Annotated in this window: 99 protein-coding genes, 1 tRNA gene, 1 pseudogene and 2 riboswitches (1 of these 103 only partly in view); of the genes and pseudogenes, 43 read left to right on the top strand and 58 right to left on the bottom strand. The window is 66.0% G+C overall.

The features are described from left to right. Nucleotides 1-84: 84 nt before the first annotated feature. Nucleotides 85-1,218, bottom strand: coding sequence for a PA0069 family radical SAM protein (locus tag AC1ROX_RS25985; protein WP_493130718.1), 1,134 nt, complete (start codon nucleotides 1,216-1,218; stop codon nucleotides 85-87). Between the two features lie 92 nt (nucleotides 1,219-1,310). On the opposite strand from AC1ROX_RS25985, the gene AC1ROX_RS25980 reads away from it, so the two are divergent. Next, nucleotides 1,311-1,778 (top strand): GNAT family N-acetyltransferase, encoded by a 468-nt coding sequence (locus tag AC1ROX_RS25980; protein WP_493130716.1) that lies wholly within the window; start codon nucleotides 1,311-1,313, stop codon nucleotides 1,776-1,778. 91 nt (nucleotides 1,779-1,869) lie between these two features. After that, nucleotides 1,870-2,280, top strand: a complete 411-nt coding sequence (locus AC1ROX_RS25975) for a hypothetical protein (protein WP_493130714.1) — start codon at nucleotides 1,870-1,872, stop codon at nucleotides 2,278-2,280. On the opposite strand, the gene AC1ROX_RS25970 is transcribed toward AC1ROX_RS25975, so the two are convergent. Both AC1ROX_RS25970 and moaB read right to left on the bottom strand, forming a co-directional pair. Further along, nucleotides 2,275-3,261, bottom strand: a complete 987-nt coding sequence (locus AC1ROX_RS25970; protein WP_493130713.1) for a phosphotransferase — start codon at nucleotides 3,259-3,261, stop codon at nucleotides 2,275-2,277. The genes AC1ROX_RS25975 and AC1ROX_RS25970 overlap by 6 nt on opposite strands. Beyond that, nucleotides 3,254-3,802 (bottom strand): molybdenum cofactor biosynthesis protein B, encoded by a 549-nt coding sequence (gene moaB / locus AC1ROX_RS25965; RefSeq protein ID WP_493130711.1) that lies wholly within the window; start codon nucleotides 3,800-3,802, stop codon nucleotides 3,254-3,256. Before moaB ends, AC1ROX_RS25970 begins: the two co-directional genes overlap by 8 nt. A gap of 58 nt (nucleotides 3,803-3,860) precedes the next feature. Between moaB and AC1ROX_RS25960 the strand changes: the two genes are divergently transcribed. Next, complete coding sequence (locus AC1ROX_RS25960; RefSeq protein WP_481881443.1) at nucleotides 3,861-4,325, top strand: cupin domain-containing protein; 465 nt, start codon at nucleotides 3,861-3,863, stop codon at nucleotides 4,323-4,325. Between the two features lie 127 nt (nucleotides 4,326-4,452). Here AC1ROX_RS25960 and AC1ROX_RS25955 read toward each other — a convergent pair whose 3' ends face one another. The 6 genes from AC1ROX_RS25955 to AC1ROX_RS25930 all read right to left on the bottom strand — a co-directional run bounded on the left by AC1ROX_RS25955 (nucleotide 4,453) and on the right by AC1ROX_RS25930 (nucleotide 11,079). Then, the gene (locus tag AC1ROX_RS25955) at nucleotides 4,453-5,940 is read right to left on the bottom strand and encodes a tripartite tricarboxylate transporter permease (RefSeq protein WP_493130707.1); all 1,488 of its coding nucleotides are present in this window, start codon (nucleotides 5,938-5,940) and stop codon (nucleotides 4,453-4,455) included. 10 nt (nucleotides 5,941-5,950) lie between these two features. Next, nucleotides 5,951-6,442, bottom strand: coding sequence for a tripartite tricarboxylate transporter TctB family protein (locus AC1ROX_RS25950; protein WP_493130705.1), 492 nt, complete (start codon nucleotides 6,440-6,442; stop codon nucleotides 5,951-5,953). Beyond that, nucleotides 6,439-7,404 (bottom strand): Bug family tripartite tricarboxylate transporter substrate binding protein, encoded by a 966-nt coding sequence (locus tag AC1ROX_RS25945; protein ID WP_493130703.1) that lies wholly within the window; start codon nucleotides 7,402-7,404, stop codon nucleotides 6,439-6,441. Before AC1ROX_RS25945 ends, AC1ROX_RS25950 begins: the two co-directional genes overlap by 4 nt. Nucleotides 7,405-7,487: 83 nt before the next feature. Next, nucleotides 7,488-8,111, bottom strand: coding sequence for a cysteine dioxygenase family protein (locus AC1ROX_RS25940; RefSeq protein WP_493130701.1), 624 nt, complete (start codon nucleotides 8,109-8,111; stop codon nucleotides 7,488-7,490). Continuing rightward, nucleotides 8,108-9,271: a CaiB/BaiF CoA transferase family protein gene (locus AC1ROX_RS25935; protein WP_493130698.1), complete on the bottom strand. Its 1,164-nt coding sequence runs from the start codon at nucleotides 9,269-9,271 to the stop codon at nucleotides 8,108-8,110. Before AC1ROX_RS25935 ends, AC1ROX_RS25940 begins: the two co-directional genes overlap by 4 nt. A 2-nt stretch (nucleotides 9,272-9,273) precedes the next feature. Further along, nucleotides 9,274-11,079, bottom strand: a complete 1,806-nt coding sequence (locus tag AC1ROX_RS25930) for a transglycosylase SLT domain-containing protein (protein WP_493130695.1) — start codon at nucleotides 11,077-11,079, stop codon at nucleotides 9,274-9,276. 118 nt (nucleotides 11,080-11,197) lie between these two features. Between AC1ROX_RS25930 and AC1ROX_RS25925 the strand changes: the two genes are divergently transcribed. From AC1ROX_RS25925 to AC1ROX_RS25900, 6 genes are all read left to right on the top strand, one after another. After that, nucleotides 11,198-13,387, top strand: a complete 2,190-nt coding sequence (locus tag AC1ROX_RS25925; RefSeq protein WP_493130693.1) for a rhodanese-like domain-containing protein — start codon at nucleotides 11,198-11,200, stop codon at nucleotides 13,385-13,387. Between the two features lie 152 nt (nucleotides 13,388-13,539). Continuing rightward, nucleotides 13,540-13,884: an AtpZ/AtpI family protein gene (locus AC1ROX_RS25920; RefSeq protein WP_493130691.1), complete on the top strand. Its 345-nt coding sequence runs from the start codon at nucleotides 13,540-13,542 to the stop codon at nucleotides 13,882-13,884. Nucleotides 13,885-13,901: 17 nt separating this feature from the next. Continuing rightward, nucleotides 13,902-14,630, top strand: a complete 729-nt coding sequence (locus AC1ROX_RS25915; RefSeq protein WP_493130689.1) for a F0F1 ATP synthase subunit A — start codon at nucleotides 13,902-13,904, stop codon at nucleotides 14,628-14,630. A gap of 73 nt (nucleotides 14,631-14,703) precedes the next feature. Continuing rightward, nucleotides 14,704-14,928: a F0F1 ATP synthase subunit C gene (locus AC1ROX_RS25910; RefSeq protein WP_020698011.1), complete on the top strand. Its 225-nt coding sequence runs from the start codon at nucleotides 14,704-14,706 to the stop codon at nucleotides 14,926-14,928. An 8-nt stretch (nucleotides 14,929-14,936) separates the two neighbouring features. Beyond that, complete coding sequence (locus tag AC1ROX_RS25905; protein ID WP_493130687.1) at nucleotides 14,937-15,506, top strand: F0F1 ATP synthase subunit B family protein; 570 nt, start codon at nucleotides 14,937-14,939, stop codon at nucleotides 15,504-15,506. Beyond that, nucleotides 15,503-16,033 (top strand): F0F1 ATP synthase subunit B family protein, encoded by a 531-nt coding sequence (locus tag AC1ROX_RS25900; protein ID WP_493130685.1) that lies wholly within the window; start codon nucleotides 15,503-15,505, stop codon nucleotides 16,031-16,033. The genes AC1ROX_RS25905 and AC1ROX_RS25900 overlap by 4 nt, the downstream gene beginning before the upstream one ends. 173 nt (nucleotides 16,034-16,206) lie before the next feature. Here the strand turns inward: AC1ROX_RS25900 and gcvPB are convergent, their stop codons facing one another. The 4 genes from gcvPB to gcvT form a co-directional block, all read right to left on the bottom strand. Next, nucleotides 16,207-17,805: an aminomethyl-transferring glycine dehydrogenase subunit GcvPB gene (gene gcvPB, locus AC1ROX_RS25895; RefSeq protein ID WP_493130683.1), complete on the bottom strand. Its 1,599-nt coding sequence runs from the start codon at nucleotides 17,803-17,805 to the stop codon at nucleotides 16,207-16,209. After that, nucleotides 17,805-19,151 (bottom strand): aminomethyl-transferring glycine dehydrogenase subunit GcvPA, encoded by a 1,347-nt coding sequence (gene gcvPA, locus AC1ROX_RS25890; RefSeq protein WP_493130681.1) that lies wholly within the window; start codon nucleotides 19,149-19,151, stop codon nucleotides 17,805-17,807. The genes gcvPB and gcvPA overlap by 1 nt, the downstream gene beginning before the upstream one ends. A 106-nt stretch (nucleotides 19,152-19,257) precedes the next feature. After that, complete coding sequence (gene gcvH, locus AC1ROX_RS25885) at nucleotides 19,258-19,635, bottom strand: glycine cleavage system protein GcvH (RefSeq protein ID WP_493130679.1); 378 nt, start codon at nucleotides 19,633-19,635, stop codon at nucleotides 19,258-19,260. A gap of 9 nt (nucleotides 19,636-19,644) precedes the next feature. After that, nucleotides 19,645-20,766 (bottom strand): glycine cleavage system aminomethyltransferase GcvT, encoded by a 1,122-nt coding sequence (gene gcvT / locus AC1ROX_RS25880; RefSeq protein ID WP_493130677.1) that lies wholly within the window; start codon nucleotides 20,764-20,766, stop codon nucleotides 19,645-19,647. 79 nt (nucleotides 20,767-20,845) lie between these two features. After that, a riboswitch (glycine riboswitch) is annotated at nucleotides 20,846-20,948 on the bottom strand. Nucleotides 20,949-20,951: 3 nt separating this feature from the next. Continuing rightward, nucleotides 20,952-21,042, bottom strand: a riboswitch (glycine riboswitch). 314 nt (nucleotides 21,043-21,356) lie between these two features. On the opposite strand from gcvT, the gene AC1ROX_RS25875 reads away from it, so the two are divergent. Continuing rightward, on the top strand, nucleotides 21,357-21,932 hold the full coding sequence (locus AC1ROX_RS25875; protein ID WP_493130675.1) for a TetR/AcrR family transcriptional regulator: 576 nt from the start codon (nucleotides 21,357-21,359) through the stop codon (nucleotides 21,930-21,932). Nucleotides 21,933-21,963: 31 nt separating this feature from the next. After that, nucleotides 21,964-22,299 carry a nucleotidyltransferase domain-containing protein gene (locus tag AC1ROX_RS25870; protein ID WP_493130673.1) on the top strand — a complete coding sequence of 112 codons (336 nt, stop codon included), beginning with the start codon at nucleotides 21,964-21,966 and terminating at the stop codon, nucleotides 22,297-22,299. Nucleotides 22,300-22,421: 122 nt separating this feature from the next. On the opposite strand, the gene AC1ROX_RS25865 is transcribed toward AC1ROX_RS25870, so the two are convergent. Next, nucleotides 22,422-23,624 (bottom strand): acyl-CoA dehydrogenase family protein, encoded by a 1,203-nt coding sequence (locus AC1ROX_RS25865; RefSeq protein WP_493130671.1) that lies wholly within the window; start codon nucleotides 23,622-23,624, stop codon nucleotides 22,422-22,424. 87 nt (nucleotides 23,625-23,711) lie between these two features. On the opposite strand from AC1ROX_RS25865, the gene AC1ROX_RS25860 reads away from it, so the two are divergent. Continuing rightward, nucleotides 23,712-24,620 (top strand): LysR family transcriptional regulator, encoded by a 909-nt coding sequence (locus tag AC1ROX_RS25860; RefSeq protein ID WP_493130668.1) that lies wholly within the window; start codon nucleotides 23,712-23,714, stop codon nucleotides 24,618-24,620. Nucleotides 24,621-24,625: 5 nt separating this feature from the next. Here AC1ROX_RS25860 and AC1ROX_RS25855 read toward each other — a convergent pair whose 3' ends face one another. Continuing rightward, on the bottom strand, nucleotides 24,626-25,498 hold the full coding sequence (locus tag AC1ROX_RS25855) for a sigma-70 family RNA polymerase sigma factor (RefSeq protein ID WP_493130666.1): 873 nt from the start codon (nucleotides 25,496-25,498) through the stop codon (nucleotides 24,626-24,628). Between the two features lie 78 nt (nucleotides 25,499-25,576). Here AC1ROX_RS25855 and AC1ROX_RS25850 point away from each other — a divergent pair, with 78 nt between their 5' ends. Next, nucleotides 25,577-26,032 carry a carboxymuconolactone decarboxylase family protein gene (locus tag AC1ROX_RS25850; RefSeq protein WP_493130664.1) on the top strand — a complete coding sequence of 152 codons (456 nt, stop codon included), beginning with the start codon at nucleotides 25,577-25,579 and terminating at the stop codon, nucleotides 26,030-26,032. Between the two features lie 9 nt (nucleotides 26,033-26,041). Here AC1ROX_RS25850 and AC1ROX_RS25845 read toward each other — a convergent pair whose 3' ends face one another. The 4 genes from AC1ROX_RS25845 to AC1ROX_RS25830 all read right to left on the bottom strand — a co-directional run bounded on the left by AC1ROX_RS25845 (nucleotide 26,042) and on the right by AC1ROX_RS25830 (nucleotide 28,618). Continuing rightward, nucleotides 26,042-26,383 carry a gamma-glutamylcyclotransferase family protein gene (locus AC1ROX_RS25845; RefSeq protein ID WP_493130662.1) on the bottom strand — a complete coding sequence of 114 codons (342 nt, stop codon included), beginning with the start codon at nucleotides 26,381-26,383 and terminating at the stop codon, nucleotides 26,042-26,044. A 104-nt stretch (nucleotides 26,384-26,487) separates the two neighbouring features. Then, complete coding sequence (locus AC1ROX_RS25840) at nucleotides 26,488-27,840, bottom strand: (Fe-S)-binding protein (RefSeq protein WP_493130660.1); 1,353 nt, start codon at nucleotides 27,838-27,840, stop codon at nucleotides 26,488-26,490. After that, nucleotides 27,840-28,379 (bottom strand): hypothetical protein, encoded by a 540-nt coding sequence (locus AC1ROX_RS25835; protein ID WP_493130658.1) that lies wholly within the window; start codon nucleotides 28,377-28,379, stop codon nucleotides 27,840-27,842. Before AC1ROX_RS25835 ends, AC1ROX_RS25840 begins: the two co-directional genes overlap by 1 nt. Continuing rightward, complete coding sequence (locus AC1ROX_RS25830) at nucleotides 28,376-28,618, bottom strand: CDGSH iron-sulfur domain-containing protein (RefSeq protein WP_493130655.1); 243 nt, start codon at nucleotides 28,616-28,618, stop codon at nucleotides 28,376-28,378. The genes AC1ROX_RS25835 and AC1ROX_RS25830 overlap by 4 nt, the downstream gene beginning before the upstream one ends. A gap of 121 nt (nucleotides 28,619-28,739) precedes the next feature. On the opposite strand from AC1ROX_RS25830, the gene ispH reads away from it, so the two are divergent. Genes ispH through rnhA form a run of 3 tightly spaced genes read left to right on the top strand, consistent with a single transcriptional unit; the run spans nucleotide 28,740 to nucleotide 31,085 of the window. After that, complete coding sequence (gene ispH / locus AC1ROX_RS25825) at nucleotides 28,740-29,690, top strand: 4-hydroxy-3-methylbut-2-enyl diphosphate reductase (RefSeq protein ID WP_493130653.1); 951 nt, start codon at nucleotides 28,740-28,742, stop codon at nucleotides 29,688-29,690. A gap of 1 nt (nucleotide 29,691) precedes the next feature. After that, nucleotides 29,692-30,642, top strand: coding sequence for a homoserine kinase (locus tag AC1ROX_RS25820; RefSeq protein ID WP_493130651.1), 951 nt, complete (start codon nucleotides 29,692-29,694; stop codon nucleotides 30,640-30,642). After that, nucleotides 30,639-31,085 (top strand): ribonuclease HI, encoded by a 447-nt coding sequence (gene rnhA, locus AC1ROX_RS25815; protein WP_493130649.1) that lies wholly within the window; start codon nucleotides 30,639-30,641, stop codon nucleotides 31,083-31,085. The genes AC1ROX_RS25820 and rnhA overlap by 4 nt, the downstream gene beginning before the upstream one ends. 6 nt (nucleotides 31,086-31,091) lie before the next feature. Here rnhA and AC1ROX_RS25810 read toward each other — a convergent pair whose 3' ends face one another. Continuing rightward, a complete protein-coding gene (locus tag AC1ROX_RS25810; RefSeq protein ID WP_493130647.1) occupies nucleotides 31,092-31,742 on the bottom strand; it encodes a hypothetical protein in 651 nt (216 codons plus the stop codon). Nucleotides 31,743-31,776: 34 nt separating this feature from the next. Next, nucleotides 31,777-32,646 carry a tetratricopeptide repeat protein gene (locus tag AC1ROX_RS25805; protein ID WP_493130645.1) on the bottom strand — a complete coding sequence of 290 codons (870 nt, stop codon included), beginning with the start codon at nucleotides 32,644-32,646 and terminating at the stop codon, nucleotides 31,777-31,779. 36 nt (nucleotides 32,647-32,682) lie between these two features. Here AC1ROX_RS25805 and AC1ROX_RS25800 point away from each other — a divergent pair, with 36 nt between their 5' ends. Further along, complete coding sequence (locus AC1ROX_RS25800; protein ID WP_493130643.1) at nucleotides 32,683-33,546, top strand: SDR family oxidoreductase; 864 nt, start codon at nucleotides 32,683-32,685, stop codon at nucleotides 33,544-33,546. A gap of 107 nt (nucleotides 33,547-33,653) precedes the next feature. Here AC1ROX_RS25800 and AC1ROX_RS25795 read toward each other — a convergent pair whose 3' ends face one another. Continuing rightward, nucleotides 33,654-34,415, bottom strand: coding sequence for an alpha/beta hydrolase (locus tag AC1ROX_RS25795; RefSeq protein ID WP_493130641.1), 762 nt, complete (start codon nucleotides 34,413-34,415; stop codon nucleotides 33,654-33,656). 59 nt (nucleotides 34,416-34,474) lie between these two features. Between AC1ROX_RS25795 and AC1ROX_RS25790 the strand changes: the two genes are divergently transcribed. The 3 genes from AC1ROX_RS25790 to infC all read left to right on the top strand — a co-directional run bounded on the left by AC1ROX_RS25790 (nucleotide 34,475) and on the right by infC (nucleotide 38,342). Next, complete coding sequence (locus AC1ROX_RS25790; protein WP_493130639.1) at nucleotides 34,475-35,611, top strand: glycosyltransferase; 1,137 nt, start codon at nucleotides 34,475-34,477, stop codon at nucleotides 35,609-35,611. Nucleotides 35,612-35,805: 194 nt separating this feature from the next. Continuing rightward, nucleotides 35,806-37,749 carry a threonine--tRNA ligase gene (gene thrS / locus AC1ROX_RS25785; protein WP_493130637.1) on the top strand — a complete coding sequence of 648 codons (1,944 nt, stop codon included), beginning with the start codon at nucleotides 35,806-35,808 and terminating at the stop codon, nucleotides 37,747-37,749. A 56-nt stretch (nucleotides 37,750-37,805) separates the two neighbouring features. Then, on the top strand, nucleotides 37,806-38,342 hold the full coding sequence (gene infC, locus AC1ROX_RS25780) for a translation initiation factor IF-3 (protein WP_493130722.1): 537 nt from the start codon (nucleotides 37,806-37,808) through the stop codon (nucleotides 38,340-38,342). Between the two features lie 21 nt (nucleotides 38,343-38,363). Here infC and AC1ROX_RS25775 read toward each other — a convergent pair whose 3' ends face one another. Further along, nucleotides 38,364-39,239, bottom strand: a complete 876-nt coding sequence (locus AC1ROX_RS25775; RefSeq protein WP_493130635.1) for a hypothetical protein — start codon at nucleotides 39,237-39,239, stop codon at nucleotides 38,364-38,366. A gap of 44 nt (nucleotides 39,240-39,283) precedes the next feature. Here AC1ROX_RS25775 and AC1ROX_RS25770 point away from each other — a divergent pair, with 44 nt between their 5' ends. Continuing rightward, nucleotides 39,284-40,348, top strand: a complete 1,065-nt coding sequence (locus AC1ROX_RS25770; RefSeq protein ID WP_493130633.1) for an alpha/beta fold hydrolase — start codon at nucleotides 39,284-39,286, stop codon at nucleotides 40,346-40,348. 129 nt (nucleotides 40,349-40,477) lie between these two features. Here AC1ROX_RS25770 and AC1ROX_RS25765 read toward each other — a convergent pair whose 3' ends face one another. Then, nucleotides 40,478-41,236 (bottom strand): SDR family NAD(P)-dependent oxidoreductase, encoded by a 759-nt coding sequence (locus AC1ROX_RS25765; RefSeq protein ID WP_493130631.1) that lies wholly within the window; start codon nucleotides 41,234-41,236, stop codon nucleotides 40,478-40,480. Between the two features lie 191 nt (nucleotides 41,237-41,427). On the opposite strand from AC1ROX_RS25765, the gene rpmI reads away from it, so the two are divergent. The 5 genes from rpmI to lepA all read left to right on the top strand — a co-directional run bounded on the left by rpmI (nucleotide 41,428) and on the right by lepA (nucleotide 47,481). Next, a complete protein-coding gene (gene rpmI, locus AC1ROX_RS25760; RefSeq protein WP_068187876.1) occupies nucleotides 41,428-41,631 on the top strand; it encodes a 50S ribosomal protein L35 in 204 nt (67 codons plus the stop codon). Between the two features lie 3 nt (nucleotides 41,632-41,634). Next, nucleotides 41,635-41,991, top strand: coding sequence for a 50S ribosomal protein L20 (gene rplT / locus AC1ROX_RS25755; RefSeq protein WP_295145076.1), 357 nt, complete (start codon nucleotides 41,635-41,637; stop codon nucleotides 41,989-41,991). Nucleotides 41,992-42,088: 97 nt separating this feature from the next. After that, entirely contained in the window at nucleotides 42,089-43,168 is a 1,080-nt protein-coding gene (pheS, locus tag AC1ROX_RS25750; RefSeq protein ID WP_493130628.1) for a phenylalanine--tRNA ligase subunit alpha, read from the top strand. Then, complete coding sequence (gene pheT / locus AC1ROX_RS25745; protein ID WP_493130626.1) at nucleotides 43,165-45,561, top strand: phenylalanine--tRNA ligase subunit beta; 2,397 nt, start codon at nucleotides 43,165-43,167, stop codon at nucleotides 45,559-45,561. The genes pheS and pheT overlap by 4 nt, the downstream gene beginning before the upstream one ends. Before the next feature lie 117 nt (nucleotides 45,562-45,678). Then, nucleotides 45,679-47,481, top strand: a complete 1,803-nt coding sequence (gene lepA / locus AC1ROX_RS25740) for a translation elongation factor 4 (RefSeq protein ID WP_493130624.1) — start codon at nucleotides 45,679-45,681, stop codon at nucleotides 47,479-47,481. Nucleotides 47,482-47,493: 12 nt separating this feature from the next. On the opposite strand, the gene AC1ROX_RS25735 is transcribed toward lepA, so the two are convergent. Next, a complete protein-coding gene (locus AC1ROX_RS25735; RefSeq protein ID WP_493130622.1) occupies nucleotides 47,494-47,847 on the bottom strand; it encodes a hypothetical protein in 354 nt (117 codons plus the stop codon). A 115-nt stretch (nucleotides 47,848-47,962) separates the two neighbouring features. On the opposite strand from AC1ROX_RS25735, the gene AC1ROX_RS25730 reads away from it, so the two are divergent. Beyond that, nucleotides 47,963-48,052: transfer RNA gene (locus AC1ROX_RS25730), tRNA-Ser, on the top strand. A gap of 1,045 nt (nucleotides 48,053-49,097) precedes the next feature. Here the strand turns inward: AC1ROX_RS25730 and AC1ROX_RS25725 are convergent. After that, on the bottom strand, nucleotides 49,098-51,656 hold the full coding sequence (locus tag AC1ROX_RS25725) for an HWE histidine kinase domain-containing protein (protein ID WP_493130620.1): 2,559 nt from the start codon (nucleotides 51,654-51,656) through the stop codon (nucleotides 49,098-49,100). A gap of 31 nt (nucleotides 51,657-51,687) precedes the next feature. Then, entirely contained in the window at nucleotides 51,688-52,521 is an 834-nt protein-coding gene (locus AC1ROX_RS25720; RefSeq protein WP_493130618.1) for a helix-turn-helix domain-containing protein, read from the bottom strand. Between the two features lie 88 nt (nucleotides 52,522-52,609). Here AC1ROX_RS25720 and AC1ROX_RS25715 point away from each other — a divergent pair, with 88 nt between their 5' ends. Continuing rightward, nucleotides 52,610-53,164 (top strand): biliverdin-producing heme oxygenase, encoded by a 555-nt coding sequence (locus AC1ROX_RS25715; protein WP_493130616.1) that lies wholly within the window; start codon nucleotides 52,610-52,612, stop codon nucleotides 53,162-53,164. Nucleotides 53,165-53,498: 334 nt separating this feature from the next. Beyond that, a pseudogene (locus tag AC1ROX_RS25710) lies at nucleotides 53,499-53,783 on the top strand (excinuclease ABC subunit A); the annotation flags it as partial. 50 nt (nucleotides 53,784-53,833) lie between these two features. Here the strand turns inward: AC1ROX_RS25710 and AC1ROX_RS25705 are convergent. Beyond that, nucleotides 53,834-54,304 (bottom strand): MaoC family dehydratase, encoded by a 471-nt coding sequence (locus AC1ROX_RS25705; protein ID WP_493130614.1) that lies wholly within the window; start codon nucleotides 54,302-54,304, stop codon nucleotides 53,834-53,836. 104 nt (nucleotides 54,305-54,408) lie between these two features. On the opposite strand from AC1ROX_RS25705, the gene AC1ROX_RS25700 reads away from it, so the two are divergent. From AC1ROX_RS25700 to AC1ROX_RS25685, 4 genes are read left to right on the top strand one after another with little or no spacing between them, the layout of a single operon-like run. Further along, nucleotides 54,409-55,665 (top strand): amidohydrolase, encoded by a 1,257-nt coding sequence (locus tag AC1ROX_RS25700; protein ID WP_493130612.1) that lies wholly within the window; start codon nucleotides 54,409-54,411, stop codon nucleotides 55,663-55,665. Between the two features lie 23 nt (nucleotides 55,666-55,688). Next, a complete protein-coding gene (locus AC1ROX_RS25695) occupies nucleotides 55,689-56,885 on the top strand; it encodes an iron-containing alcohol dehydrogenase (RefSeq protein ID WP_493130610.1) in 1,197 nt (398 codons plus the stop codon). A 42-nt stretch (nucleotides 56,886-56,927) separates the two neighbouring features. After that, the gene (locus tag AC1ROX_RS25690) at nucleotides 56,928-57,584 is read left to right on the top strand and encodes a glutathione S-transferase family protein (protein ID WP_493130608.1); all 657 of its coding nucleotides are present in this window, start codon (nucleotides 56,928-56,930) and stop codon (nucleotides 57,582-57,584) included. Further along, entirely contained in the window at nucleotides 57,581-58,081 is a 501-nt protein-coding gene (locus tag AC1ROX_RS25685) for an ester cyclase (protein ID WP_493130606.1), read from the top strand. Before AC1ROX_RS25690 ends, AC1ROX_RS25685 begins: the two co-directional genes overlap by 4 nt. On the opposite strand, the gene AC1ROX_RS25680 is transcribed toward AC1ROX_RS25685, so the two are convergent. Then, nucleotides 58,068-58,652 (bottom strand): disulfide bond formation protein B, encoded by a 585-nt coding sequence (locus tag AC1ROX_RS25680; RefSeq protein ID WP_493130604.1) that lies wholly within the window; start codon nucleotides 58,650-58,652, stop codon nucleotides 58,068-58,070. The genes AC1ROX_RS25685 and AC1ROX_RS25680 overlap by 14 nt on opposite strands. Further along, on the bottom strand, nucleotides 58,653-58,862 hold the full coding sequence (locus AC1ROX_RS25675; protein WP_493130602.1) for a hypothetical protein: 210 nt from the start codon (nucleotides 58,860-58,862) through the stop codon (nucleotides 58,653-58,655). 131 nt (nucleotides 58,863-58,993) lie between these two features. Between AC1ROX_RS25675 and AC1ROX_RS25670 the strand changes: the two genes are divergently transcribed. Beyond that, on the top strand, nucleotides 58,994-59,890 hold the full coding sequence (locus AC1ROX_RS25670; RefSeq protein WP_493130600.1) for an ABC transporter substrate-binding protein: 897 nt from the start codon (nucleotides 58,994-58,996) through the stop codon (nucleotides 59,888-59,890). Between the two features lie 51 nt (nucleotides 59,891-59,941). Here AC1ROX_RS25670 and AC1ROX_RS25665 read toward each other — a convergent pair whose 3' ends face one another. Further along, nucleotides 59,942-60,172, bottom strand: coding sequence for a hypothetical protein (locus AC1ROX_RS25665; protein ID WP_493130598.1), 231 nt, complete (start codon nucleotides 60,170-60,172; stop codon nucleotides 59,942-59,944). 107 nt (nucleotides 60,173-60,279) lie between these two features. Between AC1ROX_RS25665 and AC1ROX_RS25660 the strand changes: the two genes are divergently transcribed. Next, entirely contained in the window at nucleotides 60,280-61,344 is a 1,065-nt protein-coding gene (locus AC1ROX_RS25660; protein WP_493130596.1) for an Ldh family oxidoreductase, read from the top strand. A gap of 11 nt (nucleotides 61,345-61,355) precedes the next feature. After that, on the top strand, nucleotides 61,356-61,817 hold the full coding sequence (locus AC1ROX_RS25655) for a hypothetical protein (protein WP_493130594.1): 462 nt from the start codon (nucleotides 61,356-61,358) through the stop codon (nucleotides 61,815-61,817). Here AC1ROX_RS25655 and AC1ROX_RS25650 read toward each other — a convergent pair whose 3' ends face one another. Next, the gene (locus AC1ROX_RS25650) at nucleotides 61,818-63,014 is read right to left on the bottom strand and encodes a CaiB/BaiF CoA transferase family protein (RefSeq protein ID WP_493130592.1); all 1,197 of its coding nucleotides are present in this window, start codon (nucleotides 63,012-63,014) and stop codon (nucleotides 61,818-61,820) included. Nucleotides 63,015-63,256: 242 nt separating this feature from the next. Between AC1ROX_RS25650 and AC1ROX_RS25645 the strand changes: the two genes are divergently transcribed. Continuing rightward, nucleotides 63,257-64,300, top strand: a complete 1,044-nt coding sequence (locus AC1ROX_RS25645; RefSeq protein WP_493130590.1) for a hypothetical protein — start codon at nucleotides 63,257-63,259, stop codon at nucleotides 64,298-64,300. A gap of 37 nt (nucleotides 64,301-64,337) precedes the next feature. Here AC1ROX_RS25645 and AC1ROX_RS25640 read toward each other — a convergent pair whose 3' ends face one another. The 10 genes from AC1ROX_RS25640 to AC1ROX_RS25595 all read right to left on the bottom strand — a co-directional run bounded on the left by AC1ROX_RS25640 (nucleotide 64,338) and on the right by AC1ROX_RS25595 (nucleotide 70,963). After that, nucleotides 64,338-65,186 (bottom strand): TauD/TfdA dioxygenase family protein, encoded by an 849-nt coding sequence (locus AC1ROX_RS25640; protein WP_493130589.1) that lies wholly within the window; start codon nucleotides 65,184-65,186, stop codon nucleotides 64,338-64,340. Nucleotides 65,187-65,265: 79 nt separating this feature from the next. Then, a complete protein-coding gene (locus tag AC1ROX_RS25635; protein WP_493130587.1) occupies nucleotides 65,266-65,655 on the bottom strand; it encodes a hypothetical protein in 390 nt (129 codons plus the stop codon). Nucleotides 65,656-65,678: 23 nt separating this feature from the next. Beyond that, the gene (locus tag AC1ROX_RS25630) at nucleotides 65,679-66,116 is read right to left on the bottom strand and encodes a hypothetical protein (RefSeq protein ID WP_493130585.1); all 438 of its coding nucleotides are present in this window, start codon (nucleotides 66,114-66,116) and stop codon (nucleotides 65,679-65,681) included. A 34-nt stretch (nucleotides 66,117-66,150) separates the two neighbouring features. Beyond that, nucleotides 66,151-66,969, bottom strand: coding sequence for a polyphosphate kinase 2 (ppk2, locus tag AC1ROX_RS25625; RefSeq protein ID WP_493130583.1), 819 nt, complete (start codon nucleotides 66,967-66,969; stop codon nucleotides 66,151-66,153). 157 nt (nucleotides 66,970-67,126) lie between these two features. After that, the gene (locus tag AC1ROX_RS25620; protein ID WP_493130581.1) at nucleotides 67,127-67,762 is read right to left on the bottom strand and encodes a hypothetical protein; all 636 of its coding nucleotides are present in this window, start codon (nucleotides 67,760-67,762) and stop codon (nucleotides 67,127-67,129) included. 168 nt (nucleotides 67,763-67,930) lie between these two features. Then, the gene (locus tag AC1ROX_RS25615) at nucleotides 67,931-68,551 is read right to left on the bottom strand and encodes a Crp/Fnr family transcriptional regulator (protein ID WP_493130579.1); all 621 of its coding nucleotides are present in this window, start codon (nucleotides 68,549-68,551) and stop codon (nucleotides 67,931-67,933) included. A gap of 254 nt (nucleotides 68,552-68,805) precedes the next feature. Further along, nucleotides 68,806-69,255: an ion channel gene (locus AC1ROX_RS25610; RefSeq protein ID WP_493130577.1), complete on the bottom strand. Its 450-nt coding sequence runs from the start codon at nucleotides 69,253-69,255 to the stop codon at nucleotides 68,806-68,808. 10 nt (nucleotides 69,256-69,265) lie between these two features. After that, on the bottom strand, nucleotides 69,266-70,360 hold the full coding sequence (cax, locus tag AC1ROX_RS25605) for a calcium/proton exchanger (RefSeq protein WP_493130575.1): 1,095 nt from the start codon (nucleotides 70,358-70,360) through the stop codon (nucleotides 69,266-69,268). 22 nt (nucleotides 70,361-70,382) lie between these two features. After that, nucleotides 70,383-70,721: a hypothetical protein gene (locus AC1ROX_RS25600; RefSeq protein ID WP_493130573.1), complete on the bottom strand. Its 339-nt coding sequence runs from the start codon at nucleotides 70,719-70,721 to the stop codon at nucleotides 70,383-70,385. A 20-nt stretch (nucleotides 70,722-70,741) separates the two neighbouring features. Continuing rightward, entirely contained in the window at nucleotides 70,742-70,963 is a 222-nt protein-coding gene (locus AC1ROX_RS25595) for a YMGG-like glycine zipper-containing protein (RefSeq protein WP_493130571.1), read from the bottom strand. A 129-nt stretch (nucleotides 70,964-71,092) separates the two neighbouring features. On the opposite strand from AC1ROX_RS25595, the gene AC1ROX_RS25590 reads away from it, so the two are divergent. Continuing rightward, nucleotides 71,093-72,811 carry a dihydroxy-acid dehydratase domain-containing protein gene (locus AC1ROX_RS25590; RefSeq protein ID WP_493130569.1) on the top strand — a complete coding sequence of 573 codons (1,719 nt, stop codon included), beginning with the start codon at nucleotides 71,093-71,095 and terminating at the stop codon, nucleotides 72,809-72,811. A 142-nt stretch (nucleotides 72,812-72,953) separates the two neighbouring features. On the opposite strand, the gene AC1ROX_RS25585 is transcribed toward AC1ROX_RS25590, so the two are convergent. The 11 genes from AC1ROX_RS25585 to AC1ROX_RS25535 all read right to left on the bottom strand — a co-directional run bounded on the left by AC1ROX_RS25585 (nucleotide 72,954) and on the right by AC1ROX_RS25535 (nucleotide 84,977). Then, entirely contained in the window at nucleotides 72,954-74,111 is a 1,158-nt protein-coding gene (locus tag AC1ROX_RS25585; protein WP_493130567.1) for an ABC transporter substrate-binding protein, read from the bottom strand. 27 nt (nucleotides 74,112-74,138) lie between these two features. Beyond that, entirely contained in the window at nucleotides 74,139-74,966 is an 828-nt protein-coding gene (locus AC1ROX_RS25580) for an ABC transporter permease (RefSeq protein WP_493130565.1), read from the bottom strand. A 16-nt stretch (nucleotides 74,967-74,982) separates the two neighbouring features. Further along, nucleotides 74,983-75,846, bottom strand: a complete 864-nt coding sequence (locus AC1ROX_RS25575; protein ID WP_493130563.1) for an ABC transporter permease — start codon at nucleotides 75,844-75,846, stop codon at nucleotides 74,983-74,985. Beyond that, nucleotides 75,843-76,994, bottom strand: a complete 1,152-nt coding sequence (locus AC1ROX_RS25570; protein ID WP_493130561.1) for an ABC transporter ATP-binding protein — start codon at nucleotides 76,992-76,994, stop codon at nucleotides 75,843-75,845. The genes AC1ROX_RS25575 and AC1ROX_RS25570 overlap by 4 nt, the downstream gene beginning before the upstream one ends. Further along, on the bottom strand, nucleotides 76,991-78,073 hold the full coding sequence (rutA, locus tag AC1ROX_RS25565; protein ID WP_493130559.1) for a pyrimidine utilization protein A: 1,083 nt from the start codon (nucleotides 78,071-78,073) through the stop codon (nucleotides 76,991-76,993). Before rutA ends, AC1ROX_RS25570 begins: the two co-directional genes overlap by 4 nt. Before the next feature lie 93 nt (nucleotides 78,074-78,166). Further along, nucleotides 78,167-79,189 (bottom strand): oligopeptide/dipeptide ABC transporter ATP-binding protein, encoded by a 1,023-nt coding sequence (locus tag AC1ROX_RS25560; RefSeq protein ID WP_493130557.1) that lies wholly within the window; start codon nucleotides 79,187-79,189, stop codon nucleotides 78,167-78,169. Beyond that, nucleotides 79,186-80,163 (bottom strand): ABC transporter ATP-binding protein, encoded by a 978-nt coding sequence (locus AC1ROX_RS25555; RefSeq protein ID WP_493130555.1) that lies wholly within the window; start codon nucleotides 80,161-80,163, stop codon nucleotides 79,186-79,188. Before AC1ROX_RS25555 ends, AC1ROX_RS25560 begins: the two co-directional genes overlap by 4 nt. Next, nucleotides 80,160-81,002, bottom strand: coding sequence for an ABC transporter permease (locus AC1ROX_RS25550; protein ID WP_493130553.1), 843 nt, complete (start codon nucleotides 81,000-81,002; stop codon nucleotides 80,160-80,162). Before AC1ROX_RS25550 ends, AC1ROX_RS25555 begins: the two co-directional genes overlap by 4 nt. Then, nucleotides 80,999-82,009, bottom strand: coding sequence for an ABC transporter permease (locus AC1ROX_RS25545; protein WP_493130551.1), 1,011 nt, complete (start codon nucleotides 82,007-82,009; stop codon nucleotides 80,999-81,001). The genes AC1ROX_RS25550 and AC1ROX_RS25545 overlap by 4 nt, the downstream gene beginning before the upstream one ends. Before the next feature lie 2 nt (nucleotides 82,010-82,011). Beyond that, the gene (locus AC1ROX_RS25540) at nucleotides 82,012-83,595 is read right to left on the bottom strand and encodes an ABC transporter substrate-binding protein (RefSeq protein ID WP_493130549.1); all 1,584 of its coding nucleotides are present in this window, start codon (nucleotides 83,593-83,595) and stop codon (nucleotides 82,012-82,014) included. A gap of 14 nt (nucleotides 83,596-83,609) precedes the next feature. After that, on the bottom strand, nucleotides 83,610-84,977 hold the full coding sequence (locus tag AC1ROX_RS25535; RefSeq protein WP_493130547.1) for an LLM class flavin-dependent oxidoreductase: 1,368 nt from the start codon (nucleotides 84,975-84,977) through the stop codon (nucleotides 83,610-83,612). Between the two features lie 147 nt (nucleotides 84,978-85,124). Between AC1ROX_RS25535 and AC1ROX_RS25530 the strand changes: the two genes are divergently transcribed. From AC1ROX_RS25530 to hutC, 5 genes are all read left to right on the top strand, one after another. Continuing rightward, a complete protein-coding gene (locus AC1ROX_RS25530; RefSeq protein WP_493130545.1) occupies nucleotides 85,125-85,931 on the top strand; it encodes a phytanoyl-CoA dioxygenase family protein in 807 nt (268 codons plus the stop codon). A gap of 22 nt (nucleotides 85,932-85,953) precedes the next feature. Further along, nucleotides 85,954-86,907, top strand: a complete 954-nt coding sequence (locus AC1ROX_RS25525) for an ABC transporter substrate-binding protein (protein ID WP_493130543.1) — start codon at nucleotides 85,954-85,956, stop codon at nucleotides 86,905-86,907. A gap of 178 nt (nucleotides 86,908-87,085) precedes the next feature. Next, nucleotides 87,086-87,862 carry an ABC transporter permease gene (locus tag AC1ROX_RS25520; protein ID WP_493130541.1) on the top strand — a complete coding sequence of 259 codons (777 nt, stop codon included), beginning with the start codon at nucleotides 87,086-87,088 and terminating at the stop codon, nucleotides 87,860-87,862. Then, nucleotides 87,859-88,641, top strand: a complete 783-nt coding sequence (locus AC1ROX_RS25515; RefSeq protein ID WP_493130539.1) for an ABC transporter ATP-binding protein — start codon at nucleotides 87,859-87,861, stop codon at nucleotides 88,639-88,641. The genes AC1ROX_RS25520 and AC1ROX_RS25515 overlap by 4 nt, the downstream gene beginning before the upstream one ends. Before the next feature lie 7 nt (nucleotides 88,642-88,648). Continuing rightward, complete coding sequence (gene hutC, locus AC1ROX_RS25510; RefSeq protein WP_493130537.1) at nucleotides 88,649-89,374, top strand: histidine utilization transcriptional repressor HutC; 726 nt, start codon at nucleotides 88,649-88,651, stop codon at nucleotides 89,372-89,374. Here the strand turns inward: hutC and AC1ROX_RS25505 are convergent. From AC1ROX_RS25505 to hutI, 5 genes are all read right to left on the bottom strand, one after another. Beyond that, on the bottom strand, nucleotides 89,359-89,547 hold the full coding sequence (locus AC1ROX_RS25505) for a hypothetical protein (RefSeq protein WP_493130535.1): 189 nt from the start codon (nucleotides 89,545-89,547) through the stop codon (nucleotides 89,359-89,361). The genes hutC and AC1ROX_RS25505 overlap by 16 nt on opposite strands. Nucleotides 89,548-89,554: 7 nt before the next feature. Continuing rightward, nucleotides 89,555-90,235 (bottom strand): DUF1028 domain-containing protein, encoded by a 681-nt coding sequence (locus AC1ROX_RS25500; RefSeq protein ID WP_493130533.1) that lies wholly within the window; start codon nucleotides 90,233-90,235, stop codon nucleotides 89,555-89,557. Between the two features lie 125 nt (nucleotides 90,236-90,360). Beyond that, nucleotides 90,361-92,022, bottom strand: a complete 1,662-nt coding sequence (gene hutU / locus AC1ROX_RS25495; protein WP_493130531.1) for a urocanate hydratase — start codon at nucleotides 92,020-92,022, stop codon at nucleotides 90,361-90,363. Further along, complete coding sequence (gene hutH, locus AC1ROX_RS25490) at nucleotides 92,019-93,560, bottom strand: histidine ammonia-lyase (protein WP_493130529.1); 1,542 nt, start codon at nucleotides 93,558-93,560, stop codon at nucleotides 92,019-92,021. The genes hutU and hutH overlap by 4 nt, the downstream gene beginning before the upstream one ends. Further along, nucleotides 93,557-94,569, bottom strand: the 3' portion of a protein-coding gene (hutI, locus tag AC1ROX_RS25485; RefSeq protein ID WP_493130527.1) for an imidazolonepropionase. Its footprint extends 187 nt past the window's final position; 1,013 of the gene's 1,200 nt are visible here — the last part of the coding sequence; its start codon lies off the right edge, out of view; its stop codon occupies nucleotides 93,557-93,559. The genes hutH and hutI overlap by 4 nt, the downstream gene beginning before the upstream one ends.

The raw sequence follows: 94,569 nt of genomic DNA, 5'->3' as shown, positions 1-94,569 counted from the left end.
GATACAATCGTCGGCAGCGTCAGATGTGGAGAAGAGACAGCAATCATGATTCATGAGCGCCACTGGAGTGGCGCGCTCCAATGATTAGAACAACTTCATCTGCCGCGCGTCGCGCTTGGCGTCGACCAGGGCGGTGCGAGCGGTGGCTGGGACCGCGAAGCGCATCGTGTCGAGGCGGTAGCGGACCCGATTGAGGTCGAGGCGCTTGATCGAGGCCGCGAAGCGCTGGCTCAGCAATTGCGCGATCGGGCCCTCGCCCTTCATGCGCGTGCCGAACTCGGCCTTGTAGAGCTGGCCGCCGCGCATCTGGCGCACCAGCGACAGGATGCGCTCGGCGCGGTCGGGCCGGTTGGCACGCAGCCATTCCTCGAACAGGTCCTTGATCTCGAGCGGCAGGCGCAGCGCCGTGTAGCCCGCGCGCGTGGCGCCGGCCGCCGCCGATGCGTCGAGGATCGATTCCATTTCATGGTCGTTGAGGCCGGGAATCATCGGCGCCGTCATCACGCCGACGGGAATGCCGGCGGCGGCCAGCTCGCGGACCGCGTCGAGCCGCCGATGCGGCGCGGAGGCGCGCGGCTCCATCGTGCGGGCGAGGTCGCGGTCGAGCGTCGTGATCGACAGGAACACTTCGGCCAGGTTGCGCTTGGCCATGTCGCCCAGAATGTCGATGTCGCGCGTGATCAGGTGGTTCTTGGTGACGATGCCCACCGGATTGTTGAAGTCGCTCAGCACACGGAGGATCTGGCGCGTGATCTTGAGGTCGCGCTCGACCGGCTGGTAGGGGTCGGTGTTGGTGCCCATCGCCACAACGTCGCAGCGATATTTGGGCGAGGCGAGCTCGGCGGTCAGCAGCGCCGCCGCCTCGGGCTTGAAGAGAATCTTCGTCTCGAAATCGAGGCCGGGCGACAGGCCGAGATAGGCGTGGGTCGGCCGCGCGAAGCAGTAGATGCAGCCATGCTCGCAGCCGCGATAGGGATTGATCGACCGGTCGAACGGAATGTCGGGCGAGCTGTTGCGCGCGATGATGGTCCGCGTCGCGTCCTTCGTCAGGGTGGTGCGCAACGGCGGCAGCTCGTCCTCGATGTCCCAGCCATCGGTGGTGCGGATGCGTTTCTCGTCGTCGTAACGGCTGGTCGCGTTGCTGAGCGCGCCGCGCCCGTTGTGCTGCGGCTCGGCGATCTGGTCGTCCGGATAAAGCGGCTGAACGGGCTCTTTCATGGCCCGACTCTTAGAACAAAAAGGGAACGAGTCAAGCCACTGTCCCTAGGGGTTCATTGTCTCGCGCTACAGCCATCCCTAGAGAGAAAGCCATGCAAGCCATCGAGTTACGCACCGCCCGCCCCGAAGACTGCGACTTCCTGTTGAGCCTGTCGCCCCGCCTGTCCGGCGTGCCCGGCCCTGCGTGGCACGATCTCAAAGCCATGGAAGGCTTCCAGGACCGCTACATGGAATCGACCTTCGCCGCCGTGGACCCGGCCGCGCAGACGCTCGTCGCATGGTCAGCCGACAGCAAACGGTTGGGCTACATCCATATGCGCCCCTTCAAGGACGGCGTGACGGACGAGCCCTGTGGCTACGTCTCGCTGCTGGCTCTTGCTGAAGGCTCCGAAGGCCAAGGCATCGCACACCGATTGATGCAGGCGGCCGAGACCTGGGCCCGCGCGCAGGGCTATCGCTTCCTCTGCCTCGACGTGTTCGCCGACAATCGCCACGCCGTCGAGTTCTACGAGCGGCGCGGCTTCCAGACCGAGACGCTGCGCATGGTGAAGCCGCTTTAGCCACTCGTCACATTTATACCATAGGTTGTATGAATATAATTTAATACAATCTAATATGAGTGCTGACGCCTATCATTTCGAGAGACAGCAGATGGCAGATATTGAGGTCAGGACTGCGACTCACGATGACATCGATTTCATCGCCAAGCTCGCGCCGCCGGAGGATGAGGAGCTCACCTCGCAAGCCCGTCTCACCGTGGAAGGGGCCTCGACGGCCGATAATTCTGCGATCTTCATCGCCGTGGGCGGCGATGGACGGCGCCGGGGCTACATCCATTTATTCCCGGAGAGAGACGACTCAGAAGAAGAGCCTCGCCGCTATGTTATGCGAGTCGCCTCGATATATAACCCGGAGTACGACGTTGTGAGCAGCCTCTTCGCCGAGGCCAACGCCTGGCTGGAAAAGCGCCGCGGTTCTCCGGTTTTGGTCCTGGTACACGCCGAGGACGAAAGTAGCGCCGCGTTCAAGGCGGAAACCATCAACCCTCCGAGGCCGTCATAGCCACTCGGCGCGGATCGAGCGGATCGTCTCACAGTCGAAGGCGAAGGCGATCCGCGACCGCAGATGCGCCCGCATCTCAGGCGCCAAGCCGGCATCGCTCCATTGGGAGGGATCGGACGGATCGCGCGGCGCCTCCGTCTGCACCTTCCAACGTGCCATGAACAAGGTGGTGCGCAGCCAGGTGAGCCGGCGCATCGGCTGCAGCCAGGGTCGCAGCTCGGCGGCGCGCGTCTCGCCGACTTTTGCGAGATAGGAATCGTAGAAGCCTTTGACCTCGGCTCGCGACAGGACTTTGCCGACATCGGGATGCCAGACGGTCGATGTCGGAAGCGTCGCGTGCGCGAGGTCGATCGCCGGCGAGCCGACATGCACCTTTTCGAGATCGACGAACCAGGCGATGCCGGCGCGATCGACGATGAAGTTGCCGGGATGTGTGTCGGCCAGCGCGATCGACAGCGGCTGCGGGCGATGTGCCACCGTCTTCGCCATCCCGCGCATGAGTTCGAGTTCTTCGACGATCTCGGCGAGGGCGTCGGTGTCACCGACGGCCTTGTCGAGAAAGCGTCGGGCCCCCTCCTCCACGACATCAAGCGTCGCGCGAAATGGATTGTTCTGCCGCGGGAGCGGCGAGCCCGGTGCGGGCAACGGCAGCGAATGAATCCGCGCCAGCGTGTCGGCCATCGCGTCGAGTTCGTCCGGCAGGCGCGGCGCCCGGCCCTCGATGAAGTCGACGATCAACGCTCCACCGGGCAATCCGGGCCGCGGCTCGATCACCTCGTGAAGCCTCGGCGTGCGCCCGGCCGGTACGAGATGCCGGAAGGCCTCGGCCTGCAGATGCAAACGCGCGGCGGCCGTCGGATCGTCATCGTAGGCATAGGCGATCCGCGCGAGCCGTCCGTCCTTCAGCCGGACATGACCGTGCGCCGTGCCGGTCGCCGGCAGTTCCTCGCCCTCGCGGATCGCGGCGAGGATGTCAGCCACTGCGCGGCATCTTGCCTTCGTTGAGGCGCGGCATCAGCTCGGCGAAGTTGCAGGGGCGGAAGCGGATGTCGAGCTGCTGGCGCAGGATGTCGTCCCACCCGTCCTTGCAGGCGCCGGTCGAGCCCGGCAGCGCGAAGATGTAGGTCGCGTTGGCGACGCCCGCCGTGGCGCGGCTCTGCATGGTCGAGGTGCCGATCTTCTGGAAGCTGATCCAGCGGAAGGTCTCGCCGAAACCCTCGATCTTCTTCTCGAACAATGCCTCCAGCGCCTCGGGCGTCACGTCGCGGCCGGTGACGCCGGTACCGCCGGTCGAGATCACCGCCTCGATGCGCGGATCGTCGATCCACTTCTGCACCTGGGCGCGGATCAGGGCGATGTCGTCGGTGACGATGGCGCGGTCGATCAGGATGTGGCCGTCGCGCGCGATGCGCTCGACCAGCGTGTCGCCCGACTTGTCGGTCTCCAGCGTCCGCGTGTCCGAAACGGTCAGAACGGCGATGTTCACCGGCTTGAAGGGCTTGGTTTCATCAATTCTGTTCATGCGAACAGTGTAGCTTTCCTCGCTTGTCGAAGCGAGCCGGCGGGCCTAGATGACACCCATGACCGATTGGAAACATGACGGCGTTCGGGTCATCCCCGCCGGATCGCTCGACACCAACACCGCCCAGACCCCGGGCATGAACCGGGCTGCGGCCATCAACTTCGCCCGCGTCGGCGCGCAGAAGCTGTGGGCCGGCACGGTGACCATCCATGCCCACGCCAAGACAGGCGCCCATCACCATGGGCACCTGGAAAGCGTGATCTACGTGGTGAAGGGCCGCGCCCGCATGCGCTGGGGCGATCAGCTCCAGTTCGTGGCCGAGGCCGGCCCCGGCGACTTCATCTACGTGCCGCCCTACGTGCCGCACCAGGAGATCAACGCCTCGGACACCGAGCCGCTGGAATGCGTCCTGGTCCGTTCCGACAACGAGGCGGTCGCGATCAACATCGACATCACCCCGGCCGAGAAGGTCGAGGAAGTCTACTGGGTGGATCCGACACATCCTCATCCGCACAAACACTGACGCAAAGCGTCAGTGTTTGTGCGGATGGGCGGGCGGCAGCGCATTCATATGCGCGAGAGCCCGCTCCGTGCAGAATAGATATGAATATGACGCGCCACTGGAGTGGCGCGCCCCCAGCGAAGGCGGCCTAACCGGCTGCCTTCTTCTTTTTTTTCGGCCACAACCCCGCGACCAGCAGCAGGATCGCCACGATCGCAAAGCCCGTCGACAGCGCGCTGTGAAAGAAGATCGTCGGGTCGCCGTCGGAGATCGCCAGCGCCTGACGCACCGAACGCTCGAAGATCGGGCCCAGCACGTAAGCCAGGATGACGATGCCGAGGTCGAAGCCGTGGCGGCGCAGGCCGTAGCCCACGAAGCCGAAGATCACCGCGATCACCACGTCGGCCGGATTGCCGTTCGACGAATAGACGCCGATCAGGCAGACCGCGAGGATCATCGGCGTGAGATAGGCGCGCGGGATGTCGAGGATGCGCACGAACAGGCCGATCAGCGGCAGGTTCAGGATCAGCAGCATCACGTTGCCGATATACATGCTGGCCACGACGCCCCAGAAGATCTGCGGCTGGCGCTCCAGGATGGTTGGGCCCGGCGTGACGCCATGGATGATGAAGGCGCCGAGCAGCAGGGCCGTGACGGCGTTCGCAGGGATGCCCATGCAGAGCAGCGGCACGAAGGCGCCGGCCGTGCCGGCGTTGTTGGCCGATTCAGGTCCGGCCAGTCCCTCGACGGCGCCCTTGCCGAACTCCTCGGGATTCTTCGAGAGCTTGCGCTCCATGCCGTAGGACAGGAACGAGGCCAGCACCGCGCCGCCGCCGGGGAGCAGGCCGACCAGGAAGCCCATGACCGTGCCGCGGACGACCGGGCCGACCGAGCGCTTCGCCTCCTCGCGCGAGGGCATGAAGCCCAGCAGGTGCGAGGGCGGCGGCAGGACCTTCATCTCGTCGGGCTTCTGGCGCGCCATGAACAGCACTTCGGAGAGACCGAAGAGACCGATCGCCAGCGGCACGAGGTTCACGCCGTCGCCCAAGGCCAGGATGCCGAAGGTGAGCCGCGGCGTCATGTTGAGCGGGTCGCTGCCGATCGTGCCGAGCAGCAGGCCGAACGCCGCCATCAGCAAGGCGCGCGGCAGAGAGCCGCTCGACATGTAGGTGACCATGGTGAGGCCCGCGAGCATCAGCGTGGCGTACTCGGCGGGACCGAACTTGATGACCAGCTCGGCAAGCGGCGGCGACAGGAAGGAGATGCCGATGACGCCCACGGTGCCCGCGAAGAACGAGCCGAAACCGGCGATGCCGAGGGCGGCACCGGCACGGCCCTTGCGCGCCATCTCGTAGCCGTCGAGGCAGGTCACGACCGAGGAGGCCTCGCCCGGAATGCGCATCAGCACCGACGTCACGGTGCCGCCATAGGCCACGCCGTAGTAGATGCCCGACAGCATGATGATGGCCGAGGTCACGTCCATCTTGAACGTGATCGGCAGCAGGATGGCGATGGTGGTGAGCGGCCCCAGTCCCGGCAGGATGCCGACGACGGTGCCGAGGAACGCACCGACGAAGCAGTAGAACAGGTTGTCGAGGGTCAGCGTGGTGGCGAAGCCGCCCAGCAGCGCTTCCATGCGTCGGGCCTCAGCGAACGTAGGTGTAGAAGGTGCGCTCGATCGGGCCTTCCGGCAGGTCGACGCGCAGCAGCCAGCCGAAGCAGACGAGGCCGACGGCGGCGCAGGCGACGCCGTAGCCGATCGAGGACAGCCACGACCGACGTTCGGCGAAGCGCATGATCACGACCGTCACCGCGACGGTCGTGACGACGAAGCCGGCAAACGTCGCGCCCAGCGCGAACACGGCGAAGGTGGCGATGTAGACGGCGAAGGTGCGGTTGGATTCCTTCGTGCCCTCGACGTCGTCGGTGTCGCCGCCCTCGGTCTCGCCGGCCTGGCCCGGGAAGGCCAGGACGATAACAGCGAGCGCCACGCAGATGCCGGCCATGAGCTGCGGGAAGAAACCGGGGCCGGGACCGTCGAAGCCCCAGCTTTCCAGCTCCATCGCCTTCCACAGGCCGATCAGCGCCGCGCCCAAGAGACCGAGCGTGGCGATCCGCGTGCCGCTCAGCTTCATCATGCCTTCTTGGCCATGCCGGTTTCCTTGAGGATCGGGACGAGCTCCGTCTCGATCTTCTTCAGGAGGGCGCCGTATTCCTTGCCGTCGCGATAGATCGCCTGGATGCCGAGCTTGTCGATCTGGCCGGTCACCGAATCGTCCTTCATGACGTCGGCCAGCGCCTTGTCCATGCGCTCCTTGATTGCCGGATCGACACCGGCCGGGAAGGCATAGCCGAACGGGCCGTTGCTGACCGCGTCGTAGCCCAGCTCGCGCAGCGTCTTCACGTCGGGATAGTCGGGCCAGCGCGCCTCGGCCGCCGAAGCGAGGAAGCGCAGCTTGCCGGCCTCGATCTGCGGCCGCATCTCCGAGACGGTCTGGATGACGGCATCGACATGGCCGCCGATCGCCGCCGTCACCGATTCGACGCCGCCGGGGAAGACGACCCAGCGCAGCTTGGCGCCGCTCAGCTTGGCGAGCTGGAACATCGCCACGACATTGGTGACGTTGTTGGAACTGTAGGTGAGCTGCTTCTGCTTGCCCTGGTTGACAAGGTCCTCGATCGACTTGATCGGCCCGTCGGCGCGTGCGCCGACGCCATAACGCAGCGCCGCGACCTGGCCGATGATGTCGAACGCCTTCCACGGATCGTAGGGCACGTTCATCATGTTCGGCACGGCGACGTGGCTGGAAATCGCCACCAGGCCGATCGTGTGGCCGTCCGGCGTCGCCTGGGCGAGCGTCGTAGGCCCCAGCGCGCCTGCGCCGCCGACCACGTTCTTCACGATGACGGTGGCGTTCAGCCGCTTCTCGAGCGCCTGCGCGATGATGCGCGCGGTCAGGTCGGTCGAAGCGCCCGGCGCGTTGGGATTGATCAGCGAGATCTCGCGCGCCGGCCATTTGCTCGACTGGCCGATGGCGGGCGCGGCGACGGAAACGGCAGCCAAAGCGGTGCCGCCCTTCAATACGGTTCTACGAAGCATCCTGTTTCCTCCTTTTTTTATAGGAGGAGACAGTGCTTGCCGGGCCGGTGTCAGGTCAAGGGAGCCGTGCCGGTACGCGAACCTCAGGAGGCGGCGCGGACCTCGGCCGAGCGGTCCCAGATGTTGGGCTGCTCGCGATTGGTGTAGCCCGACACGAAGAGGTTGGGCTGGCCCGTCTTCACGTCGTAGGTGTGCCGGCGCACCGCGCCGATATTGCCGCCATAGACATGGATGCTGATCGAGCCGCGATCGTCGAACGCGTTCGTCACCTGATGGATGTCGCCGGCCGGGTTGCGCGGTGCCGGGATCAGCACCTCGACCTCGCCGGGTTCCAGCCTGGTGAGCGCGCCCGGCACCAGCACGCCGGTCTCGGGATGGCGCGTGAAGGCAAGCGAAGTCTCCGAGCCGCGCAGCATGCCGACCAGGCCCCACATCTCGTGATCGTGCACCGGCGTGTTGGCCTTGGGCGCCCACACGAAGCTCACGACGCAGAAACGCTCGAACGGATCGCACCACAGCAGGTTCTGCGCGTAGCCATGCGCCGGCACCTTGGCCGCCTGCTCGGGCAGCCAGTCGTCGTGCTTGCACAGTTCGCCCAGCAGCTTCGCGCCGACCTCGACGATCGCCTTCTCGTCCTTGTCCTGCCAGGCGCCGCCGGTGAGGGAGGTCATGTCGCCGATGAAGCGACGCAGACGGTCGATGCTCATTCCGCGGCCTTTCGCAGGAAATTGGTGCCGAAGATCGCCTCGGTGTCGGCGCCGAGGCCCGGCGGATCGCGCCGCTTCGAGATGTCGGTGGCGGAGATGCGAACCGGGCTGCCGAAGGTCTTGGTCTTCACACCGGACGGTAACTCCATCTCCTCGACCCAGCCCATGTGCGCGACCTGCGGGTCGGCCAGGATCTGGCTGTAGGTGTTGATGCGCCCGTGCGGCACGCCGGCCGCTTCGAAGGCGCCCAGCCAATGGTCGACGCCGTTCCTGGCGAACTCGACCTCGAGCATATCCTTCAGCGCGACCTGGTTGGCAGCGCGCGACTGCGTGGTAGCAAAGCGCTGGTCGGCGAACAGGTCGGGGCGGTTGATCACTTTCGTCACCGACTCCCAAAGCTTGTTGTTACCGGCGGCGATGACGAAATGTCCGTCCGCCGCCTTGAAGGCCTGGTACGGCGCATTGCGCGGATGGGCCGAGCCCAGCTTCTTCGGATCGTTACCGGTGCCGAAGAACTCGCTGGTCTGAAGCGCGGCCATGCCAAGGCTGCAGCCCAGCATCGAGGCATCGATATGCGCGCCCAGCCCGCCGCCCGCGACGCGGCGCAGCACCGAGACGATGGTGAAGGCGGCGTAGAGACCGGTGCCGGTGTCGGAGACCGGCACGCCGCATTTCACCGGCGCACCGTCGGGTTCGCCGGTCACGCTCATGATGCCGCTCATCGCCTGCACCGTTACGTCGAAGCCACCCTCGCCCGAGCGCGGACCGCTCTGCCCGAAGGCCGAGATCGAGCAATAGACGAGGCCGGGCTTCTCGGCGCGGAAGGATTCGTAGCCGAGGCCGAGACGATCCATCACGCCCGGCCGGTTGTTCTCCAGCACCACGTCGGCGGAGAGGATGAGCTGGCGCGCCGCCTGCTTCTGCGCCGGATCCTTGAGATCGAGCACGACCGAGCGCTTGTTGCGATTGATCGAGGCGAAGTTCTCGCTGTAGCCCCCCTGGGACCCTTCTGTGATCGGCGGCCACTGGCGCATCATGTCGCCTTCCGGCGGCTCGACCTTGATCACCTCGGCGCCGAGATCGGCCAGCAGCATTCCACAATAAGGTCCCGCCAGGACCTGGCAGAACTCGACGACGCGTACGCCTGAAAGCGGCAACATAATCAGCGCGATCCGTCCTGTGCGATGTAACGGGGCCAGTCGTGCGAGGCGATCTGGTCGAGCGACGGCGTCGGCTGGCCGAGACGAAGCTGGTAGATCCAGTAGTTGGTGAGCACGCGCTGCACGAAGTCGCGCGTCTCGTGGAGCGGGATCGACTGGATATAAAGCAGGGGATCCTGCGAGGCGTTCAGCGAATTGTCCCAGCGCATCACGTTGCCCGGCCCGCCATTGTAGCCGGCGGTGGTGCGCACGAGATTGCCGTCGGTCTCGTTCAGCAGCATCGAGATATAGGCCTGGCCGAGCGACACGTTGACCGACGGATCCCACGGATTGGCGCCCGCGGTCTCCGGCGCGTAGCGGGCCGAGACGGCACGGGCCGTCGCCGGCATGAGCTGCATCAGACCCATCGCGCCGACGACCGAGCGCGCCTTGGGATTGAACGCCGATTCCTGGCGCATGAAGGCATAGACCAGCGCACGGTCGACGCTCTGGCCGCTCGACGGCTGCCACGGCGGGATCGGATACATGCCGCCGTCATAGCCCTTGATGTTGTGGCGCTGGTCCCAGTTGGCGTTGCCGACCTTCACCGCGAGGGCGGGCAGCTGGGCCTTGAGCGCCAGCGCCATCACCGCCTCGATGTAGCGCGGATCGTTGTCGATCGACGCGGCGAAGAGTTCGCGCTCCGCCGCCGTCGTGGCGCCGAGCTGCAGCAGCGCCAGCGCGCGCCGGGCGGCGCGGTCGTCGCGCAGCAGGTCGGTGCGGCGGCGGTCGAGCGCCGGCACCTCGAAGTCGGGCTGGATCTGCATGCCCAGCGCCTTCTGGGCAACGAGCCCGTAGAAGGTGCGGCCATGCAGCGCCGCGCGCTTCAGGTAGGGCGCGTACTTCTGCGGATTGCCGGCCAGCAGGTTGGCGCGCGCCGCCCAGAACGAGCCGGCGGACAGCGTCCACGACGAGGCCTGGTCCGGCGAAGCGTCGGCGACGAGCTCGAAACGTCGGGCAGCCTCCGCCATGTTGCCGCGCGTGAATGCCGTCATCGCGGCATTCCAGTTGGCGTCGGGCGGCATGCTGGCTTCGACCGGGATCTGCACGCCCCGCTGCGGATCGGCCTCGAGCTGGCGCGTGCGCAGACGGCCGCGCCACAGCTCGACTTCCTGGGGCCCGAGAATCTCGCTCGACGATTTGCGATCGAGCAGGACGAAGGCGGCATTGAAGCCACCATCGTCGGCCATGCTCTGCAGGCGCGAACGCAGCTCGGCGGCGCGACCGGCATCGGCGCCGTTCACCGTGCGCGCCGCCGCGAAGTTGGGCGAACCCGGCGTCGTGCCGACGAAGGTGGCCGGCGTCAGCTCCGCGCCGCCCGGCGTGCGCCGCGCCAGCGCAAGCCGGTAGATCGCGGGCGCGTCAGGATTGTCGTTGTAGTCCTGAAGCCAGGCGGCGAGCTGCTCGTACCGCGCGGGATAGCTCGGGCTCAGCAGGCGCTGGGCGCCGACATAGCCCATCAGGGTCTTGTCCTGCAGTTGCCGGATCTCGTCATCGGCCTGCGCCCAGTTGCCGGACTGCTGCGCCTGGAAGATGCGGCGATAGCGGTCGCGCGTCTCATTATCCAGAACAGTCGGGAGATCGGCGACGACCGCATTCTCATCGAGTTCGAGAACGGGCGGCGGCGGCACATAGACCGCGGCACGAGGTGCGGGGCGTCCGGTCGGTCGAGCCGCCGGCCGGGTCACGGCGGCTTTGGTCGTGGCGGGCTTGGTCGCCTGGGTCTGGACCGGCTTCTTGGCGGTCTGCGCCGAGGCAGGCCCTACCATGAGCGCGGCCGCCCCGATCAGGACGGCGGAAAGGGTTGTTCGCATGGCGCACCGTAGTTTGACTCTGGCTGGGGCGACAAGGGCTGGTGTGCCTATACTGTACCCAACGGAGGACCCGATGACCCTGCATCAAGAGCGTGCCGCCGCCGTCCGGCGACTGATCGACGAAGCCCGCACCATCGAGAAGTCGGGCGTGACCTACGCCAATCTCGACAAGATCGGCGGCCTCCTGTCGTCGCTGGCCAGCCGCGCCGATCTCTTCCCGCAGGAGGAATTCCCGCTGGGCGCCGAGGGGGGCATCTATCGCCTGAGCGAGGATCCCGACCATCGCTTCGCGCTCTATGCCTCGGCCGGCGGCCCCGGCAAGAAGGTGCCGCCGCACAATCACACGACCTGGGCCATCATCGCCGGCGTCCACGGCGCCGAGCGCAACGTCGTCTACGAACGACTCGACAATGGCGCGCAGGAAAACGTCGTGCAGCTGCGCGAGGCGCCGTCGAAGGAGAAGACGCTGAAGCGCGGCGACGTGATCACTTTCCTGCCCGACGACTTCCACCACATCGAGACGCCGGTCGGTTCTGGCAATGCCCTGCACCTTCACTTCTATGGCCTCAGCCTCGAGCATCTGCCCGACCGCCTGACCGTCGACATGAGCACCGGCACCGCCAAGCGCTTCATGGCCAAAGCGAAGATCCTGACGCCGCTGCTCACGGTGCAGCAGGTCAAGGAGATGCTGAAGTCGGGTGAAATCTTCGCGTTCTTCGACGTGCGCGAGGAAGGCCAGTTCTCGACCCAGGGCCATCCGTTGTTCGCCACGCCCCTTCCCCTGTCGCGCCTGGAGCCGCGGGCGCTGGCGCTGCTGCCCGATCCCGACACGCGCATCGTGCTGATGGACGATGGCGAGGAAGGCCAGATGGGGCGCGCCAACCGCGCCGCCGCGACGCTCAGCCGCCTCGGCTACACCAACCTTGCGGTCATGGCCGGTGGCCTGAAAGCCTGGCGCGACGCGGGTTATGAGGTGTTCACCGGCGTCAACGTGCCCAGCAAGGCATTCGGCGAGGTCGTCGAGCACGGCAACGACACGCCGCGCATCGATGCCGCCGACGTGCAGAAGATGATCGATGCCAAGGCCGACATGGTGATCCTCGATTCGCGGCCGCTGCCCGAGTTCACCAATATGTCGATCCCCGGCGGCATCGACTGCCCCGGCGCCGAGCTGGTCTATCGCGTGAAGGACTTCGTGACGCGGCCCGAGACGCTGGTCGTCGTCAATTGCGCCGGCCGCACGCGCTCGATCATCGGCGCGCAGTCGCTGATCAATGCCGGCCTGCCCAACAAGGTGATGGCGCTTAAGAACGGCACGATGGGCTGGCACCTCGCCGGCCTTCAGGTGGCACGCGGCGAGACCAGGAGCTTCGGCCCGCAGGGACCGGAGGCCGCGACGTTCGCGCAGGCCGCCGCGGCGAACATCGCGGGCAAGATGGGCATCCGGAAGATCGACAGGGCCGGCCTTGCCGCCCTCGAGAAGAAGGGCGGGCCGCTCTATCGCCTCGACGTGCGCGATCCGGCCGAATATGCGCAAGGCCATCTCAAGGGCTTCCGCCATGCCGCCGGCGGCCAGCTCGTGCAGGCGACCGATCAATATGTCGGCGCCCGCAACGCCACGATCGTGCTGCATGACAATGACGGCGTTCGCGCCACCATGACGGCGCACTGGCTGCTGCAGATGGGCTGGAACGAGACCTATGTGCTCGACCACAAGCCCACGGCCGGCGAGCTCACGACCGAGGCAGAGCCGCGCTACCCGGCGGGCTTCGCCGTGCCGAAGGTCGCGAGCGTGACCGCCGCCGAGCTGCAGAAGTCGCTGGCCACGACCCTAGTGGTCGACCTCGACACCAGCCTGAAATACCGCGACGGCCACGTGCCGGGCGCCTGGTTCGCCGTGCGTGCAAATATCGCACGCACCCTGCCGGAAATGCTCACCAAGCAAGCGGGCGCCTCCAGGATCGTGGTCTCGGCGCCGGATGCCGAAATCGGCGCCCTGGCCGCGGCGGAAATCGCCGGCCTGGCCGGGGGCCTGCCGGTCGCCATATTGACAGGCGGCATGAAGGCTTGGCGCGAAAGCGGTTTTGAGGTCGAGACCGGCCATATCCGGATGGCCGATCCGCCGACCGACGTCTGGTACCGGCCCTACGACTTCAAGGAGGACGTGGAGGCCGCCATGCGTCAGTACCTTGACTGGGAGGTCGACCTGGTTCCGCAGGTGGACCGCGACGGCGACGCCCGGTTCTCCGTCCTGAAGCGCTAAAGGGCGGACCGGCTTGCATTTCAGGGCCTTGTCACATCGTCGCGTGCGCTTGACACCCCGCGGGCCTGCCCATAGGTTCCGGCGCGTTTTTCATTGTGACCGCATCGCGTCGATGGGGTGGCGATGGAAAGCCCGGAGCGGAGCATCCGGTTATGGCTGAGGACGATCGGAAATCGACCCCTGACGAGCTGGATCGGCGCCTGAAAGGCGTCCGGCAGGCCTACCAGGCGGGAACGGGCCAGTCGTCGAGACCCGCATCGCGCGGCGCCGGAGGCGAAAAGCTGGGCGTCGGCATGCGGATCGCAGTCGAACTGGTGGCGGGCGTCGTTGCGGGGGCCTTTCTCGGCCTGATGGCTGATCGGTGGTTGGGGACCAAGCCCTGGTTGCTGATCGTGGGGTTCGTACTGGGATGCTGTGCGGCGTTCTTGAACGTCTACCGGGTTGCGCAGGCTGAAGAGCGGCGCAGCAAGGCGGCCCAGGATGAAAAGAAGAGCTGATTTGGGGATAGAGTAACGTGGCCAGCCCGCTCGAGCAGTTTGCTATCCAGGACCTAAGCGCCCCGCTGTTCAGCATCGGTGGCCACCATATCGCCGTCACCAACTCCGCCATCTTCATGATGGGCGCCGTGGTCCTATCGTCGGGCCTGCTGTTCGCGGGTGCGGGCAAGGGCGCGATGATCCCGGGCCGCATCCAGGCGATGGCCGAACTCTTCTACGAGTTCATCGCCAACATGATCCGGGACAATGTCGGCAAGGGCGGCAAGCAGTTCTTCCCGTTCATCTTCACGCTCTTCATCTTCACGCTGTTCGGCAACATCCTCGGCATGCTGCCCTACGGCTACACCTTCACGTCCCAGATCGCCGTCACCTTCTTCATGGCGATGGTCGTGTTCCTCGGCGTGACCCTGATCGGCCTGTTCAAGCACGGCCTGCACTTCTTCTCCCTGTTCTTCCCGCACGGCGCGCCGCTGTTCACCGCGCCGATCCTGATCCCGATCGAGTTGGTCTCCTACCTCAGCCGCCCGATCAGCCTGTCGGTCCGACTGTTCGCCAACATGACGGTCGGCCACGTGCTGCTGAAGGTGCTGGCGGGCTTCGTCGTGGCGCTCGGCTTCTTCGGTTTCGTGCCGCTGGCCGTCCTGGTCGCGATCACGGCGCTGGAGCTGTTGGTCGCGCTGCTGCAGGCCTACATCTTCACGATCCTCTGCTGCATTTACCTGCACGACGCGCTGCACCTGCACTAGTAGCGGCGCCCGTAATCATCCAACCGGCCCATCAATCCACCACGTCAAAGCCAAGAGAAAACAGGAGATAGAAATGGACGCTTCAGCCGCCAAGTTCATCGGTGCAGGCCTCGCCGCCATCGGCATGATCGGCGCCGGCATCGGCGTGGGCAACGTCTGGGCGAGCTACATCACGGCGCTGTCGCGCAACCCGGCCTCGAAGGCCGAAATCGGCGCCAACATCTGGATCGGCTTCGCCGTCACCGAGGCCATCGCGCTGTTCGCGCTGATCGTCGCGCTGATCGCCCTCTTCGCCTGAGTTCGATCGTGCCCGTTCAGGCACTCCGGACTTCGGTCGCCGCGGCAGCCCTGATCGGGCTGCCGTTTGCCGCGCAGGCGGCCGGCATGCCGCAGTTCGACGTCACGAAGTTCCCCACCCAGATCTTCTGGCTGGTGGTGTGTTTTGCCGTTCTGTACTTCCTCATGGCCAAGGCCGTCCTGCCGAAGATCGGCGCGACGATCGAAAGCCGCGAGCACAAGATCCAGGCCGATCTCGACGCCGCCCAGAAGGCCAACGACGCCGCTCGTGCGGCGGCAGCCGATCAGGACAAGGCGCTCACCGAGGCACGCGGCCAGGCTTCCGGCCTGATCCGCGCCGCATCGGAAGCCGCCGCGGCCCAGACCTCGGCCAAGCTGCACGAAGTCAGCGACCGGCTGGGCGCCGACATCGTCGCCGCTGAAAAGCGGATCGGCGATCAGCGCACGCAGGCCCTCGCGGGCCTCAGCAGCATGTCGAGCGAGATCGCCGCGGCGGTTCTGGGCAAGCTGGTGGGATCGGCCGATCCCGCGCAGGTTGCCCGCGCCGTCGACGAGGCAGCAAAGGCAGGCAAGCCATGATCGGTACCGCATGGGCTGCGGACGCACACGGCGGCGGCGGAGGCTTGTTCTCCGATCCGACGTTCTGGGTCGCCGTCTCCTTCTTCATCTTCCTGGCGATCGCCGGCAAGCAGCTCGTCCGGGGAGTCACCAAGCTCCTCGACGACCGCACTGCCCTGATCGCGCGCACCCTCGGCGAGGCCGAGAAGCTGCGCAACGAGGCGCAGAAGGCGCGTGACGAGGCCCAGAAGAACCTGGCCGACTCCGCCACGCTCGCCCAGGAGATCGTGGCGCAAGCCAAGCAGGAAGCCGTGCGTCTCACTCAGCATGCCGCCGAGGAGCGCGAAGCGTTGATCGCCCGCCGCGAGCAGCAGGCCAAGGACCGCATCGCCCAGGCCGAGGCCCAGGCCTCGCGGGAAGTGCGCAACATGGCCGTCGACGTGGCGCTCGCCGCCACCCGCTCGCTGCTGAAGGAACAGGTCGGCGCCGGCCGCACCCAGGCGATGATCGACGAATCGATCGCCGAGCTGCCGCGCCGTCTGCACTGACTTTTAGAAAATAGGGATCGCCCGCAAAATAAAAGAGCGGGCAACCTGGTGCCCCCGCCGCAAGGCGGGGGCTTTTTCTTGCCCGATCGGACCGGCGGTCCGATCGGGCAATCCTGAGCGAAGCGAAGGATCCTTCGGCCTCTGGCCTCAGGATGATGGGCGCTTCGCGCCTGTCACTCCGCCGCCTGCTTCAGCGGATCGGTGCCCGGCGGATTGTTCGACGGCTTCCAGCGCAGGACCGGCTTGCGGGCCGCCAGCGTCTCGTCGAGACGGCGGCGCGGCGAGTAGAGCGGTGCGGCCTTGAAGGCCTCGGCCGCGGTGCCGGTCTGGGCCTTCTCGGTGAGCGAACGCAGCGCGCCGATGAACTGGTCGAGGTCTTCCTTGGCCACGCTCTCGGTCGGCTCGATCAGCATCGCGCCATGCACCACCAGCGGGAAGTACATGGTCATCGGGTGATAGCCCTCGTCGATCATCGCCTTGGCGAAGTCGAGCGTGCTGACGCCCGTGTCCTTGAGGAAGCTGTCGTCGAACAGCGCCTCGTGCATGCACGGCCCCTCGAAGGCCGGGCTCATCACGTCCTTCAGCGCGGCCATCACGTAGTTGGCGTTGAGCACCGCATCCTCGGCGACCTGCTTCAGCCCGTCGGCGCCGTGGCTCATGATGTAAGCCAGCGCGCGCGTGAACATGCCCATCTGGCCGTGGAAGGCTTTCAGGCGGCCGAGCGGCGTGCCATCGACTTTCGCGCCGTCTTCGGCGACGCGCCACGTGTCGCCGTCCTTCACGATCCACGGATAGGGCGCATACGGCGCCAGTGCCGCCGACAGCACCACCGGACCGGCACCCGGCCCGCCGCCGCCATGCGGCGTCGAGAAGGTCTTGTGCAGGTTGATGTGCATGCAGTCGATGCCGAGATCGCCCGGCCGCACCCGGCCGACGATGGCGTTGAAGTTGGCGCCGTCGCAGTAGAAATAGGCGCCCGCCTCGTGCACGGCCTTGGAGATCTCGACGATCTCGCTCTCGAACAGGCCGCAGGTGTTGGGGTTGGTCAGCATGATCGCCGCCACGTCGGGACCCAGCGCCGCCTTGAGCGCGGCGAGGTCGACGCGGCCGCGATCGTTGGCCGGGATCGGCTTCACGACGAAGCCGAGCGCCGCCGCTGTCGCGGGGTTGGTACCGTGCGCCGATTCGGGCGCCAGCACGGTCTTGCGCTTCGCGCGCTCGCCCTTGGCCTCGAGGGCCGCGGCGATCGCCATCATGCCGCACATCTCGCCATGCGCGCCGGCGGCCGGCGACATCGCCACGGCCGGCATGCCGGTGAGGGTCTTCAGCCAGTGCGCCAGCCCGTCGATCAGCTCCAGCGCGCCCTGCACGGTCGAGACCGGCTGCAGCGGATGGAGATCGCCGATGCCGGGCAGGCGCGCGACCTTCTCGTTGATGCGGGGATTGTGCTTCATCGTGCACGAGCCCAGCGGGTAGACGCCCATGTCGATGGCGTAGTTTTTCTGGCTGAGGCGCGTGTAGTGCTGCACCACCTGCGGTTCCGACAGACCGGGCAGGCCGACCGCGCCCTTGCGGCGCATTCCGTTCAGCCGGTCTTTCACCTTGGGAGCTTCCGGCAGGTCGACACCACAGCGTCCGGCCTGGCCCATCTCGAAGATCAGCGGTTCCTCGATCTGGAGCGCGCGGTTGCCGGTGAAGGTGCCGTGCGTGTTGACGGAGCCGGTGGCGACGCTGCCAGCGCGACCCTGGCTACGATCAAGCGACTGTACCATCACAGCACCTCCTTCAGCGCGGCGACAAGCGGGTCCATGCCCGCATCGGTCGCCGTTTCGGTCGCCGCCAGCAGCAGCAGGTTCGCGACCGAGGGGTCGTTCGGGATCAGGCGCGACACCGGCAGGCCGCCCAGGATGCGCTTGGCCGCCAGCGCCTCGACCACTTCGGCCGCTTGCTTGGGCAACTTCACGGTGAATTCGTTGAAGAAGCTGTCGTTCAACACCGCGACGCCGGGAATCGCCGCAAGCTTGTCGGCGAGCTGCGAGGCCTTGGCGTGGTTCAGTTCGGCCAACCGGGTAAAACCCGCCTCGCCCAGCAGGGTGAGATGCACCGTGAAGGCCAGCGCGCAAAGGCCGGCATTGGTGCAGATGTTGGACGTCGCCTTCTCGCGACGGATATGCTGCTCGCGCGTCGAGAGGGTGAGCACGAAGCCGCGCTTGCCGTCGGCATCGACGGTCTCGCCGACGAGGCGGCCCGGCATCTGGCGCATGTACTTGTCGCGCGTGGCGAACAGGCCGACATAAGGACCGCCGAAGCCCAGCCCGTTGCCGATCGACTGGCCCTCGCAGACCACGATGTCGGCGCCCATCTCGCCCGGCGGCGTCAGCAGGCCCAGCGACACGACTTCCGTCACGACGACGATCAGCAGCGCGCCGGCGGCGTGGCAGGCTTCCGCCAGCTTGGTGAAGTCACGGACATGACCGAAGAAGCTCGGGTTCTGCACGACCACGCAGGAGGTGTCGCGATCCACCGAGGCGATCAAGTCTTCCAGGCCCTCGGCGTCGGTCTTCGAGAAATTCGCCGTGAAACCTTCCCACTTGGCCGTGGTCTCGATGATGGCGCGATACTGCGGATGCAGCCCACCCGAGATCAGCGCCTTGTGGCGGCGCGTGATGCGGTTGGCCATCAGCACGGCTTCGGTCGTTCCCGTCGAGCCGTCGTACATCGAGGCGTTGGCGACCTCCATGCCGGTGAGCAGGGTAACCTGGGTCTGGAACTCGAACAGGTACTGCAGAGTCCCTTGCGTGATCTCCGGCTGGTACGGCGTGTACGAAGTCAGGAACTCGCCGCGCTGGATCATGTAGTCGACGGTCGCCGGTACATGATGGCGATAGGCGCCGGCGCCGATGAAGAACGGCGTCGAGGCGGGCGACAGGTTCTTGGCCGCGAAGCCCTGGAAGGCGCGCTCGACTTCGAGCTCACCCTGGTGATCGGGCAGGCCGCCGACCTTGGCCGCCAGTCGCGCCGAGGCCGGCACGTCCCGGAACAGCTCGTCGACCGACTTGGCGCCGATCACGCTCAGCATCTCGCGGCGATCGGCATCGGTGAGGGGGAGATAACGCATTGAAGCTCCTAGAATGCTCTTTGCTGGGGGCGCGCCACTCCAGTGGCGCGATCTTCCCGGACATCGACCATGACGCGCCACTGGAGTGGCGCGCCCCCAGCGATGATTAGCCGAGGCCCTTCACGAAGGCGTCGTAGCCCGCCTCGTCCATCAGGCCGGCGAGTTCGCCCTTGTCGGCGAGCTTCATCTTGAAGAACCAGCCCTTGCCCGTCGGCTCGGCGTTCACGTCGCCCGGCGTGTCGCCAAGTGCAGCATTGCTCTCGACGACCTCGCCGGTGGCCGGCGCGTAGATGTCGGATGCGGCCTTCACCGATTCGACGACGGCGCAGGCCTCGCCCTTGGCGACCTTGCGGCCGGCGGCGGGCACGTCGACGAACACGACGTCACCCAACTGCTCCTGCGCGTACTGCGTGATGCCGATCGTGCCGACATCGCCCTCGACGCGGATCCACTCATGCTCTTCGGTGTACTTGGTCTCGGCCATCTTGATCTCCTATCCGCGGTAGTAGGTGTGTTTGACGAAAGGCATCGGCACGATCTCGGCCGGCACGGGCTTGCCGCGCACCATGAGATCGACCTTGGTTCCGTTGGCTGACTGGCTGCGCTCGACGTAGCCCATGGCGACGGCGCGCCCCAGGGTCGGCGAGAAGCCGCCCGAGGTGACGATGCCGACGGTCTTGCCGTCGATCACGATCTCCGCGCCCTCGCGCGCGATCGCCTTACCTTCGGGCAGCAGGCCGACCCGCTTGCGCGCCGAGCCCTCGGCGATCTGTTTCTGGACGGTCGCGGCACCTGGGAAGCCACCCTGCACGCGCCGCTCCTTGCCGACGCTCCACAGCAGCACCGCTTCGACCGGCGTGGTGGTCGTGTCGATGTCGTGGCCGTAGAGGCAGAGACCGGCTTCGAGCCGCAGCGAATCGCGGGCGCCCAGTCCGATCGGCTTCACCTCGGGATGGCTGAGCAGCTTGCGCGCGATGGCGTCGGTCTGCTCGGCCGGCGTCGAGATCTCGTAGCCGTCGCCGCCCGTGTAGCCCGAGCGCGTGACGTAGCAGCGCGCGCCGTCGATGACGACATAGGCGCCGGTCATGAACTTCATGGTCGCGACCTGCGGCGCCAGCCGCGACAGGACCGCGGAAGCCTGCGGCCCCTGCAGCGCCAGCAGCCCCCGCGAAAACATCGGCTCGACCTCGCAGGTGGCCGAGAGATGCTTCTGCATGTGCGCGAGGTCTTCGTCCTTGCAGGCGGCGTTGATGACCACCAGCAGATGGTCGCCCGTGCTGGTCACCATCAGATCGTCGAGAATGCCGCCGGCATCGTTGGTGAACTGGGTGTAGCGCTGCTGGCCCGGCTGCAGGCCCGCGATGTCGCCCGGCACCAGGGTCTCGAGCGCCTTGGCGGCGTTATGCCCGGACTTCGCGGTGAGGCGGACCTGGCCCATGTGCGAGACGTCGAACAGGCCGCAGGCGGTACGGGTGTGATTGTGCTCGACCAGGATGCCGGTCGGATACTGGACCGGCATTTCGTAGCCGGCGAACGGTACCAGGCGCGCGCCCAGCTCGCGGTGAAGATCGTAAAGCGGCGTGCGCTTCAGGGGGCCGGCGGGTGTTTCGGTCAAAAGAGTCTCCGTCGAAGTCGCGTTACACGCGACCGGAGTCGCGCTTTCACGACGCACGAAATGCGCCGTTCGCGACCCCCTCTGTCCGGAGACCTGAAAGATTCGCCGGGAGCCTCTCCAAGAGGGCCGGCTTACTTCGTCGGTGGGCACGCGCCGAATGGGGCGCTTGCCACTTTCCAGAGACCCATCCTCCTGCGGTCCGTTTGCCTGAGAGTTTCCGGGGCCGGTTGCTCCTTCGGCGCCATCCTCGCGGATGGGCTCTCCCACAGGGATCGTCTGGGTAGGCGGACCATAGGCAGGGCCTCCATCGGCGTCCACGCACAAAGCCAACCGGGCCACCCGAATCATGAGGAAAAGCACAATGCCACTTGAAATTGAGTGATCACTCACTTAATTTGTGAGCGCCTACTCACTAAGGAGGTTGGCATGTTCATCCGCCGGTCTTTCGACGAATTCCTCAAGCTCCAGAGCGACGCTACTCAAGCACCCGTAGCAACCCATGACTGGGTCATCGATTGGCGCTGGCTCTGCGACACCGAAGACAACGCCTCCGCTTTTCCGAGTGAGCGCTCCCTCATAGACTGCGGCGCATGGGCAAAGCCGAAGAGACAAAAGCCCGCGTAGAGCGCGCGGCCCTTACCCTGTTCGTGGCACGCGGCGTCGCCGAGACCACGACCCGGGAGATCGCCATGGCGGCGTCGATCGCCGAGGGCACCATCTACCGCTACTTCCCCAGCAAGGAGCAGCTCGCCCTCGACATCTTCCTCGGCCACCACCGCGCGCTGGCCGAGGCACTGGCCGAGGCCCACCAGCCGGTCGCGGGCCTGCGCGACAAGATCGACGCCATCGTCCGCTGCTACTGCGACTGGGCGGACAGGGACTGGTCCCTGTTCGCCTACCACCTGCTCACCCAGCACCTCTTCCTGGCGATGGTCCCCAATGGCACGCCCAACCCGGTCGATGTCGTGCGCGAGGTCATCGCCGAAGCCATGGTCGCGGGCGAGATCCCGGCCCGCGACCCAGACCTGGCCGCCGCCTCGGCCATCGGCACCGTGATGCAACCCGCGACCTACAAGGTCTACGGCCGCTTCGAAGGACCGCTCAGCGCCCACACGGCGTTCTTCGCCGATGCCGCGTGGGCGGTTCTGGCGGCTCCGGAGCGATAGTGACCGATCGCCCATGGTGTATGATGCATCCATGAGCGTCAGACAGACTGATGTCCTCGATCGAATGGTCGCCCGCGTCGTGAACGCGATGGCGCCTGAAGCAATTTATCTCTTCGGCAGCCGCGCTCGCGGCGACGCGAACGTCGACAGTGATTACGATTTCCTGGTCATTGTTTCGGACGATGTACCTGAAGGATCGCGATCCCTGTCCGTGACCGGCGAAATTCCTCGCGACCCGGCTGTCTCCCTCGACATCGTTCCCTGTCGCCGAAGCGTGTTCGAACGGCGGCGCAACGACATTGGCACCCTGAGCTATCTCGCGACGCACGAGGGGCGTCTTGTTTACAGCGAAGGCCATCGCACGTAACGCAAAGGTCCCTCACTACGTTCGGGATGACAGCGTTTTCTTCGGCGAGGCACTGCGCCAGTTCCAACAATGTTGTCATCCCGACGTAGTGAGGGACCCTTCCCTTCTTCGAGCCGCGCCCTTCAATTGTACCGCGCCAGCTCCAGCTTGCCGATCTGGTTGCGGTGCACCTCGTCCGGGCCGTCGAAGATGCGCATCGAACGGGCCGAGGCGTAGGTGTAGGCGAGGCCGAAATCGTCCGAGACGCCGGCGCCGCCGAAGGCCTGGATCGCCATGTCGGTGACCCTGGTCAGCATGGTGGGCACCGCGACCTTGATCATGGCGATCTCCGGACGGGCGACCTTGTTGCCGACCGTGTCCATCATCCAGGCGGCCTTGAGCACGAGGAGCCGCGCCTGCTCGATCATGATGCGGGCCTCGGCGATGCGCTCCAGGGTCACCGTCTGCTCGGCGATCGGCCGGCCGAAGGCCACGCGCGACTTCACGCGCCTGCACATCTTCTCGAGCGTGCGCTCGGCGGCGCCGATGGCGCGCATGCAGTGATGGATGCGGCCGGGACCGAGGCGGCCCTGGGCGATCTCGAAGCCGCGCCCCTCGCCCAGCAGCATGTTCTCGACGGGCACGCGGACATTCTCGAACAGCACCTCGCCATGACCGTGCGGGGCGTCGTCGTAGCCGAACATCGGCAGGCTGCGCAGCACCGTGATGCCCGGCGTGTCGCGCGGCACGAGGATCATGGATTGCTGGCGGTAGCGATCGGGGCTCCGCGCATCCGTCTTGCCCATGAAGATCAGGATCCTGCAGTGCGGGTTCGGCGCTCCGGTGGTCCACCATTTGCGGCCGTTCAGGACATAGTGGTCGCCGTCGCGCACGATCGAGCTTTCGATGTTGGTCGCGTCGGACGAGGCGACCGCCGGCTCGGTCATGGCGAAGGCCGAGCGGATGGTGCCGGCGAGCAGCGGCTCCAGCCACTGCTTCTTCTGCGCCTCGGTGCCGTAGAGGGCGAGCGTCTCCATATTGCCGGTGTCGGGCGCCGAGCAGTTGAACGCCTCGGGGGCGATCTTGGACCGACCCATGATCTCGCACAGCGGCGCATATTCGAGGTTGCTGAGGCCCGCGCCATGGTCGCCGGGCAGGAACAGGTTCCACAGTCCGGCGGCGCGCGCCTTCGCCTTCAGCTCCTCCATCAGCGCGCTGGGCTGCCAGCGGTCGCCGCTCGCCACTTCGCGCTCGTAGCGCTCCTCGTTGGGATAGATGTGCGCGTCCATGAAGGCGCCGACCTGTTCCTGCAGCGCCTTGACCTTGTCGGAATGAACGAACTCCATGACGGGTCTCCTGCAGTTGGGTTGACCCGACGCTAGGCGCGCCCCGACAATGAGGGAAATGGTGGTTTGTCATGGATATCCATTCATATGGCTCATGAACGGCGCGCCGACCTCGAACTCCTGCGGGTGCTCGACGCGATCCTCTCGGAAGGCGGCGTCACGCGCGCTGCCGAGCGGCTGAACCTCAGCCAGTCGGCGATCAGCCATTCGCTGGCCCGCCTGCGCCAGATGTTCGGCGACCCGCTCCTCGTCCGCGAAGGCCGCAAGCTGGTGCCGACGCCGCTCGCCCGCGAGCTGGTGGCGCCGCTGCGCCAGGGGCTGGACGCGCTGGACCGGCTGGTCGCCGGCGCCGGCCGCTTCGATCCCGCGACGTCGGACGCGCAGTTCACCATCAGCCTGCGCGATCCCACCGAGACGCTGATGCTGCCGGCCATCATGGGCCGCATCGCCCGCGCCGGCCGCGGCATCGCCCTGCGCACGGTGCAGGTCCGCCGCCGCAAGGTCGAAAGCGCGCTCGCCGACGGCACGGTGAGCCTCGCCATCGACATCGCCTTGCCGCTGGCCGACAGCGTGCGCCGCCAGAAGATCAGCGCCGACCGGCCGGCGGTCGTGATGCGGCGCGGCCATCCCGCGCTGCGCAAGGGGCTGACGCTCGACCGCTATCTCGAGCAGGACCATGTGATGGTGACGTCGCGCCGGCAGGGGCCGGGCCTGGAAGACGTCGAGCTGTCCAAGCGCGGCCTCAGTCGCCGCATCCGGCTGCGCTGCCGCAACTATCTCGCTGCGCTGCGCGTCGTTGCCACGAGCGATCTCGTGGTCACCATGGCCGAACGCTACGTCCCGCTCCTCTCGGGAGGCCTCCGGACCGAGGCGGTGGCGTTTCCCTTCCGGGTGCCGACGCTCGACCTCTATCTCTACTGGCACGCCTCGGCCGATGGCGATGCCGCGAACCGCTGGCTGCGCGGCCTGGTGATCGACGCCTTCCGGAAAGGCTGAGCCGGTCAGCGCAGGCCGGTGCCCAGGTCGAGGGCGCGCAGACGGTCCGGATCGGCCACCACGTCGATCGCCACGATGTGGCCGTCCTCGATCGTCGGCACGAGAACCAGCAGCAGGCGTCCCTTGGGCGCGACGACGATGCCCGCGACGCCATCGACCAGCGCGGCACGGGCGAGCACGGCCTTGCCCTTGAAGAACTGCGCCACTGAAGACGCGCCACGCAGTTCGGACGCATTGCCGAGGCCGACCGCCGTCGCATCGGCGCGCACCACGACCTCGGGATCGAGCAGGGCGAGGAGTCCCTCGAAATCACCGTCGCGCGAGGCTGCGAGGAAAGCGTCGACGACGCTGCGCTGGCGAACGAGTTCGGCCTCGGGAATCGCGGGCGCGCCCTGGACCCGGCGGCGGGCCCGGCTCGCGAGCTGGCGGGCCGCCTCCGGCGTGCGCCCGACGACCGAGGCGATCTGGTCGAAGGAGATGTCGAACATGTCGTGCAGCACGAAGGCCACCCTTTCGGCCGGCGTCAGCGCCTGCAGCACCACCAGCATCGCCAGGCCGACCGAGTCCGCCAGCTGCGCCTCCAACTCGGGCTCGAAGCCGCCCGCCGCCTCCCCGGCGGGCGCCGGTGACTCGTCGAATGCCTCCTCGCGGCGGATTTTGCGCGCGCGCAGCATGTCGAGGCAGATGCGCGCGGTGACCGTGGTCAGCCAGCCGCCGAGATTGTCGATCCCCGTGGTGTCGTTGAGGCTCAACCGCAGCCACGCTTCCTGCACCGCATCCTCGGCCTCGGCCGACGAGCCCAGCATCCGGTAGGCCACGCGCTGCAGATGGGCGCGATTGGCCTCGAAACGCTCGGCGAGAAATTTCTGCTCGTCCATCGTCACATTCTCCCATCGCCATCCGTCAACGCAATGACGGCCCGCTGGCGGCCGGTGTGACACCCAGGAGAAGAAATCGTGCAACCCCGTATGAAGAACCCCGCCCTCGTCCTGCCCGAGGCGATGAAGACCCTGCTGGCGCTCGGGGCGATCGCCCACAAGGCCGGCCTGCCCCAGACCACGATTTACATGGTCCATCTGCGGGCCAGCCAGATCAACGGCTGCAGCCTCTGCGTCGCCATGCATTCGCGCGAACTGAAGAAGGCCGGCGAGAGCGACGACCGGATCTATGCCGTCGCCGCCTGGCGCGAAGCGCCATGGTTCACCGACGCCGAGCGCGCGGCCCTGGCCCTCACCGAAGCGACGACCCGTCTCGCCGACAAGGAAGATGCGGTCCCCGATCACGTCTGGGAAGAAGCGCGGAAGCACTATGACGAGACCGCGATCTCCGGCCTGCTGCTCGCGATCGCCGCCATCAACGTGTGGAACCGGCTGAACGCCGCGACCCGTCAGGTCGCCGGTTCGTTCGGCTAAGCCTGTCCCTCAGGCAGCGACGTAAACGAAGGCTTCGAGGCCGGACTTCAGGCGCACCGCGACGCGCTTGTAGTCCGAGACCTCGTAGGTGTCGGCGGCGGCCAGCTCGGCCGCCGTGATCTTCAACACGACGCCCGGCACTTCGTCGCCGGCACGGCCGGACGGCTGCGCGATCAGATGGTGTGTCTTGCCACTGGTCTTCACGACCTCGGCGTCCCGGATCTCCAGCAGCGACGTCGCATAGCCTGGCAAGGCATCGACGCGCCCTTCGAGGAGCCGGCCGAAGGTCGCGACCTGCACGTCTTCCTGCTGCAGCGTGCCGTAGGAGAAGAGCCAGACGTCGGCCGTCATTGCGGTTCCTTCAATGGAGCGCGCAACTCCAGTTGCGCTCATACCTCATCGACCGCCAAAGTTTGAGCGCCACTGGAGTGGCGCGCTCCTTTGAGCCACTTGGGCTACTTTGTGGCCTCGCGGGCCAGTGCGGTGAAGGCTTCGACGAAGGCCTCGCGGGGGCCGCCGACGCCGGTTTCGTTGAAGATGTCGGCGGTGAGCGACTTCACGGCGTTTTCGTCGATGCGCACGCCGTTGTTCTCGAGGAAGCCGCGCGCGGCCGTCACGGCCTCGTCCATCGCGCCGCCCTGCCTGTAGAGCTGGTAGTAATCGGGATGGCCGCCGCGGCCCAGCGCCTCGGCCAGCACGTCGGTGAAGTTCACGACCTTCAGCGACGGATAGATCGCCTGGGCGCCGGCCAGCGCGCGGTGGCAGGAATGGTACATGGTGACGATCGTGTCGGCACCGGCCGCGACCGCGCCCATCACCAGGTCGCGATGGATCGCCTGTTCGCGTTCCTTGAACTTCGCGGCCTGGCCGCCACAGGCATAGGAGAAGCCGGAATCCTGCGGCAGCTCGATCAGCTCGAGATTGGGCACGGCGCGCAACAGGTTGCGGATACTCTCGACCGTGGCGCCGATGCCCTGATGCTCGTGGATCACGACGCGGCGCTTCGGTTGGTCCGCCTTGAAGCGCGCCTTCAGCGCATCGAGATTGGCTGCGAGGAACTCGCTGACATGGCCGAGGTCGAACGACGGTTCCTCGACGTCCTTCTCCAGCTCGTCGAAATTCTTGGTGCAGGTCGGGCACCAGGTCAGGACCTTGGAGGCGCCGGACTGGCCGAAGCGCTGGAAGGTGCGATGGCCCATCCGCTCGTAGGTCGGGAGATCGGCTTCCTGGAACTGGTAGACGCCGCAGCAATGGCCGGTACCACCGACCACGTCGAAGTCGAGTTCCAGCGCGTCGAGGATGTCCATCACGTTCAGCACGATGTGCGGCGTGCGCAGCACGTTGCAGCCCGTATAGAACAGCACGTCGGCGGTGCGCCGCTCGGCCGGCATCAGGATCTTCTTCAGCGTCTCGGACGGAAGCTGCATGCTGGCCAGCAACCGCACCGCCTGCGCCATGTGGCGGAAGCGGTTGGCGGCGTTGGCCGCGCCTTCCTGCACCGGCCGAACCGCCTGCAGCGACTTCATCTTGGCGATGGTCACCCACTGGCGGACGTTGATGTCCTCGGGACAGGCGGCCGTGCATTGCGCACTGCCGTCACAGGCGCTCAGCCACTTGTCGAGCACCGGCGCCGCCGCCCCGCCGTCGCGTGTCAGCGAGACGAGTTCGCCGACCCGCTGCACGGCCTCGCCCCTATCGAGCCCGCTCTCGCGTGCCGTCGGACAGGCCTCGAAGCACTTGCCGCAGGTCGTGCAACGATCGGCCGCCTCGGCGGCCAACGCTTCCAGCCTGTCGGCATAGGCGCTCATCAGCGTGAGCCCGCCCGCCGGTTGTAGTCGAGCTCTTCCATCGACGGCTTGAGGCCGACGGCGATGCGGTAGCCGCCCAACTGGGAAACCTGGCTGAACGGCAGGGTGAGCGTCAGCTCCTCCTGCGACTGGCCGCGCGGGTTGGCGCTCGACAGTTTGAAATCGGCGGTGAAGTCCTGGCCCTGGACGACCTGGCCGGAACTGCCGAGCACGCGCACGAAGTACGGCACCCGCGTCTGGCCGGCGATGACCGACGGACCGGCGTTGACCGAGACGCGCATGATCAGGTTCACGTCCATCTGGTTGCGCCGCAGCGTGCAGGTCGTGCCTGCGCCGACCAGGAGCGCTTCATATTCGACATCGCGCGGGTCGCGGCCCGGCCCATCCTTGAAATGGGTCAGCCGGCCCGCATCCTGGACCGTGAACGGCGCCGGACAATAGGCGGTCGCCGTCTCCTGGGAGTCGCTGCCACCGCCGCAAGCGGAAAGAAGAAGCGCCAGCGCGACCGGCGCGGCGCGGAAATACATATTGAGGGTCATGCCAGATTCTTGTGTGAGCCGTCGCAAAGCGGTTTCTTCGAGGAATGTTTACAGGCGCAGAGCCAGTAATCGCCGGCCTTCTCGACCGAGTACTTCATCGGGGCGAGACCAGTGCCCTTGTGGCTGCCGTCGCAAAAGGGCTGGGACTTGCTCAGGCCGCAGGCGCACCACCAGTAGTCCTTGCCCGCCTCCAGCGCCACTTTCGAAGGCGCCTTGGCCGCGACAACCGGCTCGGTCATGTTGCTTTCCCCGTTGCGGCGGCTTTGTTACGGTGCCGCGCCAAATCCGTACTGCACGGACTCTAGGCAATGGTCCGCAGGCCCGCAAGCGAACGGGTCGGCATCGCGTCGAACGAATTTCATGATTGCCCCGAAGAAGCCGCTCACGATCCTGCTCGCCAGCCCGCGCGGTTTCTGCGCCGGCGTCGACCGTGCCATCCAGATCGTCGAGCGCGCCCTGGAGCGCTACGGCCGGCCGGTCTATGTCCGCCACGAGATCGTGCATAATCGCTTCGTGGTCGAGAATCTCGAGGCGCAGGGCGCGATCTTCGTCGACGAGCTCGACGAGGTGCCGGACGACCGGCCCGTCGTCTTTTCCGCGCATGGCGTGCCGAAATCCGTGCCGGCCGAGGCCGCCCGCCGCAACCTGCTCTATGTCGACGCGACCTGCCCGCTGGTCTCCAAGGTCCATCGCGAGGCCGAGCGTCACGCCCAGTCGGGCCGCACCGTCGTGCTGATCGGCCATGCCGGCCATCCCGAGGTGATCGGCACGATGGGCCAGCTGCCGCCGGGCAAGGTGGTGCTGGTCGAGGATGCCGCGCAGGCGGAGACTCTCGAAGTCGCCGATCCGGACAACCTCGCCTATGCGACCCAGACGACCCTGTCGGTCGACGACACGACCGGCATCGTCGCCGCCCTGCGCCGCCGGTTCCCGTCGATCCAGGGACCGAAGATGGAAGACATCTGCTACGCCACGACCAACCGCCAGGCCGCGGTCAAGGCGATCGCCGAGCGCTGCGATGCGATGGTGGTGATCGGCGCGCCAAACTCCTCGAACTCGATGCGGCTGGTCGAGGTCGCCGCCAACTACGGCTGCGCGAAGTCGCGCCTGGTCCAGCGCGCCGTCGACATGGACTGGGAGTGGCTAGGCGACGCGGGTCGCCTCGGCATCACGGCCGGCGCCTCGGCGCCCGAGCTGCTGGTCGACGAGCTGATCGAGGCCTGCCGCACGCGCTACGACGTCACCGTCGAGGAAGTGCGCACCACCGAGGAAAGCGTCGTCTTCAAGCTGCCGCGCGCGCTGGTGGCCTGACGTGGCGGTCTACACGGAAGTCGGCGACACCGAGCTCGAATCCTTTCTCGCCGAATACGACATCGGCCAGGCCGATTCCTTCAAGGGGATCGCCGAGGGCGTCGAGAATTCCAACTTTCTCCTGACCACGACGAAGGGCCAGTACATCGTCACGCTCTACGAGAAGCGTGTCGATCCGGGCGACCTGCCCTTCTTCCTCGGCCTGATGGACCATCTCGCCGCGCGCGGCATCACCTGCCCGCAGCCCATCCACGGCCGCGACGGCAATGCGCTGCGCACGCTGGCGGGCAAGCCGGCGGCGATCACCAGCTTCCTGCACGGCATGTGGCCGCGCCGCACGACGGTCGCGCATTGCGCGCCGGTCGGCGAGGCGATGGCCGGCATGCACCTCGCCGGCCAGGATTTCGCGTTGAAGCGACCCAACGCCCTGTCAGTTTCAGGATGGCGTCCGCTCTGGGAAGGCTCGCGCCGCCACATCGATGCGGCGCTCGACCGCGAGCTGGGCGCCGAGATCGAGTTCTTCGAGGCGAACTGGCCGCGCGACCTGCCGGCCGGCGTGATCCATGCCGACCTGTTCAACGACAATGTCTTCTTCCTGCAGGACAGGCTCTCGGGCGTGATCGACTTCTACTTCGCCTGCAACGACCTGCTGGCCTACGACGTCGCGATCTGCCTCAACGCCTGGTGCTTCGAGATCGACAATTCCTTCAACGCCACCAAGGCGCGCAACCTGCTGCAGGGCTACGAGCGCGTTCGCAAGCTTGGCGACGACGAGAAACAGGCGCTGCCGCTGCTGGCGCGCGGCTCGGCGCTGCGCTTCCTGTTGACCCGGCTCTACGACTGGGTGCACACGCCACCCGATGCGTTGGTCAAGCGCAAGGACCCGCAGGAATATCTCGCCAAGCTGCGCTTCCATCGTGGCGCCACGTCGCTTGCGGATTACGGTCTATGAGCGAGTCTCCGAAAGTCGAGATCTTCACCGACGGCGCGTGCAGTGGGAATCCCGGCCCGGGCGGCTGGGGCACGATCCTGCGCATGGGCGAGAAGGAACGCGAACTCTCCGGCGGCGACCGCGTGACGACCAACAACCGTATGGAGCTGATGGCGGCGATCCAGGGCCTGGAGGCGCTGAAGCGGCCCTGCCATGTCCGCCTCTTCACCGACAGCACCTACGTGAAAGACGGCGTCACCAAGTGGATCCACGGCTGGAAGAAGAACGGCTGGAAGACATCCGACAAGAAGCCCGTGAAGAACGTCGAGCTATGGCAGCGCCTCGACGCCGCGCGCGCCGCCCATCAGGTCGAATGGCACTGGGTGAAAGGCCATAGCGGCCACCCCGAGAACGAGCGCGCCGACGCGCTCGCGCGCGCAGCGATTGCGTCGCTCAGATCGTAGAAGCGATCAGCTCCGCTTCGGCTGTGCCGGAACGGGCTTCTTCTCGGCCGGCTTTTCCATCACGAGATCGAAGCCCTCGCGCGTGCCGTCGCAGGGATTGTCGCCCTCGGCCAGACGCCACACCTGCGACTTGCCGGACCGGCGGAAGTTGAGCAGGCCCGCCACCTTGCAGGGCATGCCCTTCTCGACCTTGGCGACGCGGAACGCCACCTCGCCACGGATCTGCACCACGTTCGCGCCGATGCGCTCGACGACGCCGTCGATGGAAGTCCAGTCGCCCTCGGTGCCGGGCGCGATGCTGTCGAGGCGGCCCTTCACCACCCAGACATTGCCCTGCTTGGTCACCGTCAGCTCGCCGGGCTTGGCGCCCTTGATCTTGGCGTAGCGGCCCCAGGCGATCTTGCGGGCTTCAGCGAAAAGCTGCGCCTCGGCGTCGGAATCGATGATGGTGCGTTCGACCGCGTGCGGCGCGGTCGGCAAGGGCGAGGACAGGTTCGACGTCGCAGCGCCCTTTTCGATGACCGGTGCCCGGTCCGGCGGCGGCGCCGGATAGTAGGAGGAAGGCGGTTGTGTCTGGGCCGCCGGCGCCTGCGCGAAAGCCGGCGCGGCCAGGGCCACGATGCCGATGAGGGTGATCGACGAGAGGGTTTTATTCATTTGCAGACATTTTACCTGAGCGACTATCGCGAGGCTATCGCTTCCCGCCGGCTGCCGGCGGTTGAGCCGAAGGAGCAGCGGGAGCGGCAGGTGCAGCGGGCGCCCCGCCGGCGAGCCCCGCCTCGGCGCGACGGGCCGCGGGCGAGCCGATCGGGACCGACTTCAGCACCCGGTTGAAGTCGGCGTTGGCGGCGTCGCGTGAGCCGCGGGCGAGATTGATGAGACCCCGTTCGAGCAGCGCGTCGGAATTGTCGGGGGCGATCGACAAAGCGCGATTGACGTCAACCAGGGCGCGGCCGGGATCGCGGGCATTGCGCCAGGCCGCGGCACGCAGCACCAGCACCTCGACATCGTCCTGCCGCAGGCGGATGGCCTGGTCGAAGTCGGAGATGGCACGCGGCCAGGATTGCATGGCGGCGTAGGACAGGCCGCGATCGACCCAGAGGTCGGGATCGTTGGTCTTGAGCTCCAGCGCCTTGCTCTGCGCAGCAGCGGCCTTTTCGGCGCCGCCGGTCTCCATCCAGGCCTGTCCGGCCTGGGCCCACAGTTCGGCGCGCAGGCCCGGCCGGTCCTGGCCCATGTCGCGGGCGATGGCCTCGAACTGGGCGGCGGCCTGGGCGTATTTGCCCGACTGGAACATGGCGACGGCAACGCAGTGGCGGGCGCCCAAGCCACCACCTTCGGCGATCCATTTCTCGGCCGCCGGCAGCGCCTTCAGCGGTTCCATCCGCGCAAGCTGCATGCACTCACTGTAGCGGCGGACATGATCCGGGCGCGTTTCCAGCGCGGGCGGTCCAGGCAGGGATTGCTTGGGAGCCGGAATGACGGGAATGGGCTGCGCGAGGGCCGGCGACACGGCGAGAAGGCCGAGCAGCGGCCACAGCCTCTTGGGATGAAACAACATGGTTGAAAAGAACCGTGCCGCGGCGTTCCTGACAAGATGACAAGACGACTTTTCATCTTCGGCCTGGGCTTCAGCGGCCTTGAAATCGCCAAGCTTGCGAGGGCGCAGGGCTGGGATGTGGCCGGCACTTGCACCACCGAAGAGAAAGCACGCGACCTGCACGAAGAAGGCATCGAGGCCCACCGGTTCGATGGCTCGGCTACGCTCTCCCCGGAAGCGTTCGGTGATGCGACGTACGTCATCTGCACGATCGCACCGGGTGCCGACGGCGATCCGGCACTGCGCACCTGCCGCGCACGGCTCGGTCGAGTGCGTTGGCTGGGCTACCTCTCCACCACAGGAGTCTATGGTAGCCACGACGGCGGCTGGGTCGACGAAACGACGCCCACTCTTCCGACGCTGCCGCGCAGTCAGCAGCGGCTCGCCGCCGAACAGGACTGGCGCGACCTCGCATCGGAAACGGGCGCATCGCTGCACATCCTGCGACTGCCCGGCATCTACGGTCCCGGCCGCAGCACGCTCGACCGCGTGAGAGCCGGCACGGCACAGCGCATCGACAAGCCTGGTCAGTTCTTCTCGCGCATCCATGTCGAGGATCTCGCCGCCAGCGCCCTGAAGGCAACGACCCGCGAGAGCGGAAGGGAAATCTGGAACGTCGCCGACGATCTCCCCGCGCCGAACGCCGACGTCATCGCCTATGCCTGCGAACTGCTGGGACGCCCGGTGCCGCCGGCCATTCCCTGGGACGAAGCCGCGCCCACGATGTCGGCGATGGCCCGCTCCTTCTATGCAGAGAGCCGCCGCGTGAAGAACGAAAAGCTGAAACGCGAGCTGGGTATCGTGCTGCGCTATCCGACCTATCGAGAAGGGCTGAAGGCGATTGCCGCGGCGGAATTTTAGCACGGTGTAACAATGGAGCGCGCCACTCCAGTGGCGCTCATGCCTTGCTCAAACGATGAAGCTTGAGCGCCACTGGAGTGGCGCGCTCCAATGAGGCCGCTCGGCCCCTAACCCACCACCTCCTCGACCGTCGCGATGAGGCGCGCAATGTCGGCGGGGGTGCTGAGGCGATGGTCGCCGCCTTTCACGAAGGTGGTGATGACCTCCGGTGCGTCGAGATGCCTGGCGATCTGCAGCGAATATTCCCACGGCACATCGGGATCGCTCTGGCCGTGCAGCAGGCGGACCGGACAAGGCAGCGCGAGCGGCTTGTCGAGCAGGAGGTGATTGCGTCCCTCCTCGATCAGCTTCCAGGTGAAGACCGAGGGCTCGGGCGAATATTGCGACGCGCGTTCGAGCCGGCCGTCGCGCTCCAGCGTCGCGCGATCCTCGGGCGACAGGCCCTTCAGCAGCATGCGTTCGGTGAAGTCCGGCGCGGCCGCGATCAGCACGAGGCCGGCCAATCGTTCGGGTCGCGCGCGCGCTGCCAGCAGCGACAGCCATCCGCCCATGCTCGATCCCACCAGCACCAGCTTGCCGGTGGTGAGCTGATCGATCGCCGCGAGGGAATCGTCGAGCCAGCGGCCGATCGTGCCGTCCTCGAAGCGGCCCGACGACTGGCCGTGGCCGAGATAGTCGAAGCGCAGGAAGGCGTGGCCGGTCTTCTCGGCCCAGGCTTCGAGCGCCACCGCCTTGGTGCCGGTCATGTCGGACCGAAAGCCACCGAGGAAGACCACGGTGGGCGTGAGTCCCCCCTCTTTCGCCGCATGTGTCGTTGCATAGGCGATGGTATTGCCGTCCCCGCGCCCCAGCCGCTCGACCCTACCCACGTTGCCCCTCCCGTGTTACCTGCTGCCTCCCTTTGATCATGTAGCCAAAAGCAAAGCCCGTGTCCGCGCCCACCCTGCTTCAGATCGTTCCGACCCTGGCCGGTGGCGGCCTGGCCCGCGCCACACTCGAAGCCGCGCAAGCCGTGATCGCAGCAGGCGGCTCGGCGATCGTGGCCTCGCCCGGCGGCAGCATGGTCCCCGACCTTCTGAGATTGCGCGCCAGCCATCTCGAGCTTCCCGACAGAAGTCATGCGCTGTGGAAACGACTGACCCTGCCCGGCAAGCTCGCGTCGAGCCTGCGCGATGCGAAGGTCGACGTCATCCAGGCGCGCTCGCCCGCCACCGGCTGGGTTGCGCGTGCTCTCGCCCGCCGTCTCGGCATCAAGTGGATCGCCACCCTGCACCGGCCGTTCCTCGCCGCCGATCTCACGGGACGCTTCGTCGAGCGGCGCCAGTCGCGCGCCGATGCGGTGATCGCCGTCTCGCAGCATGTCGCGCGCGATGCGCTGGAGCGATTCCCGGTGCTGCAGGACCGCCTGGAAACAATCACCGCGGGCATCAACTTCGACCGCTTCGATCCGGCGATCGTGCGCGCCGACCGGCTGATCCGACTCGCGGGCGAGCTGCGTGTGCCCGACGGCATGCATCTCGTGCTCTGCCCCGGCCGTTTCGGCGAAGACAACGGCCAGAAGATCCTGGTCGAGGCGATCAAGCGGCTGGGCCGTGACGACGTGTTCTGCCTGCTGCTCGGCTCGACCGGCGCGCCGACACCGTTTGAGAAGGAACTGGAACGCGCCATCGAGGCGGCTGAACTCAACGGCCGTGTCCAGATCGGCCCCTATGTCGACGACATGCCGGCTGCCTACATGCTGGCCGATGTCGTGGTGTCGACCGGCGGGGCGCGCCAGGGTTTCAGCCGGGCGCTGGTCGAGGCCCAGGCGATGGGTCGGCCGGTGGTCGCCGAGGATGGCGGCGGGGCCGCCGAGACGATCCGCCCCGACGGCGTCACCGGCTGGCTGGCGCCGTCCGGCGATCCGGCGGCGCTGGCGGAAGCCCTGCAGGCTGCCCTTTCGCTGTCGGTCGAGCGGCGCGCGGAACTCGCGCGCACGGCGCAGGAGCATGCGCGCAGCACCTACAGCCTGGCCCAGTCCAACCAGCAATTGCTGGCGCTTTACCACCGTCTGGCCGCGCGCTGACCTTGACTCGCGGGGGTCCGGCAACTATCTCCGGGCACATGGAACGCCGGTTTTTCACCGCTCCTGCCGTTATCACCACCGTCCGAACTTGATTCGGCCGGGCTCGCACTCGTGCGGCTTCCCGGCCTGCTGTCAGCTGACCGTTTGTGTCGGCGGATGAGCTTCGTTCGGAATTTCGTTAGCTGGTGAACACAATGATCAATATTTCCTTGCCGGACGGTTCGGTCCGGTCCTTCGACAAGCCGGTCAGCGGCGCCGATATCGCCGCCTCGATCGGTCCCGGCCTCGCCAAGGCTGCCCTCGCATTGCGCGTCGACGGCAAGATGGTCGACCTCGCCCACGTGGTCGATCGCGATGCCAAGATCGGCATCGTGACGTCGCGCGACCCCGATGCGCTCGAGCTGCTGCGCCACGACGCGGCGCACGTGCTGGCGCAGGCGGTGCAGGAACTCTATCCCGGCACGCAGATCACGTTCGGCCCCTCGACGGAGGACGGCTTTTACTACGACTTCGTTCGTGACCAGCCCTTCTCGCCCGAGGACTTCGCCAGGATCGAGCAGCGCATGGGCGAGATCGTCGATCGCGACCTGCCGATCGAGCGCTCGGTGTGGGATCGCGCCCGGATCAAGGACTACTTCGTCCAGCACGGCGAGAAGTTCAAAGCCGAATGGGCCGACGAGCTGCCCAAGGACGAGGAGATCTCGGTCTACAAGCAGGGCGACTGGCTCGACATGTGCCTCGGTCCGCACCTGCCCTCGACGGGCAAGCTCGGCAAGGCGTTCAAGCTCACGAAGGTGTCGGGCGCCTATTGGCGTGGCGACAAGAACAACGCCCAGCTCCAGCGCGTCTACGGCACGGTCTTCTTCTCGGACAAGGACCTGAAGGCCTACCTGCATCGCATCGAGGAAGCCGAGAAGCGCGACCATCGCCGCCTCGGCCGCGAGATGGGCCTCTTCCATCAGCAGGAAGAAGCCGCGGGCATGGTGTTCTGGCACCCGAAGGGCTGGACGTTCTGGCGCACGCTGGAGAGCTATCTCCGGCGCAAGCTGGACGCTGCCGGCTACCAGGAAGTGAAGACGCCGCAGCTCGTCGACCGCAAGCTGTGGGAGGCGTCGGGCCACTGGGAGAAGTTCCGCGAGAACATGTATCTCAGCGAGAACGAGGAAGGCCTGCGCGAGTTCATCGCCGACGACGAGAAGCGCATCTTCGCGTTGAAGCCGATGAACTGCCCCTGCCACGTGCAGATCTTCAACCAGGGCCTCCGCAGCTACCGCGAGCTGCCGCTGCGCATGGCCGAGTTCGGCTCGTGCCATCGCTTCGAGCCGTCGGGCGCGCTGCACGGCATCATGCGCGTGCGCAACTTCACGCAGGACGATGCCCACATCTTCTGCAGCGAGGACCAGATCGAGAGCGAGACGATCCGTTTCTGCGAACTGCTGGGCTCGATCTACCGCGACCTGGGCTTCCCGGATTACTTCGTGAAGTTCTCCGACCGTCCGCCGGTGCGTGCCGGCACGGACGCGGTGTGGGACCAGGCCGAGGGCGCGCTCAAGGCGGCATCCAAGGCGGCCGGGCTCGACCTCATCCTCAATCCCGGCGAGGGCGCGTTCTACGGGCCCAAGCTGGAGTTCGTGCTGCGCGACGCGATCGGCCGCGACTGGCAGTGCGGCACGTTACAGGTCGATTTCGTGCTGCCCGAGCGTCTGGATGCGAACTATGTGGCCGAGGACGGATCGCGCAAGCGGCCCGTCATGCTGCACCGCGCCATCTTCGGCAGCTTCGAGCGCATCATCGGCATCCTGATCGAGAACTATGCCGGTCGTTTCCCGCTCTGGCTGGCCCCGACACAAGCGGTGGTGGTCACGGTCGTGAACGACGCCGACGGCTATGCCGAGGAGGTCGCGTCTGCCCTGCGCGCCGCCGGCATGAGGGTCGACACGGACCTGCGCAACGAGAAGATCAACTACAAGGTCCGCGAGCATTCGCTGGCCCATGTGCCCCTGATCATCGCGGTCGGCCGGCGCGACATGGAAAACCGGACGGTGGCGATCCGCCGGCTGGGCTCGGACAAGCAGGAGGTCCTTGAACTCGGGGCCGCCGTCACTACACTTTCAACGGAGGCCCGGCCGCCCTTCTAGGGCGGTCCGGTCTCATTACCCGCCCCGGCGTCGGGGCTTCAACACAGGAGAAAGACATAGCAAGACCTGCCCAACAGACTGCGCCCACCCGCGAGGGTCCGCGCGTCAACGGCGAGATCCGCGCCGCGCAAGTCCGTCTCATCGACGAGAACGGCGAAATGGTCGGCGTGCTCAGCACGCGCGAGGCGATCGAGATGGCCGAAGAGGCGAGCCTCGACCTGATCGAGATCTCGCCCAATGCCGTCCCGCCGGTCGCCAAGATCTCCGACTACGGCAAGTACAAGTACGAAGCCCAGAAGAAGGCCCACGAGGCGCGCAAGCACCAGAAGGTCATCGAGGTCAAAGAGATCAAGATGCGCCCGAACATCGACGACCATGACTACGAAGTGAAGATGCGCGCCATGAAGCGGTTCATCGAGGAAGGCGACAAGGTGAAGGTCACCCTGCGTTTCCGCGGCCGCGAGATGGTCCACGCCGATCTCGGCATGCAGGTGCTGAACCGCGTTCGCGGCGAGATGGACGAGCACACGAAGATCGAGGCGATGCCGCGTATGGAAGGCCGCCAGATGATCATGGTACTGGCGCCGAAGTAACGGCACCGAACAGCGCGGCCCCTATTTCTTCGGGGGCCGCTGCCGCAGCGTTACCGTTCCGGCGGTACGCTGCTCGTCGGGGTTGAAGCGCCCCGTGGTCGCGACATTGTCGTCCGGCCAGCTCACGCTGTAGACGGTCTCGCCGGCAAACGACATCGGCCCCTCGCCCTTCGCCGACTGCCAGTAGTCGCAGCGCACCCCGTCGCCGGCGTCGATCTGCTGCGCGAGGCAGAACTGGTGCAGCACGTAGGGAATGAAGCGCGCGCGGCCGCCTTCCGGCGCCGTCGCGACGTTCAACCCGAACGACGAGGGTGCCTGGTTGCAACGAGACCGGACGACGATCTCCGAGGTGCCCGGCGTGCGCATCTGCAGGCCTTCCAGCTCGGCGCGCAACCCCTCGAGCGCACGTGTCCGCGCGGCCTCGGTGAAGGTGGCGGCGACCAGGGCCGCCTCGTAGCGCCCGATCGCCTCGGCGACCGGTGCCTCGGGATAGCCCGCCCGCGCGAGATCACGCGACCAGGAGAGGGTTTCGAGCGCCCGCACGACCATCTCGCCAGGGAGGCCCGAACTCTCGCCCCAGTCGCCCAGCACGTTGGCCGGCGTCCAGCAATATTTCAGGAGATTGTAGCCGCCGGCCTCGACCGGCAGGGCCCGTGTCTTGAGCACGCCGATCGACTGCGCGACCACGGTCTTCATCAGCAGGTACTGCACGCCGGGATGCTCGCGCGCCTTCTCGGAACTGGAGAGGGCGGTCATCGGCGTCGCGGCGGCCTGCGCGTTCGCCGGCGGTGCCGACGGTTCGATTTTAAGGCTGGAGACGGGCGGTGCCTGCAGCTGGGCCTGCGCCGGCACCGCCACCAGGAGCGCCAGGAGAACGAACGCCGCAGTCTTCATCATACCGTCCCTAGGGAAGTCGGGGCGGAGAATGCTAGCTTTCGCCCGTGATACAACGCATCTGGACCCTCATCGTTGCGACCTTCCTGGCGGTGACCGCAGCCGCCAGCGCACAGACGCCGGCGCCCGCACCCCCGCCGCCACCCCTGCAAGGGCCCTCGCAGGCCCCAGCGCCGCCGACGCCCGGGCAGCCGCCGAACACCGAGGCCGCCCGCCTCCTGTCCGACTTCCTGAACTTCGGGCCGCACCGCGCCTTCGTCGTGTCGCCCGACGGACGGGCAAGCTGGTGGGCCGGCGCCAGCGGGCCCGACCCGTCCTACGCCATCACGTCCGCGCTGAAGCGCTGCCAGGAGCGCACCAAGCAGGAGTGCAAGCTTCACATCGTCAACAATTACACGGTGACCGGGCACGACTGGCGCGAACTGGTGCCGGCCCGCTCCACCGGCGCGGCCGATATCGGCCGGCTGCGGCCGCAGCCCTACTGGTCGATGCGTGGCCCGCAGCTCGCCACCGGACTTCTGGTGTGGAGCCATGGCTACATGGCCGGCCGAAACTCGACCGAGAGCGCGCCGCAGGCCTGGGTCGGCCAGTTCACGCGGCTTGGCTACGACCTCTACCGCTTCGACCGCGAATGGATCACCGACTGGGCGAGCGACGCCAGCGCACTGGCCGACGCCGTCGCCAAGGCGAAGGCCATGGGTTACCGGCGCATCATCCTCGCCGGCCAGTCGGCCGGCGCCTGGGTGTCGCTGGCCGCGCTGCAGCGCGGCGCCGAGGCCGACGGCGTGATCTCGATCGCGGCGGCCCATCACGGGCTGGTCGAAAAGATGCGCGACCAGACGCGCGCGCGCTCGGAGTGGCAGCACGTGCTCGAAGGCATCAAGCGCGGCCCGCGCCTCATCGTCGTGAACTTCGCCGACGATGCCTACGATGTCGGCGGCCGCATGGACGATGCGCGGTCGATCTTCGCCAGGACCGGCGTCGATGCAGAGATCCTCGACGCGCCGGAGGGCTTCAAGGGCCACGGCGCCGCCGATTCCACCTTCGCTCGCAAGTTCGGCCCCTGCTTCGCGGCCTTCATCGAGACGGGGAAGAAGCAGCCGCCTTGTTAAGGACGGGCCTATTAGCAAAGGTCCCTCGCTGCGCTCGGGATGACAGCAAATTGTTGGATCGGCGTACTGAGCAAATCCCAACAATAATTGTCATCCCGAGCGCAGCGAGGGACCTTTCGCGTGGAAACCTTACGGCATGTACGAGCCGCCGTTGACGTGCAGCACCTGCCCGGTCGTGGCATCAGAATCGTCCGATGCCAGAAACACCGCCGTTCGCGCGATCTGCTCGGGCGTGAGCAGCTTGCCGCCCAACGGGATGTTGGCACGGGCCATCTCGACCAGCTCGGCGTCGGTGTTGCCGTAGCGCGGCTGGGCGGTGTCGGTGGTGCCGGGCGCGATCGCGTTGACCCGGATGCCGTGCGGCGCCAGTTCGAGGGCCATCGCCCGGGTCATCGAGACGATGCCGCCCTTGCTGGCGCTGTAGTGTACGCCGCGCACGGCGCCGCGGACCGACTGCGAGGACAGGTTGATGATCGAGCCGCCCTTCTTCCCGGCGGCGATCAGCGCCTTCGCGACGGCGATGGCGGCGAAGCAGCCGGCCTTCAGGTTGATGTCCATCAGGTAATCCCAGTCGCTCTCGCGCATATCGAGCAGCGGAACACGCGGATAGACGCCGGCATTGTTGACCAGGATGTCGGGCGGCCCCAGCACCTTCACCGTCTCGGCGACCATCGCCTCGATCTCGGCCACCTTCGAAACATCGGTCTTCAGCAGGTGGGCCTGGCGGCCGAGCTGGACGATGTCGCGCGCCACCGCCTCGGCGCCCGGCCGGTCGTCGAGCCAGCTCACCGCCACGTTGGCCCCCTCGGCCGCCAGCGCCCGGGCGATCGCCGCCCCGATGCCCTGCTGCGCGCCCGTCACCAAAGCCACCTTGCCTGCCAATTTCATGCGAAAATCCCCGCCAAATGGGCATTCTGCCCGATCCCGCCATGCTTGCACGGACCGGGCCGTCTCTGTATAAGCCCCGTTCCTTCGAGCGGCTTGGCCAATAAGGGCATTGCCTCGGCTGCTTCGTAAGGACTTTCCGGCCTTGTGTCGGGACCGGCGCGCAAGCGCTAACCCTTTGAAAAGGAACAAAAATGCCCAAGATGAAGACCAAGAGCGCGGCGAAGAAGCGTTTTCGCTTCACCGCGTCCGGCAAGGCAAAGCATGGGGTCGTGGGCAAGCGCCACGGCATGAGCAAGCGGGGCAACCGCTTCCTCCGTCAGGCGACCGGCATGGCCATCGTGTCCGAGCCGGATACCCGCATCCTCAAGCGCAACTTCTTCCCGTACGAGAGGTAGACCATGGCACGCGTAAAGCGGGGCGTGGCTGCACACGCTCGTCACAAGAAGGTCCTGAAGCTCGCCAAGGGCTATCGCGGCCGCGCCAAGGCGGCGTTCCGCGTCGGCATCGAGAAGGTCGAGAAGGGCCTTCAATATGCCTACCGCGACCGCCGCAACAAGAAGCGCGCGTTCCGTGGCCTCTGGATCCAGCGCATCAACGCTGCGACCCGCGAGCATGGCATGACCTACTCGCAGTTCATGAACGGCATCATCAAGGCCGGGATCGAGATGGACCGCAAGGTCATGGCCGATCTCGCCTCGCGTGAGCCGGCAGCGTTTAAGGCCCTGGTCGATCAGGCCCAGGCCGCCCTCAAGTAACGTCTTCTGCGCTTAACGCGCAGCTGGCAGAAATCGCAAAGAGGGAGCCTGGACCACAGGCTCCCTTTTTTCGTGTTCGGTTTCGAGAGTGGGAAAGATGGACGATCTTTCGACGATTCGCAGCGAGGCGCTCGACGCCGTTCAGGCCGCCGCCGATCTGGGCGCCCTGGAAGCCGCCCGCGTGGCGGCGCTCGGCAAGAAGGGCAGCGTCACCGGCCTGATGAAGACGCTGGGCGGGCTCGCACCCGAACAGCGCAAGGAATTCGGCGCCCGCGTGAACCAGCTCAAGGGCGAGATCGAGCAGGCGCTTGAAGCGCGCAAGGGATCGCTCAGCGCCTCGGCGCTCGAAGCCCGGCTGGCGGCCGAGAAGATCGACGTCTCCCTGCCGGCGCGGCCCGAGGCACAGGGCACGCTGCATCCGATCGGCCAGGTGATGGACGAGGTCGGCGCGATCTTCGGTGAGATGGGCTTCACCTGGGCCGATGGTCCCGACATCGAGGACGACTGGCACAACTTCACCGCCCTCAACATTCCGCCGGATCATCCCGCGCGGCAGATGCAGGACACCTTCTATCTGCCGGCGCGCGCCGACGGCACGCCGATGGTGCTGCGCACGCATACGTCGCCTGTCCAGGCACGGACGATGCTGAACAAGGACGTGCAGAAGCGCCTGGCCGACGGCGGGTCGCTGCGCATCATCGTGCCCGGCCGCACCTTCCGCATCGACAGCGACGCCACGCACACGCCGATGTTCCACCAGGTCGAGGGCCTGGTGATCGACCGCACGACGCATATGGGCCATCTCAAGGGCTGCCTGGTCGATTTCTGCCGCGCCTTCTTCGAGGTCGACGACCTGCCGCTGCGCTTCCGCCCCTCCTACTTCCCCTTCACCGAACCGTCGGCCGAGGTCGATATCGGCTGCTCGTGGAAGGGCGGCGAACTCAAGATCGGCGCCGGCGATTCGTGGCTGGAGATCCTGGGCTCCGGCATGGTGCATCCCAACGTGATCGCCAATTGCGGTCTCGATCCCGCCGTCTATCAGGGGTTCGCCTTCGGCATGGGCATCGATCGCATCGCCATGCTGAAGTACGGCATCCCCGACCTGCGCGCCTTCTTCGACGCCGACCTGCGCTGGCTGCGCCACTACGGCTTCTCGGCTCTGGAGGCCGTGAAATGAAGTTCACCCTGTCCTGGCTCAAGGAGCATCTCGACACCAACGCGACGCTCACCGAGGTGCGCGACGCGCTGACCATGCTCGGCCTCGAGGTCGAGGGCATCACCGATCCGGCCGAGGCCCTCAAGGGCTTCGTCGTCGGCTACGTGGTCGAGGCGGTGCAGCATCCCAACGCCGACCGCCTGCGCGTCTGCAAAGTCGATACCGGCGCCGGCATCGTCCAGGTCGTCTGCGGCGCGCCGAACGCGCGCACCGGCATGAAGGGCATCTTCGCCCCGCCGGGCAGCTACATTCCCGGCACCGACCTCCACCTGAAGGTCGGCAAGATCCGCGGCGAGGAGTCAAACGGCATGCTCTGCTCCTCGCGCGAGCTGCAGCTGGGCGACGACCATAGCGGCATCATCGACCTGCCGGCCGAAACCGTGACCGGCATTCCTGCCGCCGAGGCGCTTGGCCTGGGCGATGCGGTGATCGAGATCAAGGTGACGCCGAATCGCGGCGATTGCCTGGGCGTGCACGGCATCGCGCGCGACCTCGCCGCGTCCGGGCTCGGCACCCTGAAGCCGGTGAAGGCGGACGCTATCGAGGGCACCTACGCGAGCCCGATCAAGTGGACGCACGACTATACGCCCGCGCCCGACAGCCCCTGCCCCATCGTGGTCGGCCGGCACTTCCGCGGCGTGAAGAACGGCCCCTCGCCCGACTGGCTGCAGCGCCGGTTGAAGGCGATCGGCCTGCGCCCGATCTCGACACTGGTCGACATCACCAACCTCGTGACCTTCGACCTCAACCGGCCACTGCACGTGTTCGATGCGGCCAAGCTCTCGGGCGATCTCGTCATGCGCCAGGCGCGCGAGGGCGAGCAGATCCTGGCGCTCGACGGCCGAACCTACACGCTCGATCCCGCGGTGGCGGTGATCGCCGATTCGAAGGCCGTGCACGGCATCGGCGGCATCATGGGCGGCGAGGATACCGGAGTTCAGCCAGACACCACCACCGTGTTCCTCGAAGCCGCCTACTTCCAGCCGATCGGCATCGCCGCCTCCGGCCGCAAACTCGGCATCCTGTCCGACGCGCGCTACCGCAACGAGCGCGGCATCGATCCGGAGTCCTGTGCGTGGGGCGCCGAGGTCGCGACGCGACTGATCCTCGAACTGTGCGGCGGCGAGTGTAGCGAGATCGTGTCGAGCGGCGTGATGCCCGCCTGGCAGCGCAGCTTCGACCTGCGCGCCGATCGCGTGAAGACGCTGACCGGCATCGACGTACCGGGCGCGGAGACCGCCTCGATCCTGAAGAAGCTCGGCTTCGAGGTGAGCGGCAGCGGCCCGTGGACCGCCGCCGTACCGTCGTGGCGCCCCGACATCGTGGGCGAGGCCGATCTCGTCGAGGAAGTGACGCGCGTCTTCGGCTTCGACAACATTCCGACGACCTCACTGCCCAGCCTGTCGGCGACGTCGAAGCCGGTGCGCGATGCGATGCAGCGGAGGGTGCCGCAGGCCCGCCGGGCGCTGGCCGCGCGCGGCCTGAACGAGGCCGTCACCTGGTCGTTCCTGCCCTTCAGGAAGGCCGAGCGTTTCGGCGGCGGCGGCGCTGATGTGCGGCTGCTCAATTCGATCGACGCCACGCTCGACACGATGCGGCCCTCGATCCTGCCGAACCTGATCGACGCGGCGTCTCGCAACGAGGCGCGCGGCCTCGCCGATCCGGCGCTGTTCGAGGTCGGCCCGCAGTACAAGGATGCGACGCCGCAGGGCCAGCGCATGGTCGCTTCCGGCATCCGTCATCACGCGGCGGTGCCGCGCAACTGGGCCGGCCCTGCACGTACCGTCGACGCGTTCGACGCCAAGGCCGATGCGCTGGCAGTGCTGGCCGCCATCGGCGCGCCCGACACCCTGTCCGCGCAGTCCGGAGCGCCGAACTGGTATCACCCCGGCCGCTCCGGCTCGCTGAAGCTCGGCGACCGGGTGATGGCCTATTTCGGCGAGCTGCATCCCGAGATCGTCGCCGAAGCCGACCTCAAGGGTCCGGTCACCGCCTTCGAGGTGTTCCTCGACGCGCCGCCGCTGCCCAAGGCGAAGGCCACCAAGGCGCGGCCGAAGCTGGTCCTGTCGCCGTTCCAGCCGGTCGAGCGCGACTTCGCGTTCCTCGTGGATGCCGCTGTCGAGGCCGAGAAGCTGGTGCGCGCCGCGCGCAACGCCGACAAGGCATTGATCACGGGCGCGCGCGTGTTCGACGTCTATGCCGGCAAGGGTGTGCCCGAGGGCAAGAAGTCGCTGGCCATTGCCGTCACCTTGCAGCCCATGGAACGCACCTTGACCGATGCGGAGATCGAGGCCGTGTGTAACAAGATCGTGGCCCAGGTGACCAAGGTCACGGGTGCTGTACTGCGTGGCTAATACAAAAACGTTGTCATCCCGAGCGAAGCGAGGGACCTTTAGGCGGCGTCGCCAAGGGTCCCTCGCTTCGCTCGGGATGACAGCTCTTCTCGAACAAGCGTAGATGCGTCAGGGCAAATGACCGACCTCTCTTTGATTCGCAATTTCTCGATCATCGCGCATATCGACCACGGCAAGAGCACCTTGGCCGATCGCCTGCTGCTGGCCTGCGGGGCGGTGACCGAGCGCGAGTTCCACGACCAGATGCTCGATTCGATGGACATCGAGCGCGAGCGCGGCATCACCATCAAGGCGCAGACCGTGCGCCTGAACTACAAGGCGCAGGACGGCAAGACCTACGTCCTGAACCTGATGGACACCCCCGGCCATGTCGACTTCGCCTACGAGGTCAGCCGGTCGCTGGCCGCCTGCGAGGGCTCGCTGCTGGTGGTCGACGCCTCCCAGGGCGTCGAGGCGCAGACGCTGGCCAACGCCTATCACGCGATCGACGCCAACCACGAGATCATCCCGGTCCTGAACAAGATCGATCTTCCGTCCGCCGATCCCGAGCGGGTCAGCCGCGAGATCGAGGACGTGGTCGGCATCGACACGTCCGAAGCCGTCAAGGTCTCGGCCAAGACCGGCCTCGGCATCAACGACCTGCTCGAGGCGATGGTCAAGCGCCTGCCGCCGCCCAAGGGCGAGCGCGATGCGCCGCTCAAGGCCCTGCTGGTCGACAGCTGGTACGACCCGTATCTCGGCGTCGTCACGCTGGTGCGCGTGCAGGACGGCGTCCTGCGCCGGGGCATGAAGATCCGCATGATGGCCGCCGCCGCGGCCTACGACCTCGACAGGGTCGGCATCTTCGCGCCCAAGGCCACCGACGTGGCCGAGCTGGGCCCGGGCGAGATCGGCTTCATCATCGCCGGCATCAAGACCATCGCGGATTGCAAAGTCGGCGACACGATCACCGACGACCGCAAGCCCGCCTCGGAAATGCTCTCGGGCTTCAAGCCCAGCGTGCCGGTGGTGTTCTGCGGCCTCTTCCCGGCCGACGCCGCCGAGTTCGAGACGTTGCGCGAGTCGCTCTCCAAGCTGCGCCTCAACGACTCCTCGTTCCATTTCGAGGCCGAGACCAGCGCGGCCCTGGGCTTCGGCTTCCGCTGCGGCTTCCTGGGCCTGCTCCATCTCGAGATCGTGCAGGAGCGGCTGGAGCGCGAGTTCAATCTCGACCTCGTCACGACGGCCCCCTCGGTCGTCTACAAGGTGGCGATGGTCGACGGCACGTCGATGGAACTGCACAACCCGGCCGACTATCCCGATCCGATGAAGATCGAGACGATGCAGGAGCCGTGGATCAAGGCCACGATCATCACGCCCGACGAGCATCTCGGCTCGGTGCTGACGCTCTGCCAGGAGCGCCGCGGCCAGCAGATCGAGCTCACCTATGCCGGCACGCGCGCCATGGCGGTCTACCGCCTGCCGCTGAACGAGGTCGTGTTCGATTTCTACGACCGGCTGAAGTCGATGACGCGCGGCTATGCCAGCTTCGACTACGAGATGGACGGCTACGAGGAGAGCGAGCTGGTGAAGCTCGCCATCCTGGTGAACGCCGAGCCGGTCGATGCGCTCTCGATGATCGTGCACAAGAACGCTGCCGAGAGCCGCGGCCGCCAGCTCTGCGAGCGGCTGAAGGACCTGATCCCGCGGCAGCTCTTCAAGATCGCCATCCAGGCCGCGATCGGCGGCCGCGTGATCGCGCGCGAGACGATCAGCCCGATGCGCAAGGACGTGCTGGCCAAGTGCTACGGCGGCGACATCAGCCGCAAGAAGAAGCTCCTGGAGAAGCAGAAGAAGGGCAAGAAGCGCATGCGGCAGATCGGCGAGGTCGAGATCCCGCAGTCGGCCTTCATCGCCGCCCTCAAGATGGACAGCCGCTAGGCCAAATCGACCTCAGGAGAGCCCGCCCCGGCGCCGGCGCGGGCGCGAGCCCATCAGGAAGCCCGGATCCGGCCGGCCGATGTCGCGGCGGCCGATCCAGACCAGCACGAGGCCCAGCACCAGGAGGGCCGGCATCGCCGGCACGGTGAGCAGCGGCCGCATCATCCAGGTCCACAGGACTCCGGAGAGATTGCGCCGCGCCGAGGCCTGGGTGTTGCCGAGCGAGGTCGGGTCGAGATGGGACCACAGGCTCCCCAGGGTCGAGAAGGGATAGGCCCCCTCCGACCACCAGGTGAGAAGGTCGTGCACGATCACTGCAACAGCCAGGGCCAGAAACAGCCAGCCCAGCGCACGAAACACGACCATTACGCCCCCAAGTACCGGTCCAGTACCGGGTCGACCCTAGCCAAGCCCACATGGCCGGGGAAGGCCGTTGCCCAAACCATCCACCGATGTATAAGAGCGGCCGACCGCGCTTCCCGGACAGGTGGCCGAGCGGTTTAAGGCACACGCTTGGAAAGCGTGCGTGGTGTAACAGCCACCGCGGGTTCGAATCCCGCCCTGTCCGCCAGCGGCACGACGCAGGCCCTTGCTAATTGGGGTTTTCCGGAACGCATAGCGTTTCGCCCCACAAATCACCCCTCATTAGTTGGTCGTCGCAGCTGGGTAAGCACGATGCTGCTTTCGCAGCTGCGCGCCCCTCAATCACGCGCTGTCCAACGGTGATTTGCCTCACGAGCGGTGAAACGTGGATGCGCGAAAACCGCTTCCAGCAGCGACCCGCCGCACTCCAATTCAACGTCCGTCCAACTTCTCTCGATCAGAAGGACTTAGGCGCGGACTAATCGCTACTTCTTGTTTTCCATCGCCGTGAGTAGCGCGGCCTGCTCCTCAAGGGACATCTGGGAGAAGCGCTGTAAAGCCTCCGCAGCTGCCCTCACCTCAGACGCGCCAGAAGTGCTTCGTGATGGCACGGACGATGACTCCAGACCGCCCGCTGGCGTATGACCTCTAATGCGCGGCAACTCTGATTCCGCTCCCATTTTCACGATACGCCTCTGTGTCAAACTGTCGGCGAAAAGCTCCCTCGCACTTGCCCACCCGACCGGGGCCTTAGCTTGAGAAGCTCCTAACACCCGCGCGACCTTGTCTGCTGCCTCATCGGCGCGGAACACGCAATCTATTACCGTTGGCTCGTTGGTGTAGGAACGGCGAAGTGCAAATTGCTCAGCCGTCTGAGCCTTGATGATCCGAACGATTCGCCTCTCAATTTTCCAACCGTCGGGAGAGCCGACATCAACACCGCCAACCGGACCCTGATACCATGGGGTCTAGAAACCTCGCGGAAGAAGGCTGTCCAATCCCACCGTTGGCGAAGTACCGGCACCGTCATCGAGAGCGCACCGGCTGGGCGAATTGCTTGTCGCAGAGCAACCTCATGAGCAGCTCGCCGAAGAGGTCATCGAAAACGTCGCAACGCCGCCCCTTCCGCGATATAGCCCAGCAACTCCGCCATTTCGCCAACTCATCTTTGAGAATCCCCACCCTGCCGTCTTTGATGGCGCTTGATCATCTAGCTAGGTCGAGAGCGAAGGTCGGCAGGGAGCCAGCCGGCGTTAGTTTACCCGACCTTCGATCTTGAGTAGGACGGCTTGGTGCAATTGATCGAGTCCAAACGGCTTTTGCAAAACGACGGTGTCCCCATCTTCTTGGAGAGGAACTTGATCGCCGTAACCAGAGGCGAAAATATACGGAACTCCAGCTTTCCTTAGTCGCCGCGCGAAATCGAAACTGACTTGGCCCGCCACATTGATGTCGAGGACCGCAAGGTCAAAAGCATTAGTCTCTACCAAATCTTCCGCTTCTGAGAGTGTCGATGCGGTCGCAACCTGCCGGGCCCCGAGCGCGTGTAGCATGTCTTCCGTTTCTAGAGCGATGATCATGCTGTCTTCCAGCAGGAGTATATTGGCATTTGCCAAAGAGTTGCCGGCGTGTACCGGCATCGCCTTCGCTCCCTGGAGCGCTGAATCAACGCCCTCGATCACAACCGGAGGTTCAACGGCTATGACGTGCTTAGCCGGCAGGTAAAAGTCGGCCTCCAAGCCCGAAACCGGGAATCTAACCTCGGCAGTGCCCTGAAGGTCGAATGGAACAGTGCGTTCGATGATGACTGAGCCAAACCCCCGGTGGGCAGGCGCTTCGACCGCTGGGCCGCCACGTTCGCGCCAGCGCAAATCGAGCCCGCCGTCTTCGCGCAGTTGAAGCGCGACATGAATAGAGCCGTCAGTCGACAAGGCTCCATATTTTGCGCTGTTCGTCGTAAGTTCGTGAAGGACGAGTGCCATTGTGGAAATCGCGGAAGGCTGCAGTTGGACGGGTGGGCCCTCGACAATCAGCACATCATTTCCATTGCGACGATGCGTGTTGACTTCGTCATTCAACAGCGACTGCAGCGACGCAGGCCCCCAAGAGTTGCGCGTGACGTAATCGTGGGCACGCGCAAGCGATTGCACCCGACCGTTAAGCGACGTCATATACTGGGCGACCCCCGTTGCGCTTCCTGCGGTTCGCGCGATGAGGCCACGGACGAGGGTCAGAATGTTCCGAACCCGGTGATTGAGCTCCGCAATGAGAAGCTCGCTACGCTCGGTCAAGCGCCGGCGTTCGTCGCTGGCTTGCTCGGAGTAGCGCAAGATGACCTCGATAATCGCGATACGAATCGCCTCGGCCGACCGGCGATCGGCCGGGGAGAACGGCCGCGCCTTGCCCCGAATTAGCTTGGTAAAGGCCGCAAAGCTCTTGCGCGGCGACAGGCGTAAACCGTCGTCCGTGTTCACCAGGGCTTTCGCCGGGTCGCCGCTCCAGCGGACCTCCTCAAGCAATTCCCGCCGGAACAGCATGATGTAGTCTCGAGGCACGCGCGACACTGGGATCGACAGCATTCCGGCGGCGTGATCCGCGGAGGTGGCGAAGCGCGGATCAATCGACGACAACTGGCTGGTATCGAAAACGCGGCTTGGAGAAGTCGAATCCAGGTAGCGGGCAAACGCGGGAATCTCGTTTTCGCGCGGAGTCATCCCGTTCAGCGTGACCTTGCCCGCCTGAAAGATCGCAACGCCATCGCACGCAATCATGCCGCCGACGGTATCACGGATCCACTCGGCATTGCCGAGCATTCGTTCGTCTACCGCTATCGCGGTAATCATGCGATCGCTGATGTCGCGAGCGTTGCGCTCGTCGAGTGCCAGATCGCCGCGAAGTCGGCTTTCGAGCGTCATAGAATACATATGGCCGAACAACTCGGCCGCAGTGCGCATGACGAAGCTCGGGCATCGCGCTTGGGAGTGGTGGCAGGCGATCAACCCCCACAGCGCCCCTTCGACAATGATGGAGATCGAAAGCGACGCGCCAACCCCCATGTTGGCCAGATACTCGATATGAACTGGGGAGACTGCGCGGGTCACTGCTTGGGTCATGTCCAGCGCGTTCTCCGGGCCGTTGCGTTCCGGCAGCACGGGAACGGTCTGGGCCTTGACGTCGGCAATGATCCGGAACGGATTGGCGAGATACAAGGCTCGCGCCTGTACCGGAATGTCCGAGGCCGGATAGCGCAGGCCAAGGAAGCTCTCCACGTTCGAGCGGGTGGATTCCGCGATCACATCCCCATCACCGCTTTCGGCAAAGCGATAGATCATAACGCGGTCGAAGCCCGTGACGGCGCGAACCTGACGCGCGGCGTCCCGGTGGAAGTCCGCGACGGTCTTCGCGCGCTTCAGTCGCTCGATCATGGCGCGTACCATCGACGCCGCTTCCATTCGGTCCTGCGGCAGGGATGGTTCGCCTTCAAGCAGGAGGTGATCACCGCTGTAGTGAAGACTTAAGTCGAAACGCTTCTTCGACGTTATCAGACCGACGTCGTATAGGCGCTCGCTCGACGTGGCTTGGAGGATCGTCAGCCGGTTGCGGATATCGTGCAATGCCTGACGGCTGATGATTGTCTCGAGCGGTCGCCCGATCAATGCGTCGACGGGTTTCCCTAGCATCTCAAGGCAGTTTGCCGACGCACGCGCGACGGTCCAGTCATTGGACAGCGCAAGCAGAAACCCGAATGATTGAATGCGGTCGAGCCGGGTGATCGGCTCGCGGTCGCAGATTGTCAGATCTGGTATATCCATATCTGCGTCCCATACTTCCCTTGCGCCATACTCACTGCCGCAGGCGCCGATATTTCGAGGCTGAGCACCCGACTCTGTCGCGGAATGCCCTTCTAAACTGTGCGCCCGTCGGAAACCCGACCACGGCTGCGATCTCTTCCACCGTCAGTTCTCGTGCATCTAGATACTCGCGTGCACGATCGATCCGCTTTGCCGTCAGATAAGCGTAGGGGGACATTCCGGTCGCCTTCTTGAAGGTTCGCGTGAAGTGGAACCGACTCAGTCCGCATAATTGAGCGAGGTTCGAGACGCTTATTTGGGTTCCCAACCGCTCGGCGATGAAATCGTTGACCAGTTTGAGGTGACGATCGGACAGACCCACGCCGACCGGATCCGCTTGGATGCCAAAGACTTCAAGGGATGCAACGAGAGAGACGCTCTCGGCGAGCATCTCGTCGGCATCGGGTGCCAGCAATAACGTTTCGAGTCGACCAAGGGCCGTCACGAGCGACGGTGGCCGAACAAACAGTAAGGGATCAAGAGCATCACGGTCGTACCGACGCTCCAGCTCTTCGCTGACCAAGCCAGGCTCGAAATAAAGAGCGGTGAAAGAGTTCCGCCTCGACGACGGCTCCACCCATCCACGGGTCGAGCATCCTTTTGGAATAAATGCCACGGACCGGCGCCAGTCCTTGGCGTGGCTGGTCGCCAAACCGTCGACCGCGACTTCCCCGTCGTTCACGACAATGTCGTGAAGAGCAAGATAGTGACAATTGCCTGTCCGTTCGAACGCATAAGAATCGGCGCCAACGACGACATGCTCGGCAGAAAACCCACGCCATTGACGAAGCGGCCTGGAGACTGACAGGCCACCATCGAACTCCAAAGAGAGGTCCGGCGAGACAGGCACTACTCGGACCGGTTGATTCGTGCGCAGTGGTGCATTAGTGCTGTTTAGGGTATTTTCAGGGCCGATGGAACCAGATAAGCAAACACAAAGACTCAATACTGCGCTTGCAATGCACATTCTTCGTGGTGCGACGCGTCCATTCCATGAAAGCACCGACGCCGCCTACAGCGCTTTTAATTTGAGGGACCTTGACGATTACGCCCGCTTTTTGCTCGCTCATGCTGCGGCACTGAGTGCGGTGGAGGGCCATCTTCGCGCGCACACCGACCTTCCTGCCTGGCGACAGCGCACTCTGTTGCTGGCCGATGACCTCGGCAGTTTGGGCTTGGCAATGCCGCCAGCACTGACTTTCGAATTGCCGGACGAGGAAGCGCAGCGATGGGGTGCGCTCTATGTCATCGAAGGGTCACGCCTTGGGGGGAGTGTGCTGCTCAAGCGGACGCTCCCGAGCGCGCCCAAAGCCTTTCTATCGGAGGGACATCTGCCAGGGGAATGGCGAAGCCTACTCCAAGCGATCGAAGCGCGTAGTGATGCGATGGGGCCGGGGTGGATAGGCGGCGCCATCGAAGGCGCCAGCGCGTGTTTCGAACTTTACCGAGTATCCGCAACCGCAGCCTAAATGGTTATTAACGCGTCCGCCGGGACGCATCCACCTTCCGATCGCGTAGATCCCGGCGCGGTGTGCGTGTACGGCAGGAGGGCGTAAAGCCACTCGCCGTCGGAGCGGCGGCCGTGGTGTAGGCGCCTGGCTCGGTCTCGACTGTCGCGGTTCTATCCATCGTAGACGTCGGAAAAAGACATGAAATCGGCATCGTCCTCCTGAGCGCCAGAACACTTCCAACCGACGCCAGCGACTCTCGATGTATACGGATTCGCGTTGTAAACTATCTCCAGAATGTCGATGTCGAGCTGCCGCGGGACGCGCTGGTTGTCTTCACAGGTGTCTCAGGGTGAGGGCTCAGTGTGGTCGCACCCTCTACATACTTGACGAACCGACAACCGGCTTGCATCCGGCCGATGTCGAGCGTTTGCTCGCGCAACTGCAATCGCTGATCGCCTCTGGCAACAGCGTGATTGTGGTCGAGCACGACATGCCGGTGGTCAGCGAGAGCGATTGGGTCATCGATATCGGGCCCGGCGCGGGTGAAGAAGGCGGAAAGGTCGTTGCTTCAGGCCCTCCCGCTGCTGTTTCGAAGTCCCGGAATAGCGTGACAGCGCGATTTCTTTCCCGCGCATAGGATTGCCCCTGCGCGAGGATTGATGACGGGGTAGCTGCCTTCTAGGGCATTCATGCCCTGGCGTAGGCGATGCTCATGGTCTCGGCAACACAGGCCGGGCGCTCCTTGCCCTCGATCTCGACGGTCCATTGGTAGGTCATGCGAATGCCGCCGTTTGGCATGTCGTCGGCAGCGAGCAGCTTCTGGCGGCCGCGGATGCGCGCACCAACCTGCACGGGGCTCGTGTAGCGCACTTTGTTCGAGCCGTAGTTTATGCCGTTGCGCATATTCTCGATCTTGAGGACGTCGCGGGCGAAGGTGGAGATCACGGAGAAGGTAAGATTACCGTGCGCGATGGTCTTCCCATCCGGCATGTCCGTCTTGCAGCGCTCGACATCGACATGGATCCATTGATGGTCGCCACTGGCTTCGGCGAATGTGTTGATGCGCTCCTGCGTCATGACCAGCCAGTCGCTGACGCCCAGCTCCTGACCGACCAGCGCCTTCATCGCCTGCGGGCTCTCAACGATTCGTTTTGCCACGATGTCCTCCTTCCAGTTTGGTGCAGAATAGCATTTTGTACCGAGTAGTCCTGAAGGATGGTAAGCCCTTGCGCACCTGCCCCTTCGTCCAGGACACTCACGGCATGAACGACGTCACCATCGGCAACGAACTTTCCGAGCGCATTTCCGCAGCGGCCCTCGAGATCGAGGACAAGGTCATCGCTTGGCGGCGCGACATTCACGAGAACCCGGAGCTTTCCTATCAGGAGACGCGCACCGCCGCGCTCGCCGCCGAGCACCTGAAGAAACTCGGCTACGAGGTGAGGACAGGCGTCGGCATCACCGGTGTCGTCGGCGTTCTGCAGGGCGGCAAGCCGGGCGGGGTCGTGGCGCTGCGTGCCGACATGGATGCGCTGCCCGTCGAGGAGAAGGTCGACCTGCCCTTCGCGTCAAAGGCCAAGCAGCAGTATCTCGGGCAGACCGTTCCGGTGATGCATGCCTGCGGCCACGATTGCCACGTCGCCATCCTGATGGGGGTGGCCGAGATCCTGGCCGGCATGAAGGACGAGATCCCGGGCACGGTGAAGCTGATCTTCCAGCCCAACGAGGAAGGCTCCAACGACGGCCGCCCGAGCGGCGCCCAGGCGATGATCGAGGACGGCTGCATGCAGAACCCGGCGCCGTCCGCGGTGTTCGGCCTGCACGTCACCTCGGGCATCCGGTCCGGCGTGATTGCGCTCCGTCCCGGCGGGCTGATGGCGAGCGCGGATCGCCTCAAGATCGACGTCGAGGGCCGCCAGACGCACGGCTCGCAGCCGTGGCGCGGCATCGATCCGGTCGTCACCTCGGCGCAGATCATCCTGGCGTTGCAGACCATCGTCAGCCGTCAGCTCGATCCCACCCTCACGCCGGCGGTCATCTCGGTCTCGACCATCCATGGCGGCGTGCGCAACAACATCCTGCCCGACTCGGTCGCCATGGAAGGCACCATCCGCACCCACGATGAGGGCGTGCGCGCCGAGATCTGGAAGCGCATCGACAAGACCGCCTCCGCCATCGCCGATGCCGCCGGCGCCAAGGCGACCGTCACGGTCGGCGAGGGCGTGCCGGTGACCTATAACGATCCGCCGCTCACCGACTGGGGCACCAACAGCCTGAAGAACGGCCTCGACCCCCAGCGCGTCACCGAGGTGCGCCCGGTGATGGGCGCCGAGGATTTCTCGTATCTCGCCCAGGTCGTGCCGGGCATGTTCTTCTTCCTGGGCGTCGTGCCACCGGACGTCGACCTGCTGCAGGCGCCAGCCAACCATTCGCCGCTCTTCCGTGTCCACGAGCCCGCGCTCAAGTACGGCGTGCGCGCGCTCAGCTATCTCGCGATCGACTATCTGAAGCGGAAGTAGCTACCCGGAGTGGAGGAGATCAAGTGAGCTTTCGTGCCTCGGGCCATAGCTGGCGTCTGTATTGCGGATCGAACGTCCTCGAGGGTCACCTCATGGAGGTCATTGCTCGCGCGGGTGCCAAGCGCGCCTTCGTCGTCTGCTCGCCGTCCATCAACAAACGAACCGACATCGTTCGCCGCATCGAGAAGGCCCTGGGGCCGGTCTTCGCCGGTGTCTTCGATCAGATCGAAAAGGATTGCCCCTACCCCAATGTCTGCGCCGCCCGGGATGCCGCTCGCGGGGCCAAGGCCGACCTCCTTGTCGCCGTCGGTGGCGGAAGCGTGCTGGTCGCGACGCGGGCGGTCGCCATCTTCCTCGGAGAAGATCGCGATCCCTTCGAGATCATGACACAGTACCCGGCCGACAAGCCGGCCTACAGCCCCCGCCTGCCGGCGCCGAAGATCCCCATCGCCAACATCCCGACGACGCCCACCAGCGCGATGAATCGCGCCGGAACGGGCCTGAAGAATGCCGATCTGGATCATCGCATGGAGTTCTTCGATCCCAAGACCCGGCCGCAGGCCATCCTGCTGGACTACGACGTCCTGATGACGACGCCCTCTTCCTCCCACCGGTCGACCGCCACCACGGTCTTTGCCGGTCTCGTCGGAACGATCGGCGCTCCCGAGTCCAATCCGCTGGTCGAAGGCGATCGCCTCCAGGCCTTCCGCCTCGCCTTTCGCGCCTATTCGGGCCTTGCCCAGAATCGCGACGATGCCGCCTCGCGCGCCGATCTCTGCATAGCGGCCTTCCTTCAGAACCGCGCCGAGGACGATGGAGCCCGCCTGGCGGCCAGTTCTTCCTTTGGCGGAGATTATGCCGTCTCCACCGCCCTGCACGTCGAGTTCCCGCATGTCGGCCAGGGCGAGTCGATCTCCACCATCCACGCCACCAGGATCCGGTTGTCACAGGACGACGACGCAGCCGCGGCGCAGGTACTCGCCGAAGCGCTTGGCCTCGATCGCGGCACCAAGCCGATCAGGCTGGCCATCGCCGATGAGCTGGAACGACTGTACCGCAGCGTGGGAATGCCGATTCGTCTCAGCGAAATGAACATCCCGCGATCGGCGATTCCGCTCATCGCAGGACAAACGGTGAAGAACTTCAACGCCAATGCAGGCGTCCGATCCGATAGCGAACGCATTGCCGCGGCCCAGCGGCTGCTGGAGGCCGCTTACTGACCGACCGATGCCGATGTGAGCAACCAGCGGAGCCGGCGATCCATGCGCCTCTACGATACCCAGCGTTCGGGAAACGCCTGGAAGGTCCGCTTGATGGCGGGCCTCCTCGGCATCGATCTCCCCCGCGTGACTTTGTCGATCGACCGGGGCGATCTGCGCGCGCCCTCCTTTGTCGATCGCCATATCCTGCGCCAGGTGCCGATCCTGGAGTTCGAAGACGGCAGCACACTTGAAGAGTCCATGGCGATCCTCTTCCATCTGTCCGACGGCTCCGCCTACTGGCCGGCCCACCGCCTCGCGCAGGCGCGGGTGCTCACCTGGCTCTCCTTCGAGCAGTCCCAGCACATGCATCCCCTCGCGCAGCTGCGGCTGCATCTCAGCCTGCGGCAGGACATGAAGGCGGACGATCCGCGCATGCAGGCGTGCCGCACAGCCGCGCTGGAAGCGCTCGACCGCCTCAACGAACAACTCTCCCGGCAGGGCGCCGGCGCCTGGGTGGCGACCGAAGGCCACCCCTCGATCGCCGATGTTGCCCTCTATCCCTACACCCGCATGGCGCCGCTCGGCGGCATCGACCTCAACGCCTTTCCCAATCTCGAGCCCTGGCTCGAACGGATCGAGAAACTGCCGGGCTATCAGCCGCTCTTTCCCTCGCGCCCCGAGATGAACCTTTCGACCCGGGAGGTGCAGGAACCATGACCGAACGACTGACCCATCCCGATCTGCCGCCCGAAGTCGAGGTCGATCTGACACCGTCGCGCTTGAGCCCGCAGAAGAATGTCGTGCGGGCCTTCTACAAGGACCTGTGGGACAAAGCCGATCTCAGTCTCGTTCCGAAGATCTTCCATCCCGACTTCACCTTTCGCGGATCGCTCGGCCCGGTCCTCGTAGGGCACCAGCCGTTCAGCGACTATGTGAGCTGGCTGACGGCGACGTTGGAGGACTACACCTCCGACATCCTCGAACTGGTGGAAGAAGGCGACCGCGTATCGGGCAAGCTGCGCTTCCATGGAATCCATCGCCGCACGCTCTTTGGCGAACCCCCAACCGATCGCCGGGTCTGGTGGTACGGCGTGCCGATCTTCCGGTTCGAAGGTCCGCTCGTGCGCGACCTCTGGGTGCTGGGCGACGTCCATGGCCTGCGCTCTCGCCTCGATCCGGCCTGGGCAGACGGGCTGAGCTTCAACCAGGCATAGTGAGGAGCCGATATCCGGACGTGTGGCATTCGCCGACGCCGCATTGGAGCACCACCGACGCAAGGTTGATGGCGCAGATCAGCACGACGTAGAACTCCAGAAGGCGCACCGCCCGGGCAAGCGGTGGCCGTTCGGCTTGCGGCGGAATGCGCGGGGCTCCAAAGAGCGTGAGCCGAAGCGCCAAGGCCAGCAGCAGGCACACGCCGATCACGACCGACCAGACCTCCATGTGCACACCGAACACCGCGCTGCCGACATAGGCATGACCCGGGCGCGGGAAGAGATCCAGCAGGGTTTGCCTGACCGCAATGACCAGCAACAGAAGGGCAAAGACCAGGGCGACGCCGCCGCCTCGCTCCGATCTATGCGTGCGGAGCTGGTGAAGCAGCCCGAAGCAACAGCCGAACATGGCCGCTCGCTGGAGCAGGCATAGCGGGCACGGGATGTCGGCGAATGCATATTGCATCACCATCGCCGCCGTCAGGATCGCCGACAGAACCATCGTCAGGAGCAGCAGGATCAGTCGATCCAGCATGATCAGGGTGGCCGGTTCGAGGCGCAAACCGGGCATTCAGGCGCTTCCCGTGCCGTCGACGGTATGCCTCAGATCGACCTGCAGCCAGGGCATGCGGAAGCCATAGTCGGGACTGTAGATCTCCCAGAGGAAGATGCCGACGACCATCGCGAAGGACAGGAACAGGCATGCCATCGCCGATCGCGGCAGATCCAGGAGACCGAGCACAAACGTCGCCAGCAGCAGTGCGAAAGTGATCGTCATCATCGGGGGCAGTCTACAAACCCATAACCCGAAGGTCATCAAGGGCTTGTAACTGTCTTCTTCTTTCCGACCCCTCGGGTCGATATATTCTGTTAGATATAACGAACAAGGCCGTTCGTACACGAGGTCCCGGAATGGAACGCATCAATATCGAGTTCACTTTGTTCTCGGCCTTCTACTCGCCGCTTATTTCGGTGATGTCGGGTGGGTTCCTGAAGGCGGAAGGTCTGGAGGCCGACTGGAGAGTCTCGCCGCCCGGCGTCTCCGCGGTCAAGGCACTTGAGGAAGGCCGGGCCGATGTCATCCAGTCGGCGCCAAGCCAGGCCTTCGCCTCCCTCGCCAAGGGCGAGACGCCCACGGCCGTTCATTTCGCCCAGATCAACGAGATGGACGGGTTCTTCATCACGGGCCGGGACGCCGATCCGGACTTCGACTGGAAAAAACTCGAAGGGTCCGAAGTAATCCTCTTCGGCGGCGGCCAGCCCCTCGCGACGTTCATGTATGCCTGCCACAAGGCAGGCATCGACTTTGGCAAGCTCAAGGTCATCAGCGTCGGTGGCGCAGAGGACATGGACAAGGCCTTCCGGGCCGGCAAGGGACAATACGTCCAGCAGCAAGGGCCCTTCCCGCAGCAACTCGAGGCCGACGGGATCGGCCATGTCGTTGCCCAGTGCGGCCCGAAGATCGGACCCGTCGCCTTCTCGAGCCTGGCGGCGAAGCGCGACTGGCTGCAAACCGACGTCGCCCAGGCGTTCACGCGTGCCTATACGAAGACCAGGGCCTACATGCTGGCGACGCCGGCGATCGAGATCGCGAAGGCGCAGAAGCCCTATTTTCCGTCGACCGATGTCGAGGTCCTGGCGCGGTGCATCGCGAGCTATCAGAAGCTCGGCTGCTGGACCCCGCATGTCGAGATCACGCGCCCGGCGTTCGAGGTCGCGCTCGACATGTTCGAGCATTTCGGAGCGCTCAAGGAGCGGTACGCCTACGATCAGGTCTGCGCGCCGCCTCCCGCCACTCATGGATCGTAAGGTCGTCCTGGACGTTCACTTCAGTCCGAGACGGGCGGCCCCGTGTAGCAGTTAAGTCGCGCCGTATCCCAGGAGATAGGGCGTGAAGAGGTTGAGGTAGACGATCGAACTCCACGGCGACGTGTCGAGGATCAGGTCGCGCAACAGGGCAATCTGGGCTGCGTGCTGGGACAGATCCGCCATCGGGAGGCGGGCCGACAGCCAGAATATCGCGCCTCCAGCCAGGACCGCCGCAGCAAAGCCGATCCGCTCCAGCCCGATGGACCGGACTCTCTTCAACATGAATGCATCGCTGGATCAGAACCCGCCGCTTTCCCTCGCTGCATAATAGTGATCATCTCTCCGGCTGCCACTGGCCGATCATGAGCCGACCGAAGGAGGAAGATTAAGTGCCCGCGTCCTACGAAACCCACCGCAAGCAGCTCGAACTGATCCTCGAAGCCTGGGGCATGCCCAAGGCGACGGCGGCCGGCACCGCCGAGATCATGAGCTGGGCGGACCTGCACGGCATCGACACGCACGGCATCTCGATGGTGCCGCCCTATGACGAGCGCCGCCTCGGCAACAAGCTCAACGTGACGGCAGAACCGAAGGTCGTGAAGGAGACCCCGGTGTCGGTGCTGATCGACGGCGGCGGCGGCCTCGGCCATCCCGCCGGCCGGCGCGCCATGGAGATCGCCATCGAGAAGGCGAAGAAGACCGGCATCGGCGTCGCGGCGGTGCGCAACTCGGGCCATTTCGGCGCCTGCGGCTTCTATGTGCTGCAGGCGGTCGATGCCGGCTTCATCGGCATGGCCACGACCTCGGCCAGCGGCATCAACATGGCGCCGACCAACGGCGCGCAGGCCCGCCTCGGCACCGATCCGATCGCCTTCGCCGCGCCGGCCAAGCCGGGTGAGCCGTTCCTGCTCGACATGGCGACCACGACCGTGGCGGCCGGCAAGATCCGCAACAAGGCGAACGAGAAGCTGCAGACGCCGACCGGCTGGCTGGTGACCAAGGACGGCCTGCCCAGCACCGATCCGCACGAGGTCAGCAAGGGCGGCTTCATGACGCCGCTTGGCGGCACGCCGGAGGGCAGCAGCCACAAGGGTTACGGTCTCGGCGCCATGGTCAACATCCTGAGCTCGGCCCTGTCGGGCGGCGTGATGGTGACGGACCCGACGCGCAACACGCGGCCGGGCCCGATCGATATCGGCCACTTCTTCCTGGCGATGGACCCTGGCATGTTCCGCGACACCGCCGACTTCCAGGCCGATGTCGCTTCCTTCTGCGACACGCTGCGCGCCACACGGCCGGCCGATCCGGCGAAGCCGGTGCAGGTCGCCGGCGATCCCGAACGCCGCACCGCCGCCGCGCGGATGAAGACGGGCATTCCTGTCGGCCCCAACCTGCTCGCCAAGGTCAAGGAAATCGCAATCGCCTCGGGAGCGGACTGGATCATGGAGGGCTGACGATCCTCTCCATGCCCACCTCGTGGCAACCCTCGCCGGCGCGGCTGCTGCCCGCCAATCCCGCGCTCTACGACGGACCGCTGCTTTCCTTCTGGGCAGCGATCGTCTGGCTCGGCGTGATCACCGTGCGCTCCTGCATCCATCTGCTGGCACCGGATGGCGGCGCGCAGTCGATTGCCACGATCGACGTCACGACCGTGGCCGGCGGCTCGAACATCGTGGCCCTCTTCGGCCAGTGGGGCGCAATCCAGCTCCTCCTCGCCCTGCTGCTCTGGGTGCTGCTGCTGCGCTGGCGTGGAACGGTGCCGCTGGTGCTGCTGGTCTTCACGCTCGAGCCGGTGCTTCGAGGGTTCGCCGGACACCTCAAGCCGGTGACGACGATGGGCACGGCCCCCGGGGCCGCGCTGAACTGGTTCGTGCTGCCGGCTATGGCATTCTTCTTCTATCTGTCGCTCTGCCCGTCACGGCGCTGATTATGCGGCCGCGCCAATGGCCTTGGCGCTGAGCAGCGCGTCGATATCGGCTTCGCTGTAGCCGACTTCCGCGAGGACCTCGCGCGTATGCTGGCCGAGCGTCGGGGGCATGCGGCGGATGGCGGCCGGGCTTTCCGAGAAGCGCGCCGGCGGGCGGGCCTGCTGGATCGTCCCTTCGGTCGGATGCTCCAGCTTCTGGAACAGGCCGACGGCCTTCAGATGGGGTTGCTCGCCGACTTCCGTCATCTTCGCGAACGCGGCATGGGGCACGTCGATCTTGAGCAGCAGCGCTTCCCATTCCGCGGTGGTCCGCTCCAGCGCGATCTTGCTCATGCGCTTGTAGATCGCGTCGATGTTGGCCGCCCGCTTGATCGGATCGCGAACCGAGAATTCCTCGATGCATTCGGGATGGCCGACCGTTTCGAAGAAGGTGCACCAGTTGTCGCCGGAGTAAGGGAGCATGGTGAGCCAGCCGTCCTTGGTCTTGACCGGCTTGCGCTCCTTGACGCGCTTGTAGCCCGCGGGCCCGATCGGCGGGACGAAGGCGTGTCCGCCCAGCATCTCGATGCTGTTGAAGGCCGCGACCGTCTCCAGCATCGGCACTTCGACGAGTTGGCCCTTGCCGGTGCGCTCCCGATAGACCAAGGCGGCGGCCACGGCGCCGGCGAGCGCCAGGCCGCAGAGCTTGTCGCCGACCAGGCTCGGCACGAACGCCGGCTCATCATCCGTGCCGATGGAAGAGGCAAGGCCCGACGCAGCCTGCACGATCTCGTCGAAGGCCGGCCGCTTGGCCCACGGCCCGTCCTGGCCGAAGCCGGTGGCGGCCGCATAGATGATCCTGGGGTTGAGCGCCTTGCAGGCCTCGTAGCCGAAGCCAAGCCGCTCCAGCGCGGCCGGGCGGATGTTGGTCACCAGCGCGTCCGCCTTGGCGATCAGGCGGCGAAGCACCTCGGCGCCGCCTTGGGTCTTCAGGTCGACCGCCACGCTGCGCTTGTTGCGGTTGGCGGCCATGAACTGCCCGCTCATGCCCCGGTTCCGGAACTGGCCGGTGTAGCGCCACTGGTCGCCGGTGAGCCCCTCGACCTTGATGAGGTCGGCGCCCCAGTCGCCCAGCGTCTGGGCGCCGAAGGGGCCGAAGAGGACGGTCGTCAGGTCGAGAATACGGATGCCGGCGAGCGGCCCGGTCGGCTCGGTCATTGCAAATCCTGCAGAGGGTCGGTTCGACCTCTCAGATAGACAAGCGCGCGAGCCAACGAAAGTGCGGCCAGCCGATCACCGAAATGCAATGGCTGCAGAGGTCTCTTTGCCGCATCAGACTGCGTACGTCGGGCCCGAGGTCAGGCGCCGCATGTGGCGACGCATGCATGATAGTCGTCGATGGCGTTGCGCATCGGTGCCGGTGATCTTCATGCCGCCGACCACCACCCGGGCGGCCTGCAATGGCAATCGCCTCGCTCGGTTGCAATTTGTCTGTTCACGACATCCATTCCAGCCATATGCTCTCTCCGGCGCCGCACGGCGGGAGCGTGCCGAGGGAGCAGCCAGATTGGCGGTGCATCACCTTGGGGTTGGCCATGTTGAAGATGTTTGCGCCCGTGCTTGCAGTTCTCCTGGCGTGGTCTCAGGCGAACGCCCAGCAATACGCGTTCTCCGACATCGATTGCCGCGAGTCCCGCCTGGCCCCAATCCCGAACGTCAGGTGTGTCGCCACGAATGTCATCAGTGGGGGCGGCGGTCCAGGCGGCGTGTTCCGCATTTGGCACCTGTACGGGAAAAACCGCTATCTCAACGTCCAACTGCACGAGGCTCTCGATTCGAATTCCTATATCGATGCGCCAGGCACGGCCACGGGCGATTATCTCAAGCGGAGGGATTCCCGAGCCAGGTCCGCGGCAGAGTTCGTGGGTCCCACTCATTACAACGGTGCCGACTATCTCCTTTTCAAGGCAGCTACCGGCGAGGAATGCGGCGGGTTTCGCCGATACGGTCCCGCGCGCGGGCTTGGATTTTCATGGATCTTGGGCGGCGTTGCATGCGAGCCCAAGGGACGAACATTCTCCGACGAACAGATGAAGCAGTTCATCGATAGCATACGCCTCCAATCTTCAGGGGAAGCAAAACCTCAGGTGCTGTCCACTGCGGCCACGATGCTTGCCGGCGGTGAATGGGCCGTGGGTCGATGGGAGGGCAACTTGTCCGCGCCGCCATCGAGTGGAGAACCGCCTACCGCTCCTCGTCTGCGCACGCTCATCGTGCAGAAGGGCAACAACGGCGCCGCAACGTGCCTCTGGTTCATCACCAACGATCCAAACTCCAGGCAATGGACGAGAAACTGCAGGATAGGCCCGGAGGGCGTCTCCCTGGAAACGGCCGCGGAGTCGCTCGTCGAACTGCGCCGCTCCGGTCCGGATGGCCTGCAGGGGCGGTTCGTGCCTGCTGGAGGGACGAACGAATCCCAAGCCCAATTGAGGCGTATCAAGTAGCGACTTTGTCAGCAGGAGTTGGCGCGAGTTTGCCGCATCAGACCGGGTTGGTCGGCCCCGAGGTAAGGCGACGCATGTGGCGGCGCATGCCGTGATAGTCGTTGATGGCGTTGTGCATGGTGCGCCGGTTGTCCCAGATCGTGATCGTGCCGGGCTTCCATTGGACGCGGCATGTGAACTCGGGCCGCGTCGCATGCGCCTGCAGCCAGTCGATCATCGGTTTGCTTTCTTCCGGCGTCATGCCCTCGAAGGCGATGGTGTGGCCGATGCTGCAATAGAGCGCCTTCTGGCCGGTCTCCTCGATCGTGCGCACGATCGGATGCACCGCCTCGTAGGAATCGGCATCGTCGGTGCCGGTGATCTTCATGCCGCCGACGACCGAGTGATGCGACTTGCGGCCGCCGAGATGCTTGAGACCGGCGCTGTTCACGCCCTTCAGCGTGCCCAGCATCTCCTTCATGCGATCCGACAGGCTCTCGTAGGCCGCGACCGTGTCGCAATAGAGCGTGTCGCCGCCGCGGTCCGGCGTCTCCAGCGCATAGAGCAGGGTCGCGAGCGGCGGGGTCGTCATGTAGGTCGTGTCGGAATGCCAGCCGCCGCCGAAATTGCGCTTCTCGGACGGCTCCTTGACGACGTCGAACAGGAACGGGAAGTCGTCGAGGCCCTTCACGAAGGGATAATGGTTGGGTTCCCCGAAGCGCGCGCCGACCTCCATCATGTCCTGCGGCGACAACTCCTGGTCGCGGATCGCGATCACCTTGTAGTCGAGGAATGCCTGGTGGACCTCGGCCCAGTCATGGTTGTCCATGCTGCGCAGGTCGACGCCCGTCACCTCGGCGCCGAGCGAGCCCGCGATCGGCGTCACGGTGATGTTGCCCTTGGCCATGCACTCCTCCTGATCTTCTCGCCCTCGATATGTGGCGATTAAAGACCCTGAAGGGACATGACCGCAATCGCCCGGCCGCTCACGCCGCCTTTTGGAAGGTTACCGCGACGTCGTAGGTCGAACCGCGGGTGTATCGCCCGCTCAGCGCGTTGCCCTCGCGCTGCAGAACGTATCGCCCGCCCAGGGCCGATTCGATCGTGAGCGTGCCATCGGCGACCGTGCCCTGGTTGGTCTGCTTCGCCGGATCTGCCTTCTCGCCGAAGGTGGAGACGAAGCCCTTGAGGGTAAACTCCATCCTGCCCTGCACGAGGCCGTCGGCGCCGACGCCGCTGACGATGAGCGAGGCCTCGCCGATCCCGGGGACTTCGCCCTTCCAGGTTCCGACGAAGGAGCCGCCACCCGACTGGGCAAAGGCCGCCGAACCCAGCGACGTCAGGAACGCCGCGACGAAAACTCTACGCGACTGCATGTCGATGCCCCCGATCCGCACGATCAGCCCCAGCTCAACGTGATCGCGATATCGCCGGGCATGCCGCCCGGATAGTCGATGATGTGATAGCGGATATGGTAGCCGAGCGGACGCAGCTGGCGCTTCCAGAATTCGTACATTTCCTTCGGCAAGCCGGTGAGGGTGCTCTCCCAGCCTTCTTCCACCTGATTGATCGCCCGGCCGCCGTCGGTGCAGATGTCGTTGGGGAAGCGCAGCACCTGGACGGCGGTCAGGCCGTTGTCCATCGCGCGGCTGATGATGAGCGAGGCCTTCTCGCTCGCCTGCTCGTCGGTCAGTCCCGACGGCGCGAGCAGGTGGTCGTGCAAGGCCTTCTTCTCGGCCTCCTCGGCCTGCTGCGCCTTCAGCGCGGCCGACGCCTTGGCCGCTTCCGACTCGGCGATCTTCATATGCAGTTCCTTGACGCTCAGCAGCTTGGACATCCTGACCTCCTGGAAAGGAACAAAGGCGTGGCGCCTAAAATTTCTCGGCGACGTGGCGGCGATCGGCGATCGAAGCGCGGTCGTCGTACGCGCGCTTGCTGGACCGCGACGGCAGCTTCGCCTTGGCGCGGCTGACCTTCTTGTAGGGAATCTGTGACAGGATATGCGCGATCACATTCAGGCGCGCGCGCTTCTTGTCGTCGGAATGGACGATGTGCCAGGGCGCGTGATCGGAGTCGGTGTACTGGAACATCAGGTCGCGCGCCCGGGAATAGTCGTACCAGCGCGAGTAGGACTCGACGTCCATCGGGCTCAGCTTCCACTGGCGGACGGGATCCTCGACCCGTGCCTTGAAGCGCCGGTCCTGCTCCTCCTGCCCGACCTCGAGCCAGATCTTGATGAGCCGCAGGCCGCCTTCGATGACGAACTTCTCGAAGACGGGGCAGATCTCGAGGAAGCGCTGATGCTGCTCGGGCGTGCAGAAGCCCATCACGTACTCGACGCCGGCGCGGTTGTACCAGCTGCGGTCGAAGATCACGATCTCGCCGCCGGCCGGGAACCGCTCGACATAGCGCTGGATGTACATCTGGGTCTTGTCGCGGTCGGACGGCGCCGGCAGCGCGACGACGCGGAACACGCGTGGGCTGACCCTCTCGGTCAGCGCCTTGATCGTCCCGCCCTTGCCGGCGGCGTCGCGGCCCTCCAGCACGATGACGACGCGCTCGCCGGAAACCTTGATCCAGGCCTGCAGGCGGCAGAGCTCGACCTGCAGCTCGCGCAGCTCCTTCTCGTAGATCTTGCGCTTGAGCTTTTCCGGGGCATGGCCGGTGCCGTTACCGTTCTTCTTGGACATACGCACCTCGACGGGCGTGAAGGAGAAACGCTATCCCCGATCATCCGCCCGGCCCTTGATTTTGGTCAACCCGCATGGCTAACGACGCGAAACCGGGCGCTGCAATTCCTGCAACGCCCGGCATTCTCGGCACCATCGCCCGCAGGCGGCGATCGCCTTAGCGGATGATCTTCACGGCAATCGCCGTCTGGTGCGTCCAGACGGTGTTGACGATATCGCCGGGCTTCAGCGTGCCCAGGGCCTGCTTGCCGGCCTCGGTCTGAATCTGCGGCAGGGTGATGACCTCGCCGCTGTTGGGCGACGGCTCTTCCGGCCGGCCGTTCGAGGCGTTGATGATCCAGAGGCCGCCGTTGGGCGGCGAGACCTGGGTGACCATGCCGGACATGCTCCACATGCGGATCGGCTCGCGCGCGCCCGGGATACCGGTCAGCTGCGCGCCCTTGTCCATCAGCGCCTTGGCCTGGGCATCCGTCTGCGGCGACTTCTTGGCGATGAGCACGTCGATATAGTCGAAGTAGTTGCAATCGACGATCATGCCTTCGCGCAGCGACGGGTAGTTGGCGACCAGGTCAGAGGCGCGCATCTTGATGCGGCCCATGTCTTCCCAGGTGACGTTGAGGATGCGGCGGTCGGGATGCAGCCCGTCGATCTTGCCGCGCTTGAAGTTCTGGTAGTTGTTGGTGACCACGAACTCCTGCGCCGAAGCCGTCGTGGCGAACGCGGCCATGCCGGTTGCGGCAAGCGTGCCGCCCGCCATCAGCTTCAGGGCGTTGCGGCGGGATGAATACGTCATTGTCGGTCTCTCCCCTCGTGTTGTTTGACGACTGGTTCCCCATGGCCTGCCCCGGCCAAGGGTCCGCTCGCCAGGACGGCGAGCCTCTGTCACGGGGCCGCGCCTGTCCTTGACCAATATCAAGCCATCAGCCCGGTCCGATTGGGAAGTCCCCTTCCGCGCACGGCACTAGGCCGTCACCTTGCCCGCCTGGCGAAGCCGTTCGTGATCCAGGATCACGACTTCGCCGCTCTCGACCAGGGCGATGATGTTGCGGCTCTTCAGCTTGCCGATGGACCGGCTCACCGTTTCGATGGTCAATCCGAGATAGTCGGCGATCTCGTTCCGGCCCATATGCAGCGCCAGGGGCTGGGCCGGGCACACGTGCCGCTTGGCATAGAGCGCGCTGATCTCGGCGAGGAAATGCGCCACCCGCTCGGTCGACCGGAGCTGCCCGAGCACCAGGGTCAGGATGCCGGCCTGCTTCAGCGCACTCGACAGGGCCTCGACGAGGGCCGCTCCGAGGTCGGGGTTCTGGGCGACGAAGGCATCGAACTTGCGCCGGTCGAAGGCACAGGCCTCGACATCGGTCAGCGCCTCGCCCTCGAAGGCATAGGTGCCGTTCTTCTCAAGATAGCCGACGCAGTCGCCGGGCGCGCGCAAGGCCGTGATCTGCCGGCGTCCGTCGTCGAGCGTCTGCGAGACCGCGACGATGCCCTTTCGAATCTTGAAGAAGGCGCCCATGGGATCGCCGGCGCGAAAGAGCGTCTCATGCTTCTTCCAGTGCCGGATGCCTCCCAGCGAAAGCATATGCTGCAATCGGGCGTCGTCCAGTGGCCTGCAAAGATTGAGCGTCCTGCCGATGCATGTGTCACAAGGCAGGCTTGGCGCGACCTTGAGCGGTTGCGGCGGGCCGAAGACCAACGGCCGACCAAGGGTTGTACCGTTACGCACCATGCTGACATAACATGGCTGCCATGAATTAGCCATCTGGCGTCCGGAGCGAGCGAAGTTTTCGGCGTGGGCCGCAAATATCGAAGCACCCCAAGGGTTTAAGCGCTCGGTCAGCCCGTTCGGTCATCCGGTGGAGGCAGCGCCGAGACGATCGACAGGGCCCGCCGCAGGACTTCGAAGATCACGGCCGTCGACCAGCCGAACATCAGCACTCCGCACATCGCCGTCGTCGGCCCGATCAGCCGCCACCGTTCGACCGGAACGACGTCGCCGTAGCCCAACGTCGTGTAGTTCACGAAGGCGAAGTACAGGACATCGGCGCCGGGCGGCACGGCGCCCACCAGCTCGTAAGTCAGCGCCCAGACGAAGACCTCGAGACCGTGCGCCATCATCAGGACCGAGACGGTGGCCACCATCACGGCGACCAATCGGAGCGAAGGCCCGGACACGGAAGCCGCCACGACTCCGTGCGACACGCGCACGACCGCGAGCATCACGAGGGCATGGATGGCGATGTTGCCGATGCAGGCGGCCGCCCCCACGACGAACTGCAGGAGCATGCTTCGCGCCTCAGGCCGGGATCGCGAACACGGTGATTGCCATCACGACATAGACGGCGATGAGCTGCACGCCGGTGAACCAGGTCGACTTGCCATCGAGGAGCAGGATCGAGGCGACGAAGGTCGCGGCCAGGACCAGGAAGACCTCGACGCCGGAAAAGGCCAGGCTGAGGGGCTCCGGCGCCACGAAGAGGCTGAGCAGCACCAGCAGCGGCGCGACGAACAAGGCGATCTGCGTGCTGCTGCCGATGGCGATGCCGACCGCCATCTCCATGCGGTTGCGCATCGCGACCAGCACGGCGGTGCTGTGTTCCGCCGCGTTGCCGACCACCGCGACCACCACGACACCGACGAACAGGTTGGAAAGGCCGAGGGCGCCGGCGGCATGCTCGACGGTCCCGACCAGAATCTCGCTCATCCAGACGATCAGCACCGTGACCACGGCCATGACCCCGACCGTTAGCGATACGGGCCACGGCGTCCCGTGATGCTCCCCCTGCGCGGCCGGCTCCTCGCCCCGAAACAGGTCGGCATGGGTGCGCAGCAGGAACAGGAGGCTGAGTGCGTAGACCACCAGCAGGACCGCCGAGACCACCACGCTGTAGGTGACGGAAAGGTTTGCCATCTCGCTGGAGCCCGTGGCATCGAAGATCGACGGCACCAGGATCGCGATCGCAGCCAGCGCCATCATGCCGATCTGCGTACGCACACCGATGGTGGCGAAGCTCTGGATTTTGTACTTCAGGCCGCCGGCCAGAAACGCCGCGCCCAGCACCAGCAGCAGATTGCCGATGATCGACCCGGTCAACGATGCCTTGACCACGTCGAGCATGCCGGCGCGCAACGCCACGAGAGCGATGATCAGCTCGGCGGCATTGCCCAGCGTGGCATTGAGGAAGCCGCCGATACCCTCGCCGAGACGGGCCGCCAGCTTCTCCGTCGCCAGGCCCAGCAGGCCCGCCAGCGGGACGATGGCGACGCAGGCCAATACGAAGACCAGGAGGGGCGATTCCGGACGCGCATGATGCGTCCAGGCGGCGATCGGCACGGCCAGCAGCAGCCACGCCAGCGGCGCCTCGGCCAGTACGCTGCGCACCGTCTTCATCGAGTTTGCCTTGACCTGTTGATCAGCGCTTCGGCAACCGGCTCGATTCGGCCACGATGGCCCGATCGATCACCGTGAAGAGGTAGGCATCGGGCGCAAGCGTGCAACCGCCGCGGACCAGGTTGGCGAGCTGGGCGCCCTGCTCGCCGTCCGGGATCGTGACGCCGCGGCGCTGCGCGGCATGGTTGGCCAGGAACACGGACAAAGCGATGCGCTGGTCCGGCGGCATGACATGGGCTTCGCGGCAGGTGACATAGGCCGCCTGGTCGAAGGTGAGGGGCGTAGCCTGAGCGAGGGCCGCCGAGACGCCGGCGGTGAGCGAGGCGAGCGCGGTCAACAGGGCAAGCGTCCGGCTTGTCATCTGGCAATCTCCCAAGGTCACTACCTGCTGTTGCCGATGGCCGTGCCGCCGATATAGCCGACGGCGCCGCCGATCAGGCCCGCGCCAACGACCGTTCCGAAGCTGCCGCCGGAAACCAAGCCGATGCCGGAGCCCAGCGCAGCGCCGGTGACCGCGCCTTTCTGGCCGGGCGACATGTTGTCGAACTGGTCGCAGCCGCAGGTCATGCCTGCGAGGGCAATCAACAGGACCATGATACGCATCGATTCCTCCCCTGATCCCACGATTGTGCGCGCTCCCGCCGGTCGCCGTGTTGACTAAAATCAAAGAGGAGCCCGACTGTAAATTGGCGTAGAAAATGGCGCCGAAAACCTCCTTCCCGCGGGAACGACATGAAAAAAGACAGCAGCACTTACTGGAAGAAGTCCCGCGTAGAACTTCGGGCCGCCGGCTTCGAGCCCGACAAGACGGCGAAGACCAGCGCTGTCGTCACGATCGCCAGCGCCTATACCAATGCCCATCGCTGCAACAACCGGGTGCGCACGATCGGCGACCTGCTGGTGGAGTTGCTGGCCGAGCGCGGCGGGAATGGCCTGATCGTCGGCGCGCCGGCGGTTTCCGACGCGCTGACGCAAGGCACGCCCACGGCCGGCTACAGCCTCGTGTCGCGCGACGTGGTGGCCGACTGTTTCGAGATCGGCCACTACGCTCATCATGGCGACGCGATGATCGTGATCTCGGGCTGCGACAAGACCGGCGCCGCCGCCCTGATGCCGCTCGCGCGCACCAACGCGTTCGGCCTGGTCCTCTATCCCGGCACCAGCTCGCCCGGCCGCGTCTCGTTCGGCGCCTGGGCGGCCAAGGGCAACAACCTCACCATCATGGACTATGTCGAGGGCCGCGCCGCCAACGAGGCCGGCCGCATCTCGGGCGAGGAACTGCTCGAACTCGAGAGCAACGTCATGCCGGGCAGCGGCACCTGTGGCGCGATGTTCACCGCCAACACGATGAGCACGATCGCCGAGGCGATGGGCATGATGCTGCCGCGCGGCGCCTCGCATCCGGCCGACTACAAGGCCGGCAGCGACATCCATGCCGACGTGCGTGCCCAGGCCAAGGCCTCGGTCGATGCGCTCTATGCGCTGATGGAAGCCAACATCCGCCCGCGCGACATCATGACGGAGAAAGCCTTCGAGAACGCCATCGCGACGGTCTACGCGATGGGCGGTTCGACCAACATGTATCTCCACCTGCTGGCCATCGCGCGCGAGGCGCAGGTGCCGATCACCATCGAGCGCATCCAGCAGGTCGGCGAACGCATGCCGCTAATCTGCAACCTGCAGCCGCACGGTCCCTATGCGATGGTGAGCCTGCACGAGATCGGCGGCGTGCCCATCGTCATGAAGGAGCTGCTGCGCAACGGCTTCCTCCATGGCGACGTGATGACGGTGACCGGCAAGACGCTGGCGGAGAATCTTGCCTCCGTGCCGACCCTCGAAGAGCTGGGACAGCAGGACATCGTGCTGCCCGTGTCGAAGCCCGCGGCACCGGCGAACAACCATATCAGCGTGCTCAAGGGCAACCTCGCACCGGAGAGCTGTCTCCTGAAGCTCAGCGGCAAGACCCTGGAGAAGGGCGAGTTCCGCGGCACCGCGCGCGTGTTCGAATCCGAGGCCGACACGATGAAGGCGATCCGCGCCGGCGAGATCGTTCCCGGCAACGTCGTCGTGGTGCGCAATGTCGGCCCGGTGGGCGGCCCCGGCATGCCCGAGATGGTGATGCTCACCATCCAGCTCCAGGGACGCGGGCTGGGCGAGGACGTGGCCCTGATCACCGACGGCCGCTTCTCGGGCGTCAGCCACGGCATCCTGATCGGCCACATCTCGCCGGAAGCCGCCCGCGGCGGCCCGATCGCCGCCGTGCGCGACGGCGACACGATCGTCATCGACCCGGGCAAGCGCACCTTGAACCTCGAAATCCCCGACGAGGAGCTGGCCCGTCGCATGGCCGACTGGCGCCCGCCCGCCACCGAGGACCGCCCACGCCCGGGCTCCGTGCACGACAAGTACACGAAGCTGGTTTCGTCGGCCCACTACGGCTGCGTGGTCTAGCAATGGAGCACGCCACTCCAGTGGCGCTCAAGCTTCGTCGACCGGCAAGACATGAGCGCCACTTCAGCGCGGAGGTTACTCCGCGCGCAGTGGCGCGCTCCAATGAGGCGGCTTGGCCGGCTCGACTTCAAGTCGACCCGCTCTACGTCGCCAGGAACTCGTTCCACTTCTCGGTGTAGTATTCGAGGTTCTTCGGCCGCGTATTCCAGACGAACACGCGCTCGGCGCGGTCGGCCAGCGAGCCGCCGTCGCGGCCGACGCCGCCATAGACTTCCTTCACCAGCTTGGGATCGAGATACTTCTCGTAATTGTCGACCGTCGAGAAGTAGCCGATCTCCGACTGGCGCGCGCCGGGGTAGCCTTCCATCCAGTAGTTGAGCCACTCGTAGCAGGCATCGAGGTTCTTGCTGCCGGCGGCGATGCCATAGCCGTTGCACCAGGCGCGATAGCCTTCCTTGGCCACGGCGTAGTGCACCGGGATGCCCTTGCTCGCCACTTCGACGACCACCGGCCACCAGGCATCGGCAATCCAGACCTCCTCGGAGGCCATGAGGTTCACCAGCTCGCCATAGGCCTTCCACATCGCGCGGAAGTGCCCTTCCTTCTTCTTCTCCTTCAGGAAGGCCACGACCGTGTCGACTTCCTTCTCGGTCATGTTGCTGATGTCGACCGGGTTGAGCAGGCCGAGCGCACGCATGCCCATGGCGGCGTTCAGCATGCCGAGCCAGTCGATGCCGAACATCGCGACCTTGCCGCGCCATTTGGGATTGAACAGCTCGCCCCAGGACAGGGTGTTGTTCTCGGCCGGGATCTTGCCCGCGTTGTAGCCGATACTGTCCATCTGGAAGAACATCGGCGCGAACGACACCTTGGTGCGCGCCTCGTCGAGATACATCATGCGGCCCGGATTGGCGCCGAAGCCCAGCGGGGCGGTCGGCGTCGCGCGGCCGTCCTTCAACAGGGGATGCAGCTTCGACCAGTTCGGCAGCCGGGAGATGTCGATCGGCTGCAATAGCTTTTCGCCGTTGGCGAAGGCCGCGAACGGCGCGTCGAGCAGGACGCAGTCGACCGGCGCCGTGCGCAGGCGATCGACCCTCACCTGGGTCGAGGGATTGACGAAGGGGCGCGGCGTGATGCCGGTGCGCTTGGAGAATTCGCCGAGGATGGCCTCGCGCATGTCGTAGCTGGCGCCCGCCAGGTTGATCTGCTTGGCCTGGGCGAAGGCTTGGCGGCCCAAGGCGGGTGCGGCAAGGGCCGAGGCGCCGGCCGCGGCCAGCAAGTGACGACGTCTGATCGACATGGCGAATCTCCTTTTTCTCTACAACTGTCAGGACCTCCGAACGGCCGTCGATCGCCGCATCGCCCAGAAGGCGACGGTGAAGAGCGTGATGGCGATCAGCGAAAAGAACGTCGTGGCGGTGCCGACGGCATAGATCTCCGGGGTGAGCTGGCGGTCGAGCTGCGCCATGACGGCGAGCGGCAGGGTGAGCTCCGGCCCGGTCGTGAACATGCTGCGCGCATACTCGTCGTAGGACAGCGAAAAGCCGAACAGTCCCGCGCCGATCACGCCGGGCAGGACGAGCGGCAGGGTGATGCGCCGGAACGTGGTCAGCCGCGACGCGCCGAGCGTCAGCGCCGCCTCCTCGATCCGCGCGTCGAAGCGGTTGAAGACGGCGAGCATGGTCAGGAAACCGAACGGCAGGGTCCACGAGACCTGGACCATGAAGGTCGTGGTGTCCCAGGACAGTTCGACGTCGAGCAGCCGCATCATGATGGCGAAGCCGAAGCCCACCAGGATGCCGGGCGCCATGAGGCCGAGCAGCATCAGGTAGAAGAACCAGCCATTGCCGCGGAAGCGCCCGCGCATCGCCTGGGCCGCCATCACCGACAACACGATGGTCGTCGCCGAGCAGGCGAGCGCCAGCAGCGTCGAGCGCAGCAGCGGCGGCTTGAAGTCGTTCATGACGCTGGCCCGCCACAGCTCCTCGTACCAGTGGAACGACGTGCCGTTCATCGGGAAGGTCGTGCCACCGGTCGGGCCGCTGAACGACAGCAGCGCCAGGGTGAAGATCGGCAGCCACTGATAGGCGAGGAACGCCAGGGTGAGCGTGCCGAGGATCCAGCCGGTGACTCGAAGGCCAAGCTTCCCGCCCATGTTCCTGCCCATGGGCTCAGGCCCCCAGCCGTCTTATGTCGACGACGCGCAGCGCCACCACGACGCCCGCCAGCATGCACAGCATGAGCAACACGGCGACCACCGAGGCGGCGCGGATCTGCGAGCCTTCGTAGAACAGCAGGACGAGGTTGGAGAGCAGCGCGTGCTTGTTGCCGCCGATCGTGGCGACGGTCGCGAAGTCCGACATCACGTTGAGGAAGACCAGTACCTGCCCGATCACCACGCCCGGCAGGGTGAGCGGAAAGACGATGCGGCGGAACACCACGAAGGGCGGCGCCTTCAGGGTCATCGCCGCCTCGCGAAGCTGCGGCGGGATCGAGTTCAGCATGTAGACGACGGGGCCGGCCGCCATCATCGTGTAAAGCGACACCTGCGCCATGGTGATGCCGGTGTGCGAGTAGAGGAACGCCTCGATCGGCGACTGGGTCGCGCCGGCGAACATCAGGGTCTGGTTGATCACGCCATTGACGCCGAGGAACGGCACCCAGGCGATGGCGCGAATGAGCGTGCTGGTCCAGAACGGGATGATGAAGGCCAGGAACAGCGCCAGCCGCCAGCCCGGGCTGCGCACCTTCATCACCAGGAAGTAGGCGATGCCGTAGCCCAGCACGCCGGTCAGCGCCATCAGCGTGGCGGTGTGGAGGATCGTGCTCAGCACCAGCTTGAGATAGGTCTGGTTGGCGAAGAACCGCGCGTAATTGTCGAAGGTGAGCGGGCTCGCCGTCGAGAAGGCCCGGCCGCCCCAGAACGACACCCAGACCAGCAGCACGATCGGCACCACCACGACAGCCACCATCCAGGCCGCGGCCGGCAGCGCCAGCCAGTAGCCGGCGGCGGAGCGCGGCCGGATGGTGCTCACGCGCCCGCTCCCCCGTGCAGCACGGTCGCTTCGATCGCCCAGCCAAGCGTCACCCGCTGCCCCGGCACGATGCGGGCCGCGTGCGCGCCGAACTGGTCGTATTTCATCACCTCGCCGTCCGACCGTTCGAGGATATGCCGGCGCACCGAGCCGAAATACTCGACGGCCGTGCAGGTGGCGGTCAGGCGATTGACGTGACGGTCGGAGAGCTGGTCGGTGATCTGCTCGGCCCGCACCGAGAAGGAGACTTCCGTGCCCGGCTGCACCGGTGCCGCACCGCGCGGCCGCGGCCCCAGGAAGGTGCCGGTCGCCGTCTCGATGCCGAACGCATCGGCCAGCACGTCGCCCATGCGGCCGCGAAAGACGTTGTTGCCCTGCACGAAGCCCGCGACGAAGGCGGTCGCGGGGCGCAGCAGGATATCCTCCGGCGTGCCCTGCTGCTCGATCCGCGCGTGGTTCATGACCACGACGAGGTCACCAAGAGAAAAGGCCTCGTTCTGGTCGTGCGTCACCCAGATGAAGGAGATGCCGGTGCGCTGCTGCAGGAGCTTGAGCTCGAGCATCACGGTTTCGCGCAAGGAATAGTCGAGCGCGCCGATCGGCTCGTCGAGCAGCAGGATGCGCGGCTCGGTGATCATCGCGCGGGCGAGCGCCACGCGCTGGCGCTGCCCGCCGGACAGGCTGGCGGGCTTGCGGTCGGCCAAGGCCGCGATCTCGAACGACGTCAGGATGTGCTGTACCCGCTGCGCGATCTCGGCCTTGGGCCGGTGCAGCATCTCGAGGCCGAAGCCCACCTGCCTGGCCACCGTCATGTGCGGGAACAGGGCGAAGTCCTGGAACATCATGGCGATGTCGCGCTGCCACGGCGGATCCTTCGTCACCTCCTTGCCGCCGATCAGGATGCCGCCGTCGTCGGGCTCCTCGAGGCCCGCGATGCAGCGCAGAGTCGTCGTCTTGCCGCATCCCGACGGGCCCAGCAGGCAGACGAACTGGCCCTTGCCGACCTTCAGCGACACGTCGTCGACGGCGGTGAAGGTGCCATAGCGCTTGCGGATGTTGCGCAGCTCCAGGTCGAGCTGCGGCCTTGCCGTCCCCTGCGTCGTGCCGGCCGTCGCCGGCGGTGGGGTCGCAAGGGCGTCCACGGTCATGCCGCGGCGGCGGCCAGCTTGGCCCGGCTTCGCATCAGCGGCTGGATGCGTTGCCCGAACTGTTCGATGCCGATGATGAAATCGTCGAAGGTCAGCATAACGCCGGCCAGCCCGTCGATCTCGGCCATCTCGTCGAGCAGGCGCGCGACCGTGGCGTAGGAGCCGATCAGGCGCGAACCGTTGTTGGGCAGCGGCTCGCGGCGGCGGATGCGGCCGGCCGTCGAGTTGGCCGCGGCGAACTTGTCGGACGCCGCCTGGTCGGAGCGCCAGTCGATGGCGTCGAGATCGACACCGGCCTTGTAGTGCTCCCACTTGGCCATCGCCGCCTCGTCGGTCTCGTCGGCGATGATCATGGTGAGGGCCAGCGCCTTCACGTCGCGACCGGCGGCGGCGCAGGCGGCCTTGAGCCGCCCGACCGCCTCGGCGCAATCGCGCGGATCGTTGGCCTCGCCCTGGCCGCTGCAGAAATTGTAGGTGCAGTGCTCGGCCGCGAACTTCATGCCGGCGTCGCTGGTCCCCGCCGAGATCAGCCTGATCGGCCGCGACGGAAGTGGCGACAACCGGCAGTCGTTCATCGTGAAGTAGTTGCCCTTGAAGTCGGACTGCCCTTTCTCCCAGAGTTCCTTCATCACCGTCACGTACTCGGTGACCATCTCGTAGCGATGCTTGAAATGCTCCTCGCCCGGCCACAGGCCCATCTGGTCATACTCGGCCTTCTGCCAGCCGGTCACGAGGTTCACGCCGAAGCGGCCCTTCGAGATGCTGTCGATCGTGACGGCCATGCGCGCGGTGATCGCCGGCGGCAAGGTCAGCACGGCGACGGTCGCGATCAGGTCGATGCGCGTCGTCACCGCGGCGAGGCCCGCCATCAGGGTGAAGGATTCGAGATTGTCGTCCCAATGGCGCGACTTGCCGCCGAAGCCGCGCAGCTTGATCATCGACATGGCGAAGTCGAAGCCGTAGCGCTCGGCGCGCTGCACGACCTCGCGGTTGAGGTCGAAGCTCGGCGTGTATTGCGGCGACGTCGACGAGATCAGCCAGCCATTGTTGCCGATGGGAATGAAGACGCCAATTTCCATCCTGCACCTGCCTTTGATACCGGACAGGCAGCAAGCGTCATGCCATCGGCGTGCATCGCGGAATCGCAGGAAAAGAGCCCCTTCGGCGCCCGTTCAGGCGCGGCGCTTTGCTCCGATCGAAGCAGTCTGCCCTTCTTCTCCCGCCATGTCGGCGCGATGGCAGGCAACCTCGTGTCCGGTTGCAACAGGTTGCAGCTTCGGTGCCGTTTCTTGGCAAGCGGGTACACCGATCGGGCAACGGCCGAAGAACGAACAGCCGGGCAGGACCAGCCTCGGGTTCGGGGGATCGCCGCGCACCAGCGACGGACCGGACGCGCGTCGTCCCGTGAGCCGAGGCGCCGCCGCCAGCAAGGTGCGCGTATAGGGATGAGTCGGCTGGCCGAACACGGTCTTCGCCGTGCCCAGCTCGACGATGCGGCCGAGATACATGATCGCGACGCGGTCGGACAGGCGCTCGACCACCGACAGGTCGTGCGAGATGAAAAGATAGGTGAGCGAGAACCGCTCACGCAGTTCCAGCAGCAGGTTCAGCACCGTGGCCTGCACCGACATGTCGAGGCCTGAGGTCGGCTCATCGAGGATCAGCACGCGCGGCTTCAGCAGGAGGATGCGCGCCAGTGCCAGCCGCCGCAGCTGTCCGCCGGAGAATTCATGCGGATAGCGCCGCGCCGATACCGGGTCGAGTCCAACCGCCTGCAGCATCGCCGCGACTTGGTCGCGACGTTCCGAGGCGTTGCCCACGCCGTGGATCTTGAGCCCCTCTTCCAGCGTCCGCCCGATGCTCCACCAGGGATCGAGCGCCGCGCCGGCGTCCTGATGGGAATACTGCACGATGCTGCGCGCCCGCCGCGCCTCTTCTGGCACGAGCCCGCTCACCCGGCGTCCCTCCAGCAGGATCTCGCCGTCGCTCTCGCGCTGCAGGCCGAGGATGGTCCGCCCGAGCGTGGTCTTCCCGCAACCGGACTCGCCCACGAGGGACAGGATCTCGCCGGCCTGCAGGTCGAGGCTCACCTGCTTCACGGCCTGCACCGGAAGCACGGTGCGTTGCAGGAAGCCCTTCCGGCCGCCCAGCCGTACCGACACGTCGCGCAACGTCAGAATCGGGTCGGCGGTCATGCGAACTGCACGCAGCGGACCTCGGCACCGGACCGGGCCTGCCCCTGCGGCGGCCGTCCCGTGAGGCAAAGCGCCCGCGCATCGCTGCAGCGCGGCGCGAACAGGCAACCTGGCGGACGCGCCAGCGGCGACGGCACCGAGCCCGGGATGCCGAGGAACGTCGTGGCGCGGTCGGGATGGCAGGCGAGCAACGCGCGGGTGTAGGGATGCGACGGCGCATCGAGGATCGCCTGCACGGCCCCCGCCTCCACCGTCTGGCCGGCATAGATGACGCAGAGATCATCGCACAGCTCGGCGACGACGCCGAAATCGTGGGTCACGAACAGCAGCGAGATCCCGAACTCGGCCACCAGTTCGCGTAGCAGGAGCAGGATCTGGTGCTGGGTCGTGACGTCGAGCGCCGTGGTCGGCTCGTCGGCGATCACGAGGCCCGGCGCGCAGGCCAGCGCCGCCGCGATCAGCAGGCGCTGGCGCTGCCCGCCCGAGAACTGGTGCGGATAGCGTTCGAGCGCGGTTTCCGGATCGGGCACCTGCATGCGCTTCAGCAGGCTCACCAGCCGCTCGACATGCGCCCGTCGCCGCGCCGCGCCGCGCAACCCGTTGTCGGGCGCATGCCAGCGCATGATCTCGAGCATCTGGGTGCCAACCTTGAACACCGGATTGAGCGCCAGCAGCGGGTCCTGCGGGATGAAGCCGATGCGGCTGGAGCGCACGCCGTCGTTCAGCTCGGCTTCGGAGAAGGCCAGCAGGTTCTCGCCCTCGAACCAGATCTCGCCGGCCTCGACCGTCGCCGCGCGCGGCAGGATGCCCATGATCGAGCGGATCAGCGTGGACTTGCCGCAGCCCGATTCGCCCACCACGCCCAGGATGCGGCCACGCTCCAGGGTGAGGCCGATATCATCGAGGATCTCGGCCTTGCCTTCGTCGGTGCGGATCGAGACCTTGAGGCCGCGTACGCTGAGGACGGGGATCATCGCGACCGTCGGATGCGGGGATCGACGATGTCGCGCAGACCGTCACCCAGGAGATTGAAGCCCATTACGGTGATCAGGATCGCGAGGCCGGGGAAGGTCGCATACCACCAGGCGCGCGGCAGGTAGGTGCGGCTTTCGGCGATGGCGAGACCCCAGTCCGGCGCCGGCGGCGTCGCGCCCATGCCGAGGAAGCCCAGGACCGCCGCCACCAGGATGGTGAAACCGAGCCCGATGGTGGCGCGCACGATCACCGGCGAGAGCGCGTTGGGCAGGATGTGCAGGAAGACGATGCGACCGGTCCCGGCGCCGATGCCGCGCAAGGCGTCGACGAACAGCGACGCCGAGAGCCGCCGTGTCTCGGCATAGACGATGCGGGTGAAGTACGGCCAGTAGGTGAGCGAGAGCGCCAGCATCGCGCTTTCGAGCGAAGGCGACATGAGCTGCGCCAGCGCAAGGGCGAGAACGAGCTGCGGGATCGCCAGCACCACATCGGTGACCCTCATGATGCTCTCTGACACCCAGCCGCCGCGATAGCCGGCGATCAGGCCCAGGGGCACGCCGATCAGCATGGCGGTCGACACGACGGTGAGCGCGATCGAGAGCGCGCCGCGCGCGCCCAGGATGACGCGCGAGAAGATATCGCGACCGAGATTGTCGGTGCCGAACGGAAAGGCGGCGCTGGGCGGCTTCAGGCGGCGCGTGAGATGCGAGGCCGCCGCGTCCTCCGGATAGGGCGCCAGCATCGGCCCGAAAATCGCGATCACCAGCACGAAGAGCACGATGCCGAGCCCCAGCATCGCCGGCAGGTCGCGGCTGAGCTTGCGCAGGATCGGGTTCATCCCCGCTCCATCAGGCGCGGATCGAGCACGCCATGCACCAGATCGGTCAGGATATTGACGGCGGCATAGACCACGCCGACCAGCAGCGTGACCGCGAGCATGACCTGGCGGTCGCCGGTCAGGATCGCCTGCACCGTGTAGCTGCCGATGCCCGGCCAGTCGAAGATCGATTCGACCACCACGCCGCCTGCGATCAGGCCGCCGAACAGCAGGCCGATCTGCGTCACCGTCGCGGTCACCGAGTTGCGCAGCACGTAGATCCAGACGAGGCGTCGCCGGCGATAGCCCATGGCGCGTTCGTAGAAGACGAAATCCTGCTGCAGCGTGTCGAGCACACCGGCCCGCGTGAACCGCACGATGGTGGCGAGCCCGCCCAGCGACAGCGTCACCGCCGGCAGGACGAGATGGCGCAAGGCATCCGAAACCACGTCGAACCGGCCGGCGATCAGCGCATCGAACACCATGAAGCCGGTGACCCTCGGCGGCCGCGCTATCGTGGGGGAGATCTCGCCACGGAGGGGCAACCAGCCCAGCTCCATCGAGAAGAAGAGCTGCAGCATGATGGCGAACCAGAAGGCCGCCACGGCGATGCCCATCACCGAGAAGACGCGCAGCAGATAGTCCGGCCAGGCATTGTGCGAGAGGCCGGCGATGACGCCCAGCGGCACCCCGACGAAGACCGAGATCGCCAGCGCGCAGAAGGTGAGCATCAGCGTCGCCGGCAGGCGCTGGGCGATGTCGACGGCCACCGGCCGGCGCGAGAAAGCGCTCTCGCCGAGATCCAGCGTGGCGACCTTACCCACATAGGAGACGAACTGCTCCCAGATCGGGCGGTTGAGGCCGTATTGCTGGCGCAGTTGCTCGATCTGTTCGGGCGTCGCGGCATCGCCCGCCATCGCCACCGCGGGATCCGACGGCACGACACGGATCAGCAGGAAGGTGATGACCAGCAACCCGAGCAGCGACGGCAGCACGAGCAGGCAGCGCCGGACGACGAAACGCAGCATGCTCAGCTATCGAGCGTGATCCAGCGAATCTCCGCGCCTTGGCCGACGGTGCAGAAGCGGCGACCCTTGACCCGCCTGTTGAGGCCCTGGAGCTGCATGGAGTTGTAGATCCAGATGTCGGGCGAATCGGCCATGATCTTGCGGATGGCCTCCTCGTAGAGCGGCGCCCGCTCCTCCTGCTTCACCGCCGCACGCGCCTTGCGCAGCAGCGCGTCGACCTGGTCGTTCTTGTAGTAGGACGAGGCCTTCCAGGTGCCGTGGAACTGGCTGTCGTACATCTGGCCGACCCAGTTCTCAGGATCGACGAAATAGGTGCTGACCCAATGGACCCACATGTCGGGCGTGGTGTCGGGCTTGGCGGCGGCCGTGGTCAGGTTCGACCAGATGTTGCCGACCACTTTCAGGTTGATGCCGATCTGCGCCAGGTCGGACTGGAAGAGCTGGGCGCCCTGGACGCTCTGCTCGTTCTCCGACTGCACGTGCAGCTCCAGCGGACGCTTCATCGGCGCGCCCTCGGCAACGGCTTTGGCGTAGTATTCCTTGGCCTTCTTGAGGTCGTAGTCGTAGCCCTTCACGTCCTTGGGAATGCCCCACAGATTGTCGGGCATGGGATAGGGATCGCGCGTGGCGTAGCCGCCCAGGATGTCCTTGATGAAGCCCATGTAGTTGAAGGCGTGCGCGAAGCACAGGCGCGCATTGAGATTGTTGAACGGCGGCTTGCTGTTGTTCATGCGGATGACGAAGGTCCGCATGACCACATCTTTCTGGACGTAGGCGATCTTGGAGGCGTTGATCGGCTCCACCTGGTCGGCCGGCAGGTTGGGATCGGTGCAGTCGAGCGACCCGTTCAGCAGGGCCAGCACGCGCGTCGAGGTTTCCTTGGTCGGCCGGTAGGCGATCTTCTTCACCGGCTTGGGATTGTGCGACCAGCCGAGGAAATGTCCTTCGTTGATCTCCATGTCGAGATATTCGAGCGGCCGGTAGCCCGCGGGAACGATGCGATAGGAGCCCGAGCCCGCGCCGTTCGACGCGAGCCAGGCCTTGCCCCAGTCGCCGTTCTTCACGTTGGGCTCGATCAGCCGCGGATTGACGATGGAGATGCTCGGGATCGCCGCGAAGAACGGCGCATAGGAGGTCTCGAGCTTGAACCGCACGGTCAGCGGATCGGGCGCCGTGACATTGTCGGGCTTCAGGATCTTCAGGAACGCGCCGGCCGGGGCCAGTCCCAGCGCCAGCACGCGGCGGAAGCTGTAGACGACGTCTTCCGCCGTCAGCGGGCTGCCGTCATGGAACTTGATGTTCGGGCGAAGCTTGAACTCCCACAGCAGGCCGTCGTCGGAGACGGTGTGGCTTTCGGCCAGCCACGGCACGATCTGCGGCGGATCGTTCTGGTAGCGATAGAGATTGTCGTAGGCGTTCAGCATCATCGACTGCATCGGCACGTCGTAGACCTGATGCGGATCGAGGTTCATCGGCAGCGCGAAGCCGCTGACGAAGGTCGATGCGTCGGCAGCCTGCACCGACCGCATCGAGCCCGCAACGAGAGCACCGGCGGCCAATCCGCCGATCTGGCGGCGGCCGAGCATGGGTCCTTTCCTTGTCATTGGGCGGCTCCGGCGAAACGGTCGGCATGGAAACGGTTGATCGGCCGCGGCAGGCCGAGATTCCCGCGCAGGGTCATGGCTTCGTACTCCGTTCTGAACAGACCCCGGCGCTGCAGTTCGGGGATCACGAGGTCGACGAAATCGGTCAGCGAGCCCGGCAGCCAGGCCGGCATCACGTTGAAGCCGTCGCAGGCGCCGTCCTTGAACCAGTGCTCCATCTCGTCGGCGACCTGTGACGGCGTGCCGATGGTGAGCACGTGTCCGCGCGGACCGGCATTGGCGAGGCAGAGTTCCCACAAAGTGAGATTGTCGCGGCGCGCCTGGTCGAGCAGGAGACGCTGGCGGCTGAGCGGACCGTTGGTGTCGGGCATCTGCGGCACCGGCCCGTCGAGCGGCAGCTTGTCGAGATCGTGCACACCGATCGTGTGTTCCAGTACGGCGAGGCCGACGCTGGGATGGATCAGCGACTGCAGGTAATCGTACTTCTCCTGTGCCTCCGAGGCAGTGGGTGCGACGACCGGATAGAGGCCGGGCATCACCAGAACCTCGGCCGGCGAACGGCCGAAGCGCGGCAGCCGCCCCATCACATCGCCGTAGAACTCCTTGCCCTGGTCAAAAGTGGTCTGCGCCGTGAACACCAGCTCGGCGAGGCGCGCCGCAACATCGCGTCCGGTGCCCGAGGCGCCGGCCTGGACCAGCACCGGTCGTCCCTGCGGCGAGCAGCCGACATTGAGCGGCCCTCGCACCTGGAAATGCTTGCCCTTGTGATGCAGCGGATGGAGCTTGGAGGGATCGAAGAAGACGCCCGATTCCTTGTCGCGGATGAAGGCGTCCTCGTCCCAGCTGTCCCACAGGCCGGTGACGACCTCGGCGAATTCGATGGCGCGTTCGTAACGGTCGGCATGCGCAGGGTGCTGTTCGAGACTGTAGTTGAGCGCGTCATCCTCGTTGTTCGAGGTGACGAGGTTCCAGCCGGATCGGCCGCCGCTGATCTGGTCGAGCGAGGCGAACTGGCGCGCCAGCGTGTAGGGCTCGTTGAAGGTGGTGGTCGAAGTGGCCACCAGACCGAGATGCTTCGTGACGGCGGCGAGCGCCGACAGGATCGTCATGGGCTCGAATTTGACCACCTTGCCCATGCGGCCGCGCGATTCAGGCGTTCCCGACAGGCTGACGGCGGCCGTGTCGGCCAGGAAGAGAAAGTCGAACTTGCCGCGCTCGGCGGTCTGCGCGACCTCGACGGCGTCGGCGAAGCTCGCGCCCGAATGAAAGTGAGCTTCAGGATGACGCCAGGCAGCAACATGCTGGCCGGTCTCGTGAACAAAGGCGCCGAGATGCATCATCCCGCGTTGAGTCTTTTGAGGCACGCCTCGCTCTCCCGTTGGAACGCGGACAATCACTGCAAAAAGACGCAAGTCCCATGCCACGCCTTGCTCGAAAGGTGGCTCGCATTGATTGTGCACATGGCACAGAATCTGCTGACTTGACCTGTATAGACAGGCTACAGGCTAGGCATGGGAATCGAACAAAAAGCGCCAGTCACGGACGACGCGGACCTCTATCGCCAGGACGGTGCGATCGTGCTGCGCGGCGTCTTCGATGACTGGGTGGAACCACTGCGCGCCGGCATCGATGCGCTGATGGCCAATCCCAGTCCGCTGGAGCGGACGGTGCGGCCGGCCGACGGCTCGGCGCCCTTCTTCCAGGACCTGTGCAACTGGCAGCGCATCCCCGAGTTCGAGGCCTTCGTCTACAAGTCGCGCGCCGCCGAGATCGCCGCGCGGCTGATGGGTTCACGCACGGCCCGCTTCTTCCATGACCATGTGCTCGTGAAACAACCGGGCGGCAGCACGGTGACGCCGTGGCACCAGGACCAGCCCTATTACTGCGTCGAGGGCCGGCAGAGTGTCAGCTTCTGGATCCCGCTCGATCCCGTGCCGCGCGACGTGGTGATGGAGTGCATCAAGGGCTCGCACACCTGGGGCAAGGGTTTCAGGCCCATGCGTTTCGACGGCACGCGGCTCTATGCCAACGACGATTTCGAGGTGATGCCCGACATCGAGACGCTGCGCCCCACACTCGACATCGCGGGCTGGGACATGCAGCCGGGCGACGCCATTGCCTTCAATTTCCGCACGGTGCACGGCGCGCCGGGCAACCAGTCGCCGCGCGCGCGTCGCGTCTTCTCGGCGCGCTGGGTCGGCGACGATGCCGTCTTCGCCAAGCGCGCCGGCCGGACCTCGCCGCCCTTCCCCGATCTCGGGCTGCTGGACGGCGAGCCGCTCGATAGCCCACTCTTTCCCGTCGTCTATCGTTCGTAACAATCAAAGCAGGAGCTTCATCATGTCCAAGTTCACAGCAGTGGCCGCCCTTCTGGCGGCGACGGCCATCGCCGGCGGCGCCGCGGCTCAGGACACCAAGGTCTCGATCGGCATCTCCGGCTGGACCGGCTTCGCGCCGATCACGCTGGCCAAGGAAGCCGGCATCTACAAGGCGAACGGCCTCGACGTGACGATCAAGAAGATCCCGCAGAAGGACCGCCACCTGGCCATCGCCTCGGGCGACCTGCAGTGTGCCGCCACCACGGTCGAGACCTGGATCGTGTGGAACACCAACGGCATCGCCACGACCCAGCTCTTCAAGATGGACCAGGGCATGGGCTCTGACGGTATCGTCGCCCGCAACGACATCTCCAAGGTCACCGACCTGAAGGGCAAGACCGTCGCCGCCTCGGCGCCGGGCACCAACCCGCACTTCACCTTGGCCTGGATCCTGAAGAAGAACGGCATGTCGCTGAAGGACGTGAAGCTCGTCACCCTGGAGCCCGCGCCCGCCGCCAACGCCTTCGTCACCGGCAAGGACCTCGACGCCGCCGTCACCTACGAGCCCTATCTCAGCCTGGTACGCGACAAGCCCGAGACCGGCAAGCTGATCGCCGACTCGCTGCAGTACCCGATGGTGTTCGACTCGTTCGGCTGCACGCCGAAGTTCATCAAGGAGAACCCGAAGGCCGTGAAGGCGCTCACCGAGAGCTACTTCCAGGCCCTCGACATGATCGCCAAGGACAAGGAAAAGGCCTTCACGATCATGGGCGCCGACGTGAAGCAGACGGCCGAGCAGTTCGAGAAGTCCCAGGCCAAGATCAAGTGGGCCGACCGTGAAGCCAACAAGAAGTTCTTCAACGGCGAGATCCAGGCCTTCAACAAGGAAGCCGCCGAGCTGCTGCTCGAGATCGGCGTGATCAAGGCCAAGCCGGACAACATGGATACGCTGTTCGACACGACGTACATCCAGTAACGGGTCACTCTCTGCCGTCACTGGTAGAGCCATCGCCTATAAGCAAAGGTCCTTCGCTACGCTCAGGATGACACCGGTTTTGCGGTCGGCGCACTGCGCAGTTTTCAACAATAGTGTCATCCCGAACGAAGTGAGGGACCTTTCTCTGAGATGGCGCGGAAGATTTGAGTAAAGGCGCATGAAACTGCTGGTTCCCGTCAAACGGGAGAATCGCATCATCCTGGGCGTGGCGTTCTTCGTCGCCTTCGTCGCGCTCTGGTCCCTGATCACCTGGACCGGCGCCGTCCCGAAGCACTTCCTTGCCTCGCCGTGGCAGACGCTGACGTCGGGGTACGATCTCTTCGCCACGCAAGGCTTCACCTACGATGTCGGCATGACCATCTGGCGCGTGGTCGGTGGCTTCCTGCTCGCCGCCATCATTGCCGTGCCGCTCGGCATCGCGATGGGCGTCTACAAGCCGATCGAGGCCTTCTTCGAGCCCTTCGTCTCCTTTGCGCGCTACCTGCCGGCCTCGGCCTTCATCCCGCTGCTGATCCTGTGGGTCGGCATCGGTGAGGCGCAGAAGCTCACCGTCATCTTCATCGGCTGCTTCTTCCAGCTCACCCTGATGATCACCATGATCGTGGCCGGCACGCGCCGCGACCTGGTGGAAGCCGCCTATACGCTGGGCTGCAAGGATAGCGGCGTGATCCGCCGTGTCGTGCTCCCGGGCGCCGCCCCCGACATCGCCGAGGCGTTGCGCCAGGTGCTGGGGCTGGGATGGACCTACATCATCGTCGCCGAGCTGATCGGCGCCTCGTCGGGCATCGGCCACATGATCACCGACAGCCAGGCGCTGATGGCGACCGACCACATCATCGCGGGCATCGTCGTGATCGGCCTGGTCGGCCTGCTGTCGGACCTGGCTTTCAAGAAGGCGAACCAGCACCTCTTTTCGTGGAGCCTGCTGCGATGAGCCGGCTTTCGATCCACGGCGTTTCCAAGATCTTTCCCGGCCACAAGCGCAACACGCCGCCGACGCAGGCGTTGCTGCCGGTCGACCTCGAAGTCGGCGACAACGATTTCATCACCGTGCTCGGCCCCTCGGGCTGCGGCAAGTCCACCCTGCTGCGGCTGGTTGCCGGGCTCGAGACACCGACGACGGGTGAAATCAAACTCGACGGCACCAACATCGTGGGTGCCGGCGCCGACCGCGGCGTGGTGTTCCAGAGCTACACGCTCTTCCCCTGGCTCAACGTCCGCCAGAACATCTGCTTCGGCCTGCGAGAAAAGGGCATGAAGCTCTCGGAACAGCGCGAGATCAGCGACCGGTTCATTGCCCAGGTCGGCCTGCGCGGCTTCGAGGAGCATTTTCCCAAGCAGCTCTCCGGTGGCATGCAACAGCGCGTGGCCATTGCGCGCGCCTTGGCCAACGACCCCAAAATCCTCCTGCTCGACGAGCCGTTCGGCGCGCTCGACAACCAGACGCGCGTGCTGATGCAGGAACTGCTGCTGGGCATCTGGGAGCGGGCCCAGAAGACGGTGATGTTCATCACCCACGACATCGACGAGGCCATCTTCATGGCGAGCAGGGTCGTCGTGTTCAGCGCGCGCCCGGGCCGCATCAAGACCGAGCTGACCGTCGACCTGCCGCATCCGCGGCACTACACGGTCAAGACGACGCCCGAATTCATGGCGCTGAAGGCCCGCCTCACCGAGGAAATCCGGGTCGAAGCCATCGCCGCGGATCACTGAGGGAGCGATGGCCTCGACCGCGCTCTACCAGCAGGTCGAAGACTATATCGTGCGCCACATCCAGGATGGATCGTGGCCGCCTGGCCACCGCCTGCCGTCGGAGCACGAGCTGGTGGGCCGGTTCGGCATGTCGCGCATGACGGTGAACCGGGCGCTCCGCGACCTCGTCCAGCAGGGCCGCATCGTGAGGGTGGCGGGCGTCGGCAGCTTCGTCGCCGAGGACAAACCGCAATCGACCCTGCTGCACATCGCCAGCATCGCCCGCGAGGTCCGCCAGCGCGGCCACGACTATCGCTGCGCGCTCATAAGCGCCGACCGTGTCGCGGCGCCCGCCGATGTCGCGGCCTGGCTCGGCCTGCGCTCAGGCCAGTCGGTCTTTCATTCGGTGTGCCTTCACCTCGAAAACGAGGTGCCGGTCCAGTTCGAGGACCGCTACGTCAACCCGCAGGTCGTGCCGGACTTCCTCGACCAGGATTTCAACGACATCCCGCCGGGCGAGTACCTGGTGCAAAACGTGCCGTTCGACGAGATCGAGCATGTCGTGGATGCGGTGTTGCCGACACCGGAACAGGCAAATCGCCTGCAGATCGACCCGTCGGAGCCCTGCCTGATGCTGACACGGCGCACCTGGACGCGCACGACACTGGTCACGATGGTGCGCTGCCTGCACCCGTCTTCACGGTACCGGCTGGGCTGCCGCTTCGATGCGGTGGGAAATCAGAGATTGGGCTGAAGGGCCTTGGCGGCGGTGAGAGCCGCCCAGGAACGCGAGGCCTGCTGCGCCCAGAGCGCCCGCTTCATCTCGGCTTCGAGGCGTTCGCGGGCGGCCTTGTCGGCCGGTTCTTCGGAGGGGATGACATCGCGGGGCATGCCGACCAAACGCCACAGCCCGCGATAAAGTTGCATTACAAGATCAAGTCGTCTTGAGCGTCATGCCGGGTGGCGGCACCGCGGCTTCCGGATCGACGGCGCGGATCACATAAGCCTCGGCTTCGGGCTCGTACTTCGCCCAGAGACGGGCGAGTTCGGCGATCGGCTGGGCATGGTCGTCGGCGCGCAGGTCGACATAGGGAAAAGACTCCCGGTCGACGACGAGCAGCGCCGCAGACGTTACCGGCTGGAACTCGCCACCCGCCGCCTCGCCGGCAGCCAGCGCATCGAGCAGGCGGCGCGCCAGCGGCTGATCGGGAGAGGCCTCGAAAGCACTGACCATCGCCTGTGGGATCGCGGCGGACCGCACGATGTTGGCGATGGCAGCGCACTCCTTGCCCTCCGCCTCGCCACGCTCGGCCCGGACATTGGCGCCGGAATAGACGGCGGTGCGGCCGGCCGCATCGATCAAGGCCAGCTGCCGCCAGTGCCGGTGCGGCGTCGCCGCGACCACCGCCTGCATCGCCTCCGGCGCCGAGAAACCGTGCGCCAGCAGGTCCAGCGCCAACGGCCCCAGCCTGGGATCGGTACGATGCTGCGTCAGCGCCGCCCCAATGCCCGCCCGCGCATGCGAGCAACGCGACCCGACCGAGATCGACGAGGTGGTCACCGCGGCGCCCAGCATGCCGGTGCGGGCACAGCGTCCGACGAGCGATAAGGTCATAGCGACTCCCTGTTCTCGTGACTCAAAGGTCCCTCACTGCGTTCGGGATGACAATCTTGTCGGATTAGCACCGGGCGCCGATGCAGAAATCATTGTCATCCCGAACGCAGTGAGGGACCCTTCTTTTACAAACTCGGCAGATTGAGCCCCTTCTCGCGGGCACAGTCGATGGCTTCCTGGTAGCCCGCGTCGGCATGGCGCATGACGCCGGTCGCCGGGTCGTTCCACAGGACGCGCTCGATGCGCTTGGCCGCCTCCGGCGTGCCGTCGCAGACGATGACCATGCCGGCATGCTGGGAGAAGCCCATGCCGACGCCGCCGCCATGATGCAGCGACACCCAGGTCGCGCCCGAGGCGCAGTTGAGCAGCGCATTGAGCAGCGGCCAGTCGGACACGGCATCGGAGCCGTCGCGCATGCCCTCGGTCTCGCGGTTGGGACTGGCGACCGAACCGGAATCGAGATGATCGCGGCCGATCACGATTGGCGCCTTGAGCTCGCCCTTCGCCACCATCTCGTTGAAGGCGAGGCCGAGGCGATGGCGGTCGCCCAGCCCGACCCAGCAGATGCGCGCCGGCAGGCCCTGGAACTTGATCTTTTCGCGAGCCATGTCGAGCCAATTGTGGAGATGCTTGTTGTCCGGCAGCAGCTCCTTCACCTTCGCGTCGGTGCGATAGATATCCTCGGGATCGCCCGACAGCGCGGCCCAGCGGAACGGCCCGACGCCACGGCAGAACAACGGCCTAATGTACGCCGGCACGAAGCCCGGGAAGGCGAACGCGTCGGCCACGCCCTCTTCCAGCGCCATCTGGCGGATGTTGTTGCCGTAATCGACCGTGGGCACGCCGAGCTTGTGGAATTCGAGCATGGCGCGGACATGGCCGGCCATCGACTGCTTCGCCGCCTTGGCGACGCCGGCCGGATCGCTGGCGCGCTTGGCCTCCCAGTCGGCCAGGGTCCAGCCTTTGGGCAGGTAGCCGTTCACCGGATCGTGGGCCGAGGTCTGGTCGGTGACGCAGTCCGGCCGCACGCCGCGACGCAGCAGCTCGGGCAGGACGTCGGCGGCGTTGCCCAGCAGGCCGACGGAGACGGCCTTCTTCTCGGCCGTTGCCTTGGTGATGATCGCGAGCGCGTCGTCGAGGTCCTTCGCTTGCACATCGAGATAGCCGGTGCGCAGGCGGAACTCGATGCTGCTCGGCCGGCATTCGATGGCGAGGCACGAGGCACCGGCCATCGTCGCCGCCAGCGTCTGCGCGCCACCCATGCCGCCCAGGCCCGCCGTCAGGATCCAGCGGCCGGCGAGGCTGCCGCCATAGTGCTGGCGCGCCATCTCGACGAAGGTCTCGTAGGTGCCCTGAACGATGCCCTGGCTGCCGATGTAGATCCACGAGCCGGCCGTCATCTGGCCGTACATCATGAGGCCCTTGCGATCGAGCTCGTTGAAATGCTCCCAGGTCGCCCAGCGCGGCACGAGGTTGGAGTTGGCGATCAGTACTCGCGGCGCATCGGCATGGGTGCGGAACACGCCCACCGGCTTGCCCGACTGGACGAGCAGCGTCTCGTCGGCTTCGAGCTTGCGCAACGACGCCACGATGCGGTCGAAACTCTCCCAGTCGCGCGCGGCGCGGCCGATGCCGCCATAGACGACGAGCTCGCCCGGCTTCTCGGCGACGTCGGGATCGACGTTGTTCATGAGCATGCGCAGCGGCGCCTCGGTGAGCCAGCTCTTGGCCGAGAGTTCGGTGCCGTGCGGCGCGCGGATGGTGCGGGCATTGTCGATGCGGTTCATTTTGTCTCCTGAAGGGCAGGCAGAAAGCCGGGGCCGACGGCGGCGACGATCGTGCCGTCGGCGACAAAAGAGGTGGCCTTCTCCATGTCGGGATGGAAATGGCGGTCGTCTTCGAGATGCGGCACGGCATTGCGCAGCAAGGTGCGCACCGCCTCGAGCGGCGGGCTGGAGGCCAGCGGCCGGTGGAAATCGCAACCCTGCGCGGCCGCCAGCAGCTCGATGCCGATCACCGACGAAAGATTGGCCGCCATGTCGAGCAGGCGGCGCGCGCCGTGCGCCGCCATCGAGACATGGTCTTCCTGGTTGGCCGAGGTCGGGATCGAATCGACGCTGGCGGGATAGGCGCGTTGCTTGTTCTCGGAGACCAGCGCCGCCGCCGTCACCTGCGGGATCATGAAGCCCGAGTTGAGGCCGGGCCGCGGCGTCAGGAAGGCCGGCAGGCCCGACAGCGCCGGGTCGACCAGCATGGCGATGCGGCGCTCGGCCAGCGAGCCGATCTCGCACAGCGCCATCGCGATGATGTCGGCCGCGAAGGCCACCGGCTCGGCGTGGAAGTTGCCGCCGGACAGGGCTTCGTCGGGATCGGTGAAGATCAAAGGATTGTCGGTGACGCCGTTGGCTTCCGTCTCGAGCGTGGTTGCGGCCTGACGCAGAATGTCGAGTACGGCGCCCATGACCTGCGGCTGGCAGCGCAGGCAGTAGGGATCCTGCACCCGCTCGTCGCCGACGAGATGCGAGGCGCGGATCGCCGATCCGGCCATCAGTCGACGCAGCGCTTCGGCCGCCGCGATCTGCCCGCCATGGCGGCGAAGATGATGGATGCGCGGATCGAACGGCGCATCCGAGCCGCGCGCCGCATCGGTCGAAAGCGCACCGGTCACCAGCGCTGCGCCATGGAGGTTCTCCGCCTCGAACAGGCCGGCCAGCGCATAGGCGGTCGAGAATTGCGTGCCGTTCAGCAGCGCGAGCCCTTCCTTGGCGCCCAGCACCAGCGGCTTCAGCCCGAGGTCGCCCAGCGCCTTCGCGGCCGGCACGACCTCGCCTTCGACGATGAAACTGCCGACGCCGATCATCGCGGCACTCATATGCGCGAGCGGCGCCAGATCGCCCGAGGCGCCGACCGAGCCCTGGCAGGGCACCACGGGCGTCAGGCCTTCGGCCAGCAGCGTTTCCAGCAGCCGCACCGTCGCGGGCTGCACGCCCGACGCGCCCTGCGACAGGCTCCCGAGTTTCAGCGCCATCATCAGGCGCACCACGGACACCGGCATCGGCGCGCCGACGCCGGCGGCGTGGCTCAGCACGATGTTGCGCTGCAGGGTTTGCAGGTCGGCTTCATCGATGCGGACGCTGGCCAGCTTTCCGAAGCCGGTGTTGATGCCGTAGACGGGCTGGTGCCTGGCGAGAATGGCCGACACCGCCCGCGCCGACTTGTCGATCACCTCATAGGCGGCCGGGTCGAGGCTCACCGCGGCGCCGCGATAGATGTCGCGCCAGGCCGAAAGAGGAACCGTTCCCGGCGTGATCACGATCGCCTTCATCTGCCCCTCCAGACCCGCGCCTGCAGCGGATTGAAGCCCATGCGGTAGACCAGCTCGGCCGGGCGCTCGATGTCCCAGATCGCGAGGTCGCACCATTTGCCGGCTTCGAGCGTGCCGACACTGTCGAGACAGCCCAACGCGCGTGCCGCCTCGCGCGTAACGCCGGCCAGGCATTCATCGACCGTGAGCCGGAACAGAGTCGCGCCCATGTTCATCGCCAGCAGCAGTGAGGTGAGCGGCGAGGTGCCGGGATTGCTGTCGGACGCCAGGGCAATCTTGACGCCGTGCTGCCGCAATAGGTCGACCGGCGGCTTGTGCGTCTCGCGCACGAAGTAGAAGGCACCCGGCAGCAGGACCGCGACGGTGCCGGCTTGTGCGAGCGCCTTAACGCCGGCTTCGTCGACATGCTCCAGATGATCGGCCGACAGCGCGCCGTAGCGTGCCGCGAGGCTCGCGCCGTGGAGGTTGGAAAGCTGCTCGGCATGCAGCTTTACGCGCAGGCCCTTGGCCTTGGCCGCCTCGAAGATCCGTTCGATCTGCTGCGGTGTGAAAGCGATGCCTTCGCAGAATCCGTCGACCGCATCGGCCAAACCTGCCTTGGCGACGGCCGGCAGCATCTCGTCGCAGACGTTGGCGATGTAGGCGTCCTTGTCGCCGTTGGCTTCCGGCGGCAGCGCGTGGGCGCCGAGGAAAGTCGTCTTGACCGAGAGAGGCCGCATCTCGCCGATACGACGCGCCGCGCTCAGCGATTTCATTTCGGTGGCAAGGTCGAGCCCGTAACCGGACTTGATCTCCATCGTCGTGACGCCTTCGGCGATCAGCGCATCGACCCGCGGCAGGGCACCGGCGACCAGCGCTTCCTCGCTCGCCGCGCGCGTCGCGCGCATGGTCGAGACGATACCGCCGCCCGCGCGCGCGATCTCCTCGTAGCTGGCGCCGGCCAGTCTCAGCTCGAACTCATGCGCGCGGTTGCCGCCGTAGACGATGTGAGTGTGGCAGTCGACCAGGC

The sequence above is a fragment of the Reyranella sp. GW821-FHT14A01 genome, assembly GCF_058803965.1.
This window is presented reverse-complemented; position numbering and strand designations above follow the sequence as displayed.

Bases quoted from the DNA above. Each gene is read 5' to 3' on its own strand.
- AC1ROX_RS25810 (WP_493130647.1), bottom strand. From the start codon at position 31,742: ATGAATAAAACCCTCTCGTCGATCACCCTCATCGGCATCGTGGCCCTG.
- AC1ROX_RS25765 (WP_493130631.1), bottom strand. From the start codon at position 41,236: ATGAAATTGGCAGGCAAGGTGGCTTTGGTGACGGGCGCGCAGCAGGGC.
- rnhA (WP_493130649.1), top strand. From the start codon at position 30,639: ATGAGCGAGTCTCCGAAAGTCGAGATCTTCACCGACGGCGCGTGCAGT.
- AC1ROX_RS25980 (WP_493130716.1), top strand. From the start codon at position 1,311: ATGCAAGCCATCGAGTTACGCACCGCCCGCCCCGAAGACTGCGACTTC.
- AC1ROX_RS25935 (WP_493130698.1), bottom strand. From the start codon at position 9,271: ATGTTGCCGCTTTCAGGCGTACGCGTCGTCGAGTTCTGCCAGGTCCTG.
- ispH (WP_493130653.1), top strand. From the start codon at position 28,740: ATGATTGCCCCGAAGAAGCCGCTCACGATCCTGCTCGCCAGCCCGCGC.
- pheS (WP_493130628.1), top strand. From the start codon at position 42,089: ATGGACGATCTTTCGACGATTCGCAGCGAGGCGCTCGACGCCGTTCAG.
- AC1ROX_RS25595 (WP_493130571.1), bottom strand. From the start codon at position 70,963: ATGCGTATCATGGTCCTGTTGATTGCCCTCGCAGGCATGACCTGCGGC.
- AC1ROX_RS25665 (WP_493130598.1), bottom strand. From the start codon at position 60,172: ATGTTGAAGAGAGTCCGGTCCATCGGGCTGGAGCGGATCGGCTTTGCT.
- AC1ROX_RS25630 (WP_493130585.1), bottom strand. From the start codon at position 66,116: ATGTCCAAGCTGCTGAGCGTCAAGGAACTGCATATGAAGATCGCCGAG.
- AC1ROX_RS25950 (WP_493130705.1), bottom strand. From the start codon at position 6,442: ATGATGAAGCTGAGCGGCACGCGGATCGCCACGCTCGGTCTCTTGGGC.
- AC1ROX_RS25540 (WP_493130549.1), bottom strand. From the start codon at position 83,595: ATGCTCGGCCGCCGCCAGATCGGCGGATTGGCCGCCGGTGCTCTCGTT.
- AC1ROX_RS25505 (WP_493130535.1), bottom strand. From the start codon at position 89,547: ATGCAACTTTATCGCGGGCTGTGGCGTTTGGTCGGCATGCCCCGCGAT.
- cax (WP_493130575.1), bottom strand. From the start codon at position 70,360: ATGAAGACGGTGCGCAGCGTACTGGCCGAGGCGCCGCTGGCGTGGCTG.
- AC1ROX_RS25830 (WP_493130655.1), bottom strand. From the start codon at position 28,618: ATGACCGAGCCGGTTGTCGCGGCCAAGGCGCCTTCGAAAGTGGCGCTG.
- AC1ROX_RS25845 (WP_493130662.1), bottom strand. From the start codon at position 26,383: ATGACGGCCGACGTCTGGCTCTTCTCCTACGGCACGCTGCAGCAGGAA.
- AC1ROX_RS25555 (WP_493130555.1), bottom strand. From the start codon at position 80,163: ATGATCCCCGTCCTCAGCGTACGCGGCCTCAAGGTCTCGATCCGCACC.
- lepA (WP_493130624.1), top strand. From the start codon at position 45,679: ATGACCGACCTCTCTTTGATTCGCAATTTCTCGATCATCGCGCATATC.
- AC1ROX_RS25500 (WP_493130533.1), bottom strand. From the start codon at position 90,235: ATGACCTTATCGCTCGTCGGACGCTGTGCCCGCACCGGCATGCTGGGC.
- rutA (WP_493130559.1), bottom strand. From the start codon at position 78,073: ATGGAAATTGGCGTCTTCATTCCCATCGGCAACAATGGCTGGCTGATC.
- AC1ROX_RS25725 (WP_493130620.1), bottom strand. From the start codon at position 51,656: ATGGATATACCAGATCTGACAATCTGCGACCGCGAGCCGATCACCCGG.
- hutU (WP_493130531.1), bottom strand. From the start codon at position 92,022: ATGAACCGCATCGACAATGCCCGCACCATCCGCGCGCCGCACGGCACC.
- AC1ROX_RS25800 (WP_493130643.1), top strand. From the start codon at position 32,683: ATGACAAGACGACTTTTCATCTTCGGCCTGGGCTTCAGCGGCCTTGAA.
- AC1ROX_RS25735 (WP_493130622.1), bottom strand. From the start codon at position 47,847: ATGGTCGTGTTTCGTGCGCTGGGCTGGCTGTTTCTGGCCCTGGCTGTT.
- gcvH (WP_493130679.1), bottom strand. From the start codon at position 19,635: ATGGCCGAGACCAAGTACACCGAAGAGCATGAGTGGATCCGCGTCGAG.
- AC1ROX_RS25840 (WP_493130660.1), bottom strand. From the start codon at position 27,840: ATGAGCGCCTATGCCGACAGGCTGGAAGCGTTGGCCGCCGAGGCGGCC.
- AC1ROX_RS25685 (WP_493130606.1), top strand. From the start codon at position 57,581: ATGACCGAACGACTGACCCATCCCGATCTGCCGCCCGAAGTCGAGGTC.
- AC1ROX_RS25910 (WP_020698011.1), top strand. From the start codon at position 14,704: ATGGACGCTTCAGCCGCCAAGTTCATCGGTGCAGGCCTCGCCGCCATC.
- AC1ROX_RS25690 (WP_493130608.1), top strand. From the start codon at position 56,928: ATGCGCCTCTACGATACCCAGCGTTCGGGAAACGCCTGGAAGGTCCGC.
- AC1ROX_RS25525 (WP_493130543.1), top strand. From the start codon at position 85,954: ATGTCCAAGTTCACAGCAGTGGCCGCCCTTCTGGCGGCGACGGCCATC.
- AC1ROX_RS25580 (WP_493130565.1), bottom strand. From the start codon at position 74,966: ATGGGCGGGAAGCTTGGCCTTCGAGTCACCGGCTGGATCCTCGGCACG.
- rpmI (WP_068187876.1), top strand. From the start codon at position 41,428: ATGCCCAAGATGAAGACCAAGAGCGCGGCGAAGAAGCGTTTTCGCTTC.
- AC1ROX_RS25545 (WP_493130551.1), bottom strand. From the start codon at position 82,009: ATGCTGCGTTTCGTCGTCCGGCGCTGCCTGCTCGTGCTGCCGTCGCTG.
- AC1ROX_RS25870 (WP_493130673.1), top strand. From the start codon at position 21,964: ATGAGCGTCAGACAGACTGATGTCCTCGATCGAATGGTCGCCCGCGTC.
- AC1ROX_RS25645 (WP_493130590.1), top strand. From the start codon at position 63,257: ATGGCAATCGCCTCGCTCGGTTGCAATTTGTCTGTTCACGACATCCAT.
- AC1ROX_RS25955 (WP_493130707.1), bottom strand. From the start codon at position 5,940: ATGGAAGCGCTGCTGGGCGGCTTCGCCACCACGCTGACCCTCGACAAC.
- AC1ROX_RS25925 (WP_493130693.1), top strand. From the start codon at position 11,198: ATGACCCTGCATCAAGAGCGTGCCGCCGCCGTCCGGCGACTGATCGAC.
- AC1ROX_RS25585 (WP_493130567.1), bottom strand. From the start codon at position 74,111: ATGTCGATCAGACGTCGTCACTTGCTGGCCGCGGCCGGCGCCTCGGCC.
- AC1ROX_RS25860 (WP_493130668.1), top strand. From the start codon at position 23,712: ATGGCTCATGAACGGCGCGCCGACCTCGAACTCCTGCGGGTGCTCGAC.
- hutC (WP_493130537.1), top strand. From the start codon at position 88,649: ATGGCCTCGACCGCGCTCTACCAGCAGGTCGAAGACTATATCGTGCGC.
- AC1ROX_RS25945 (WP_493130703.1), bottom strand. From the start codon at position 7,404: ATGCTTCGTAGAACCGTATTGAAGGGCGGCACCGCTTTGGCTGCCGTT.
- AC1ROX_RS25805 (WP_493130645.1), bottom strand. From the start codon at position 32,646: ATGTTGTTTCATCCCAAGAGGCTGTGGCCGCTGCTCGGCCTTCTCGCC.
- AC1ROX_RS25670 (WP_493130600.1), top strand. From the start codon at position 58,994: ATGGAACGCATCAATATCGAGTTCACTTTGTTCTCGGCCTTCTACTCG.
- AC1ROX_RS25650 (WP_493130592.1), bottom strand. From the start codon at position 63,014: ATGACCGAGCCGACCGGGCCGCTCGCCGGCATCCGTATTCTCGACCTG.
- AC1ROX_RS25900 (WP_493130685.1), top strand. From the start codon at position 15,503: ATGATCGGTACCGCATGGGCTGCGGACGCACACGGCGGCGGCGGAGGC.
- AC1ROX_RS25550 (WP_493130553.1), bottom strand. From the start codon at position 81,002: ATGAACCCGATCCTGCGCAAGCTCAGCCGCGACCTGCCGGCGATGCTG.
- AC1ROX_RS25635 (WP_493130587.1), bottom strand. From the start codon at position 65,655: ATGCAGTCGCGTAGAGTTTTCGTCGCGGCGTTCCTGACGTCGCTGGGT.
- AC1ROX_RS25590 (WP_493130569.1), top strand. From the start codon at position 71,093: ATGAAAAAAGACAGCAGCACTTACTGGAAGAAGTCCCGCGTAGAACTT.
- AC1ROX_RS25680 (WP_493130604.1), bottom strand. From the start codon at position 58,652: ATGCCCGGTTTGCGCCTCGAACCGGCCACCCTGATCATGCTGGATCGA.
- AC1ROX_RS25700 (WP_493130612.1), top strand. From the start codon at position 54,409: ATGAACGACGTCACCATCGGCAACGAACTTTCCGAGCGCATTTCCGCA.
- rplT (WP_295145076.1), top strand. From the start codon at position 41,635: ATGGCACGCGTAAAGCGGGGCGTGGCTGCACACGCTCGTCACAAGAAG.
- AC1ROX_RS25960 (WP_481881443.1), top strand. From the start codon at position 3,861: ATGACCGATTGGAAACATGACGGCGTTCGGGTCATCCCCGCCGGATCG.
- AC1ROX_RS25610 (WP_493130577.1), bottom strand. From the start codon at position 69,255: ATGCTCCTGCAGTTCGTCGTGGGGGCGGCCGCCTGCATCGGCAACATC.
- gcvPA (WP_493130681.1), bottom strand. From the start codon at position 19,151: ATGCGTTATCTCCCCCTCACCGATGCCGATCGCCGCGAGATGCTGAGC.
- AC1ROX_RS25655 (WP_493130594.1), top strand. From the start codon at position 61,356: ATGCCCACCTCGTGGCAACCCTCGCCGGCGCGGCTGCTGCCCGCCAAT.
- AC1ROX_RS25940 (WP_493130701.1), bottom strand. From the start codon at position 8,111: ATGAGCATCGACCGTCTGCGTCGCTTCATCGGCGACATGACCTCCCTC.
- AC1ROX_RS25515 (WP_493130539.1), top strand. From the start codon at position 87,859: ATGAGCCGGCTTTCGATCCACGGCGTTTCCAAGATCTTTCCCGGCCAC.
- AC1ROX_RS25570 (WP_493130561.1), bottom strand. From the start codon at position 76,994: ATGACCGTGGACGCCCTTGCGACCCCACCGCCGGCGACGGCCGGCACG.
- AC1ROX_RS25640 (WP_493130589.1), bottom strand. From the start codon at position 65,186: ATGGCCAAGGGCAACATCACCGTGACGCCGATCGCGGGCTCGCTCGGC.
- AC1ROX_RS25675 (WP_493130602.1), bottom strand. From the start codon at position 58,862: ATGATGACGATCACTTTCGCACTGCTGCTGGCGACGTTTGTGCTCGGT.
- moaB (WP_493130711.1), bottom strand. From the start codon at position 3,802: ATGAACAGAATTGATGAAACCAAGCCCTTCAAGCCGGTGAACATCGCC.
- AC1ROX_RS25600 (WP_493130573.1), bottom strand. From the start codon at position 70,721: ATGACAAGCCGGACGCTTGCCCTGTTGACCGCGCTCGCCTCGCTCACC.
- AC1ROX_RS25985 (WP_493130718.1), bottom strand. From the start codon at position 1,218: ATGAAAGAGCCCGTTCAGCCGCTTTATCCGGACGACCAGATCGCCGAG.
- AC1ROX_RS25930 (WP_493130695.1), bottom strand. From the start codon at position 11,079: ATGGTAGGGCCTGCCTCGGCGCAGACCGCCAAGAAGCCGGTCCAGACC.
- thrS (WP_493130637.1), top strand. From the start codon at position 35,806: ATGATCAATATTTCCTTGCCGGACGGTTCGGTCCGGTCCTTCGACAAG.
- AC1ROX_RS25975 (WP_493130714.1), top strand. From the start codon at position 1,870: ATGGCAGATATTGAGGTCAGGACTGCGACTCACGATGACATCGATTTC.
- AC1ROX_RS25865 (WP_493130671.1), bottom strand. From the start codon at position 23,624: ATGGAGTTCGTTCATTCCGACAAGGTCAAGGCGCTGCAGGAACAGGTC.
- gcvPB (WP_493130683.1), bottom strand. From the start codon at position 17,805: ATGGTACAGTCGCTTGATCGTAGCCAGGGTCGCGCTGGCAGCGTCGCC.
- AC1ROX_RS25875 (WP_493130675.1), top strand. From the start codon at position 21,357: ATGGGCAAAGCCGAAGAGACAAAAGCCCGCGTAGAGCGCGCGGCCCTT.
- AC1ROX_RS25530 (WP_493130545.1), top strand. From the start codon at position 85,125: ATGGGAATCGAACAAAAAGCGCCAGTCACGGACGACGCGGACCTCTAT.
- pheT (WP_493130626.1), top strand. From the start codon at position 43,165: ATGAAGTTCACCCTGTCCTGGCTCAAGGAGCATCTCGACACCAACGCG.
- AC1ROX_RS25615 (WP_493130579.1), bottom strand. From the start codon at position 68,551: ATGCTTTCGCTGGGAGGCATCCGGCACTGGAAGAAGCATGAGACGCTC.
- AC1ROX_RS25920 (WP_493130691.1), top strand. From the start codon at position 13,540: ATGGCTGAGGACGATCGGAAATCGACCCCTGACGAGCTGGATCGGCGC.
- ppk2 (WP_493130583.1), bottom strand. From the start codon at position 66,969: ATGTCCAAGAAGAACGGTAACGGCACCGGCCATGCCCCGGAAAAGCTC.
- AC1ROX_RS25835 (WP_493130658.1), bottom strand. From the start codon at position 28,379: ATGACCCTCAATATGTATTTCCGCGCCGCGCCGGTCGCGCTGGCGCTT.
- AC1ROX_RS25715 (WP_493130616.1), top strand. From the start codon at position 52,610: ATGGAACCAGATAAGCAAACACAAAGACTCAATACTGCGCTTGCAATG.
- hutH (WP_493130529.1), bottom strand. From the start codon at position 93,560: ATGAAGGCGATCGTGATCACGCCGGGAACGGTTCCTCTTTCGGCCTGG.
- AC1ROX_RS25560 (WP_493130557.1), bottom strand. From the start codon at position 79,189: ATGACCGCCGACCCGATTCTGACGTTGCGCGACGTGTCGGTACGGCTG.
- AC1ROX_RS25855 (WP_493130666.1), bottom strand. From the start codon at position 25,498: ATGGACGAGCAGAAATTTCTCGCCGAGCGTTTCGAGGCCAATCGCGCC.
- AC1ROX_RS25775 (WP_493130635.1), bottom strand. From the start codon at position 39,239: ATGATGAAGACTGCGGCGTTCGTTCTCCTGGCGCTCCTGGTGGCGGTG.
- AC1ROX_RS25520 (WP_493130541.1), top strand. From the start codon at position 87,086: ATGAAACTGCTGGTTCCCGTCAAACGGGAGAATCGCATCATCCTGGGC.
- AC1ROX_RS25620 (WP_493130581.1), bottom strand. From the start codon at position 67,762: ATGACGTATTCATCCCGCCGCAACGCCCTGAAGCTGATGGCGGGCGGC.